Raw genomic sequence first — 115,343 nt, 5'->3', positions numbered from 1 at the left:
CTTTGTCAGCTTGCCGTTCGCTACTTCAACAATTTCCTGCCAGATAGCCTTTCCAGCTTGCTCAAGGCTGAGTTCCCCCGACAGCATTCCACTTACATCGACATCCATGTTGTCACTCATCTGTTCATACATCCGCTGATTGCCTGTAATCTTAATGACAGGAAGCACGGCTGCACCTGTCGGGGTGCCTCTTCCGGTCGTAAAGCAGACAATATGTGCGCCGCCGGCTGCCATTCCTGATACACATTCAATATCGTTACCGGGTGAATCCATAAAATATAAACCGCTTTCAGGAATCGCTTCTGCATATTCTATAATTCCATTGATAGGTGCAGTACCGCATTTACTGATACATCCAAGTGACTTCTCTTCAATGGTGGACAGGCCTCCCGCAATATTCCCTGGACTGGGATTGCCGCCGCGCATATCGGAGCCCATTCGTTCGACTTCCTTTTCAAAGCGATCAACGATTTCAAACATCCTGTGCTTCATCTCTGGCGTTGTACAGCGTTCAGCAAGCACATGCTCCGCTCCAATGATCTCTGTAGTTTCACCGATCACGATGCCTCCGCCCTGGCCAATAAGGATGTCACTGGCCGATCCAAGGGCAGGATTAGAAGCGAGGCCGGATGTCGCATCTGAGCCGCCGCATTTGACACCCACCTTTAGCTTGCTGATGGGAACAGACACCTTGGCCATGCCATCCAGCTGTGTCTTCATTTTTCGAGCAATTTCGATTCCGTGTGTTATCGCTTTGACAGATCCACCTACAGATTGGATATCAAACATTTCAACCGGCTTGCCTGTTTTCCTGATCTCTGCTGCTAGTGCAGCAGGATCTACAACCTCACATCCGAGACTGATAATAATGACGCCACCCACATTCGGATTCTTTCCCGTCCCCGCCAGCATGTTAAAGGTACGCTCCTTATCCGCTCCAATCTGGGAGCACCCATGCTGATGAGGGATTGCGACGGTATCCGGCACCATCTGCATAATACGATTACTGACTTGGTTAGAGCATATTACGGTGGGGATGATTAACAAATGATTGCGAATTCCAATATCTCCATTGGGCCGCTCATAAGCTTGAATTGTATTCATACTGTCCCTTCCCTTCCTGCTTGATCACCGCGTCCTCGTAATCCTTCGATATTGTGGATATGCACATGCTGACCTGCTTCAATCGCGATACTAGCCTGGCCTATAACCTCCCCGTACTTCTTCACCTTCGTGCCTTCGGGTATGTGACTCAGCGCCACCTTATGACCAAACGGGATGTCATTCAGAACGGTTAATTGAAAACGGTTACCATTAAAAACAAAAGTAATGCCCTCTCCGGCTTGCAAGTCCTTGAGCGCTGTTGCCACATGATCGTCTGCATGCATTTGAATTACATCAGCACCGGTTAGAATATCTTCTCTTATGATACTCACCGCCTTAACATACTGGAATCCATGCTATCATAAACCTTAAATTAACAAGGTTGGTTGGTACTGTCAATAGCAGAAATTGCTCTTCATATAGCCAGCGTACTTGATATTGAATGTACAAAAAATAAATGGCAGCAGCATATTCACAAAACGAATTACAACTGTTATAATAAAAATTATAGTTGAATCAATTTGTTATCTCATGATTCAGTTACAACCAAATATGTTGATCACGGGAGGAGCCTGCCACACAAGGCCCCTCTCTGTTTATTTTTAAGGCGTGTTTACGGAGAGATTGCGTAAATGCGCCTTTTTTCGTTGAGAGTGGATATTTCCCCCGATGATGTAACAACATAAATATGGAAACGAAAGGAGAAAGATATGGAATTTATTTTACACCTAGTACTCATCCTCATCTTCACTAAACTGGCAGGTCACTTGTCCCTTAAGCTGGGTCAGCCGTCCGTTCTTGGTGAATTGATCGCCGGTGTGATCCTTGGTCCGGCTGTACTTGGATGGGTCCATCAAACCTCATTTATTCATGAATTCTCAGAAATTGGTGTTCTGATCCTCATGTTCATCGCAGGACTGGAAACGGATTTGGAGGAGCTCCGCAAGAACTGGAAGGCTGCACTTGCTGTAGCGGTTGGCGGTATCATTCTGCCCTTCGTAGGCGGATACAGCTCTGCTCTGGCTTTTGGGATTGAGCAAAGCCATGCATTATTCCTTGGACTTCTGCTCTGTGCAACATCAGTGAGTATTTCCGTTCAAACACTGAAGGAAATGAACAAACTGAATTCACGCGAGGGTACAACCATATTGGGTGCTGCCGTAGTGGACGATATTCTAGTCGTTGTCCTGCTTGCCGTGATGATGAGTCTGCAGGGAACAGGAGAATCCGTAAGTATTGGTTCTCTTATTGGTAAGAAGGTATTGTTCTTCGTTGTCATTATCGCAGCAGCAATCTGGGTCGTTCCGCTCGTCATGAAGTGGCTCAGCAAGCTAAGAGTGTCGGAGACCGTTATATCCGGTGGTGTCATTATCGCACTTGCCTTTTCATATTTTGCCGAGTGGATGGGCGTTGCAGGGATCATCGGCGCTTTTGCAGCAGGGATTGCCATTTCTCAAACCCCTTACAAGCATACAGTTGAGCACAAGCTTGAGCCGATCGCATACAGCTTATTTGTTCCCGTATTCTTTGTAAGTATTGGTCTTAATGTGAATTTCGAAGGCGTTGGCTCTCAGATCGGATTCATCATCGTCCTAAGTGTGGCAGCCATTCTTACGAAGCTCCTGGGTGGAGCACTGGGTGCCAAGCTGACAGGATTCAATATGCATTCCTCCTTCGCTATCGGTACAGGAATGATATCCCGGGGCGAAGTCGCTTTGATTATCGCCGGAACTGGCCTTGCTTCAGGCCTATTGGATCCGCAGTATTACACGTCGGTCATTATCATGGTGATTGTAACAACTCTCGTTACTCCACCGCTTCTCAAAATCATGTTCGCGGATAAACATGCGAAGAAGCTGAGTCAAGCAAGTTCACAGAAATAAAATAGTGAATATCTTAAAAAAACAGGCATGACATTCTGAAAAATGTCGTGCCTGTTTTATAATCGACGAGACTCGAACCGCCTAACTTCAATCCAGCTCCATCTCATATCTAATAGATTTGGTGCTCATTCCATTGGATTCCAGGAAAGCTTCAGCACGCTCATTGTCCGCAAGTACATCGATCTCAACAGCATCCGCCTGTCTCTCTTTACCCAGCTTAATGATAAATTCCATTAGAGATTGACCCACGCCTGCTCCTCGAATCTCCTCGCGGACACAGAAATCACGAATGAACAATACCTTTCTCTGCTTGTATATCTTGTGTGCACTTACTTGCTCTTCATCCACGATGGCATATCCTGCGATTACATTGTTCGTGGATTCAGCAACAATCACCTCTGAGTGAGGAGCATCAAGGAACCCACGGACTTCTTCCTCCGTATAGTTGTCAGCAAGCTCATACAGATCAGGTCTTCTGTCGGCGATGACTTCATCGTAGTCTTTTCTTAATTGAATAATAGATGGGATATCCCCTTCAACTGCATTACGAATTCGTAGATCCAATCAAATCTCTCCTGTCATAATAGGCTCGAAGCTAGATATCTATATTATTACCCATTTGTGCTATAAACGATCTCCCTACTTGAATAAATCAATTACGCATTGAAAGATTTATCCTTTTGCTGCTTGAACGTCTATTCTAGAAACATAGCTATGCAGAACCATACCAATCACAACGATCAGCATCCCAACCCATGAAAGGGATGAAGGAATTGCAATGGACAATAACAACACTTCACCTGCAAGAGCAAACAGCACTTCCATGGACTGCGTCGCCTCCACTGCCGCTAATTTCTGCATATTCCCTCTTACCATATCCGTTGCTTTGAAGAATAGTACCGTTGCAATGACTCCGGAACATAGAGCCACAAGCAGCGACTGCATACTCTGATCAAGACTTGGCAGGCCCTCCGTTGCTAGACCATACACAGACAGCAGAATCCAGAATGGCAGGCTGGCAAGTGTCATGCCCAGCACTCTCTGGTAAGCGTCCAATCTTCCTTCGCACAGCTCCATCATTTTACGGTTACCCAGCGGATAGGCAAAAGAAGCGATAAATACAGGAATGGCACCTAGCAGCAGATTTTCTAGAGAGAAGCTCTTTGCATGCTCAACCTGCATCAGCACTATACCTAGCAAGATAAGGAGCGACATCAGAAGTCCCTTCATAGGAATTCGACCTTTGATCTGAAGGACGCCAGTGGAAGTATGTACGGTTTCAGTAAATAGCGGAGCAAGCAGCATGCCGGCAATGATCGTAAACTGCCACGTACCTTCAACCAGCCATCCCGGAGAATAGGCTGCTGCAAAGCATAATGGAGCATAAAACAAGCCAAAGCCAACACAGCTCCACAAGAGCCAGGTTCTCGGCTGTTTTTTCATCTCGGCTATCAGTGGTCTGAAATTTCTTCTAAACATGACGATTGCAACGAGAAAAGGAATCATAAAAATATAGCGAAGCGAGGCGCTCCAGATCCAGCTGCCGCCGGACAACTCCATCGATGCGTTTAATACAAAAGTAAATGCAAAAAAGAAGGCTGCGAATATTCCTAACAATATCGGTCTCAATGAATTCACCTCAAGCGGTCTATGAATTAGCTGCATGCAGATGACGATAATCAGTTGGTGACATGTGACAATGGTTCTTGAAAGCACGGGTGAACGAATACAGGCTCGTATATCCGACGCTATATGCAATTTCTGTAACGGTTGCGGTGGATTGACTGAGCAGCTCCTTCGCCTTATCCATTCTTACCCGGGCGATGTATTCCGTAGGTGATACTCCGACAGCGCTCCTGAATTCGGTTGAGAAATAAGTGCGATTCAGCCCGGCTAGACGTGCGATCTGCTGTACGGTAATTCCCTCCGAGGCGTGCAGGCGGATGTAGTCCAGACTCTTAGAGATCCAGGATAGTACACGGTGCTCCGGCTGTCGTTGACTAGAGCTCATCAACTGACCTAGTAAACAATAGCAGCGGCCTCTGAGCTCAAAGCTGGCAGCATCATTTGTTGCGTCCTTCTGTCTCAGCACGTTCATCAATCCGGATAGGTGTTCTTCGATCATAGGGCTGCATCGATTCTTGAGATAAGGCTCATGACGTGACAATCCTAGCAGCGTTAGAATATTCTCCATCCCAGGACCATCCATTGCCATCCAGGTAAGCCGAAGCGATTCTTTGTCTTGATTCTTATAGTACAAATAAGTGATGCCTGGATACATACAAAATAAATCTCCCGGTCCAAGCAGTCGCTGCTGTCCGTCATATTCAAACCGAATATGACCTTCCTGTACCATATGAATGCTGTAGCATTCGATTCTTCTTGGCCCCACCCGATAGCTGGGCTTAGCGATATTTCTGCCCATTCGGACAAGCCAAGCCTGGTCTCTCTTATCGAATTCCGAGGGGGTATTAAACAGAAACTCTGCATATTCATGCTCATACTCTTGAAAAAAAACAGGTAGCACTGGTATAACTTCACCCCGCATACAGACAAAATGTTAAATCTATCATACATTAAGTTATTTCCTCTGTGCTGATCGTTTTTTTATAATTTTCGACAGAAGGAGGATGTTCGATGAAGAAACCTAACATATTGTTAATTACAAGCGATCAGCAGCACTGGGATACGATTGGTGCATTCAATAAAGAGCTGCATACTCCTAACCTTGATCGGTTAGTAAGAGAAGGAACGACTTTTAACAGAGCGTATTGTCCTAACCCGACTTGCACGCCTAGCCGTGCCTCCATCATTACGGGGATGTATCCAAGTCAGCATGGAGCCTGGACACTTGGCACCAAATTGCTGGAGGATCGGCATACGGTGGGAGAGGATTTCAAGGCGGCTGGATATCAAACGGCGCTGGTCGGCAAAGCGCACTTCCAGCCATTAGTATCCACAGAGACTTACCCTTCCATGGAAGCACATCCTGTAGTGCATGATTTTGATTATTGGAAAGAATTCAACGGTCCATTCTATGGATTTGACCATGTAGAGCTGACACGTAACCATACGAATGAGGGGCATGTCGGTCAACACTATGCTCTATGGATGGAAGAGAAAGGTCTCGATAACTGGAGAGATTACTTCCTTCCTGAGATTGGAACGATGGATCGTACCCAAACCTACAAATGGCCGATTCCAGAAAAGTATCATTACAATACTTGGATTGCTGAACGGACCAATGCACTGCTGGAAGATTATAAAGCGAACGACGACAGCTTCTTCTTGTGGTCCAGCTTCTTTGATCCACATCCGGAGTATTTAGCACCTGAGCCTTGGGATTCCATGTATGATCCAGACGAATTGACCATTCCCAAGATAGTCGAAGGTGAGCATGACAAGAATCCGCCCCATTTTGGCAAAACACAGGAGGACAATCCCGACTTCTCTTATTTGTCGGAAACCGGTCAGGGAATTCATGGATATCGATCTCATCATTATTATGAATATGGCAAGCGTGCGCGGCTTACAGATTACGATAAGAAGAAGCTTGTAGGCGTTTACTACGGAATGATCAGCCTGATGGATAAATATATTGGCAGCATACTCGATAAGCTTGATGAGCTCGGACTTGCTGACAATACGATTGTCGTCTTTACAACGGATCATGGACATTTCTTCGGTCAGCATGGCTTACAGGCAAAAGGCGGGTTTCATTATGAGGATCTGATTAAGCTGCCTTTCATTGTACGTTACCCGGGTCATGTTCCAGCCGATCAGCAAAGCAATGCCATCCAATCATTGGTTGACCTTGCCCCTACCTTCCTGTCATTCTGCGATCTGCCCATTCCACATGCGATGACTGGTGTTGATCAGAAGAAGGTGTGGCTGGGTGAGAGCACTTGTGCTCGTGATCATGCGATATGTGAGTTCCGGCATGAGCCGACGACGATACATCAGAAAACTTACGTGGATGCAAGGTATAAAATAACGATATATTACAATCAAACCTATGGTGAAATCTTTGACCTTCAAGAGGATCCACAAGAGCCGAACAATTTATGGGATAACCCTGAACGGAAAGATCTCAAGACCGAGCTGCTCTTAAAATATGCATGGGCTGAATTGGGCAAAGAATCCATGCCGATGCCAAGAATTACGGGAGCATGAAGTGAGTAACTGATGGATAGAACAAAATATATTAGCAACGGAATAATGCCGCATGAACAGAATATGTGATATGCGGTTTTTTTTCTTACAAAAAAATGTAGGTTTGTCATCTGATCGACTATTGTGCCTCGCACATCAACGTACTGTTTAATGAAACGATGCTCGCTGCAGAGCTACATTAACAGCTTAATCCCTCCATTCTCCTGATTTCGACAACAATACTGTAACCCTGGCTGTAAACATTTCCCCTCATTTCCTCCCTATAATAAATCTTGTCTTACTGCCGTAATGCGAATAACGTGTGATTCGTATCAACATAAGAGTGATCTCTTATAAGAAAAAGGAATTTTTGGGTAATACATAATAAGAAGAGCGAACAGCTTAGACTAGGGAGGAACTAATAATGAATAAGAAAAGTATGAAATGGTCCGCAGCTATTTTGTCCGCAGGTCTATTGGTAGGTAATACGAGCTTTTTAAGTGGGCAGTCCGAAGCTGTCGTTGCTGCCGCAACCTCAGTCCAAGCTTCAGACGTCGTAATGAAGTATAATGGCAAGACGCTCTCTGCTCCAGGCAAGCTGGTTAAAGGAAGCACGATGATTCCGATCTCGGTGTTTAGAGATGATTTGGGCCTTAAATTAAGCTATGAGGCTGGCAAAGGGGTTAAAACCTACACGGTCGGAAGCGGAGTCACTCAAATGAAATTGGAAGTAACGGAATATGGGATTAACACCAGGATCAACGATCGTTATATCGGAGACAACAATACGAGTTATGAAGCCTATGAAGCCAAAAATATAAACGGCAAGCTATATGTTCCCTACAGAGTGTTGAAGGAATATTTAGGTTTCCAGGGCTCTTACAACTCATCATCCAAAACATTAACACTGAAAAAACAGCAGCAGAACAAGGTAACCATCACTTCGGAAACGATCTCAGACAGCAACAACAATGCAACCATGGACATTCGTTATCCGAAGCTTAGTGGGCTTGCGAATGCAGAAGCTCAGGAAGCAATAAACAAAACGTTCAAAGATAAAGCAGAAGCTTTTGCAGCAGAAGCGAAGAAAAAAGCAAAAGATCGGGATGCTGAGTTCGAACAGCCTTATGAATTCCATGGTACCTTCCTCGTCACTTTTAACCGGGATGGAGTGCTGAGCATAGCCACTGATTTGTACGAATATGTAGGTGGTGCTCATGGAATGACTTACCGTGAGGGCTTTACGTTCTCCCTCAAGGATGGTAAGCAGCTGACATTGGACGATCTGCTCCATTCATCAGATGCTGCCAAGAAGAAGCTGGATCAAATGCTGCAGAAGGAGACAAACGCAGACAACTTCAACTTTGGGTTTAACGGACTGAAGGAAGATCCGGATTTCTACGTTTCTGAAAATGGGCTCACCGTCTTTTTCCAAATTTATGAAATTACCTCCTATGCGATGGGATTCCCAACGTATACCTTCAGTTTTGCAGATCTGCTGCCTAAAGGAACAGACCCCTTTGCGGATGCACGATAATTTGCGAAATGGGCAGGCAGCAAGCTTGAGCCAACATATAGATACACCAAAAAACCTTTGGAGCTTTCCTTCCAAACGGTTTTTTGGTACTTCGGTTAAGATACTTTTACTGGAGTCTGTTCTCCCTGCCACAGCAGCTGCATCTCTTCACAGCTCTCTAACAGTTCACGAAGGCTGCCTTCTGCTTCAATTCGTCCATCCTTCATTACAATGATATGATCTGCCTTGGATAAAGCTGCTCTTCGGTGAGAGACGGCGATGCAGGTCACATCCTCTTCCTTAAACAATCCATCCCATACCTGCTGCTCGGTTTCAACATCCAGTGCGCTCGATAGATCATCGAAAATATACAGATCTGAGTCTGTCATCAGCATGCGCGCTGTTGCTGCCCGCTGAATTTGGCCGCCGGACAGCATCACGCCTCTTGGCCCAACCAGTGTATCAAGTCCTTTTTCTAAGTCCCCTACATCTTTATTCATTACAGCCAGATTCATCGCACGCTCGAGGGACTCTTCCACGCGGCTGCGCTTGCCCTGAACCATATTTTCCTTCAAAGTATCACTGAACAAACGCGGCACTTGTGGTGTATACGCTGCTCTTGGCGGTGTTAAGAATTGAGCCGGATCAATCTCTGTTCCGTTCCAGTGAATGGATCCTGACTGCTTAGGAAGCAGTCCCAGCAATGTCCGTACCAAGGTGGATTTACCCGAACCGATTCTTCCCGTAATAACCAGGAACTGCCCACGTTTCAGCTCCAGATTTACATCCTTAATCCCGTGATTTGAATTCGGATATTGATAGGTGAGATTACGGACCGCGACCTCTTCCAGTTTCTCCCTATTATCCCTGCTGATGACGGGCAGCTCGGGAGGATCTTCATACAAATATATTTCACGATGATCCATTATCCGATCCTCTTCACCTGGGCGGAACAGCATACGCATTCGGTCAAAGGACACCTTGAGGCGCTTGTGCTGGAACACCATGTAGCCGAACAACGAGATACTAAACCCGATGTTCGTCAAATAAGTGGTAAATAGTGCGAAATCTCCAACCGTAAAATTTCCATTTCTCATCTCAGCCGCGCACATCAGAAGGATAAGTCCCGTACAAATACTTAGAATGTGTTGATTCAACGATCTCATCCACTGCTTAAACAAGTTATCCTTGAGTGCAGCCTGACGGCGGTCTTCGTTCAGCTTCATAAATCGAGCATGTACGTGATCTTCAGCCTCCCCAAGCTTGAGAGCCTGAACGGCGCCGAAGGTCTCTGCGATAAAGCTAGTAATCCGTCCGGTTGCCTCCTGATTCTGCTGACCATATCTGCGTGCTCGATTGCCTGAGAGGTTGTTCAGCAATGTAACGATGACTAAGGGCAGTACAGCTACTAAAGTAATTTTCCAGTTGATGCTTGCCATGATCGAGACCGAAACGACGGAGAACACGAACATCCCCCAGAAATCGACCCAGGATTCCACATATTCGACGACCTCGTTCACATCATCGCGGAAACGACTCATCGCTTCCCCAGGGGAAGCGGGCAGATTCCGTCCTGGCCAGCGCATAATGCCTGCCAGCATATTCGTCCGCAGAATGGCTTGGATATGAAAAATATAGGTTACCCATTCATAGAAGGCGATGAGCATGGTTCCTACTCTCGTAATTCTTACAGCTACCATGACAAGCAGCGGCACGGCAAGCCACAGATAATCGTTGGTATTCCCGGCAGCTGCGCGATCGAAGAACCACTGCATCGCAAGCCCAATGACTAGCGGGAGCGAATGGAATATACACCATAAGAGACCATTGATAATAAATAAAAATGGCTTGAATCGAAAAAGCTTATTAATAAAGCCAGCTACGGTCATGCCAGCTCCTCCTCTCTGCCTGTAACGAGCAATCTTGCATAGTGGGAGGCTGGATTCCTCGCGAGCTCATCACGTTCTCCAAACTCCAATATTCTGCCATCACCCAGCACCATAATTTTGTCCACTTGATTCAGTGTAGCAAGCCGGTGAGCGATCATAATTCCGGTGCATTCCTTCATCATCTGATCAACTGCCGACTGAAGCATTGCTTCGGTCGCCGCATCCAGCCTCGAAGATGGTTCATCAAGGATGACCAGGCTCGGTTTCGTAAGGAACACTCGGGTTAGGGCAAACAACTGCGCTTCGCCGGCGGATAAAGATGTTCCTCCTGTATTAAGATGTGTATCAAGTCCGTTAGGCTGAGCTTCAATCCATCTGCTTAGACCCAATTGCCTCGTTTTGTGCAAAATCTCATCATCCGAGATTTCTTGATTGAACAGTGTCAAGTTCTCACGAAGTGTTCCATCAAACAGCTGTACATCCTGAGTAACCATCCCTATGCGTCTATACAGCGCTGGCAGAGACAGCTTGGTAACATCTACACCACCTACGCGTATAACGCCGCTGTTGATATTGTATAACCTAAGCAGAGTTCGGCTAAGGCTCGATTTGCCGCTGCCCGTCCGGCCTATAATACCTAACAGTTCCCCAGGCTTCAGCTCGAAATGAATATCAGTGAGAATCGGTTTATCCTCGTTATAACTGAAGTGGACATGCTCAAATTCGAGACTCAAAGGCCCTTCCGGAAGCTCGGTCTCCTTGCCTTCACTAATTTCACTTCGTAAGGATAACAGTTCTCTTGAACGAAGCATGCCAGATTTTGCTTTTTGAAATTCCTGTATTTGATCACCCAAAATTTCAATAGGCTCGTTCAGCATCTGAGTATATTGATAGATTAGGTACAGTGTGCCCAGTGTAATTGCTCCGGACATGTAATAATGTACGCCGATAAGCAGCACGGCCGTTACCGCTAGTGCAAACAGAATAACCGTTATATTCCACGGTATGACCCGGAGCATCCAGGCTCTTCTCCCCTTAAGAAATACGGAGCGCATCAGCCGATGAAATCGATTCATCACATAAGGTACATGGCCATTCGCCTGAACATCTTCGATTCCAGCAATTCGCTCTTCAATCAAACCGAACAGAGAAGCGCTGACCTCCCTTTCTTCCTTAGAGGATCGCACCCCAAGATTGCGAATCACAACCATGAATAAGATCGATAGCAGCGTAAATGCCGTCATGACGAGTGCAATAGGTACGCTGATCGTGAACATGAAACCCAAGATCCCAGCAAGCAATACGAAGCTGCCGATGACCTGAACGATAAACATCGCAAAAAAATTGGAAATGGCTGTTACATCTCCATCTACCCGCTCAATCATCTCGCCTGGTGTTTTCACATTGTGAAATTTCATATCCAGCCGAAGACAGTGCTTCAGCAGATCACCGCGCAGCTGATTGGTTGCACGCCAGGATACATCGTTCCCGAAATAGCTGACGGCTACGGTTATAAGCTGATTGACGACGGCTACAACCAGGTATATACCTGCCAGCTGAAATAAAGTTGCGAGTAATCCCCCTCCTGCAGCTGTGTCGATAAAACGCTGCACAATCTGCGGATTCAATAGCTGCAAGCCGGTTGATGTCAGCAGCATAACCAGCAGTAAGAGCAGCCGTCCTTTGACTGGCTTCAGATACTTTAGCAGCCATGTCATCGATAATTTTTCTTTCTTGGGCACAGTGCCCACCCCCATCTGCACACAAATATGTATCTCTTATTTTCATTTGACCTTAGGTCATTTGCTGATAAATCATAATAAGTCTACATGAAACGAACATCCATTCCTAGGTAAAAAATAATTATAATCCCATATCAGGCGGAATCGCAAAAAAAGCACAGCAGCACTACTGAATTCCCCCTTTAATTACGATGGGTCTATTATTTTTAGATCCACGTAATATAGTATGAGCACCATTGAATTCATCATATTTTTCCAACATCTATCAAAATGGAGCGAATGCATGGACGTTATACTATTTATTATGATCAACGTATTACTTATAAGTTCGCTTGTTGTCAGCTATGTTCACTTAAACAAAAGGCGGAGACAAATCAACCATCAATTGGGCATGAATATCTCGATGACGATCAGTATGATCTGTGCGCTGTCTTTTGGTGCGCTGTGGGGCTTTCAATTCCCTATGCATTCCAGCTGGGTTACCATTGCGGCAACAGTGCTGTCTATGCTCACAGGGTTTATTTACGGAAGGCTGGTCGATATGCAGTGCGTAATTACCGGTATCTCAAGTGGGATGATGACTGGACTAATGGGTCCAATGATTGTGATGCATACAAACCGACCGGCGCTCCTGCTGATCTTTATTATGTTTCTATTCTTCTTCTCTATGATTCTATTATGCGGTTCTGTACATATGAATCAGAAGGATGAACGTTAGCAGAATCACGTTTATCAAGCTGAACAATATGCTATAAATCCTATAAATCTCTCCTTCTTCTAACAAGGCTCTGTTATAATGAGTAAGATTCCTAATCTTTCCAAGGGATCAAAATTCAGATAAGGAGTGATTTCATGGTATCCAAGTTCACCTTGCACAAGCATGTAAAATCACTGTCCAGCGTATTTCTCGCTTCAGTGCTTGTACTAGGGTCTATTGCCCCAGCGGCCCTGGCCGAAGAGCAAACCGCTGCGACAATGCAAGCTCAGCAGGTTAAAGTGCTTAATCCAGAGACAGCTTCCGTATTCCTGGATAAGTTCTTTAATTCACCTGAGGCAATGGCACAATATGTGGGAGCCTCCGTGGCTATTGTGAAAGACGGTGAAGTCGTTGCACAAGAAGGCTATGGATATTCTGACCTTGCAGCACAGACACAGGTCGATCCGGAAGAAACGGCTTTTCGTGTAGCCTCCGTATCCAAGACATTTAACGCTGTGGCCGCGATGCAGCTTGTTGAACAAGGAAAAATCGAATTGAAAGCCGATTTCCAGCAATACATAACGGGTCTTGAATTCGATAATCCTTATGACAAACCGGTAACGATTGAGCATTTGCTGACACATACAACAGGGTTTGAGATACGGGATCCTCAGCAGGAAGATATTCACACGGATTTTGATAAAAACGTTTCCATTGAGGATTATGTTCGAGAGCATATGCCTCCCGTTGTTCGTGAACCGGGGAGCTCTTATATGTATGATAACTTTGCCTCTCTCTTATTAGGACTTGTCGTTCAAGAAGTGAGCGGTCAACCGTATGAGGAGTATATGCAGGATCATATTTTTGAACCGCTGGGAATGAAGAACAGCAGCTTCCTGCTGACGGACAAGTTCAAGGAACAGCTCGCAACGGGTTACGATGCAGCGAAGAATCCCATTGATCTATACGCGATATCTCCGAATCCCATGCCTCATGGTGGAATGCTGACGACCGCTGAAGATATCAGCCAATTTATGATCGCCTTCCTAAACGGTGGAACGGACGGTGAGAACCGAATACTGACCGAGTCTACCGTAAATAGTATGGAAATTTATCGTTCGGCAATCCATCCTCTTCTGCCGGACACAACCTATGGGTTTGAAGCCGCTTTTCAGCTCCCTGGAGCCGGAAGCAGCTCTAAGATTATTACGAAGGCAGGAGATCTAACGGGATTCAGTTCTTATCTCTTCCTTATTCCGGAGCAAAATACAGGTGTCTTCCTTACTTATAATCAGACGGGTGCTCTACGAAATTTGTTCTATCCTGCTTTTATTAATGAATTTTTCCCTCAGTATGCAGAGGCAGTCGAATTTGACGACTATGAGCCCCAATCCGCAGATGAGCCTCAGCGTTATTCCGGATTGTACGCAGACCTGCGTTTAAGCACCATCGTCAGCTCTGTTTCAGGAGCAGAGGAGCAGGCAGGCAAGTTGGCCATTCAGGATGCATTCCTTGGGCCTCGTGTCCTTACACAGGTAGAGGAGAATCTGTTTGTCGATGAGATCAGCGGCCAGTTTACCGCATTTAAAGAACACGAAGATGGCAGCGTATATTTGAAAGAGCCCTATCTGAATCCAATGGGTTACGAACGCAAAGGTGTAGCACCAGCAGGGTTTAGGGATGTAAGTCCAAGCAGTCCTTATGCTGAAGCATTATACGCTCTTCAGTCTTTAGGCTATTATCCAAATGACGCAAGTACGTCGGTCAACCCGAAGCATATCGTCACACGAGCTGAATTTGTCAAGGAGATCCTGAAGGTCAGCAACATTCCTGCCAGTAAGACAGCACCTGCAGAAGGAACCGATTGGGCTCAGCATCCTTCCGCTGGCTATATCCAATCCGCTCTGGAAATAGGGATGCTGAGTGAAGCGGAGCAATTTAAACCGAATCAAGCCATCACACGTCAGGAAGCAGCTGTCATGCTGTGGAGAATCTATAAACTACAGTATCCTGATGAACTGTTTACAGAGGTTAAGCTATCTGGAAACACAAGCGAATGGGCCGTTCCTGCGGTCAAAATGATGATCGGGCTTGGTATTTATGGACCCGAAGTAGACATTCATTCGGATGGTTCTGCCGACTTTCAGTCCAAAAAACCGCTGAATGTACAAGAAAATGCAGCTATTATTTATAAACTATTAACACAACCAACAGATCAAATTGCAGCAGCCCTGGCTTCGGAACAAGCTCAAGCAGCAACGTCCTCCGGGGACGAATAAGTCGAGTAATAAGTTGAGGATACAAGGAACTATATAAGAAAGAACACTTCGGTTGCAAAAATGCAGCCTGAAGTGTTCTTTTTGTTAGCATCCTAACTCTAGGAATTAATTAAGGGCAAGCTGATCTACCAGCTTAGGCAGCCAATCATTCAAATTATCAAATTCAAAGCCGGCTTCGGCCGCTGTATTCGTGTTCATATACCAGGAGGCTTCCACTCCAAAAGGTGATGCTGCATCCTCTTCAGTGTCCTTCGTCAGCATAGCCTTCTGACCTGTCTTCGACTCAATGAGCTCCATCAACTCACCTATTGAAATGGTATTCTGTGATGCCGCGTTCACAGGGCCGGTAATGCTGGATGCTCCTGCCCATGCCAGAAAGCGTGCGGCCTCCTCTGAATGAATAAATCCCATTCGGGCGTTCAGATTAGGCAGTCCGATCGGCCGGCCCTCTTTAATGCGATCCACATGGAAATGCAAACGTTTGGTGTAATCATCGGTTCCGAGTACGATCGGGAATCGTACGCATACGACAGGAAAAGAGGCTTGCTGCATAAATACAGCTTCAGCCTGACGTTTACCCTCCTGATATGTAAAGCGGTCGTGTCTGCCATGCTGAATCCCATACGTCGAAGGATCAAAATCCTCTTCCTCCATAGCATCCTTAACCCCTACATCGTAAACGGACAAACTGGATGTAAAAACGTACTTCTTCGTTCTGCCATCAAAGAGCTTCACCGCATCCATGGCTGCATCTGGAGAGTAACAAATATTATCATACACGATATCCCATTCTTCTTTTTCAGCGGCTGCTCGCAGCTGCTCCTCTACCTCGCGATCGACGATGAGATGTCTTACTTCTTCTCCAAAAGGAAGAGGTGTGTTTCCGCGTGTCGCTACCGTAATTTCAGATTTTCCTTCTTGCAGCAGGTACTGCACAAGTCTTTTTCCAAAAAAACGCGTTCCGCCAAGGATTAGAACCTTCTTCATTCTTTCTTCCCTCCATTTCCTCTCATTTAACAGTAAGGTATACAAGACAACAATTAACTACCGCGAAGTCCAAGCCTTCAATCTCGTCCCACATATGATATTCCAAGTCTATCACTGATTTCATAGAGGAGGAATGGTTATGTGGCTGGCTTTAGGATTATCAGTGGCCGCAGTGATTGTGCTCTCGATCATCACATTACGATATTGGGACAAACGGGCAGACAGTAAATTCCACCCTCATGCGCCAAACGAGCTGATTATCAAGTTTGTTGAGGGCACATCACAGGATGACATGAAGGCTCTGCACGAAAAAGCAAAATGTACCGTTATCGATTCATATGAGGATCTAGGATTCTATCGAATTACCTCTAAACGAAAAATGCGTAAAATGCTTAACATATATCGTAAGCACGAGCTGATTGAATCAGCCGAACCCAATCATGTGTACAAGGCCGTATACACTCCGAATGACCCCTTCTATCCTGGCTATCAATATGCTCCACAAAAAGTGCTGGCTCCTGCTGCATGGGACATCACCCAGAGCTCTGCTGCCATAAGAATAGCGGTCGTAGATACCGGTGTACAGCCGGACCATCCTGAGCTGGCTGGAAAATTACTTCCGGGTTATGACTACGTGGATTGGGATCCTAACACCAGCGATGGGAATGGACACGGCACGCATGTCGCCGGAATAGCTGCCGCTGCAACCAACAATGGAGTCGGCATTGCCGGCATGGCTCCCTTCGCCTCCATCATCCCCATTCGCTCTTTGGATAACAGCGGGAATGGCTTATTGTCCAGTGTCGCTAATGGCATTGTCTATGCCGCGAACAATGGAGCACATGTCGTGAACTTAAGTCTTGGATCACCCGCTAACGATTCGTTTCTTCAAGCGGCTGTGCAGTATGCCTGGGATCGTGGCGCTGTTGTTATTGCAGCGGCGGGTAACGATAACACAACAACACCCATGTATCCGGCCTATCTCCCCGGTGTCGTCGCAGTGGCATCAACGAATGCATCGGATGTGAAGTCGGCCTTTTCCAATTACGGTGCATGGGTCGATGTTGCAGCACCTGGTGACCAAATCTTGTCCACGTATCTTGGCAGCAGCTATGCTTATTTAAGCGGTACTTCAATGGCTGCGCCTCTCGTATCAGGTCTTGCAGCTCTGCTTGCAGCTCAGGGCAGATCGAACGTCAATGTAAGAGACTGTATTGTATTTACTTGCGACCCGATCGCAGGTACAGGCACTTACTGGGCGCATGTCCGCATAAATGCATTACGGGCAGTACAGCAGCCTGTCTCTTAAACCAATGGACCGATCTCAGTAAAGTCTATCTCATCGGTGTAAAATCTTTGACTTGTCCTAATATTTGATCAATTCTCGCTAGAGTAGTAGAATCCAGCTCAATATCTACGGATTTCGCATTCTCCACAATTTGTTCGGGTCTGCTGGCACCTATCAATGCAGAGCTGATTCCCGGCAGGCGAAGTGTCCATGCAAGTGCGAGCTGAGACAGCTTCACCCCAAGTTCATTCGCTAGTCCATCGAGCTGGTACACCACCTCAAGCACGTCGTCACGCAGGTAACTGCGGATCACTCCATTCACGGCTTCATTAGCTGCTCGTGTACCTGCCGGCGGTTTCGCTCCTGGCTTGTATTTACCTGTGAGGATACCCTGGGCAAGCGGTGAAAATACGATCTGACCCATTCCTGCTTGCTCGGACACACTCAGCACCTCTTCTTCTATGTAACGTTCGAACATATTATATATCGGTTGATTGGCAATGAGGGGACGGAGATTCAGTTGTTTCGAGATGACTGCAGCCTCTGTAATCTGAGCAGGACTCCACTCGCTAATTGCAGCGTATAGGATTTTGCCTTGTGCAGTTAGATCATCCAGTGCACGCAGAGTCTCTTCCGTAGGTGTTTCATCATCATACCGATGGCAAAAATAGATGTCGATATAGTCTGTTCCCAGACGCGTAAGACTCGCCTCACATTGCTCTATGATTGCTTTTCTGGACAAACCTTTATCATTAGGTCCCTCTCCCATCGGGAAGAACACCTTCGTGCTCAGCACATAGTCCGAGCGTTTATAGGATCTTAGAGCTGCTCCTAACGCCTTTTCTCCCTCACCCCGATTGTACGCATTAGCCGTATCAAAAAAATTGATTCCGCATTCAAAGGCCTTATCAATACAAGCATCTGCTGCCTGCTGTTCTGCCGCTGTACCATAGGTTAACCAGCTGCCCAGACCAATCTCACTAACCTTGATTCCGCTTGATCCTACTCTCCTGTATTTCATGGACTCTCGCTTCCTCTCTGCATATGATTTTATTTTCTAATAGAGTGAAACCAATGACCCCTTCAATATATAGGAAATTCGGAATAAAGGGCAATGGGGAAATTTGATGTTGACCATTATATTTACACAGCATGGAATAACAAAACCGCGCAAGCCACCTGGATTCGTGACAATGCGCGGTTTATTATTAATCTAGCTATTTTTACTTCAGACGCCACGTAATTAGTGCATTCACTACGATTAGAACACCCGCAGCCATGAATAGCATCCCAACATTCGTGAATTCAATAAATACACCAGCGATGCCGAGTCCAATGGGAGCCGCCAGCAAAGACATGCTGCCTATAAAGCTAAACACTCTGCCGAGCAGGTGCGGTTCAATCTCGCTTTGAATTAATGCAGAGAACGGAGCGGAAAAGATCGGACCAGAGAGCCCGATTAACAGACTCATGACGACAAATACATAGAATGCGGATGCCGGCAGAATACCTGATATAAATAAAGCAACGCCCATAATGAGCATGCCTCCTGCCATAAGCCGAACCTTGCTGAATCTGTCACCGAATATCCCTATCACGGATGCACCCACGATCAATCCGATGGCAAAGACGATTTCAACCATTCCTGCCTGAAGTACACCCTGATCAAAATGGTTTCTTACCATCAGTGGAAAGTACGTACCAACGGGAATATATAGAATGCTGACGACCATGATCAGGATCGCCAATCTCCATACCTTGGGATGGCTAACGATCTCATGGTAGCCTTCTTTCATCTCAGCTAACAGGCTCGTTCCACTGTGCTCCACTTGTTTAGACAGCTTGGGTATTTTAATGAACAATACAATGGTTGAAGCAATCAAGGCTCCAAAGACGTCAATGAGCAGAACCCATTCCAGGGAGCTGGCAGCAAGAATGCTCATCCCCAGCGCGGGTCCAGCAATATTCGTAATGGATCCTACCATTTGACCCCAGCCGGAAGCCTTGGTCAGATGCTCTTCAGGAACAAGCAGTGGAATCGTAGCCTGCATGGCAGGCATATGAAAGGCCGTGGCTAAGGACCGAATGACCAATACTACAATAATAAGTCCAATACCAGGCTCTTGATACAGCATGGTGATAAATAGCAAGAGACTCCCTAAAGCGACGGTCATATCAGCTGCAATCATCATAAGTTTGCGTGAATAACGGTCAATAAGGGTTCCTGCAAGCGGACCAATCAATGCCTGGGGAAGAAAACCCGCAATTCCAGCTATGGCTAATATGAGCGGAGAACCCGTCGTGTCGGTCAGCCACCAGATCATACTAAACTGCACCGCAGCACTGCTCAGTAATGAGAAGAATTGGCCTGTATATAAAGCAATAAATATAGGTTTCCATTTGTTCATCGTCATATGAATCGATACCTCCAAAATTAGCGTATCGATTACTCATCGATACGAGCTTTAAATTAGATCTGAACTAATCTAAGCTCGTATCAAAAGAACAACAACATCATCATATATATCCCTCCAAATAAAAAGTACACAGAATGTACTGCTCCGTGTACAACCTATACTTTACCTGCGGCCCGGAATAATGTCTAGCCTAATCAACCAATTCAAATAAATTCCATCCGTCAATACAGGGTTAGATGACAACATCGTCAATGAAAAGCCTTGCTTACACCGCTGAACAGCTTCATCTTACACTGCGCTGTAGTCAATCTCCATGAACTGAACGACTTCCTTCTCCCAACGCTCAGTTACAAACTCCACATGCTTCGGATGTACATTGTATGCCTCATAATCTTCCCGACTGTTGAACACCATAGAAAATCCATAATCATATGTATTCTTTGGGCTGATCTCGCGAAACACTTGAAAATGGTTAACGGTAGGAATACTGCTGAGTGCAGATTTGCCTTCTTGAAGAAATGCGGATTCTTCCGATGAGCCATGAGCGTGTTTCAGTGAAAATACTACAGAATGTATAATTTGCTGTTGTTCCATCCTATTCACTCCTTGAATTTGTAATTGTATACTTCTAATATTATACGGAAATTATAACCGCTTCCTATGAATATTTGATATGTTCTGAAACTTATTTGGTCCTCATAACGTCTTTTGATTGTAATTTATTTACAGTCAGGAGGACAAACACATGAATAAGCGCCATGGAGCACGTGGTGTAACAGCTATAATTACGACGATCATGCTTCTTACTAATGCAGGAGGGTCTACTCTATGGGCTTCCGATTCTTTAACTAAATCACCATCCTCTAGCTCATCGAATTCATTACTGCATGCTAGCAGCACCGCCTTTACACAAGTTGAAGCAGAACAATGGAATTCGATTGGACTTCGAGCTGATGGTACCGTATGGACTTGGGGAAGAAATTACGGGCTGATGGAATCACCCGCATTATTTAGAATCGTGAGCCCTGCGAGACTGGATATTCCTGCTGAATTTGTCATGATCAAAGAGATGGGACAGAAACTGCTCGGTCTCAAAAAGGATGGCACGGTATGGTTATGGGAGTCAGTGTCACAGACTTCTAACTCTTCTACAGCACTTCATCAAGTACCATCTCTTACAGATGTAGAGTCTATATCTACACTTGGCAATATCGTGCTCGCTTTGAAACAAGATGGAACCGTATGGGGATGGCATTATGACATCCATTCCGGCCATTCAAGTATACCTCTGCAAATAAAAGGATTAGTCCATATCAACAGCATCGGCACAAGCTCATATCAGATGGCACATGCTCTCAATTCAGCTGGAACCGTATGGGTATTCACAGTGACGATAGATAACAAGGAACAGGTGGTATTTTCTAAACCGAAAAAACTTGAGAATCTACCTGAACTTCACACGGTCAGCGCCTATTCTCCAGATCAAATGTATGGTATCACTTCCTCAGGAACTACACTCAAATGGGGCATTGATATGTCCACTTCAAAAATTCGGTTATCGATGAAGCCGCGGAAAATATACCCGGCGTTGAAAATGCAGAGTGTAGATGTTCATCGTGATTATGCGGCTCTATTAACTACCGATGGCGAGCTCTGGATCGACGGGAAACGACCGACTGGTAAAGGCGGCCATATCGTTTCTCTTAAACGCTTCAAGCAGGTGTCCGCAGGAGAATATCATGTGCTGGCTATTGATACGCAAGGAAAGGTATGGGGATTTGGAGCAAACAAATGGAACGAAATCGGAATTCCTAGTACAAGAGACAGCATGGTATATACTCCGCAGCTCGTACGTGATGGCATAACGATCAAGGTGAATGGAGAGGTGCTCTATTCTCCGTATACCGCTGTTATGAATAATCAATTGATCAGCGTTCCGCTAAGGCAAGTGGTTGAGGCATTAGACGCGAAGCTGGTTGTAACTTCATCATCCCATGTCGGTCCAGAGTCACGTCTCTATACAATCACAAATGGTCTAACCTCTGCGTCTTTTGAGATGAACCAACCTGAAGTGAGCATCAATGGGAGAGTAATAACACTGAGCAGTACGCCATACTTAGAAACGAATGCAGTGATGATTCCGGCAGCTTTACTTAAGAAAATGGGTTATCAAGTGAACTGGAATGCTCAGTTGGCTGAGCTCCAAATTAACAGTAACGAATAGCAAGAATGAAGAAAGACCTGTCCCATACAATATAGGAGCAGGTCTTCTTATGTTACTGAATATTATTCAAAAGGATATCGTAGTCCCCACTGGCCACGAATTTGATCAAGCAGCTTCATAATGGATACAGACTCGTCCAGCGGAATCACAGAGCTCTCTGTGCGTCCTTCAATCAAGCATCTGCCAAGCTCTTCGGCTTCAAATGCGTAACCAATGCTTTCGCGATCATCCTCAAACGTTGTTACATTGCCGTTAACATGGAGTTCTGCTGTATATGCATTGAGGAAAGACGGAATGCGGATATGTCCATCAGTGCCGTAAATAAAAGCTTCATTGGTGAGGCCGAGACGCACGGCTCCGTTCAGCTGAGCAGTTTTACCGCTGCCGTAGGAGAATAGTAGTGAGAACTCTTCATCTACACCCGTCTCCCCAATATGTGCTGTACTCCACACCTGCTCGGGTTCAGCACCGAAGATCATGGATGCAAAGGATACCGGATAGATCCCCGCATCTAATAATGCGCCGCCTCCAAGCTTAGGATTTAAGAGCCTGCCTTCTGGATCGTAATTTGCACGGAAGCCGAAATCCGCCTTAACCAGCTTAATTTCTCCAATCTTCCCTTCATTCAGCCACTCTCTTACCTTACATATAGCCGGGAGAAATCTCGTCCACATTCCTTCCATAAGGAAGACCTTATTCTCTCTTGCGAAGGATACGAGCTCTTCTACTTCACCGGCATTCACTGTAAAAGGCTTTTCGCATAATACCGCTTTTCCTGCTCTTAGACACAGGAGAACATTTTCCTTATGAAAAGGATGCGGTGTAGCTACATAGATCGCATCCACCTCAGGATCATTCACCAAGTCTTCGTAACTGGCATGTGCTTTCTTAATTCCATACTCGGCGGCAAATTTCTCCGCACTCTCCGCAGTTCTTGAACCGACGGCATAGGCCTCTCCATTGCTTGCATAGGCAAGGTCCTTCGTGAACTGAGATGCGATCCATCCTGTTCCTAATATTCCCCACTTAATCGTTTTCGACATGTTATGTACCCCTCTCCTCAAATCACAAATTGTCACCGTTTTCAAATCACACTGGATATGTTTGCTGTGGCATCACTTCTGTGAACCATTATAAAGGACTTCCATGAAGATTGCGATAAAGGATGACAAAAAAAGGAACACATCAGCGATGTGTCCCTCTCTTCCGTATGAACTACACTTCGATAATGATGGGTAGTATCATCGGTCTTCTTTTGGTTTCGCTATATATAAATCGTCCTACGTCATCCTTCAAGATTTGCTTGATCAGGTTCCATTGACTCGCTTCTGATTCGGACAGACTGTCCATCGAGTCCAAGATCACTTGATGAATTTGCTCCATCAGCGCTTCGTTCTCTTTGACGAATACGAATCCGCGTGAGATAACTTCTGGAGAAGCCATCATTTTTCGCTCTGTTTTGCTTAGCGTGGTAACAATGATCAGCATACCATCAGAGGCCAGATGTCTCCGATCTCTGAGTACAATGTTCCCGACATCACCGACGCCTAAACCATCGACGAGATTGTTCCCTGCATGTACCTTAGGTCCCATTGAAGCTGATCCATTTTTGATTTGGATGGTTTCGCCGTTCCTGACGATAAATACATTCTCGCTGGGTACACCTACCGATTCAGCAAGCAGGCGATGCTTGTACAGCATTCGAAATTCACCGTGGACGGGAAATAAATATTCCGGCTTCATCAGCGTCAGCATCAGCTTTAACTCCTCCTGACTACCATGACCAGAGACGTGCATACCCGAAGCACTGCCTGAGCCGTAAATAACTTTAGCGCCGATGCCATACAGATTGTCAACGACGTTGGATAGATTACGTTCGTTGCCAGGAATCGCTCCGGCAGCAATAATTACCGTATCTCCGGGCAATATTTCAATGTGCGGATGCTGTGAGCTTGCGAGCCGGGACAATGCAGCCATAGGCTCTCCTTGACTCCCCGTACATAGAACGGCGATCTGCTCTGGAGGATATTTCTCGGAATCTCTTGCATCAATCAGCAGACCTTCAGGAATTCGCAGATAACCTAGATCATTGGCTACTTCGACCACATTCACCATGCTGCGTCCAAGCAATGCCAGCTTACGATTCGTTTCAATGGCCGCATCAATAATCTGCTGGACTCGATTCACATTCGAAGCGAAGGTGGAGATGAACACCTGCTGTTTGGCACTGGAGAAGGCATCAAGGATATGGCTGCCGACAATTCGTTCAGAGGGAGTAAAGCCGGCACGCTCAGCATTGGTACTCTCTGATATCAATACCTTAACGCCCTTCTTCCCGATCTCTGCCATCCGATGAAGGTCCGGATACGGTCCATTTACAGGCGACATGTCAAATTTAAAATCACCTGTATGGACTACCGTGCCCTCAGGCGTGTCGAATACTATGCCGAGACAATCCGGAATACTGTGGATCGTCGGAAAAAAGGAAGCTCGAATGGAGCCTGCGTCAACGACCGAATTCTCATCGATGACATGCAGCTGGGATTCGTCTAACAATCCGTGTTCCTTCAGCTTTATTTTGATTAAACCAATGGTTAATGCGGTTCCATACACCGGTATATTGAGCTGCTTGAGCAAATAGGGGATGCCGCCAATGTGATCCTCATGCCCGTGGGTGACCACAAGTGCCTTGATATCCTCTTGATGATCTAACAGGTAGGAGAAGTCAGGCACAATTAGATCAATTCCCGGCAGGCTTTCATCTGGGAATTTCGATCCGCAATCAATAAGTACAAGATCACGGTCATACTGAATAAAGTACATATTTTTACCGATTTCGTTGACACCGCCTAGAGCTGCGATTAACAACCGACTAGCTTCCGTCCTCAATACGAAATACCTCCCTTTCATGTTCGAGAAAAGATGATTAGGACTCTTTGGTTCCGTAAGTCTGCTTCTTCCTCAGTTCACGATTATCATGATCTACCCATATGTGGAAGACATATTCGAACGCAGCCATAACCAGAGAGATAATCAGAATGTCTGTGAGTGTGGTGTTCCAGAACATAAGCTCCTTAAATATCCATAGAACGGCAAATACAAAAACAAAATCTGCTACCGTTGCTATGATGTTGTTCGTTTTTCGAAATACTACAATATCTCCGAATAAAAAACCGATAGAAGCAATCAGCAGAGCAGCAAACCATGAAGTGATGAAGGAAGCATCGGAGAGCCACATCAGCAGTCCTGTCACCAGCACACTGTATGCTAGAAATTTTGTCATTTCTTTTTTGATATGAATCGCTCCTTCTGAAATGAAATAGATTCTAGATGTTATATTATCCGCAAATTGCAATTTACATCCAAAATGATTCAGAAGTTTAACAGCGTACTATTCGACTCTAATTGTAAACATATAGCTGGCACTTCCCTTGTCCCAGGAAGCATAAACACTATAAATGTAAATACCTGCTATTCCTGGTGCAGTCATCGTGTTATAATCCAATGGGACATTTTCGGATTGCAGATCATCCGTCCAATTCACTACTCCTATTGAGCCCTCCCATCAGGCTATAAGTTGAGCAAACAATGTACAGTTAAACAACTAAATCTTCAGGGCTTAAACCAATATAATAGTAAAGGATGCTTGCACACATGGTAAGTAACAATGGAGTTGCTAACGCCTGGAAAAAGAACACCGCCCTATTCTTAACCAGCCAGACCATTTCGCTATTCGGCTCCTCGCTGGTTCAGTATGCCATCATGTGGTATATCACTTTGGAGACCCAATCCGGCATTATGATGACCATCTCCATTATTTGCGGATTTGTTCCTGCCTTCTTCCTATCCCCCTTTGCAGGAGTATGGGCAGACCGGTATAACCGGAAGCTCTTGATTATGCTCGCAGACTCCATGATTGCCCTATCGACACTGGTACTTGCTGTGTTGTTCCTGCTTGGTTACGAGGCCATTTGGCTGCTCTTCGTGATGTCTGCAATTCGGGCGGTCGGCACAGGGATACAGACTCCGGCAGTAGGGGCCATTCTTCCACAGTTTGTACCAGAGGATCAATTAACCAGAGTTAACGGAATTAACGGAAGTATCCAAGCCTTCATCATGATCATATCTCCTATGGCAAGCGCAGCATTGCTTACGAAGGCCAGCATTGAAGTCATTTTCTTTATCGACGTCGTTACGGCACTAATTGCGATTCTTACTCTCTTGTTCTTCCTTCGTGTTTCTGCGCATACCAAGGCGATGCAGGATCAAACTACCAGCTATTTGGAAGATTTGAAAAAAGGTATTAAATATATTGGCGATCACACCTTCCTGAAGAAATTTTTCGTTTATGTCGCATTATTTAACGTTCTTGCTGCACCTGCTGCTTTTCTCACACCTTTGCAGGTTACAAGAACCTTTGGAAGTGATGTATGGAGATTAACCGCTATTGAAATTACATTTGCGATTGGCATGATGATCGGAGGAATATTGCTCGCAACCTGGGGCGGGTTCAAAAACAAAATCCATACCATGGCGATGGCAGGCTTGATGATGGGAGCATGTACGATCGCACTTGGCGTAGTCCCGATCTTCGCCATTTACTTAACCTTTATGAGCTTGTTTGGACTCGCAATGCCTTTCTTTAATACGCCATTCACTGTCCTCCTGCAAGAAAAAGTAGAGCCCGACTATCTGGGAAGAGTGTTTGGTGTCCTCACGATGATATCCACTTCGATGATGCCGCTTGGCATGCTTGTATTTGGCCCCGTTGCGGATGTCGTCGCTATAGAATGGCTGCTGATGGGAACCGGCATATTGCTGCTGGTATTGGTATTCACTCTTATTGGAAACAAAGTGCTGGTTGAAGTCGGTAAACCTGCTGTTAATGAAGATACGCATTAAAAATACAAAAAGGCTGCCCAGAAGGCAGCCTTTTTCCTGTTTCTATATCTTATTGAACTTTTTGAAAGGTGTTTTGATGCTCCTTGTTCCATAATTCCTGAAAATAGTTGCTGCGACACATGAGCTCCTCGAAACTCCCTGCATCTTCAATCGCTCCGTCTTTCACTAATAGTATTTTATCAACATCCTTGATGAAGCTAAGCCGATGTGCAACCACAAGCATCGTCTTCTCCTTGAACATATGCAGCATCTCACGCATAATCTGCTTCTCTAGAATATTGTCCAGCGCAGACACTGGTTCGTCCAGAATTACAAGCGGACGCTGCTGACCCATAATCCGGGCAAAAGCAAGCCTTTGCTTCTCCCCGCCAGACAATTTGGTCCCTCTTTCCCTCACCCAAGTGTCCAGCTGCTGAGGAAGTCCTCTCACTTTATTTTTCAAGCCAACCTTATCCAGCAATTCATATAAGTCTTCATCGCAGTGATTCGGCAGCAGCAGATTATGACGAATCGTCGTATCAAAAATCGGGGGCTCCTGCGAAATGTAGGACAACTGATCATACAGATGATGAAGATGAAGCTCGTCAATATTAATCCCATCGATTAATATTCTGCCGGATTTTTTCTTGAGCAGGCCCGTCATCAGCTTGACGATGGTTGATTTACCACTCCCACTCATGCCGGCAATGGCAACCGAGCTGCCCTGCTCAATTGTAAAGCTAACCTCGTTTAAGATTCGATGATTCTCATAATCGTAAGTGACCTTATCAAACTCAATTCTTCCTCTCAGGGCACTAATTGAAATGCCGATATCTAGATTCTGATCCTCTGGTTTGTTCAGGAAAGCTTCAAACCGCGAATAAGTAACCCGGTCCAGCTTGTAATCCACATACAGCACATTGAAGATTGCAATTGGCATATATACTTGATCAATGAACATGATCATCGCAACAATGACACCAATAGACAAGTCACCTGCAATGATTTGGTTCGCACCGTAGAAGATAACTCCGATCTTGATCACATTAACAAACAGAGCAAAAATCGCAAAAAATGCTTCATGCACAAGTCTAATCTGAGTACTTCTCTTGATGATTTGACCCGATGTACGAGTCATTCGATCGATTTCTCTCTGATAACGCCTATTCAAGCGAAACACAACCAGCTCCATAAATCCGCGAACGGTGTATCTCGACATTTGCTCCTGATCTGCGATCAGCGATGCTTTCACACGATAGAGGGTCTTAAGCAGCAAGTGCGTCATTACGAATACAAGCACGTAGCCGGCTAAAATAATGAACATAATATGGATATTATATAATCCGATAAATAACAGGCTGAACGCAATCTTTGGAAGCAACTCATGAAATATGGTGAGGTAGAACGAATGCAGCATTTTGCCTCCTGCCTGAGCTCCGTTCTCAATCACCTTGATCATCTCGCCGGTTCCAATACTTTGATACGATGCATAATCAATTTTGGACACTTTGGTTAATGCGAAGATCTTTAGTTTCTCAACAATGCTGTTTGATAAATAGGTATTTGGATATTCATCGACATAATTCAGAATAGTCAATCCGATGAGCACCGCACCATAGAGGATGATGAACCATATCATTTCTTCGATATGCTCCACAGTAATAATGGTATCCAGTAATTGCTGGAACATTTGGATCCCCAGTGCTTCTAAGTATTGAATGGCAAATCCAATCAGAATATATATGACAATCATCCATCTAAAATGCTTTACACAGCTCTTCAACAAGACACGTCTAACCTCCATCAGTGAAATGTAAAAAAAGCCAAGGAAGCACCATAGCAGTGACAAATGAACCCTGGCTCTCCGGCCATAGGCGTATTTGTCCTCTTGCAGTGTCCCTTGACTCTTTTTATAAAAATGGTCAATTCCGGGCACCGTTCTAGTCATTAATCAACACTCGGCCAAAGGGCAGACTGCCCCCTTGGCGGCTGGTACGCGTTTTACCCAGCCCGATGATTAATTACTTCGAACGATACGGAATGCCATCCTCTTCACCTCGTATGTATAGACTGTTCTTATTGTAAATGATGGAAAAATGGTTGTACAGTCATTCCTTGTACTCAGAAGCCAATATGCCGTAATACTCCAAGTCCTCATATTGTCCCCACTTCATCACATGCTGCGGGAATGTCCCCTCTAGCTTCATGCCAATCTTTCTCATGACTGTGGAAGAAGCAGGATTACGAACTAACGCTGCTGCCCAAACCCGATTTAATTGCAGATCGTAAAAAGCAAATTGGAGTACACATTGAGCCGCTTCCGTACCATATCCCTGTCCCCAAAACGGTTTGCCAATCCAATAAGCAAGCTCAGCATGATTGTGATTACGGTTAACCTGCAACCCCACGACGCCCATGAACTCGGTTGTCAGTGCATCAAGAACGGCAAAGGAATACCCATCTCCCTTAGACTGAATGGCTTGCCTCCGTACTATAAAAGCTTCGGCAGTTCCTGCAGGATAGGGATAAGGAATGTTTAATGTCGTACTTGCAATATCCTTTTCAGTCAGCAAGGCTTCCATTGCAGCAGCGTCCTGTCGGTCCAAGGACCGTAATACCAGCCTGTCCGTCGTTCTTTGTTCCATCATACCTCACCCTCTCAGCAAACGCTCTTTTTTATACTGCTTGTCTCTCAAGTAATCATCCCATGAATCGAGCAGTCGTTCCGGCTCTGCTTCTATTAAATCCATTGCTGCATCCTCATGCCGGCTGCGAAGATCATTCATAATGTCAATTAAATCCTCGCGGTCCAGCAGCCTTACACCATTATATCCTGCCAGCTTCAAGCAAGCATCCGTATAAATGCCAGATGTAATAACGATAGACTTCTGGGCCCTGTAAAATGGCATCGCACTATATATCTCCTGTACAGCAGACAGCCCTACCGGATTACTAACTGCATATCGCTTGGCCTGAATAATTGCCCGATTCCCATTCCGATCGGTAAACACCAGATCCGCTCCAAAATCCCGGCTGCTCACGGTCTTGTAAGCATCTTCGTATCCCAAGGCGAGAAATAAGCGAAACAAATATTCTTCGAAATCCTTGCCATCTTCCATACGATCGATGTCTTTAATAGTGATCTTGTAAGGATTAAGCTCCCTTCGCCTGCGCCTTCTCGATATACGGATAATAATTCTAGCGGCGATGACAATCATGATGGCTGCCACTATGGCATAAATTACGGCCAACATTTAATTCCTCCCTATTCTTTGAGTCCCGATATGTATGCTTGCTTGCGTATGAAGGAATCCTGTGTTCCGAAATCAAGAAAATAATAAGAACATGCATTCTCCTGCTAAACAAATTATAAATGGACTGCTTCGAAAGGTAAAGTATAACAACTACAGAAGCAACAACGCTTCACGTTATGTTGGAAACTGGCTGATTTTGACAAAATCACATGTTAACGGATATCGTATAAGATGAAAAACCTAATCCAGGAATACAGGAGGTATGCAAAATGGAATACACTTATCTCGGAAGAAGTGGTTTGCAAGTATCCAGACTCTGTCTCGGTACAATGACATATGGTGCCTGGGATATGGATGAGAGCAGCTCTCTGTCTATCATTGACAAGGTGCTGGGTTCGGGGATTAATTTCATTGATACGGCAGATACATATGGTAAAGGAACGACAGAGGAGATTATTGGCAAGGCGCTTCATGGAAGACGGGATCAATTCATCGTTGCGACCAAGTTTAAAGTACGGACCGCCGAAGGCGTCAATGGTGAAGGAGCCAGTCGATATCGCATTATGCGGCAGGTAGAGGCAAGCTTGAAGCGACTGAATACGGATTACATCGATTTGTATCAGATCCACCGCCCGGATCCATACACTCCGCTTGACGAAACTCTTCGTGCGATGGATGATCTCGTTACTCAAGGCAAAGTACGATACATTGGATGTTCGAATTTTGAAGCTTGGCGTATTGTTGAATCCCTGTGGGTCAGTGAGAAGATGAATTTGGAGCGCTTTGTCACCAATCAGCCATCCTACAACATGTTCAATCGTTATATTGAACAGGAGATCTTACCTGTCTCCGAGCGGCATGGATTGTCAACATTAGCTTACTCTCCATTAGATGGGGGCTGGTTATCCGGCAAATATCGCAGCGGACAACCCCTTCCATCAAATTCTCGCGGTGAACGGATGGATACAGAAGCTCCAGTGAATCGTGATAAGCTGGCTAAAGTGGACAAACTCGCTGAAATTGCTGAGGCCAAAGGAATTACACTCGGTCAATTTGCTCTTGCCTGGCTGCTTCATCGGCCAAGTGTGATTCCCGTAATTGGAGTTAGAAATGAACAACAGCTACATAGCAATCTTAAGGCACTCGATATCAAACTTACGGAAGAGGAAATAAGACGAGTTGAGGAGATATCCCCTAGTCCTTATATCGACTTTTCTCAAGACGGCAGCTTCTGGTTTGACGAGCCCAGGGCTTATCGATTCAAGTAAGTTCCGACTAGCAATCCGTCCAGCTCTAAACTACTAAATATATTACAGCCCGAGCATATTCTTAATGACGATAAAAATGACGGGGATGAACAACGCTGGGATCATATTCATCGTTTTGAAATGCTTGATACCCTTAATGCTGAGCCCGGAACTAAGAATAAGCACGCCGCCTACGATCGAAATTTCGGTGAGCAGCTCGGGCGTAATATAACCAGCTACCGCACCTGCGAGCACATAAATTAATCCCTGCCAGCAGAACAGCACAGCAGCTGACCAGGCAATTCCAAAGCCAAAGGTGGATGCCAGCACCATGGACGTGATCCCATCTAACATTGCATTGGACAGCAGGTAAGTATGATTACCGTTCAGTGCACTTTCAATAGGTCCCACAATGGATAATGTACCGATACAGAACAGCATGATCGCTGTCGTTAAACCTTCTGCCAGATTCCCTTTCGAGATGCGGGATACTGCGCTTTTGAAGCTGCTCTCAAGATTCAGCCTCTCTCCAATCAGACCACCTACCGCTAGACTGACGATGAACAGTACAGGATAATGACTGTCAGGCAAATATTTAACGATGGAGCTAATGCCAAGTGCGGTAACAGCCAGCCCCATCGCCTGCATCAAAATGTCCTGGTAGCGCTCCCCGACTCCCTTCTTAAATATACTTCCCAGTGCACTTCCCACCAGGATCGTTGCTACATTTACAATCGTTCCTATCACTTGATTTCCTCTCCTATTTGGGTTTTTGTTAAACACAGAATAAACCCTCCAGTTACTGGAGGGTCAATGTTATTTTACAGGGATCTGTATTTCGGTTACAAACTTGGACGTATCCTGCGTAAGACCATAATCGATATACGTAATCTCTAGCCCATCATCCATGATACGATAGCCATTGTCTGCAATGTAATCCATCAGCTGTTCATAATATGGGGCTGCATCCTCATGTGTACCTGCAAACCGAATCGTAATATTCATACTTTGAGGAAGAAGCTTCTGTTCTATATGAAATGGCTTACCCTCTTCCTCAACAACGACAAAGATCGAATCATACTCCTCAAAGCGTCTTGCAATAAGGCTCTCCAATGCAATGGATAGTCCTACTTTTCCCAGAAAAATCGTTGATTTCATCTTGGTTTGATTCTCCAGCATACGAATCGGCAATTCTAAATTATCACTCTTATGTATCTTATGCTTCAGGACTACAATCGCTCTTTCGGGCAGCTCTATCTCACGAATTTTATACAGCTCATTCACATTGGCTGCATCCTGGATTTGATGAATTCGACTTTCTATCTTTTGCTTAATTTGTGTGAACTCATTGATTTTATCTACCGTTCTTTGATGCTGTTCCTGAAGGAGCTGCAGGATATGATCAATATCGCGATGATCGAGAAACTGCTTGATTTGTTTGAGCGGAACGCCGAGTGCCTTCAGATAGAGGATGGTATTCAGCTGTTCAAATTGATCTATTGAGTAATAGCGATATCCCGTAGTGGTGTCCACGGACGCCGGTCTAAATAAATCTATTTCGTCATAGTACCGAAGTGTACGAATGTCGATCTGAAAGAGCTTTGAAATCTCCCCGATCAGGAACAGGTTGTCCATTTCTGACTCGATCCTCCTATTTTCTCTGTAAATCAATATATCATAGTTTGAAAATCGAGGGAAAACAATAGGCATGGGCTTAAGCGGAAATTCCAATGTAAATAAAGTATCTCAAGGGGGATCTAGATTAATTTTGTCATCTTCTAAATGAACTTTTCGTATTGACGAAAGGCTGAACCATAGCCCACATATTGCTAATCCAACTAGCGGAATCCATACAGCTGTGGTGAAACCTAGATGTTCAGCAAGTCCTCCTCCTAGTGGAGCTCCAATAACAACAGCACTACGGTTAATAGATCGAAGTGTGGCATTCATACGACCTTGAAGGTGAGGTGGTGTGACATATTGTCTGTATCCCATTTCAAGAGGTCCCTCAATCCCCATCGCAAATCCATAAACGAACTGTCCTACAATCACATACAGGAGGACAGTGAACTGGGACTCAGAATGGTTAACTGTTGAAGCTAGAGCCGTCAACATAACTGCTGGTGCATAAAGAATTCGAGAAAAAGTGATGCCACGTCCAACACCAAATCGTGTACCAACGATATGAGATAGTGAGGTCCCAACAACTGCACCAACACCGGAAGCACTGAGGATATATCCAAGAAGTGTAGCATTAAGGCTAAGATCAATTAGATAAAAAGAGGTTAGTATTGTCATTGTCATACTATGAAAGAGGAACCATAGATGGGTATTCAGAGCAAGTGTGCGCAGATATGGATGTTGATAAACCCATCTCAATCCTTCCTTAATTTGCTGACCAAGAGGCTCCGTATTCATTCTTTTTGAGAATGGATGTTTAATTGATATCAATTATACTCCTGAAAACAAATACGATAAGGCATCAAAAAGAAGGGCAAACGGTGCACTCACGAATGAAACAAGTCCACCTCCAATTGCTGGACCACTTGCCTCCGCGACGGCTGAACTTTGTTCTAACCTTGCATTTGCACGTGTTAATAAAGGACGAGGGACCAATTGTGGCACAAAGGACTGGTAGGCAGTATCATTAAATAGTGATAATACACCAAACAAAACTAAGAGGGTAATTAGCCAACCAATACTGATCATTCCTGAAATAGACATTAAACAAATAAAGATTAGAACAATGCCACGTCCTATATCTGTTATGACCAATATAGTCTTCCGGTGAAAACGATCAACGAGAACACCAGCAATTAATCCTAAGAGTATGTAGGGAAGCCACCTTGATGCTGAAACCCAGCCTAAATCTACCGCACCCCCTCCCAAATGTTCAACCACTAATACCTGAAGAGCAAGCGTAGTTATATATGTACCAAAACTTGAAGCTGTAGAAGAAACCCAAAAACGAACAAAATCTCTGTTCTCCCTTAATTTCATCGGAATTGCACCTCATTTGTCATTTATTAGCTATCCAATATTTTTCCTTAACCTCTTAAATTCCCTTCTTGAATTATTATACATTTATTCTTTGATTAAAGATCGTAAATAACTATACACAAACCTAATAGCAAAAATAGCAAAAAAAAAGCAAGCGCCTTTAAGCGCTTGCTTCTTCCTTCCTATTTTCTTGGTTTATCAGATGCTTTATTCGCAGCTTCTTCCAATCGACGATATCGTCTCAGATCTGCTTTCCTGATCGGGAGTGGTTCCTTCCTAAGCAGCTTCACAACAGCGATGATTAGGAGCAGCAATATTACAGTGAATGGTAAGGCGGCTATCAATGATGCGGTTTGAAGCGCCTCGAGACCGCCGCTGTATAAGAGAACCCCCGCGATGGCAGCCATCAATGTTCCCCACACCACCTTCGCCGTCATTGGCGGGTTCAAGCTCCCTTTCGTTGTCATGCTGGACAAGATGTAAGTTGCCGAATCTGCAGAAGTGACAAGGAAAGTAAGGATGAGCAGAATAGACAAAATGGACATGACCGTTGAGAATGGCAGCTGTCCAAAGAGCTGGAACAATGCCGAAGTAACATCCTCGTTAACCGCTGCCGCGATGCCTGTGGATTCATGAAGATCGAACCAAATCGCCGTTCCACCAAAGGTTGCAATCCAGAGACAGGCAATGAGCGGCGGTACGACCATAACTCCTACGATAAACTCTCTGATCGTTCTGCCTCTGGATACTCTTGCTACAAAAGCGCCTACGTACGGGGACCAGGCAATCGCCCAAGCCCAGTAGAATATCGTCCAATCTCTTACCCAAGTCCCCTCAGTATAGGGCTGCAAGCGTAGACTGTACGATATGAAATTCGTTATGTAGTCACCCAGTGCCAGCGTAAACGTCTCCAGAATAAACACCGTCGGACCAAGCGTAAATACAAATAGAAGGAACAGCAGTGCTACACCCAGATTTAAATTACTTAGATACTTGATACCTTTGTCCAGACCTGTCGTCGATGAGATCATGTACGCAATAAATATAGCAACAAGTATTCCTAATTGAATAAGCGTACCGTTGCTGGTTCCTGTCAAAGTGCTTATTCCACCGCTCATTTGCATAACACCTAGTCCGATGGAGGTCGCAATCCCCATAACCGTAGCAATGACAGCCAGAATATCAATCGTTTTCTTTACTGCGGGTTTATTACCCGTAACGGGCTCCAGCGCTGTAGATACAAGTCCATCCTTCTCCTTACGAAATTGAAGGAATGCAATGACGAGACCAACGAGCGCAAATACAGACCATTGACTGATTCCCCAGTGAAAGAAGGAATAGCCCATGGCAACGCGTGCAGCTTCTTCCGACTGTGATGCCACGCCTCCAAATGGCGTATCAAAGAAATGGCTCATTGGTTCAGCTACGCCCCAGAATACGAGACCCACACCGAAACCGGCTGAGAACAGCATTCCGATCCATGTAAAAAAGGGATACTGCGGCTTTTCTTTCTCCCCGCCTAAGCGGATCGTTCCATACTTACTGGCAGCCACCCAGATGAGGAACACGATAATAACGAAAATAGACAGCAGATAAAACCAACCAAAATTATTGGTTGTTAAATTGTACAGCATGCTTGCTGTGTTACCGAATGCATCGGGCATTAAGGCACCCAGTACAGCAAGGAGAGTGATGATGATAGCTGAAATGCTAAATACCTTATCTCTCATTAATTTTCGAATCAAAAATCCCACCTCATACCTATTTATTTATCAATACCTCTACAGTATTGCTATTTAAACCGAATTCCATGTAAATAAACGGTGTACGAGACTTTTTATCTTCAACTACAATGAGCAACATCTTACAAGAATCACAAGCTTGGTTATAATATAATGACATCAGCGAGACAGATTATAGAGAGTTGGTGCAGCGAGTGGCTCAAGAAAATAGGACGGTTTGTTATGATACAGATTTGGAAGTGGAAGCTTATCGATTTGAAGGAATTATGCAAAAATTCCCTAACCATTTTCATGATTATTATGTATTGGGGTTTATTGAACAAGGAAAGCGTTACTTGGCTTGTAAGAATGAAGAGTACATCATCAACACGGGTGATGTTATTATCTTCAATCCTTATGATCCCCATGCATGTGAGCAAGTTGATGGCAGGACGCTTGATTACCGCTGTATAAATATACAGCCTAGCATCATGCAAAAATATGTATTTGACATTACGGGGAAGCATGAAACACCCTATTTTAAGCAACCTGTTCTGAGAAATAGTGAAATCGCAGATACCTTACGCGATCTGCACACAATGATTTCCGAGGACCAATCTGATTTTAAAAAAGAGGAATTACTCCTATTACTTATAGAAAATCTCTTAAGAGATCATACCGAGGAGTTCATCCCTTCATATGAATCCTGTCTTCGCACAGAAATCAAAACGGTATGCAAATACATCGATCAAAATTTCGATCAAACGATTACCCTTCAAGATTTATGTAAGCTCACAGGTCTGAGTAAATATTATTTACTCCGTTCGTTTACCAAACAAAAAGGAATTTCTCCTTACAGCTATCTAGAGACACAACGCATTATTCATGCCAAAAAGCTTCTAGAGCAAGGAGTTCTCCCTATTGAGGTGGCTATTCGTACCGGGTTCAGTGACCAGAGCCATTTCACAAATTATTTTAAAAAGCTCATTGGACTTACGCCAAAACAATATATGAGTATCTTTACCGATCAAACATCACAAACCGTATTTACGGAGGCTAAGGCATAATGATACAGCAGCAAGCCAGATCAACAGGACATATACTTGCCATGTTCACGATCTTTATATGGGGCACTACTTTTGTTTCTACCAAGCTTCTGCTGTCTGACTTCAATCCGATTGAGGTGTTATTTTTACGGTTCCTTATTGGTTATTTTATTTTGTTGCTGCTCTACCCTCGAACGGTTAAAACGAGCTCAATAAAGGAAGAACTATTGTTTGCAGGTGCTGGATTAAGTGGAGTAACCCTTTATTTTCTCTTGGAAAATATCGCTTTGACCCTAACTCTTGCAGCAAGTGTAGGCATCATCGTTTCCATTGCACCCTTTTTCACAGCTTTATTTGCACATTTTTTTCTGGAAGGCGAAAAACTTAGCGTATCATTTATAGTAGGATTTATCATTGCTCTTATCGGTATCCTATTGATAGGATTCAATGGCAGTTTTGTGCTCAAACTAAATCCTCTCGGTGATTTCCTAGCCATCCTCGCGCCTATTTTTTGGGCAATCTATTCCGTGCTTATGAAAAAAATCAGCGAAAGGAACTATCATACTATCGGATCTACACGAAAAGTGTTCTTCTATGGTTTAATCTTTATGCTGCCGACACTGCTTCTATTTGATATAGACCTAAGCTTTTCAAAGTTAACCGAACCAATGAGCCTGCTGCATTTACTTTATCTTGGTATTGGCGCATCCGCACTGTGCTTCGTGACTTGGAATCGCGCAGTGGGCATTCTAGGCGCAGTCAAGACAAGTATCTATATTTATTTCGTCCCCGTCATTACGGTCATTGCTTCGCATTTGGTATTGAGTGAGCCCCTTTCCTGGGCCATAGTGATTGGAGCAGTCCTCACTTTGGTCGGTTCATTTATTTCTGAACGCAGAACAAAGCCTCAATACAGTAATCATTAAAAAAGGATGGATCGCTTGAGGCCAGTGGGCTTCGAAAGATCCATCCTTCTTCTATACAGTTCATATTAGTTTGTATTACTCAGCCAGTTCTTTAATTTCTTCATCTGTAAGTGCCTTATTGTATACGTTCACTTCATCGAGGCTGCCGTTTAAATACGGATCTGCCGCATAACGGCTCTTGCCAAGATACGCATCGGTCGTGGCGAGCTCTTTCGGATTAAAAGTCATCTGATCGCTCGTCGTTACGACCTCGCCGTTCACATACAGCTTGCCTGTGTTTCCTTCAAGAGTAACTGCTACGTGCGTCCATTCATTCACCGGAAGCTTCGCAGGTGCGAGAAGACTTTGATCCACTCCATTATGGATGGTAAACTGCATCACTCCCAGATGCTGAGAAGGTGTCAGGAACATATGCTTGCCCAGCCCATTGCCAAAATCAAAGACTCGCTGCCAATCTCCCCCGCCGTTCCAGTATACCCACGCTGCAAAAGTGAAGTCTTCAGCATCTGTGACTAACTCAGGTACTTCCACATAACCGTCGGTACCATTGAATTTGATGGCTTGACCTTGTTTGCCAGATCCTTGTGGTTCAGCCCCACCAATCAGTGTACCATCAAATCCGTTGCTGCTGAGATCAGGAACCGATTGTCCCAATATTCCTTCAAAATCATACTCGACCAGCTTCGGGCCTTCGATTTCTGCAAGTACCGTGACGTTAAACGTTTTGGTGTCCTGTACTTTACCTTTTCGAATCGTTGCTGTAAGCTTCACTACTGCATTATCCTCGCCAGCGGCGGGTCTTGTGACGATTCCAGCCTTGGAGAGGACATCTTCATTCGAAGAAGTCCATGAAATCACACTATCTCTGGTTCCACTTACAGGAAGTGCAAGGTTCTGATATACAGCAGAAGTATTACCTAAACTGAGGTCTTTCTTAACTGCTGCAACAACCTCCTTATCCTTCATTTCCTCCATTTGGCTGCCCCATATGGCGACTCCGGAATCAGATAATACGCTGAAGGTTACTACATTTTTCTGGGCCAATTCGTCCCATTCATTCGTGAAAACCCCTGTATAGGTAACGCCATCTGCCTTAAGTGTTGCAGTCCCGTCTTTATCCAGGCTCCAAGACCCCTTCACATCGCCGCTGATCTTGCCGTTCTTCTCCAGCGTTACAATAACGGATGTTTTGAGCTCTGCTGAAATGTCTTTGCCGTGATTCACAATTTTATAGCTGCCTGCTACTTCGTTCTTCTTCACTTCCTCCTGCTGGATATCCGTATAGCGGTATGGCGCTACGACTGGCCATCCTTTGTCATTCATATACATTTCATGGACGCGAATCTCGTGCTCTTCCCCACGACCTGGAAAACGGGTATGGAAGAATAGCAGATGCTTGCCTGTCTCTTCATCATAGTATGCTGAATTGTGACCTGGAGAAATATAGCCAAGGCCTGTGCCTGCTCCCGGATCTCCAAGCGCTCTCGTGAATTGATAGTTTCCCATCAGCTTCACACCAAACGGTTCAATTGTCCGATCATCAAACAGAGGAAGTTCAGGATTTGCTTTGACCTGAATCATATCATTTCCTTCTGCATCCACATACGGACCGTCCGGATTCTTGGATCTCGCAACCCTGATGTTATATCCGCCTACCGCATCCAGCCCGCCAAAGGATACAAACATATAGTAGTAATCGGTTTCAGGACTATATAAAATGTACGGACCTTCGATCCGGCTGTGGTTACCGCCCATCAGCTTCTTGCCGTAGCCTTGTCCTGGCAGCTGTTTACCGGTTTCGGGGTCCAATTTCATGATGAAAATACCACCTGAATAAGATCCGTATACCATCCATAGCTTCCCGTTCTCATCGAAAAACACATCCGGGTCTACCGCATTCGGATGAATGGTGGCATCGTAAATGGTTCCATCCTCACTCGGCTCGCCCCACATGCCGGATTTCAGCATAATTCCTTGATCAACATAAGGCCCTTCAATATGATCCGCTACCGCTACACCAAGTGCAGATCTTGGAGAATCCCCTTTACAAGCATTGTAGTACATATAATAACGTCCATCTTCGAGCTGAATAACATCGGCTGCCCACAAGGTATTCGTCTGTGCCCATTCAAGCGTTTCCTTGAGTTCTTCTGTCACATTTGGTATCAGCTTATTGCCATCGGCAACACCCGCTGCGACCATATCCCAGTTCGTCAGATCATCTGTCTTCGCAGCAGCAAGATGAGAACCGAACACATAATAGGTATCATCCACCTTGATTACAGATGGGTCATGCACCGAGCCCTCCTGAAACACGGGAGCTTTACTGGCAGGCTTCTCCCCTTCTTAGCCGTATCCACTTCTGGACTCGCATACCCTGAAGCTCCAATAACGCTGCATAATACCGTGAGTGTAGTCGTTAACACGGCGGCTTTTTTGCTAGCTTTGAGTAAATTACGCAAAACATCCCTCTCCTTTGCATCAAAAAAAGTATGAAACTAGAGTCAACGTAAAACGCTTACACAAAGAACCGATCGACGTATGAAAAGACTGAATATGAGGTATGTACATCGACAAATAGTTTACAAATATATAAATATATTTAACTATTTGTTAAATAATAGCACCATCTGTATGCGTATTCAATGGCTAAATTAAACATTGTTCATAAAAGTCTGGTGGTACGCATTTCTGAATTGGGTCGGTGTCATATTTACCGTTCGCTTAAACAATCTCATAAAATACTTCTCATCTGGATAGCCCGATTCCTCGGCTACTTCCTTTATGGACAGGCTTGTCCGAGTCAGCAGCCCCTTCGCCTTCTCCATCCGTATTTGATGAATATAGGCGAGCGGACCCATGCCGGTATATTGCTTAAACATTCGAGATACCGAGTCCTGATGATAATTGAATTTAAGAGCAATCATATTTACAGTCAGCGGCTCAGCCGCGTGCAGCTTCGTCCACTCCATCATTTTGACAAAATGTGATTTGCCTTCGGTCACCCGTGTGATCTGCTCTGCAAGCCGCTGCAGGGTAAGCTCGGATATTTCGATAAGGAGCGAGGTCATCAAGTAATGTACACTTTGCTTCGTATAGTAGCTTGAATTGGCTACGTGCAGAATTTGGTTGACAATAATATGGATCCGGTCACCGTAAGGAGCTGAAGCATACTGCGGAAGATATAGATCAGACACGGTCCAAGCCAGCACGGGCTCTGAATGGATCGACAGGCTCTCTTCTTCCATTTCAGATGAACTTAGAATCTGTGGCGGCTTCGGACAATCAAAATGGAACCAATAGAACTTCACACCAGGCTTAGATGCTCGGTATCCCCTGTGCCGGTGTCCGGGCTGCAGCAGTAAGATGTCTCCCCGGCTGATCTCATACTGTGTATCGTCTTCCTCAATATATACCTTCTCCTCCGCCCCGATAATGAGCTCGTAAACACCCATAATCCGGTCCAAATGAATCCACTCCGTTTCAGAAATAAATTCCCCTGCCGCCAAGAAATGCACAGGCTGATCCCCATTAATCTTCAAATAATTCATATGCGTACCCCCAAGTAGGTCTGTCGGAAATGTCCACCTTATGTAACCGTAATCTACCGACAAATCAAGTGATGAATGGTAATTTAATGATAAAAATATACACTTGCTTCTCATTGCTGGCAAGACATAAGGAGAGAATGACATTGAAAGCTGCTGCATTTGACCTGCACCACGTCAGAGTGGATGCCGGTCCTCTTAAACATGCGATGGAACTAAATACAGCCTACCTGCTGAAGTTGGATGCGGATCGTTTACTATCTCGTTTTCGTGAGTATGCAGGACTAACACCAAAGGCTGCTCACTATGAAGGATGGGAATCCCGAGGTATCAGCGGTCATACCTTGGGACATTATTTGTCCGGATGTGCACTGATGTATGCGTCAACAGGAAATGAAGAGCTTAAACAGCGTGCTGATTACGTCACTCAGGAGCTAAAAGTATGCCAGGACAGTCACGGCAACGGCTATGTATCCGGTATCCCGCGAGGGAGAGAGTTGTTCGAGGAAATTAAAGCCGGGGATATCCGATCCCAAGGGTTTGATCTGAACGGCGGCTGGGTTCCGCTCTATACGATGCATAAACTGTTTGCCGGACTGCGTGATGCATATACCCTTACGGGTAATCAGCTAGCACTGGAAGTTGAGATTCGGCTTGGGGAATGGCTTGATGATGTCTGTGCCGGACTTACCGAAGAGCAGATGCAGCAAGTGCTGCACTGTGAATTTGGCGGAATGAACGAAGTGCTTACCGATCTCGCTGAACATTCCGGTGATAACAAGTTCTTTAAGCTGGCTGAACGCTTTTATCATGGAGAAGTACTAAACGATATTTCTGAGGAAAAAGACACGCTCGCCGGGCGTCATGCCAACACCCAGATCCCCAAAATTATTGGAGCAGCGAGACAATTCGAAGCTTCTGGAGAACCGAAATATGCGGATATTACCCGCTTTTTCTGGGATCGCGTTGTTCATCACCATTCCTACGTTATCGGGGGGAACAGCTACAATGAACACTTTGGCGAACCGGATCAGCTGAATGACCGGCTTGGGGAAGGCACATGTGAAACCTGCAACACTTACAACATGCTGAAATTGACCAGACATATGTTCAAGTGGGATGCCCTTGCGCATTATGCAGATTATTACGAGCGAGCCATGTTTAATCATATTCTTGCTTCTCAGAACCCGACGGATGGCAGCGTCTGCTATTTTGTATCCCTGGAAATGGGTGGACAAAAATCGTTCAACTCTCAATTCGAGGATTTTACGTGCTGTGTAGGATCAAGTATGGAAAGCCACTCTTTATACGGGAGCGCCATTTATTTTCATCAAGATCGAAATTTGTTCGTGAATCAATATGTCCCGTCTACGGTTCAATGGAAAGAGCTAGGCGTGACCCTACAGCAGGAGACCCGCTTCCCTCAAGAAGCGACAGGCCGCTTAACGGTCCATACGGATAACGAGGTTCAGTTTACACTCCAAATCCGCTGTCCTTACTGGGCTGAGAAAGGCATGAGCATTAAAGTAAATGGTGAAGCCTTACCAGTTAACGCTCCGTCTTCTACTTACATTTCACTCACTAGGAAATGGCAGGATGGGGATGTTGTAGAATATGACATTCCAATGAGTGTCAGAGTGGAAGTCATGCCGGACAATCCTAAACGTGTTGCCTTCATGTACGGTCCGCAAGTGCTGGCTGCAGATTATGAATATGCGATGAATGTCAAGGAACGTGAGCTGCCAGCGGTACTGATCGGTACGCCTGAAGATATCGCAGCCCGCATCACGCCGGCCGGGGAACAACTCTATCATCTGACTGACCGTGGCTCTGATGTTTATTTCAGACCGTTCTACTCACTCTACGATCATCGTTATACCGTCTATTTTGACGTGTTCACACCGGAAGAATGGACGCAGACCGAGGCAGAATATCGGGAAAGCGCAGCCTATCAAGAGAGGCTGGAGGAGATCACGATCGACTTTATGCAGCCTGCTGAAATGCAGCCGGAACGGGATCATGAGTTTGAAGGCGAGCATGTAAATCTGGGCAGAATCTACAATCGAAAATACAGAGATACATGGCCGTCTGGCTGGTTCTCATTTGAGATGAAGGTCCATCCGGATGCTCCGGTTAGCCTTGCAGTTACTTATCTAAAAACATCTGATCCAAAGATTCGCTTCCACATGGAAGCGGACGGAATAACGCTTGGCCAGGGCTTGCTTGAATCTGAGGAGCTCAACCAGCTGGAGACATTCATATATGATCTGCCTGAGACGATAACAGCAGGTAAGGATAAGATTCGCATCCGATTTGTGGCAGCGGGCGGATACAAGGTAGCACCGGTAGCCGGCGTCCGTACCGTGAAGAGATAAACGCTCCTGCCAATATAGAATTGGTGAGCATAACCCTTGAACACACAGAATAAGTGAGAAGCCATTATGTAACATATTCCGGGGATTAATTAAACGAACATAAACATAAATGGCTCGCGTCCTACTCCATATTGGAGTCAGATGCGAGCCTCTATATCTCTTTCAATGTTGAATTGTAAATTGATCCAGCAGTTGACCGTCCACGTCATAGGCTTGATACGTCAACGTTTTCCCCGAGATCGAAATTCCGGCATAGATTTGCTTTTTATTTTGAAAATGCAGCTTATGATAGAATTGATCCTCTTTCAGCTTGTTGAATTTGGGTCCGCTGGCATTGACTACGACATAGATGGCACCTTCGTGATCTCGCACCGTATCGCTTCCATCCCCGGTGACCCTTCCATTCTTCACAGGATGTGAACGTGAGTACACATGATTGTGACCCTGGAGCACCAGATCCACCTTATATTTGTCGATAATGCGAGACCAATCCACCAGCTTTTTCGTAATCGTGCCGCCATAGATGGGTCGATGCATCACCATGATCTTCCATTCACAATGAGTTCCTGCCAGGTCCGCTTCGAGCCATTTCGTTTGCTGCTTAATACACTTCTCCGTATTTAGTACCGCAATATGTAAGCAGCCGTAGTCAAAGGAATAATTCGTCTGTGTTCCCTTCAGCGCTTCAGCTCCATTCTCTGGAAGATGGAAATAGGAAGCATAACGGGCTGCTCCGATGTCTTTGATATCATTATTACCAACGACCGGAACAATGGGCGTCTTTCCAATCCAGAACATGCTGGCATTAAAAAAATGGCTCCATGCGCTCTTCTTCGCTGCTGTTTCAACCAAATCTCCGGCGTGCACAACGAAGTCAGGATTTGCAAATCGGGCAAACGCCTGCTTCATCGTATTCTCCCATAGACGAAATTCATTCACTTTATCCGCCTGGGAATCCGTCACATAAATGAATGAGACCTCTGATATCTCTTCCGCTGCCGTTGTAAAAGTATGCGGTTCGCTCCAATCTCCCTCGCTGCTGTCTCTTACTCGATAGCTATACATTGTGCTCGGCTTGAGATCAGCTGTTACGACTCGATGGACAGCGATATCCTGACCCTCTAATCTGAGGGCAGAATGGTTGGCCTCATAGCTCGTAACAGAGCTGTGCTCGAAGTCTCCCACATTCCCCTTTGTAATTTGCAGCTGAGCATCACGGCTATTCGGATTCCGACTGTGCCAGGTAAAAGCCCTGCTTGTAGACGGATTATCATGAACTGTCGTTACAATCTGCACCGAAGTCTTACGCGCTCTCGATTGTAAAATCGACGAAAGGATGTTGTAGCCACAGATTGCAGCCATAGCTATTAGAATGATCCACATTATCGTATTCAAGCTAAGCACCTACTTTTCGGCATCCACCTGCTCCCTCCAAGGAGCAGACCAGCACCAGTCTGTTAAACATTTACCCGGTTCGTCTTAGCTCTCAAACGCATTGAAAATATCATTAACAAGTCTTCTTCTATCATTTTCTTCTCATAGTGCGAATCAGCTCTTTCTGCTCCGCACTAACTTGATAAGATTCCGTTATTTTTTGCAGAGCCTTGTTATAAGTGAACTTATCTAGTGAGCTCTCTAACAGATATTTCGTGCTTTGCTCCGGCATTTTGATATAACAGATTGATATTGCCCAAGCAACAGCCATCTGAACATAATATTCCTCGCTGTGTATGGTGTCGAGCTTCTGCAGCACCTCCTCAATGTATTCTTCATCAACAAAGTAAGTGAGAAGCATCACGACACCAAAACGTACATGATAGGTATCCTCAGATGACAAATAAGGGGTAACGAACTCCCATACACGCGCTTTGTTCTTCTTCGTTATCTTCAGTCCGCTGCAAAAGCTGTCACAGATAGACCAATTCGTAATCTTGGGTATAAAAGCAGCTACATATTCCAGCAACTCGTCAATATCAGTCTTGATGTAGCCAAGAACCATTGCCTGAAGCATCACCTCTTCAAAATACTCGTCATCAGCCTGTTTTAGATATGTACGCCAATCGCCTTTGGCAATCGTCTTGGCCAGCTTATGCAGCTCAGGGTGTCTGACACCGAGAAGGTTCGTAATATTCGGTATAAGCCGTGCTGTAAACTGCTGATATTTCTGATCGGATAAGGCAAGCAGTTGTTCCTTTAATTGATTATTCATGGATATTCTAAACTCCTCTTCATTTCATCTATTTCTACTCAAGTCACTCACTCCGCAATTATAGCACATACGTTCGTGTTTTATCGATTAAGATTAATTCAATAGGCTACTTCATAGTTCATATGAACCAGGTATAAAGTTTTAAATATTTTGGAATAACCACCTATTTATTATAGGTATATGGTATTATATTCATTAAAAATCCAAAGAGAAAACGTGGGGGTGGATCTATGTTTGATTGGATAGGATTCAAAAAAGGGTTGCCGTTATGGCGTTCATACCAATTAAACAAAAATCTTAAGAAAGATGTAGAGGAAATCTTTGAAGGAATCGCAGAAACAAGAATGAACATTCTGATATCTTGGACGGAGGATTATTGGCGCCATCTGGAGCAGCTGCTTACGCAATTGAAATCTGTGGCAGGCGAGTCTTCACTCTTTGACAACGATCAGATGAGCAATCGGAGCCAATTGTTTGCTCAGACCTGCGGCCGGGCAACGGACATAACTGAGCTTTTTCTACTAGATAGTAATCATCAGGTGATTTACTCCACTTACGAATCGCATATTGCTGCGAAATATTCGGAAGCCCATGCTTTATGGGAAGGGATCTCATACGTATCCTCTTCTGATCATCAAGACAGGAAATGTCTATTCGGACCTTATCGAGATCCGCTCACTCTACAAATCGGACCTCGCTCTTCCACTTTCCATGATCAGATGACTCTATTGTTCATTGAACCGATATGGCAGGATGATCATTACATGGGCTCTCTCTGCGCAAGAATCCCCAATGACGTGATCGGTGATTTGATTCAAAGAGAATCAGGACATATCTATCCGGATTCCGGTGATAATTATATTTTTATGGCGAGACCTGAGCTTAATACGAGTATCCTTCCTGGAACAGCTCTTTCTCGAAGCAGGTTTGAAGATCATACCTTCACCCATGGTGAAAATCTGAAAGACGGCATAAGCACCGACTGGGGAACGGTTTCAGTAAAGGAACATACGGAACTTGAATTAATGTTCACTGATCCGTCTACGAACGAGCTTCACCCCGGTGTCGCAAATACCATTCGTTATGGCAGTAACTTATTTGTGGAATTTCCAGGTTACTCAGACTATCGCCATATCCCTGTCATAGGCAAAGGTGTTACCTTTCGACTTCCTCATTGCCCCGATACTTGGGGGATGATGTGCGAAGGCGATCTAGAGGAAGTCTACCGGATACGAAGTATAGGATACAATCAATTGAAACAACAAGCATTGTTAGCAGTCATGGGTTCGATTATAACCGGTGCCATTACGTATTTTATAGCAACCTATTCTTCGATTTGGATGGGAGCTCTTCTTGCCGGAGTCATTCAGCTGCTCTCCATCCTCACGATCTTCACAATCGTACATAAAAAAGAAACTACGAAAATTGTCGCAGGACTAAGAGATATTACCCGATTCATACGAATAAATGCAGAAGGTAAAGGGGATTTAACTCAGCGTCTGAAACCAAATGAGTTTGGAAACGATGAAACCCGTGAACTAGCCAAATGGATTAACAATATGATTGATTCCCTTGAAGGCATCATGCTAAGAGTAAAAACTGCGGCGGCAGATGTATTATCCAGCCAGCATACGTTAAATGAATCAACGAAAATAACAGCGGGCTCGACCCAGCGAGTGAATCAAAATGTTCAAAACATGATTCAGCACACGCTTGATCAGCTTCGCGATATTGACGTGGCTAAGGAAGTGACAGGTCAAATGCGTACCCAGCTTCAGAAGATCGAACTGGACGCATCCAAGGAAATCGCCATCGCGCAGTCTGAGGTCGAAAGAATCGGGGATAAAATGCAGCAGATTCATGAAAAAGTGGAAGATACAAACCAATCAATCCGAACATTTATGCATACTACCGAGCAAATTCGCAGTGTAGTAAGAGCGATTGAGGAGATTTCGGAGCAGACGCAGCTGCTTGCCTTAAATGCTTCCATTGAGGCAGCCAGAGTCGGAGAGCATGGTCGAGGTTTTGCTGTAGTGGCTTCTGAGATCCGTAAACTCTCCGAGATGACCAACGAATCAACTGCAGAAGTGCATCAGATTATTAAAAACATACGTGACGATGCCGTTCAAGCCTACAAATTCATGGATGAAGGAAGCCGAGTTGTTCATGAAGGGAATGAGTTAGTATCCGCCGCTATAGAGCTATTATCAGCAGCTTCTGTTGAAAATGCCCGCAAGACTCAAGTCGTAGATGAAGTTGTGATGCTGATGGAGAAAATCGCAGGCACCAGTATTGAAAATCGAGCGATATCAACAGAGGTTGAATCCAAAGTTATGGAACTAATTCACGAAATTAAGAATGTACGACACACCTCCCAAAATGTAGAAAGCACCACTCTTCTGCTCGATCAAATGGTCAGCCAATTCAAACTATCTGAATCACGCACTCGTTAAATGTGGTCATCAAGACGCAAGAGATGAGATCACAGCAATCATTACAACTTATCTCAACAGCATGCTGAGAACGTAATGTATAGACAAATACACACATTTGGGCCTCCTTTAATACAGTAATAGCAACATAAGGAGGCCGAGATCAATGCTGATGTTTGATAAAGAAAATTTAGAGCATGCATCACCAGGTGGCTGGATGGAAGAAGCTTATCGTTTTTTCTCTGCGAAAATGTCGGATACCGACCACAAATTCCCCTGCATACCTGCAACCATTGGATATAAATTGAATCATTTCCGCTATGTATTTCTTAGTGATCCCCGAACACCACAAGCTTCGGAGCAATTGGCAAAGAGCCTTGCTGCTTATGGAGAGCAGTCAAAAGAAATCGGCAACTATACTTCTCTCATTGCTATTTTCGAAACCCCGGCAGATCTAGTTGAGCATTACCATGTAGAAGATTATCAGGGTCTGTTCTGGGATGTGCTTAGTAAAACGAGCGCGCGTGATGAACAGCCGTGGCCTGAGCAGATTCCGCAAGACCCGGATCATAACGTGTGGGAATACTGCTATGGTGATGAGCAATATTTTATGTATTGTGCAACTCCCGCTCATCAGCGAAGGCAAAGCCGGCATTTCCCTTACTTTATCTTTGCCATTACCCCTCGCTGGGTGCTTACCGAATTCAATAAGAACATGTCGGCCGCTGCTCAAATTAAGAAAAAGATTAGAGAAAGAATTACCGAGTATGATGAAATCGGTGTTCACCCAGATTTGAACTTCTATGGCAGTGAGGACAATTTTGAATGGAAGCAATATTTTCTGAGCGACGATGAACAGCCAGCTACGGGTAAATGTCCGTTTGCCCATCTGCATATGAAGAAAATTTAAGATTTTAGTAAACAGTAGCGCTCCAACAAAGTTCAATAAAATCACTCTCTTCCCAGCGCTGCTGTCACTACAGATTCGTCTGATAAATTCTCAGATATACTCTTATTAATTCTTACAATAAACAAATAAGCAGAGCCCTGTTATAACACAGCACCCTGCTTATCCTATAGGTTCTTTTCATCGTTACAGCTATTCGTTACAGTGCTATTTTATAGGAATCCATATCTCTGAATAGCAATCGGGACTGTAAGGATCTTGATCTGTATAGTACTCGAACTCAATGAAGCCTGATTGCACGTATCCGCTAGAAGGAAACCACTCAGTATAAATTTGCTTCCACACCTTCTGCATCGCATCAGGCATAGGACCAACCACTTCAAATACAGCCCATTTCGCAGCTTGAATTGTAAGCTTTGACAAATGCTCCGGAGTCTGCCCCCGATAATCCGCTGCAATCCAGTAGGTCATCATTTGTTCTTTCTGCTGCTCCTCATTGGACACGCAGACACCGAGCACTCCCTTGATCTCTCCGTTATTCAAGCCGAATAACTGGTCATTAATCCCGTTCTCATGCACTTCTTTCCACATCTGTGGAATCATCACCATATTGTCTCCATTAGATAGTGAAAAATCTCGATGAATACCTACAACATCAAAAGCGTCTTTTTCTACAATTCTGTACTTCATCGGTTATGCTCCTCTCAAACTCACCTGGATCACCAAACGGTTAAATGAAATAAGTTGACTACTCGGCTTTCTCGCTTCACTCGGAGTAATACCATGCTGCCTGCGAAAAGCTTTGGTAAATGCTTCGGGAGTGTCGTAGCCGTATTTCAGAGCAATATTAATCACCTTGCTGTCCGTTCTGCTAAGTTCTTGTGCTGCCAAGGTTAGACGTCTCCGCCGGATGTACTCGCCCACAGAAATATCCGTCAGGTAGATAAACATAGGTTGAAACTGATAAAGTGATGTATCTGCTTGTTTTGCAACCTCCGTGATATTGATCTCCTCCAGTATATGATCTTTCTACCGATAACACATAAAAAGCCCTCTATTGAAACGCTGATTAAGCGCTTGTAAGAGGGCTTCCGATTAAATCATTATTCTACGGTCGCCGGGTCCATCCACATAATCTCCCACAGATGTCCGTCTAAATCTTCGAAGCTTCTTCCGTACATAAAGCCATGATCCTGAGGTTCACTGTATGATCTTCCTCCTGCTGCTATAGCCTTGTCCGCTATCTCGTCTACCTGCTCTCTGCTATCTGCAGATAAACAGAGGATAACCTGTGCAGCGGCTTTTGCGTCTGCTACCGGTTTGCTGATAAAGGATTTAAAACGATCCTCTGTCAGCAGCATCGCATAGATTTGGTCACTGATAATCATGCTGGTAGCGTTCTCATCAGTGAACTGTTCATTGAATGCAAAGCCGATAGAAGAGAAAAATTCAATTGAAGCGTTTAAATTCTTAACAGGCAGGTTCACAAATATTTGTTTGGATTGAAGAGCCATAATTCACCTCATCGATTAGGATGATCAGATCATACCATTTTTTTACTATATTGGACATCCTTTTTTGAATAATTCGCCTGCTTTTGGTTCAGTAAGATCCCTATATACAACCTGAACGCCTTCCGGGAGAACGGCTCTGTCCGGATGACGTAAAACTGCCCTAACATTTTTATCCATTTGTACAAGTTCATGAACAAGATGTCTTCCTACGTCCCAGTCGCACCGGTTACTAGAATCGTCATTTATATCTCCTCCATTTATTGTTGATGGATATAACGGGATTGAATTTCAGATATGACCTTTAATAAATCTTCTATCAGCTCGTTTGGAGATAGGATCTCGTCCTTCGATCCGTAATTTAAAATTATCGAAAGCGCGTTAGGCCGCATCCCGACAGGAGAAGTTTCATTCCTTAATACTTGATCAAGGGCATGCAGACTCCAATCGCCGTATCCTTTCTTGTCTCTTGCAGCTTCTCGCTCCGCAACCATTTCCGGATCAGGACATAACACGATGAAGTAGAAGGGACGGCTTTGCATATACGATAAGAATTCATTCAAGACTTTCCCAATTACGACATCTTGGACTATTCTTTATTTTGTATAAAGAGTGATGGGATCTTACCCAAGGGAGTAAAAGATTATAATAAATTTTCTATCCTTTGATTCCCGAAAGTGTTACTCCTTCAATGATGTATCTTTGCCCGATTACATAGACGATCAGAACCGGAATTAGGGCAATAGATGCACCTGCCATCATTAGCGTCCAGTCCGTTGAATACATCCCTCGATATAAATTCAACATCATCGGCACGGTAAACTTCTCTGGACTGTTTAGAAAGATAAGAGGATTAAAGAAGTTGTTCCACATGCCGAGAAAAGTAAAAATACCTAAGGCAGACAATGCCGGTTTAATCAGCGGCAGCATAATTTTAGCATAGATGGTCAGCCTCCCTGCGCCATCCACTATCGATGCCTCCTCCATGTCCTTTGGTATTCCGCGAAAGAACTGTCTCAGTAGAAAAACGCCAAACGCGTTCAACAGCGCAGATGGGATGATGATGGCGAGATGGGAATCCAGCCAGCCGATATTTTTAAACATCAAATACAGTGGAATAATGGTCACCTGTCCAGGAACCATCATAGTTGCGAGAAACATGACGAACAGAGGCTCCCGCAGCGGAAATTTGATTTTTGCAAAGGCATATGCTGCCATAGAACAAGTAATAAGCTGGCATAGGACAACAATGACGTTAATGTAAAGACTATTGAGATAAGCTCTGCCAAAGGGCAGCGCAGTGAGAGAATCCCTGAAGTTGGTCCATACAAACGGATCAGGAATCCATTTCGGCGGAACGACAAACACTTGGGACAAGTCCTTCAAGGAGCTGAGCAGCATCCAGACAAAAGGCAAAGCCATGATACAGGCGCCGATGATTAACACAAAATGAAGCAGCAGCGTACTGATCCTGAAGCCTTTAAGCGGCATTCGTGGTTCCTCCTCTCATAAGATGGGCCTTCTAATCCTCATAATGCACCCAACGCTTCGACATTTTCATTTGGAACAATGTAAGGGTAAGGATGACGATGAATAGAATGACGGCCGCTGCCGTGCTTTTTCCAAAAGTAAAATCAACAAATGCCATTTCATAAATATGATAAACCATCGTATAACTGGCTTTTGCTGGTCCGCCCGATGTCATGACAAAGGACTGGTCAAAGACCTGAAATGAGCCGATAACGGACATAATGGTTACGAAAAAGGTGGTTGGCGACAACAGTGGTATCGTAATGTACTTGAGCTGCTGCCATTTACTTGCCCCGTCGATCTGCGCGGCTTCATAGTATGTGGGCGAAATTCCTTGAAGACCCGCCAGAAAGAGGACCATATTTCCTCCAAGCCCCATCCAGATACTTAGCAGAGCGATAGAAGGCATAACAAATCTGCTATCAGTCAGCCACTGCGGTCCCTGTATGCCGAACCACTCCTGTAAGTACAGATTGATCAGGCCAAAATCCGCATTGAACAGCCACATAAAAACAACAGCAACCGCAACGGACATCGTAATATTAGGCATAAAGTAAATCAGTCTATAAAAGACCTTGCCCTTCACCTTGTTCAGTCCAACCGCAACAAGCATCGCGAGAACAATCCCTGTCGGTACTGATAGAATCGTATAGTAGATCGTGTTGACGACAGCGATCCGAAATTCTTCATCCTTCAGCTGGGAAGCAAAATTGGCAAATCCGACAAACTCTTTCGTTCCCATGCCGTCCCAGTTCATCATACTGATGGCAAAGGCAGAAACTAACGGAATCAGGGCAAAACAGATTAAACCCAATAATTGCGGGAAGATAAAGAAATATCCCCACAAGCCGTCTTTCCTTCTGTTGGTCCATGTTGTTCCCGAGGACATTTCACCCTTCGGAGATGAAGAGGGTAACGAAGGTCTCGGCAGCTGCAAGTTCACTATACAGACACCTCCTTAGCTGGGTACATGATCAATATCACTTGCTCTTATATTCGTCGATCTTCTGGTTCGCCATCGTCTGAATATCCATGAGAGAAGATTCCAGCGGCTGATCTTTCAGCCATAGCGCCTCGAACTTGGAGGCGATGTCCTGAGTTAATCCTGGAATACCCGCCTCAGCAGGAGTAAGTGCATAACCCACCTCACGTGCATCTAAGAACAGCTGTGCATGCTCAGGAAGGTTGCCCTCAAGTACAACTTCATCAACCCCTCCAACGGATGGAACGGCATTACTACCGCCTTGCAGGCGGAATTTTTGACCATCGCTGTTGAGATATTCGGAGAAGAACTGAAAGGCTGCCTCTTTGTTCTTTGAGGCTTTATTAAGCACGAGATAGGCAGTGGCTATCCCTGCCGGCTCGATTTTGTTGCCGGTGTTTGTCGGCCATGTCACGACATCATATTCCAGGCTGGCATTTTTCTTAAACAACGGCAGGTACCAGCGCCCAGCACCGACAAAGCCAACTTGGTTGGACATGAACATTGCATCTCCGCCTTGTCCTTTGGGAAGGGTGCCTGAGAACGTAATATTCTTTACTCTTACGTTATCGTATAGAAACTGAAATGCTTCCTTGGAGCGCTCATCCGTTGCTCCGATAAATTGACCATTCCCATCATAAATCTGGCCTCCGTTCGAAGTAACCCAGCTATGATAAGTGTTCCAGCTGTTATCCAATACGTATCCGTATTTATTGCTCTCACGAATTTTGGTCGTCATCTCCTCAAATTTGTCCCATGTCCATTCTCCGCGCCCCTGCAACTCTGCAGGCAGTTCCGTTATTCCCGCCTCCTCAAGCACCTTTTTGTTATACCAGAGCACCATCGGATTGCAGTCTACGGGAACACCATAGGTTTGTCCGTCCCGCTGAGCTGCACCCCATAACCCTGGAAAGTAGTCCTCCTCTTTAATCAGGCTGCCTTCCGCCTCCATAAGCGGTGTAAGATTCTCAATACTGTTGTTCTCAATCAATTTAACGATAAGTCCATCTCCGGCATAAAAGATATCCGGGGCTGTTCCTCCTGTAAGCTGTGTCAGAATTTTTTGGTCGTACTCACCGGGGATCGGAATAAATTCTGCCTCAATGTCAGCATGCGTGCTGTTAAATTCTTTCGTCAGCTCCTGATACCGGCTGAGTTCTCCCGGGTTGCCCCAGCTTGCCCATTTGATCTTTACCTTTTCCCCCGACTCTCCGTCCGATCCTTCGCTTCCTGCTCCGCTGCATGCTTGAAGAATTGTGGAGAACAACAGCGCGAGTACAAGCATCGCCCCTCTAGCCTGTTTTCTTGTCATCATTTTTCCCTCCCATGAATTTTAGGTGCTGAATGTAGATGACTTCACTACGAAGTATTTTTTGTAAGCGCTTTTATTATAAATCGGGTTGAACTATCCATTGAACGGGATATGTTCCGAAAGAGTGTGTTGGATTCCGATGATTCATTTGCGATACAACCCTTGATATTCAGCAGGAGATATGCCGACCCATTTCTTAAATTGTTTGCTGAAGTGCTTTACATCATTGAAACCGGACATTTCTGCTACCTCATACACTTTGAGCGAGGAGCTTCCCAGCAGGTGTTTAGCATGCCCAAGCCTTAAATGAATCAAATAATCTATGAAGGTATGCCCGGTTACGCGTTTAAACATCTCACTAAAGTAATTACGGCTTACGGATACGTGACTTGCTACTTCTTGAAGTGAAATACTTTTTCTGAAATGGGTCTCTATATAACTGACTGCTTGGGCCACAATTCGTTCATGGATGGATTCTTCCGGAGACAGAGCAGTAGATAACGCTGCGACAAGATCACGATAATCCTGTTTGACAATAACGATCACTTCATGAACCTGCTTTAACCGATCCAGCTGCCTGATGTGAGCAGCAATTTCGTGCTTTGCTCCCTGCTGAACAAACAGGCTTAACACTCCTTCCGCCTCTGTGATTACCCGCTGCTTGCTGTTTGAGCTCATCCAGCACCTGCATATATTCTCGAGGATTTCCTCTCCTTTGCTATACAGGCCAGAGCGGATCATGTCGGTAAATTGCAATATCGATTCCTGGTTATTTGCTGAATCTGCAGGGTAATCCTTTTCCATTGTTTCAGCAGTCAGCACCTTTCCTGGTCCAGTGAAAAACGTCGCGGCAAGCGCTGTTCTCGCCTCTTCCCATGCAGAACGAATCCGGTGTAAAGGTGGATGCTTCCTGCTTATTCCAATAGTCAAATTGAGTTCTGAGCTTGAGAAATCCCGGAGGCTGCGCTGCGTGTCTATCCACTCGGCCAGTAAAGGGATCTTCGCCGTATCCTCAGGCAAATAGATTACACATTGATGAGAATAAGCAGTACAGAAGATGCTATTCGGAAACACCTCATACCATCGCTTCTTGAGCTGTTCTAACGAAATATTGGAGCCGTCAGTGTCTAATACAGCCATCCGAAATGGTCCTGCAGTCATCTCCGTATGAAAGGCTGTTGAGGCAACTATATCTTCTGACAGTGCCTTGTACAGCAGGTGCTCTTTCTTTTTATACGGCAGCAGGATAGCCTCCTTCCTATATTCGTTTAGTATCCGAAGGTTTTGTTTTTCCTGGTGCATTTTTTTTCGCAGCTGATCAAGGACAGGGACTAACGTGCTTTCAGTTAATGTTGGTTTCAAGATATAATCCGAGGCACCTAGCCGGATTCCTTCCCTTACGTATTTAAAGTCACTATGGCAGCTCAACAGCAGGACTTGAACCCAAGGACACAACTCCCTGGCTGCACGGGTTAACTCAAGCCCATCCATAACCGGCATTGCAATGTCCGTAATGAGGATATCGATGTCTCTGCTCTCGACCCATTTCATCGCCTTAGCACCGTTAGCTGCTTCACCTACGACTTCATAGCCATGCCCTTTCCAATCAAAGACCGTCCTTAGTCCTGTTCTTGCTATTTTCTCGTCATCAACCAACAGCACCCTGCACATCCAAATCTCCCCCTTGGCTGGATAAGGTAATCTTCACTTCGGTTCCGGCCCCAATTCCGCTTCTCATTTGCACGCCATAGTTATCGCCGTAATACAATTGAATGGTTTGATGCACATGCCTGACTCCGATATTCATCATCCCTTGGTTAAATCGTTCTCTGTCCCGGTTCAACAGCTCCTCCAATCGATCACTGCTCATCCCAACACCGTCATCACGAATGAGAATTGTTAAATCCTTTTCGTTCAAAGCAACCTTAATCTCGATACGGCCTCCACTGTCCTTTGGAGCAATACCATGAAAAATAGCATTTTCTACAATAGGCTGAAGCAGCATACGCGGCAGCGGTATTTCCCTAAGCTCATCCGGACAGCTGATGTCCAGCTGAATCTCATAATCATATCTGTAATTTTGAATGATCATATATTTAGTAAGCAGATCCAGCTCCTCTCCCAGCCTTATAAAAACACCGTCGCGGGCTAAGCTCCCTTCGAGAAGCTGTACAAGTGTTGTTATCGTGTGATCGACCTCTGTCGTTCGGTTCAGCCTGGCCAGCCATCGGATGGAATTCAGTGTGTTATAGAGAAAGTGAGGGTTAATTTGGTAGCGGAGAGCCCTGATTTCCGCCAGTTTCTTCTCTCGCTCCTCTCTTGCGATTTGTTGAATGAGGATATCGATCTGTTCAATCATTTTGTTAAAGCTCTTGCCAAGCTGTCCAATTTCATTGCTTCCTACATCCGGACTTCGCACACTAAGATTGCCCTCTTCTCCTTTTCGCATCAAACGGCTCAGCTTCACCAGCGGATTTCCTATTTTTAAGGTGACAAAATAACCCATTCCTATTGCAAACAGAAGAGCACAGAGTATAATCCATACTGTGAATTTTCGAATACTTGCGGAATCAGCTGTCAGTTCTTCCAGCGGTACAATGCCGTGAACATACCAGCCGTTGTTCATTTTTTCAGGAATCATGAGAGTGCTCTTATTTCCACTGTGAAACTGCCTCATTTGAGCGGGGAGCTCCAGATCACTGATTTGCCCGTAGAGTGTCTTGTCCGGATGATAAAAATACTGATGCTCATCATTCGTGATGACCACATAACCGCTGTCACCAAACTGGACCTTGTCGAGCTCCGAAATCAGCACATTGCCCATCATTTCAAAAAATAAAATTCCGGTTATTTCACCTGTTTCCCAGCTGCGAATAGCCCGGCCAAATCCGAATATAGGAAAGCCCATACCCGCCTGTTTGAGGTACGATTCCTCCGATAAACCAAACCAGACAGAGGCTCCATTAGCCTGAAAAATCTGCTTAAACCACTCGGATTGCTCATGGTTGGGAATCGACATAAAGGAGTCGGCGCTGAGCACAGAATTCCGCTTTTTGATATCAAAAATATAAATATCCAGAATCTCAGGCGAGTTGATCATAATGGAGGTCAGCAAATCTTTTCCCTCTTTCACCTTAGCGGTGCTCTCGTATAATCCGGATTCCTGATCCTCCAATATGCCGTGGATAATTTTGCTGTTGAGAAGCATCATGGAGGAATCGTCGATTTTCTTGAAGAACATATTCAATTTGTCACTCAGCTGCGTTATCGTAAGAGACGCTACCTTGCTTACCTGCTCCTCTACAATGGAGGCTGATTTTTCATATGACAGGTATCCCATGATGATTACCGGTATGGCCATACCGATAAAAAAGAGCAAAAACAATTGAACAACGATGGAATGCAGTGATTGAAGGACTCTCTCGGCAAGCTTCCTCATATAAATACTCATCTCCTCTCTTCTTTTTGATAGCGCTTCCAAATGAAGTGAGTTAATATTACAGCATTCTTGTTTAAAAGTCGTCATTTTCTTTGGGGGAAAAACAAAACGCCCGAAGTCTAAAGTAATAGACCTCGGGCGCATCAATTATTTGTTATAAATTGCTTAAAGCTGGTCCCTCTATGGCATTTTGAAGCTGTAATTCCGTATACGCAATTTCCTGACCGTTCAAGAGCAGTACAATACGGTGAAGGCCGGGGTAATGGCGGCGTGTGCTCAAATCTGCCCAGCGATGGGTCCTTGAGCCGCTAAGCCGGGAACCTCCTTCTACTGTTTTGTCCGATAACAGAAATTTTTTGCGGGAAACCTTGCTTCCAGCCTTAACAAAATCAATACCGTATTCGATTCGAATACGAACAGGGGGACCTGTGCGAACAAGCAGCTCGTACCTGAGTGTTGTATTCTCTCCAATATTTATCGTGACAGGAACTACCGACACGGCTGCCTCCATAGCTAGCGGCGTTGTCTCTGAGGCTGAAGTGTATCCGAACAGGGCCATCACTTCCGGTTCGGCTGAGCGAATTAAGCTTCTGCAGGCATGTCTGACAATCCAATCCGTATGCGGATTCTGTCCCATCCATTCCTTGGCAATCTGTAGAACCAGCTCTGGGTGATCCTTCGCAATGTCATTCAGATTGTTGGCCACACTTTTACGAACATATAAGGATGGATCCGTCTTCAATTGAGTCAGTATAGGCAGGATTGGAGCGGGATCACGCTTAAATTCTGTCAATGCTTGTCCCCACGGCAGTCTTGGTCTGCAACCTTCACTTGCGAGCCGCCGTACATGCTCATTCTCACTTGTAGACCAGGATCGCATTTGCTTCATCATCCGTTTAGGATGCTGAATAATAAACGGTCTTACCGCAAACTCAGCAGAAGAATGCTGCGTAAATGCCTCAAGTGCTCGCATGGACAGCTCAAAATGCTCATCGGCTTGACCGAATACCTCGACATAATCTGGTAGAATCAGATAAGGGAAACCAGAGCAATGCCGGTTCACTTCAAGTAAAATATCTATTGCATGTTCATATCGTTCAGGCAATAAAGTTCCAAGCACGTTAGTAATATGACGAATCCGAGCTTTCAGAGCAAGCTCCTCCCAATGCTCATTCATGACTTTATCTACGAAAGCTTCAGCCGGAAAGGAAGGATCAGCAGCTTGTATCGTTTGTCCGAACTCCATTAGAAAGGTTGGATTATATATTTTTTTCAACGGTTCTGCCATGTAATTATTCTCCTTGTCTTAAATGTACTATAGACACCACATCGAGAAGATTCTGTAACGCTGCTATTCCACGTACTTGTTCTTCTAATGCGTAATCATTGTAGGCCAGTGACTTTAGTGTTATTTCTTTCGCCTGGGCAATGTTATACTTCTCAAGATCCGCTAATACCTCACGAACAATGTTCAATGAATAGGCGGCTTTTTGCACAGTTCGAATGATCAGTACTCTTCGGATATCAGACGCATTGTAAATACGAAATCCACTATCCTTGTGTCGATCTGGAGTGATCAACCCTTCCTTCTCCCAGTGTCGGATGGCAGACGTAGATACATTTGCTTCTCTTGCTACATCCCCAATTGTAAAATAATTTCGATCAAAGAAACGCGGAATTTCCATCAGCTCATTTAATTCAAGTATTTCTGCCGTTTTTTGTACAGTTTCCTTCTCTGTATGTAGCTTTACCTGTGCTTGATTAACCAGCCATAATGCCTCCATCTTGTTCCCTCTTATAATAAGTGGCATAAGCTCCTTAATCAATTCCATACCAAATCCAGGCAAGAGCGCACGGATACATTGAAAATAGGCCTCATGCTCCACGGTATAAATTCGGTATCCATTCTTCTCCCTTTCCACCTTAGGAACCAACCCCCAGGATTCATAATGCCTTAAGGCACTGGTGCTAATGTTCAATTTCTTGGCTATGTCAATCCCTCTCATAAACTACTCCTATGAACATCTTGTTATTTGAAATTAAACCTCATGACGGCTTTTAAGTATAGAATACCCTTACTTCAGTAAAAAACATAACAAACCTTAGCATTTGCATCAATATTATATGATCTAAATGTAAGGTGAAATTTATCAAAATCCTAAGGAGTGAAGTTCAAAATGAAACATACGATCGTACCCTATTTCATGGTGCTGAGTGCATCCCAATTTATTGATTTTACCAAGTCTGTTTTTCAGTCCGAGGTCGTGAAGGTTAATAAGCATGAAGAAACAGGAGGAATTATTCATGCAGAAATGAAAATCGGTGAGAGCCTCATTTACTTTGCCGATACTTCACATGATGGCAGCTGCGGTCCAGGCGTATGCGGTGAGTTAAAAAATGACGGATTAATTCCAATTCAAATGTATATATATGTGGATAACGTAGCAGATACTTACGAGAAAGCAATCGCAGCTGGTGCAGCATCAGTGATGGAAGTGATGGAAGATGAAGTTGGCGGCTGCATGGCAGGGTTTGTCGATCCATTTCAAAACTTATGGTGGCTTCAATCGAAAAAGTAAAGCAGTACAAGAGCCATAACAAAAAGAGAAGTACCTGTCAAAGCAGGTACTTCTCTAGCCTTAATTCCAATGAAGCAAATATTACGCGTGAAATCTCATACCGTCATATACAGCTTCCACGTATCCAGCACGGATGACAAAATCACCAAAATGCTCTCCATCCTCACGCTCTTTAGCATATCTTGCGATGATCTCATCAAGCGACTCCAATATTTCTTTTTCCCCAATATTCTCTTTGTAGAGCTTATTGAGGCGTGAACCGTTAAATGCGCCGCCCAAATACATATTGTATTTACCGGGTGCTTTGCCGATGAAGGATAGCTCAGCCAGCATCGGGCGGGCACATCCGTTAGGGCAGCCTGTCATGCGGATTACAATCTCCTTCTCACGAAGTCCGTTACTTTCCAGAATACACTCGATTTTTTCCATAAGTGTAGGAAGGTAACGTTCGGATTCGGCCATCGCAAGTCCACAAGTAGGAAGCGCAACACATGCCATGGAGTTTCTACGAAGCGCTGAATAATGAAGCCCATCCGTCAAGCCGTATTCAGCGATCAGCTTCTCAATCTTCTTCTTGCTCTTCGGTCCGACGTTCCCAATAATCAAGTTCTGATTCGCCGTGAGGCGGAAATCGCCTTTGTGAACCTTGGCAATTTCACGAAGACCTGTCATCAGCGGATAACCATCTAGATCGACAATTCGTCCGTTCTGGATAAACAGGGTGAAGTGCCATTTGCCATTACTGCCTTCCACCCAGCCATAACGGTCACCATTATGATCGAAATGAAAAGGACGCGCAGGCTCCAAGGCATAACCAAGACGAGTGGTCAATTCATTCTTCAGCCAATCCAGACCCCGATCATCTACCGTATATTTGAAGCGTGCGTGCTTACGAACGGCACGATCACCGTAATCACGCTGAATCGTCACAATCTTCTCAGCTACATCTACCATCTGCTCTGGAGTACAGAAGCCGATTAACTTGCCGACCTGAGGATATGTTTTGGTATCTCCATATGACATCCCCATACCGCCGCCTGCGGTCACATTGAACCCTTTCAGCTTGCCATCCTCCACGATCGCGATATATCCGAGATCCTGGGAGAATACATCGACATCATTCGATGGAGGTACTGCAATACCGATCTTGAATTTACGCGGCAGATATACCGCACCATAGATAGGCTCCTGCTCTGCATCATTATCACGGCTGTCAATGATCTTCTCTTCATCAAGCCAGATCTCATGATACGCTCTTGTGCGGGGATCGAGATGATCACTAACCTTACTAGCCCAAGCATACACTTCTTCATGCACTTCGGATTGGTAAGGATTTGGGTTGCACATCACGTTCCGGTTAACATCTCCGCATGCAGCAAGTGTGCTTAGCAGTGCATCGTTTACTTCGCGGATCGTGCTCTTCAGATTCCATTTCAGTACACCGTGAAGCTGGAAGGACTGACGTGTTGTCAGCCGGATTGTACCGTTTCCGTATTTATGAGAGATCCGATCCATCATCAGCCATTGATCCGGTGTCACCACACCGCCAGCAGCGCGTACGCGCAGCATGAACTGGTAGGCTGGCTCCAGCTTCTGCTTGGCACGCTCGTTGCGAAGATCACGATCATCCTGCATGTAGCTGCCGTGATGCTTCATCAGACGATTATCATCTTCTGGAATAGAACCTGTAATTGGATCTTTTAATGTTTCAACAAGACTGCCTCTTAAATAATTGCTTCGACGTTTTATATCCTCTACATCGCTGTGGGGTGCATTTTGTGGCGGGTACAATTCATTTAGTGCCATGCTAGTATCTCCTTCCGGTATGAAAAGCCTTCCTTAGTAAACATCGCGTTGATATCGTTTGTCCTGCTGTAATCGAATCAGATAATCCGTTGCCGCCTCCATCGTCAAGCCGCCTTCCTGTACGAGAATGGCTGCAAGTGTGGAATGAACATCGTGCGCCATCTTCTTCTCATCTCCACAGACGTAGATGTAAGCACCCTCCTGAAGCCACTCGTACAGCTCACGGCTTCTCTCGAGCATCCGGTGCTGAACATATACCTTCTCGTCTGTATCTCTGGAGAAAGCGACATCCATCCGGGTCAGCACACCATCTGCCAGCCAGCGCTGCCATTCCACCTGATATAAAAAGTCGGTTGCAAAATGCTGATCACCATAGAACAGCCAGCTCTTACCCCCGGCTCCCTGCTCTTCTCTCTCTCCAATGAATGCACGGAAAGGAGCAACACCCGTACCTGGTCCAATCATAATAATTGGTGCATCAGGGTTCGCTGGAAGCTTGAAGTTATCGTTATTCTGTATAAATACAGGGAGTTGATCTCCTGGTTCAATTCGTTCTGCCAGCTGCACGGAGCAGACACCGTAGCGATCCCGTCCGTTCGCTTGGTAACGTACTGTACGCACGGTCAAATGCACTTCATCAGGATATGCACTTGGACTGCTGGCAATGGAATAGAGGCGTGCCGGGATTTTACGAAGCAGCGTAACGAATTCAGATGCGGTTACACCTCGTAGATCAAAGTCCTGGATCAAATCGAGCAGATCATGGTCATTGATATAATTGCGAAGCTCTTGTTCATTACCTGGCTCAAGTAGCTTTCTAAGCTGAGCATTCGAGGTCAGATTCACAATTTGCTCCAGCAGCGGCTTTGTCAGTACCGTAATTTCAAAATACTTCGTCAGTGCATCCTGTAAAGAGAGCGTGTCGCCTTTTTTGGATACCTGAATGATTTCTTCACCGTTCCACCCTGCTGCAGCAATGATCTCTTCTACGAGCAAAGGATGATTCTGAGGGATGATTCCCAAGCTGTCTCCTGGCTCATAAGTAAGTCCAGATCCTTCTAAGGACAGCTCGATATGTCTCGTTTCACGATCAGACCCGCGTCCGTTCAAATTTAGATTCTCAAGCACCTCGGCTTGAAACGGGTTCGATCTGGTGAACTCTGATTCCGTACTGGTAGAGGCTGCCGCACCTACACTACTGACACTTACCGGTGTTAATGTACTTGCCGCATTCAGCTCAGACAGGACATTATTCATCCATTCGGCTGCTGACTCTTCAAAGTCAACATCGCAGTCCATTCTTGGCGTCAAACGAGTTCCGCCGAGCTCGGCCAGACGATTGTCAAAATCCTTGCCTGTTTGGCAGAAGAATTCGTAGGAAGTATCTCCAAGTGCCAGAACAGAGAATTTCAAGTCATCCAGCTTAGGTGCACGTTTACTGTGCAAAAATTCATGGAAAGCGATCGCACTATCCGGCGGCTCTCCTTCTCCATGGGTGCTGACGACAATGAGCAGATTTTGAACCTTCTTCAGATTGTTTGGTTTGAAATCACTCATAGAGCTGGTTGTTACTTCAAACCCTTGCTCCTGAAGCTTCTTGCTGAATTTCTTCGCAATTCCGCTGCTGTTTCCCGTCTGGGAACCGAACAGTACGGTAATCTCTTTGCTGATCGCAGGTGCAGCTACTGCAGGCTGACCAGCAACGTTCACAGCCGGTGCTTCTAACGCAGATGTCGCAGCCACACCGCTTGCTTGAATCGCCGTTAAATAGCCGCTAAGCCATATACGCTGTGTCTCGGATAATGTAGGTAATAATCGATTTAATAGTTCCGTCTGTTCCTGAGTAAATGGGCTGTTAATCACTTGGAGTTCCAATAATATCCACCTCGGATGCTTTGATAATAATTCTCAGTAAGTTTATCAGAATTAATTTGTCTCTACTGAAACTATCACAGGACCAGAGAGTGGTCAATTAGATTGATCTTATGACATCTATCAGGTTTGCTGATAAAGGGTGTTTTTTCGTGAATAAGAGATAATTATCTAGAAATATGGTGATGAATAGAAAACTCTCCCTATCAAATAAGGAGAGTTTCTTAGGAATGCTTTACTTTTTAGATTTTTCTTTCATCTTAATTACAACAGCCGTCAGCGGCTCAAGTGTAATTGAAGTTTTACTAAGTTCAAACCCGGATTTGTCAGAAACCGCCTTAACTCCAGCTTCATCCTGATCCACGACAACAGTTCCTTTCGTAAGATCTGTGTCGAGACTAAGCGTTCTTGGGGTTTGATCCGCATTAACAAAAACATAGTATGTCCCCGTGTTATCCGTAGACTTATTTTTGTAGGCGATGATTAGATCCTTGCTGTTCATCTCCGGTGCCTTAATTAGAGATACATTCTTATCTACGAGAGATTCATCCCCTAGACGGAAGGCGTTGGTTGATTTCCTCAGTTGAATGAGTCCCTCCGTATACTCCCTTGTTACACTGTTAACCGGATATTTCTTACTGTCCAGTGCCTTATCCCAATCGAATTTGTTAATCGCATCTGAAGAGTCATAGGAATCGTGAATGAAATAGCCAAATACTTTACCGGTTTCATCTGACAAAGCGTGATATTTCTGCTCAGGCAACCCTTCACCATGCCACTGCTTCGTACGTCCGTATTCCTGCCCCGCGTGCAGAAATACCGTTCCCTGAGAAGTCAGCACCATCAGATTCCCAAGTCTGATTCGCTGATGAATTTCAAGATCATTTGCCGGTATGGACGGATCTTTCTTGATCGATTGTGCAATAACATCATACAGCGGGAGATTATCGTGAGCTTCAATATATTGCACCATATCTCCAGGATCGTCCGCTGGCGTGTTTGTCGGCTGGCCTTTGATATTGCTCATGATCAGGTTGATATCTCTTGCACCGCCAGTAAGGAATCTAGGCTCTCCTTCAGAACCGAATCCGGATTTTAATTCATTACGAATTTCATCGGAGAATACACCCACATCATTTGTCTCGTCCATCCAATCCTGGTCCGCACCTTGTCCGGCAAGTTCAGTATCTGCATTGGCTCCACTGAAGGTTCTCCAGCCCTCACCAATGAATAGCGCATTCGGATTCAGCTTGGCAGCTGCATCATAAGCTTTTTGAATAGAACCGGAAGTCGCATCCCCCATCATATCGAATCGCATTCCATCAATTTTATACTCATCAAACCAGTATTTCACCGAATCCACCATCAATTTCTCTGCCATTACATGATTCGTAGCCAGATTATTGCCGAAGCCGCCGACGTATGCACCATTACTGTCCTTCCAAGCATAGTAATTCGGAACGATATCATTCAGAAGATCAGCATTCGCCATGTGCGTATATACGACATCGAGAATGACACCCATACCTGCATCATGAATAGCATCAATCATGTTCTTAAGCTCTTTGACTCGAAGCTCCGGATTTGTGGCATCTTCGGAATACGCCCCATCAGGAGAGAAGTAATTGTGAGGGTCATATCCCCAGTTGTATTCGTTGCCTCCGGCAGAGTATTGAAGCTCCCTGTTACCCATCTTCGTCTCATCCCCATAGTACCAGGCCATAACCGGGAGAAGCTGTACGTGAGTGACGCCAAGTGATTTCATATAATCCAATTTGTCTTCTAATGCATTATAGGTGCCCCATCTGGAGGTTAGGTCATCTTGAATTGAAGGATCGGAAGTATAATCCCGAACGTGCAGCTCCCATATAATCGCATCCTCTCTATTTTTATAACCGTCAATCTTGGCATAGTTATAACCCTTCGGATTTGTTTTACTGAGATCAATGATGGCTGCTTTACCAACGACATCCCCGTCTTGACCCGCAGCGCCTGAGGTATCGACCTGGAAGGCTGCCATCGATTTCGCATAAGGATCCAGCACTTTTCGACTCTCGCCATTGTTTACAACCTCATATTGGTAGAAATAATTTTTAAGATCCTTCACGCCATGCTCTTCTGGTCGAACTACGGTCTTCCATACCCCTTGCTCTTGAAGGGTCAGCTCCTTGGATCCAATATGAACAGATGCATCCTTCTTATCGTATACATTTAGCTTTACCGAGCTTGCAGTCGGTGCCCACAGCTTGAAGGTGACTTTTTTCTTACTGTATGTAGCACCGAGGTCGTTACCCTTATAAGCATATAATTCATCAATAACACTCCAATGAAGCTCTGCCTTAACCGATATGCCTGCATACGTAATTGTAAGTGGAAGCTTGTTCAGATCAAAATCAGCTGTGATTTCTACTGTATTATTCTCGCTTACTTTGACTTCACTAGCTTCAACAACCGAGCCAGCCTGATCCTTAATGATCAATTCCCTGCTTACCGCATCCGGAGTAAGTCCTTCAGTTCGAGTAAATTTGAGCTCAATCAGGTCCTTGGATGTGACTGTAGCAGCTGTAACTCCTGTAGCCATCTCACCATAGGGTGAGACGTACACTTGATCATCACCTTCCCGGACCCATAAATGATCATAATGCTGAAGGAGGTTGAAGCTCTTATCTCCACCATCCTTTTCCTCGCCATTATTACGATTCACTATAAGAAACCCGAGCTTCGTGGCATCCTCTTTTAGCTCAACATCAATATAAGCACCATATTTATCGGTCTGTTCGTTAGTAAATGGGAGCGCGCCCTTCGGCCAATCTGTTGAAGGCGCTTTCACATCTTCCCATAACCATAATCCATATCCATTATAGTCTTGATCTGCACGAGAATAATGGATTCGCACGACATCATCAGCCAAGGGTACAGGTTCATACAGGAGAATCTCGTCTGATCCTTGTCCCAGCCACACCTCATTTATATTTGTTGAGCTCAGCTCTAGTATCTTATCTCCACCGTGCTTCTCCCCGGTCGTCCGATCTACGATGAGAAAGCCAACTTTTTTAGCATCTGCTCTGAGCGGAATATCTACATAGGCTCCATAAGCATCCTGCTGTTCTGCTGTAAACGGAATTGCACCGCTTGGCCATTCGGCTGATGGAAGCTCTACATCCTCCCATACCCAAACACCCAGATTCTCTCCAGTCCCGTCATAATGAATTCTTAAATTCTGCTCAGGTATCGACTGAATTGAATGATTCTCCTGAGCATCAACAGGCACGATCCATATGCTTGTCAAGACCATAACTGCAGCGATGAACACTGTTAATGCTGTACGCAAAGAACGATAATTGCGCATGAACATTCCTCCGATTCATATTGAAATGGAATACACCAAATTTGGTACCGTTTGCATAGATTGTCGAACCGTATGGATCGTTGTCATTCTAACTTCTTCCTGTTCAAGAATAGCGTAAACATACACCTCCGTTCTGATTAACGCAAACATTCTTCTAATTGTCTGCTTGTGGTTTTGTTCAGACAAGGAATTCCTTGCTTTATTTCCAATGAAACCGTTTGCATGATTATATTACCTTTGAGTCTTGATCATCGTCAACCACTTGTTACCCTTCTTCGCGATAAACAGTTCTTAAGAAGGATATTTTTTTGATATAATCATCTGAAATGATTCTAGTAACGAATGTATAAACTTAAGGAGACAGGAAGCAATGCAGCCCTTTACCGCAGAAGTGATTCGAGTCATTCAATCCATTCCAGAGGGAAAGGTAATGACCTACGGACAAGTTGCGGCTTTAGCCGGAAGTCCTCGTGCGGCAAGACAGGTTGTCCGGGTACTTCACTCGATGAGTGAGAAGCATGCCCTCCCCTGGCACCGAGTCGTAAATAAGTTCGGAGAGATAGCCATCCCTGAAGACGAGCAGCGATTGATCCAAGAGATGAAGCTCGAAGATGAAGGTGTAGAACTGGGACTTGACCGACGGATTGACCTATCCAAATATCAGGCCTGAAAAATCGAGAAAGAGGAGAATCCGGACCATTATCCGGAACTCCTCTTTTTATTAGGACAAGCGTTCGTTCAGAAACTTAGCGAATTCGAATGACGAATGTTTTCGTATTCGCTGCACCTTGATCATCTGTGACGATGAGCTCCACCGTATAATTTCCGCCTTTGGTATAGGCATGTGTAGCGGTGACTCCACTACCCGTTGCTCCATCTCCAAAATTCCATACATAAGAAACAATGCTGCCATCCTCGTCGTATGAATTTGAAGCATCGAAAGTAACATCCCGGTTACGCTGCGCTGCGCTCGGAGATTGAATGATGGCGACAGGGGCTGCATTTGGCGGAGCCGGCTCTTCCCCACTCTCTGTGACATATAATTTACCAAGTGCTGCAACTTCTGTTTCGTTACCTGCTGTATCCCATACTCTTACTACAATAACTCCGCCTTCGAGCCTCAACGATTCTGAGGTTGTATAGGTTCCTTCATAGTGTCCAGGAGAAGTCTCTGTGAGCGGAGCTTCATTGAAGCTCGATGGGGCATTGCCTGGCAGTTCGACACGGAATGATGCTGACAGACCTGGGCGGCTGTCGAAGGATACATACACCGCCTCTCCTGCTGAAATATGCAGATCCGAACTTGGTGCGAGATTCGTTATGACAGGTGCTGCCCAGTTTACTACTACTGTACGTGTAATGGTCGTTTCGTTGCCAGCCAAGTCTGTTGCTATTACAGTAACGACATTATCACCTGAGTTGATCAGAAGACGATGCTCGAAGCTTCCATCCTCCGTAACTTCAGCTGCTTCACCGTTCACTGTAACCGTATCAAGGTATTCATCATTCACTGTACCTCTCACGGTATAAGCTTCAGCGTTCGTCGTCTCTCCATCCTCTGGAGATGTAACAACAAGCTCTGGTGCAGCTTGATCAAGAGTTACCGTTACTGGAGTAGAAGGGTCTGTTACTTCATCACCCACCAAGACTTCAGCGACAAGAACGTTCTCGCCTGCATTCAGGTCGATCACCGCTTCAAATTGTCCCTCTTCCACCGTCGCAGTTGCTGCTTCTTCTTCCCCATTATAAATCGTCACTGTTGATCCGTTGGCATTGGAAGTACCTGTAATTGTAATGGACTCCTCATTCGTGTACGTATCTTCTGACGGAGAGGTGATGATTGGCGCGCCAATCGCATACTGTACATGCGCACGGATCATGTAATTTCCTTCCTCTAGAGGGGAGGCAGTCCATGCGCCACTGATCCGCTGCCATGCCCGTTCAGCGACTGTACTGCTCTCATCGGTTGCTAGTCCCGGTGAATAAGGATTCGCTTCGGTCTGCTCGTATACAATGTAAAAGTCTCCTGTAACCGAGACCGGTTCCGGGAACTCTACCGTTGTCCATTCATCATTTCTTAGTGCAGTACCGTCAAATGGACCTGCAAGCTCACGTCCGGGTGCTCCATCTGGTCCAGATGCATCATATACAGAATAACTGAAGGCTGTACCGCCTGGGCTCGGCCACTCTGTATTCCAGAAGAGGAAGGATGCTCCGGTTACTTGTGCCGCTTCTGATTCAGGACTCATTTTAACAGCCCACGCATTCCCTGCCGCATTCCATGCACGAGCATTCTCCGCTGTTCCGTCATCATATTTGATCTCACCTGCATAGCCGATGAAGGGCTTCAGATCAAAGTCATGCGTGACAGTATCGTTCGCAGGAACGGTTACTGCTGCTGTTTCACTATAGTAATCTAATGCGGAAATGGACAAAGTATATGTTCCTTCATATACCTGCAGAGTAAAGACCCCCGCTTCGTCAGTCCGTACAGGTGATACCTGTGCGTCTTCCATGACCATGACTACCGCATCTGCAATCGGCTCTCCCGTACGTTCATTTGTAACGGTGCCCGTAATCGTACCTTGTGGAATTTCTTCGAGCTGGAAGTTAACGTTACGTGTCTTGCCATCTTCAATGCTTACAGGAACCGTCTGTGGGTAATAGCCGTAAGACTCGACCTTCAAATTATAGTCACCGGCGACATGATTAAAGCTGTAACGGCCTGTAAATGCATCCGTACGAACCGATCTTCCGGTTTCGAGAACCGTTACCGTAGCAGAGACAGGAAGACTAAACAGTCCTATTTCTCCATCCTTCGATACGGAATCACCTTGAGTCGTAATCGGCTGCTTGCTCACAAAGTCCGTCAATACAGGGGCATTCTGTATTGCTTTAGCTTTTTTAGATTCAGTCTTTGTATCACTAGCTGTTGATTCTGGTGCAGATACAGCCAGCACCCGGACATCATCCAAATACCATCCCGCTTTTTGTACACTGCCATCCGTAGTTAATCTAAAGCGTACTTGAATTTCATTTCCTGCATAGCTTGTCAGATCAATAAATACAGGTGACCACTGTTTACCTTCTGTTACATTGGAGTAGTAACCAATCTCTGTCCAGGTCGTACCGCCATCCGTGGTTACTTCCACGTAGGCATCATCATAGTTTCTTTCGATTTCGTACCAGTGATTGAAGGTCAGTGCAGCCGTATTCTGAGAAGTTAAGTCAATCACAGGCGATACAAGAGAAAAATTTGAGCTTGCCAGATAAGTTCCGTTCAGATCAGTTCCCCAAACATTCGGAGGAGTGACCGCAGAAGCTGGACCCGGTGCAGCAGGAGTGCCCCGCTCCCATACATCATTCGTTCCCAAGTGTGTCCAGCCATTATCGTCTTCACCGTCAAATGAATCGCTGAATACAGTTTCTGGTACAGCTACATCAACCGCTATCTCATTGGAAGCGTCACTCTCGTTGCCGCTGTAATCTTTTGCTTTGACTACATAATAAAAAGTTGTTTCTCCTTCAATCGTAATACTGTCAACATAGGATGCTTCAGATGTCGTGCCAATCAGCTCATATCCCGTGTCAGATGCCACAGAACGATAAACATTATATTCCTTCAGATCTTCATCAGCAGGAGCACTCCACTCTAGCGATACGTCACCAAGTATTGAAGGTGTTCCTGTCAGCTCAGATGGAGCTGCTGGAGCCACTTCATCCGGAAGCTGCAACGAGAAGTCATCAATGTACCAGCCTTCTCCTTGAATTGAAGCGTCCGAGCTGAGAACAAATGCCACATATACTTTTTGTCCCGCATACGCGGTTAAATCTACATATTGGTTCGCCCAATCTTCACTGCTGCCCGTAACCGTCAGCAACTGTTCAAATTCATAGTCGTTCTCTTCTGTCGCTAGATACACAGTACCAAAATCACTGCCGTCTTCTAGCTCATACCATTGCTTGAAGGACAACAGGGCACCTTCAGGCGCATCTTCCAAATTAATTGGCGGTGCAATTAGAGCGGTGTTAGAATTCGGTGCATACGTACCCGTTAAATTTGTCGCCATTACATGCTCCCCAGAATAGGCACTTCCAGGTCCGCTTTCAGGAGTTCCCCATACCCAAGGATTGTCAAGATCAGGCAAGAATCCAACATAGTCCTGTTCAAAATTTTGGGAATAACCTGGTTCAATTCCTTCCAATACGTCTACGGAATGTACTTCCGTCTCATAACCGTTATTGCCATAGTCATTCACACGGATGTAATATTCAAGGCCTGGCTCCTCGATAAGTGCTGCAGGAATAACAGCTCGGTACGTACCATCAAGCGCATCTCCGGAAGTGAGTTCCGCTGGTATGTATACATAGCGGCTCATACCTTCTGTTCTTGCAAAAACACTGACTTCAGTAACGGATACATTATCACTGGCTTCAATGGAGAATCCGGCATCAAGTCCGGCATAAACCGATTCCAGAACAGTGTAATCCAGCTCAGGTGCAGTCAGGTCATCACCGTCGATGGTCACTCGACCCGTTACAGAACCGACACCTTGAAGGACTGAGCCAACCGCATCAAGTGCATTGACAATGCCGTGTCCATATCCGTTGTTAGGTGATTCCGGATAAGTGCTATCTGTTCTTTCTGTCGCTGTTTCTGTCAGAATATCCTCCAGATCATCGACAGTGAGAGAGCTGTTCGCTTGCAATAGCATGGCCGCAATGGCAGTTGTATGGGGGCCTGCCATCGATGTTCCATTCCAGCCTCCTTCATAACTGCCGCCTGGAACCGATGAGCGAATGTTCACACCCGGAGCAGAAACTTCAGGTTTAATCTCATCATACGGGGAGGGACCCAAGAGTGAGAAGTCAGCCAAATCTCCATTGATGTCCGTTGCACCTGTAGCAAAGGATTCCGGATAGTTCGCCGGATTAGCAACCGATCCAGGGCCACCAGGATTCGTCAATGTTGTGTTACCTGCAGAGAATTCGGGGAATATCTGGGCATCACGCCATGCTTGGACGATGGGTCTGAACCATTCATCAATACCTGCTCCTCCACCCCATGAGTTGTTCACCACATCTGGAGCAAGCTCTGGATGTAGATTCCCCTCTTCATCTACCGGTGCCAGCAGCCACTGAGCACCATCCAGAATGATGGCATCCGTGGTGCTCGGATTAAAGATACGGACCGCCATCCATTTTGCGCCGGGTGCTACACCAATCATATTCGTGCCGTCTTCTTCAGCACCTACCATCGTCCCCATTGTATGTGTACCATGACCGTCCGTATCGGCTGGAAGTGAGGCACCGCTATGAGGATCGTACCAGCTCAGCTCTGGATCAACGACATTTCCGCTGGCATCCAAACCACGCCATTTGCTGGCTAGGGCAGGATGTGTATAATCAACGCCGGAGTCCAAATTTGCGACGACAATTCCAGAGCCGTCAATTCCTTGCTCCCACACTTCGGGTGCATTGACTTGAGCGATGTTCCATTCAATTTCTGCCGGGTCATAATCAGAAGGTTCTGTATTCTTGTTCTGATCCGCTGCTGAGGCAGCAGAATCGCTGTCCAAATCATTCGCCTTCGGAGTCGAAGCATTCTTATCAACCGTAACTTCCTGTAGGAATCGTTCTTCATTTGGAAGGATCTTGTCAATGCCAGGCTGAAGGGCCAGCTCCTCCATCACCTCTTTGGTACTTGTAACCGCCAGTGAATTGACAATGAAATAGCTCTTGTATTCTTTAACTCCGCCAACTTCCTTCTGTTCATCCAAATATTTTTGGATCGGTATTTGTGTACGGGATGCCGTTTCACGCAGTGTACTAACCACTGAGGTACGAGCTGAGAGCTTCGCAGCTGCAGGGGTTGCTTTTTGAGTGGAAGCCAGATCCATTGCTTTCTGAGAAGCAAGCGCAGTATCCGCTTGTTCTGACATTTTGATCAGGTAGGTGACATATTTGTCTTCGTCAAACAGCTTATTTAGCTTAGAGTCTACTTTTGCAGTGATCAGTTCGGGAGCCGCAGTACGCAAATCGATCTTATCAGAAACTGAGGTCGTCGGTGCGGCCATAGCCGGACTTACGATGGACACTGCCAGGAGGAAAGCCATGCTTAATGAGAAGGTTTTTTTCGTCTTTTTCGCTGTGACCAAGTCTAATACACTCCTTTTAGATTAGAAATAGAAACGTATGAATTCCCTCCAAACAAATACACGACCAATTAAACGACGAGAAGATACGAATCAGAATTTGATTGGAGCACCACCTCCTTTAAGGGGTTAATAGAAGTGAATTCATAGACTTAAGCGTCTTAGATGGGAAAAAGAAGATTTATTTGAGTAGATTCAGGGGGTTAATCTATTTTGTATTACTGAGAGAGTTTAAAATTCTTGGAGATTGATGAGATTCTGAGAGTTTGATGAGATGAGAGTTAACATTTTAGAGGATTTATTAAATGAAAAGCTATTGCTTGTGAAGAGAGTATAAATCATAAAAAAAGACGGTTACAAGCATTTATTTAACATAATTTTACATTTGGTTCTTAATACTTATTTTACATAGGTCAATTAAGTATTAAGACGGATACGTCATATGACATGCATGTCACATTTTTCGATAAAATTCTCATAAAAGGATAAAGAACCGCGTGTATAGCGGTTCTTGAAGGAAAATGCGAATTGGGGCGTTGATATTACTACTTGGATAGAATAATAATGTCAATTTTGTGAAAGATGCAGGACGGATTATCCAGCATTTATTTTTCAGTTGTGATTTAGGTTGTTTGGTCTATGAAAAATACATTTTGACGCACAGATCAGCATGAATCAAAAACAAAATAGTACCATCTATGCTCGTGCAGCATTTCTTTCGTCCTGTTCGCCTGAATTCTTCCTATTTTATTTGTTGTTTATTAACAACTTAATAGGAATAAAATACTAATTGTTTCATTTTGGCGAATTAGTGCGAGTGCCTGTTTGCTGTTCGAACTTTCGGAACATGATTTCTGTACAAGTAATGAAAAGCTGCGAGCAGGAGGATATGCATGACAGCGAACACAAAATACATATTGCTGAATACCGATGCTTCCAGGTTTCCATTTAGTCCATTCCATGCACTCCTCGCTCCTTGATCAAGGAGTATACTGTAGAAGGAAGCGGCGATTGCGCCGGACATAAAATTAAGAGTCGAAACAAGCCCCATCCCTATTCCTATATATTCTGGAGCAAGTGAACGGGACACGCTGTTAATGAGCGAAATTTGAAGACTCATTTGGCTTACAGTACCTACAATGAGGATAGCTGCTATCCAATAATGATGAGCCCCTGCCCAAATGGACATCGCCATAAATGTAATGAACAAGAGACATGCCGATATCGAATAGACAAAGTGATTCCCACGGGTATCGACGACTTTTCCAATCCTTTTTCCAAGCAAGGCAGAACCGATCGCTGCGGGAACCAACATAAATCCGACGATTCCCGAGGAAAGATCATTGACCTGTTGCAGCAGCAGCGGGGTCAGAAATGGGAACGAGAACCCAATCCCCTGTACAAGAACCAGAATAACCAGCCCGATAGCATAGCCTTTCGATCGAAACAATTGAAGGGGTATAAATGGGACTAACGTCAGCCTTGAACGAACAATAAATAATATAAACAGGACTGACGCTGCTGAAAAATACAGTATGTTCGCTTGAGTTATCGACATCATAAGCAATACAACAAATAAGGCGAGCAGGCTTCCCCCGAAGTAGTCGATCTTATCTTTCTTTAACTCGCCCTTCTCTAAATACTTTAGGTAAAACGGTAAAGTAACCAGTGTAAGGATCGGCACTGCAAACAGCCATCTCCATTCGGCAAAGCTGACAATTGCTGCTGAGATGACAGGTCCTATTGCATTTCCAACCGCAAGTCCTGTAAAGGTAATCCCCAGTGCATACCCTCTTCTCTCCGGACTGAAATATCTGACAGGTATGATGGTACTCATGGCCGGCACTACAGCAGCCCCTGCCGCCTGTACGATTCTGCCCAGTACAACCATAGAGTAAGACTGCGCTGTAAATCCAACCAGCGACCCCAGAGCAAACATGAACAATCCAATCACAACTAAATGCCGCAGATGAACCAGGCTTACCAGCTTCCCGTATGTGAGCGTACCCAGCGCGTAGACGACGAGATACGCGGTGGAGACCCAGCTTACCTGAGCTACGGTTAATGAAAATTCAATGCTGATGTCCGTCAGCGCGATGTTAAACATCGTTACACTCATGACCGACAGCACCATGGTAAATGCTAAAATTCGAATTAGTCTATTTGCACGATCGGCTGCATCTTGTTGAGTCGGACTAACCACCTTGTCGTCCATTTCAGTTTTCCTCCCTTACTTCTCTTTTCTCCAGTTTATTCTTGAAGAAGATGGAAGAAAAATATATATTTAGCCATATTCTTATATACTGAAGTATATTAAGCTGTATATAATCGAGAAAAAGGAGCGAAAACGATGGAACTTTTGCAGCTTCACTATTTCCGTACTGTGGCGCAGCTTGAGCATATGACGAAGGCTGCTGAGCAGTTAAGAATTGCTCAGCCTGCGCTCAGCAAAACCATCGCTCGCCTTGAAGAGGATCTGGGTGTTCCTTTATTTCGAAGGAACGGCAGGCAGATAAGGCTTAATGAATACGGGAGATCATTTCTTCAGCGAGTAGAACTCGTGCTGTCAACACTTGAAGAAGGCAGAAGAGAACTTGAGGACATGGCTGGACTGAACCAAGGAAGGATTGAGATTGCCATTCAAGACCCGGATCGTATAGGAGAGCCTTTGAAATTGTTCAGTAAGAAGTATCCAAACGCCAAATTCGGATCATTCAAGCCACACATCATGAGATGGAGTCTTTACTAAATGAAGATCGGATTGATTATTGCCTGTCTTCCCTTCCGATCGCTGCATCGGATATCCAATCTGAATATCTCACGAAAGAAATTATTAATTTGGCACTCCCCCCAAACCATCCCTTCTCTGATCGTGACAGGCTGCAGCTGTCTGAAGTGAAACAAGAGCACTTTGTTGGTTACAAGGAAACTCATGCTCTCTACCATATCCAGAATGAATTTTGTCGTAAATCCGGAATTTCACCAAATTTTGTATGCCGGGTGGATGAACCCTCCATGCTGCTCAAAATGGTTGAAGCAGGGATGGGAGTCGCCTTCGTATCCTCCTGTATTCGTGACTGGTCTCCCCAGGTGCAGCTAGTCAGCATCGTTGATGAGCATTCCAAAGCCTTGTTTCGTTTAACCTGGCATAAGAACCGCTATTTATCGAAAGCGGCTCTAGCTTTCAAGCAATTTTTAATAGACTACTATATGCAGGGTTTGAATTTAAACGAGAAGCTGGAAGATCGATGGCAGAACGAGGAAAAAATCTCTTCGTCAAGATAAATAAAAGAGCTGGACCGTATTAATGACGAATACGAGCCAGCTCTATAAGAACGAATACACTCTTTTAATTAATAAATCCTTCCAGTGCAATAGTCGGTTTGCCATCTGCGTTCCAGGCACCCTTGTTGTATCCACCATTATACCCGGGGGTCGCTTGAGGTTCCCAATAGAATACACCGAGCCCTTTGCCTCCAGAAATATTACGCACATCATTTTTGATCTTTGTAATGAAGCTCTTGGCTGCCGAAGCCTGATTGTAATCCATACCGATCTCGGATATGACAATCTCTTTTCCATACTTCGATATCAACTGATTCGCATTCGTTATGGTCTGATTCACCTTGGTCGTCCAATCAGAGGCCGATGGATATAGAGACAGTCCGATGACATCAAAATTGGCTCCATTTTGAACAAGACCTCCGATATTCCAGTCGAGAACGGCCTGATCATGTCCGTTTGCCAGGTGCACGATGGTTTTCGTATTCGGACTGATCGACTTCACGGCATTATGCCCGGTGTTCACGAGCCAAGCATAATTTTTCATGTTTACGGAAGCTTTACCGTCATTCCATAACATCCCGTCATTTGTTTCGTTACCAATTTGAACCCAATCCGGTGTAACCCCTTTGTTCTTCATAGTATTCATCACATAAATGGTGTGGGACCATACGGCGTCCATAAGCTGCTGAAAAGTGTAATTTCGCCAGGCATAAGGCTTGTTCTGCTGTCCCGGGTCAGCCCACGAGTCACTGTAGTGCAAGGTCAGCATTACACTCATTCCCAGATTCTTCGCTCTAAGCGCGAGATCAGCTGCTTTCTCTGCATTCATATATCCGTTTACATAATCACTCATGTTGGGATTCACCCATACACGCAAGCGAACCGAGTTCATCTGATAGTCATTTTTTAAAATTTGCAGGATATCACGCTGCACCCCGTTCTTGTCCTTCCACTTGTATCCTGCTGCTTCCATCCCTGCTACCCAGCTGATATCCGCTCCTTTGGCAAAAGCAGGGGCTGCCTCCGCCTTACGATCTTCACCAGACGGGCCGAGCAGCATGAGTAACATCGAGAGACTCAAGAATATCAATCCAAATCTGTTTCGGTGCTTTTTCATACAAGACCTCCTATATCCAGTTCACTCTCCTCGGAAAGTGTTATCTGTATTGTAAACGCTGTCATATATGCATCCTAGGATATTTTTCCAACATTTTGGCACTTATTCTAACCTGACTAAAGGAGTAGGAATCGATAAGGTAAAGGAGGTAAAAGAAAAAGCCCTCCATGAAGGACGACTTTTTACGTTTAAGCAGGTTATTGTAAAGGCTTGAGTGCTTCCACATATTGCGGATACCAGTGATCCCACTCTTCTTTACTCTCTGTTAATGCTCTTCCATTTAACAAAGTTTCAATAGCATCAAGGCAGACATGCCAGCCTGCCAGATCCTTAGGGGTATGGTCTGTAAGAAAAGTGATTTTTTCTGAGAGTAGAAGCGTCGAAGTTTCGCCCGTTTCGTCTGCATGGATTTCAAATCGCACCTTGTCTTCTCCCCACACAAATTCGAGTACCTTGCCCTCTACATAGTCCAATATCGGCATTTCCTCATAAGTCCCATCCTGCATATCAAACAGGATCATTCCCCCGTTTCCGAGTTCTTTCACCTCAAGCTCTGGAAACCACTCTTTCAATCGTTTGTTATCAATGAGCATTGCCCATACCTTATATGCAGGATGATTTAATTCGCGTTTGAATTCTGCGATGTAACCCGATTCATTCCTCTGAATTTGAGCGATCATTTGAATGTCCCTCCTTCTTATATACACATCATTATACCGATAATATGAGGTTAATACGAATGCTCCAAACCTGCGATTCCATTGGACCTGGAGAACTAAGCTACCTTCTTCGTCCGATGTAGAGTAAATGTGAGGATATACCAAGCAGCGCAGTGTCTTCTGCAGTTGAGATCATCAGCTCCACATATTTTCGGTAAGCCTCGTCCCCTTGATTTCTCCAATAATCCACCTGTTCAGGTTGCAGCAATGCTCCGATACTGGTAGAGCCAATAAGATTAATCTTCTCAAATCCATGCTCCTGCATAAAAGGTTCGATGCTGGCTGTGTCGAAGTAGTACGCTCCCGTAAAACGCCCTTTATCCTCGTGATTAAATCTGCCTGTAGCCCAAAATTGCTCGAGATTGCCCATCGTATGATTCGGCTTCCAGTGCGCTGGATTCAGTAATGAGTTCAGCAGCATGCGGGTGCGTGTCTGAAAGGCAACAAATACGATTCCACCTGATCTGGTAACTCGATACAGCTCCTTCGCCGCCTTGGATCGATCCGTTTCCTCCTGCAAATGATACAGAGGACCGAGCATCAGGGATGCATCAAAGGCTTCGTCCGAAAATAAATGGAGGTCGGCTGCATTCAGCACATGAAATCCGTCAAATTGTGAGGTCAGCTGTAAATGAGCTGCCTGTTCCTCAGCTACGCTTACAAGTCTCGGAGTCAGATCAGACAAGGTGACCCGATAGCCTTGCTTCGCCAGCTCCATTGCATATTTACCTGGACCTGCCCCATTGTCCAGTACATGACCCGTCGGTGGAAGATTTCGCGTTATATAATGCCAGTTCACTGTAAATTCCAGCGGTTCCCGATCCAGTCTTCCCCATTCATCAAAGGCTTCATAATAATCAATGATCTCCTTCATCATTACCTTCCCCCTGCAATGGATTTCACCTGCTTAGCACAAAAAATCCCGTCGCCTCTAAAGAGGCGACAGGCCATCATTCCTTCGCGGTACCACTCTTCTTTATTCGAATGCAGGTCATGATCACAAACGCATCCGAATCTTGAACAACCGTATATCGACGGTTAGCCGGTACAGCCTAAATGAAGTCTCCAATATCAGCAAGAGTTCAATTCAGCTATACTACTCCAGGGTGAGGTGTGCCTCTGCTTGAATCCCTGCCTTGCACCAACCGGCAGCTCTCTAAGTCATCATGCGGAAGCAGATCCCTTTCATCGCTTTTCGTGTTTTGAATTTCCACTATTATACATATAGAAAAGGTTATTGCCAAGCAAAGAATTTGCAAAAGCTCACGTAAGATCTCTGATCATTTGCCCCATCTGTCTGGACCATGCTGTGTCTTATTTCAAAATATAATGAGAAAGAACGCTCTGCACCTCGTAAATATTCGTGTTTTTATTAAACGTCTTTTGAAGCGGAACGGTAGAACTGGAAATGTAAATCTTAAGTTCAGCTTCCATGTCAAAGTGTCCTGCCGTTTCAATGGAATAATGCGATATGCTCTTATAAGGGATCGAATGGTATTCCACCTTCTTGCCCGTAATCCCTTGTTTATCAACAAGGATTAATCTTTTGTCAGTAAAAATAAACAAGTCTCTTACAAGCTTATACGCTCGCTCAATTTGCTCATTAGGTGCCAGCAGAGCAGCAAATTCTTTTTGAACTTCAGCCAAGTTCACTTGTGAAGCATTTCCTAATAATCCATCTAAAAATCCCATATAATGGTTCTCCTCCGTTCCTATAATAACTCCATTATATTAGAAAAAGTCCGAAATTAGCAGTCAGAATCTAGGAAACGATCAAAAAGGCAAAATTCATGCGAGCGCAGTAGAACTCACGTGAACCTTGCCTTTCATCTACATATCAAATTGTCATTCTCTAACCTTTTACCGCCCCGAGTGCAACGCTGCCGATAATCTGTTTAGAGAACACGGCGAACACGATAATAATAGGGACAATCGAGATGGCGACACCCAAGTACAGGAGTCCATAATCCATACCGTAATATCCCTGAACCAGTGCAACGAGCACCGGCAGTGGATATTTATCCAGTGAGAAGAACAATACAAGCGGTGTAAGGAAATTGTTCCATGAGCCAATGAACGTAAATATGCCAAGCGCTGCTACCGCAGGACCAAGAATCGGCAGCACAATCTGGTTAAAGGTTCTGAACTCTCCGCTCCCATCAACCCGTGATGACTCGATAATCTCATCCGGAATGCTGCTCTCGATGAATTGCTTGATGAAAAATACGTTGAAGGCATTGGCTGCCGCCGGCAATATGATGGCTGCATAGCTGTCCAGCATGCCGAGTGTACTGAACAGTCGATACATCCCGATCAGCGCCAGCTGTCCGGGTACCATCATCGTCGCCAGCAGGAACAGGAACAGCCATGTGCGGCCTTTAAATTTATATTTTGCAAATCCAAAAGCCGTTAAGGCACCGATATACAGGGAGAGAATCGTGGAAGCTCCTGCGATAAAGATGCTGTTCCCGAAGCCCCGCCAAATGTTGATCTTGGAAGCCATATTGGCATAATTGTCGGGCAGGAACGAACCCGGAAGAAAGGTGAAGGTTGACGCGATCGTAGCATTGTTATGGGTAGAATAGATCAGCATGAGATAGAACGGGATAATACAAATAATGGCTAGCGCAATTAGAAAAAGATAGACCAATACTTTGCCGGGTGTCAGCCGATTCACCTTTGCTTTTCTCTCATAAGCCATGCTTTGCTCTAATGATTTGGCCGTATGCATCCTCATTCCCCCCTCTTATGAGCTGCTCTTGCGTTTGGTCATCACGAACGAGGCAACCGACAACAAAATAATGATCACGAACAAGCAGAAGGCAATGGCTGCTCCATAACCAAAACGCGTGCTTTGGAAAGCAACATTGTACAGATACATAATGCTTGTCATGGCTGCCCGGTCAGGTCCCCCCGTTCCGTTCGTCAGTGTAAAGGGCTGATCAAAGATTTGAATGCCGCCGATGATGGACGTAATAATCTGGAACAAAATAATCGGGCGCAGCATAGGAACGATGATGTGAAGGAAGATATGCTTCTTCTCCGCGCCGTCAATTTGGGCCGCTTCCTGCAAGGAAGGGTCGATGCCCTGCAGCCCTGCAAGATAGATCACCATGGAGTAGCCAAAATATTGAAAGAACAAGATCGCCGATACGATCAGCCGCATGAACCAAGGATCGTTCTTCCAATTGATCGGATTCTCAATGAGACCCACCTGGACAAGAAAGTGATTGAGTCCCCCAGACTGCCAATCGAAGATCAAGCTCACCAGCAAACCTAAGGAAGCAGCAGTGACGATGTTCGGAAAGAAGTATACGGCCCTAAAAAAATCTCTTCCTTTGAGAAGCTTGTCATTTAGAATAAAAGCCAATACCAGCGAAACGGTCAGCTGAGGAACTACCGATATTCCCCATATGAATAAGGTATTAAACAGTGTCTTCCAAAAGAGCGGATCCTGCACGACGGCCACGTAATTGCCAAGACCTACGAACTCCGGCGTCGTAATTCCGTCCCAGTTGGTAAAACTGATGTATAAGCTGTACAGAATCGGATAAAGTCCAAAGATGAGAAAAATGATGAAAAACGGAGCAATAAAATAATAACCATAGTGGTCTTTGCGTATGGACTTAGCAAACATTCATTGGTACCCCCCGTGATCGGATTCCTATTCACGTTCTTTCGTATTCAGCATTTCACTCCAATCCTTCGAGCTCTGGAAATCTCAATTTGACGTCGCGTTTAATTCTCTCTACGGCTTCCTCCTTCGTTTGAATGTCGTTGTTCAGATACAGCTGAAGGACGTTTTTGAATATATCACTGTTGATCACCGTGTCATATTTCGTTCTTTTATAGACAGGAACGTCTTTCGCTGCCTCTGAGAAGAACTCAAAATGCTTCTGCCCGCCAAGATAATCCGACGTTACTGTCTCTGCCAGCTGATCATTCACGATCATGTTGCTCGTAAAGTAGTCTTGTTCCTGTGCCAGCTGAGACAGAAATTCGTGGTCAAAGTTATAAAACTCAATAAACTTCCAGGCCAGATCCTTCTTGTCACTATTGCTGTACATGGCAATATAGGTTCCACCCGAGCTGAATCCTGTTGGTCCTTTAGCGAGCCCCCACAGGCCAGAAGTGTCCGGAGCATTGGCCTTAAAGGTGTATTGAAGCCCCCAGGTGGCTGCTGGGTAAAACATAACTGTCCCCTTCTGCATGGAGGCAGCGGAGCCTGCACTTCCTTCTTCATATTCCGCAAGCACTTTACGTTCTCTCGCTTCTCTAACGAGATCCAGAATCTCTAAATACGTATCATCCATGACAAACTTGCCGTCTTGCACCCAAGGTATTCCATCATAAGAGTTCGAAATCGCGTTCCAGTTCGCCAGAGCATGGACTTGGTTGCCACTCTCCTGCTGTACTCGTTCACCAATCTCAAAGATTTTGTCCCAGGTGTCAATTTGCTTGCTGACCTCTTCGGGATCATCTGTCCCCAAGTATTCCTTCGCCAGATCCCGCCGGTAATAGATAGCGCCCGGAGTTGCCTGATAGCCAATCGCTCTAACATTCCCTTCACTGTCTTTCTCATTGGCCTGGACAAAAGGATACTGCTCAGGAAGCAGTGTGTCCGCATCGTAAGGTGCCTCTGACAGATTTTGCAGGTAAGGCACATCAATCAGCTCTCGTATGTTAGCGTTTTCAATCATAAAGACATCTGGTGCCTTGGAGCTGGTCTGCAGTGCCGACTTCAGCTTGGTGATATAGAAATTGCCCGGAATGTTGACAAAATTGACCTTAATGTCCGGGTACTTCTCCTCGAACTTCTCAATCGCATAGCCGGCTTCATCCGTGAAGCTCCACACCGTGATCTCGTTATCATTAGATTCGGCCAAGGCCTGGAGCTGACAGCCTGACAGCAATACGGCTGAGCATAGCAGTACAAGCAGCGCTAGATGATGGCGTTTAACCTGCGGCTTCCGGTGACGAGAAAATAGATTCATGAGCTCCCTCCTTCAATTAAGGAAACGCTTACATTTTATTCGATTATATTGATTTTGAAGTAGGCTTTCTTCACCGATATTGTTCATCATCCTTCATATTTTGCGTTGTTTGTTTTATGCTTCTTTCGAAAATCGGACGGGGTGCAGTTATTATATTTTTTGAACAGGCGGTTAAATGAGTTAATATTGTTAAATCCGTGGCTTACCGCAATATCAAGAATGGAATCCTCACTGAACAGCAGCGCCCATTCCGACTTAATAATTCGAAAATGATTCAAATACTCCATCAGCGTGATGCCCTTAATATCCTTGAACAGCTTACAGACGTAAAATTTACTAAATTTAATATGGTCAGCGACTTGATCCAGCTTGATATTCTCAGCGTAATGCTCCTCCAGATATTCACATACCCCCTCAATAAACTCAAACTTCTTCGAGGTAGTAATTTGCCAGTTAAGCGCCTCGGAATCCTCACTAGGATCGATTGTGCGCAGGAGCTGTACAATAAAGTCATACAGCCTTGCAATCATGGCCCATTTATAACCTGCCTGTCTGTTGCTCTCTTCCGCTGAAAGCGCACTGAGGTACTCTCCTAATGCTCTTTCTTTACATGTGGATGCAGGAATAACGGATGTTTTATTAAATAACTGCTTCATGCCAAGCCAATCTGTGTCTTCTATAAAGCTACTCGTAAACAGCTCCATTCGAAACAATATAATGGTCAAATTCTGCGTTCCCGGCAAAAAACAATGCACATCTCCAGGCTTGATCACCAGCACATCGCCTTTTTGAAGCTCATAAATACTGCTGTTCACGCCAATACGCCCGTAGTCCCCTTCGACAAATACCATCTCCACCTCTTCATGCCAATGTGCTGCATAGTTAAATTGATCACCCGTATGAATAACCCTGATAGGAAAACCTTCTGTCATATGACCTGTTTCAAGAAATGTCGGTACGCCCATTCTCTCCACCCTTTCCTATTCGTTTTTATCACACTACCTTATTATAGTTATGCTCCCCCGGTTCGTACCAGCAAAAATATAAATAAGCCGCTGTTTTCAATATAAATGAAAGCAGCGGCTTATGCAGGAATCCACCTTGATTTCGAGAACATAAATGAGGTTTTATTGTAATTTACTTCAGTTAATTAGGTCTTCAAAGTAGTTCTTCAGTTCCTGAATGCTCTGCGTACGGAGTACAATTTCTGTATCATCGGTAATTAACATCGTCGGGATTTCTTCAACATCCACCCGTTCCGCTCTAATCTGGTTATCTTCCGTGTTCATGTCATACAATTGTACACCTTGAATGACCTCCAGCAAATCCTCACTAGAGTTCATATATTCAAGCAGCTTGTTATCGAGCTCCCTGCTTGAATCGCGAAACAGATGAATTTTGTACATCCCTTCTGTATCGGATAGAAAATAAGAAAGCTCAGACTCCTTGCTGGTCCCGCTGCAGCCTGCAGCACATAGCAACAGAAGCACAACGACTAGCTTGGTTTTTCTCAATATGAACCTCCTTTAATCAAGCACAATAGTCTTGTTCATTTCAGCCCAGGTAGCAGGACCTATAATCCCAAGACGCCATAGAGCAACGCCTTTCAGATCATAACGCTTCGCTAGACCAATCTTCGTATTGATGCTTGCTGCAGTTTCGCTGCCGCGGGATATACCTAGAATAAGCTTATCCTTGTTGACCTGCTTCAGTGCCAGCTGTATGGCTTCATCCACCTTTGCCACGGGCTCGGGGCTATTCTCATCTCCATAGGCATACGCCATAAGAACAAGATCATCCGCAAGATTTGCAAGTGTCTTATAGTCATACCCTTGGTACACGCTGTTCAGTGCATGCACGATGACGGTCAGCTTCATGTCTTGCTGCTTGGCCCTTGAAGACAGCTCTTTGACAAATGCATTATAATCGCTCTTTACCTTGGATTTATCACCGGTCATCCCAAGTCCTTCCAGGTCCAGTGCAATGCCTTTGAAGCCTTTTTCTGTTGCTGCTTCCATTATGCTGTCTATCGTTTGACTCCGCAGTTCCGTGTCTTCGAGGTTCTTCGTCAGCTCCAGCATACCATCTACGGAATATACCATGAGATAGGGGGTTGTTCCTTCAGATGCGGCATCTTTAATAATGGATTCACCTGTAATCTCTCCTGATGGAGCGGGCCATCTGTACTCATCCCCGGTTAACGTAAAATGACCTTCTCGATCAATTCGGCTCCAGCCAAACGCGGCAGCGTCAAACTGATGGAGATACGAAATCTCATCAAAGGAACGCAGAGCATAATAGCCAAGTGTGTACATCTCTTCCCGAGGCGATGTAATCGATACAGTCTTGGACGCTTGGTTCCAGCCTACGCCTGCACCAAACTGCTGACTGAAGAAGCTAAGCGGAATCATCGTTGTATTGCTGATCGTCCTTGGGGCTAATGTTAATGAGACGTTTTGACCATTTACCTTAGCTGTCTTGCTGCCGAGGGTGAGCTCAACTGTCTTTTTGATGCCATCTGACAGCTTGGAAGCCGTTATTTTCTTGGCCTTCTGGTTCCATACTACATTGATCCCAAGCGCTTCGGATATCGCTCTAAAAGGAACCATCGTTGTTCCGCTAATGACGACCGGTTCTACTGGAAAAGGCAAAGGATAATTATCCAGCATAATCTTCACTTGATTGGTGCTCGCCGCTTGTGCAAACGGAGCTGCTGCTCCACCGGCTGCTGAACCTAATACAATGGCGCAGCTGAGCAGTATTTTTCCCCATTTCTTCATTCTTGCTCGTCTCCCATTCTCATCATTATAGTAAAAGGTGTATCTATCAACGCTGCATATTTTACTATAATAATAGAAGAAATAGGTTAATTTTCTTTAATCTGATAATATTTATCTTTCAATTTTATTGCATTTACAACAATTATGAGGTAAGTTTATATATATATTTTGTTGTATATGCAACAATAAGATTAAGGAGTTGAGTTATGACGGAGATTCTTCGTGAAATTGGAATGATAGCAAGAGCATTAGATTCTATAAGTAACATCGAGTTCAAAGAATACGATCTGACTAAAGGCCAATATCTGTATCTAGTGCGAATTTGTGAAAAACCCGGAATTATTCAAGAAAAGTTGGCTGAAATGATTAAAGTAGATCGAACTACAGCAGCTCGTGCTGTAAAAAAACTCGAAATGAGTGGCTTTATTAAAAAAAAGAGGACAAGCATAATAAAAAAATAAAGAAACTCTTTCCTACAGAAAAAGGAATGACTACTTATCCTTTTATTAAGGAAGAGAACGATTATTCTGAACGTGTTGCTTTAGAAGGGTTCTCTGACATAGAAACAGAAAACATGCTTCACTCTCTCAGAAGAATAAGATCAAATATCGAAAAAGATTGGGAATATGTAAAAAGAGGAAAAAAAAGAGTTTATTAAAAATATATTGGGATGTGACATATTCTTATGGCTATTAACATAAAAGAATGCACTAATGAAGATGTGCTGCTGCTCCAAGAAATAAGTATTGAAACATTCAATGACACATTCAGTAATCAAAACTCACCAGAAAATATGAATTCCTATCTGGCAAAAGCATTTCACTCCAAACAGTTGGAAAAAGAATTGTCCAATATCTCATCTGATTTCTATTTCGTTTATTTCAATAATGAAGCCGCTGGGTATTTAAAGATTAATATCAATGATGCTCAATCTGAACTAATGGGTGATGAATCACTTGAAATAGAAAGAATATATATCAGGAGTGAATTTCAAAAACATGGCCTTGGCAAGCGACTTTTAAATAAAGCTATTGAAGTAGCATTAGAACGTAACAAAAACAAAATTTGGTTAGGTGTTTGGGAGAAGAATGAGCCTGCCATCGCATTTTATAAGAAAATGGGATTTGTTCAAACCGGATCTCACTCATTTTTGATAGGTGATGAAGCGCAAATTGACCTTATAATGTCTAGACCCCTTTTATAAGCAGCCCAAGCAAAATTCGAAAATAAGAAAAAGCCAACCTTGTTTAAGGCTGGCTTAAATTCACCACTTACAGGTACAAGGCGTCTACATAAGCTTGATCTTCTTGACCTTTGGGAGAATATCCTTCTTTTATTAATGTACGAATCGTTGTTTCCTTGAGCACCCAGACTAAATATTTATTCAATATCGCCCATAGAAGAATGCCCAGCAGGAAAAATGGAATGAGTGACACAGACATAATTATGGAGAAAAAGAGCAGCATGATCTGTGCGAAGATAAAGTACAAAATAATGAGGCTTGGAGCCAGCATTTTACTTGCTCTCACCTGACGATATACTTTAAACAGCTTGAAGGACGCTGTCCAATTCAGCTTGCCTTTTGCTTTGACAGGCACTTCAGCCGGTGTATCTCCCTTTAACATGTAGAGTAGTGATTTTTGGTCTTTCTTCTTGTTCAACGAATGGTTCCACCTTTTTGTTATGAGATCTGATATTGTATGCTAGTGTTTCGCTACCTCCTCTACAATACCACATCCGAATTCAATATTGAAATATGCGCAGGATCTAGAGATCACTCACTGCCTCTTGCAATATCCGAAAAGATTCCTTACGCTTATCCAGATCGTAGATAAAGGACAAGGCCATCAGCTCATCGAACAGATATTGTTCCTTCAGCTCCGTTATTCTTCGCAGTATGGTTTCCTTAGAGCCTATAATATGAGCCTGTTTAATAGAGTCCACTAGTTCCTTGTCACGCAGCGACAGCTCAGCTTCATTCCAAGCTTCCGGACTGTCCATTCGCAGTACTCTCCCTTTTTTTAAATAAAAGGTAAACTGTATGGAAGTCTTCGCGAGCTCCTCCGCTTCTTCATCTGTATCTGCCGCTATAACCCGAATCGCTGCCAGCCCGTAAGGATCATGAAGACCATCATGAGGTACGAAACTCCGTCTATATTCACGGAAAGCGGAATAGAGCTGCTCCTCCTGCCCTGGTGAGAAATAAGCAAAGGCGTACCGAAGACCCATGGATGCGGCAAGCTGCGCACTGGAGGGACTCGTTCCGAGAAGCCACAGATCAGGAGTGAACTGAGTGCGAGGCGTGGTCATTAATCCTCTTAACGGATGGGACGTAGGGAGCACTCTTCCAAGATATTCTTGCAGCTGACGCAGCTGCTCTGTATAGGTATCCGGATCTCGAAGCTGTAAATCCTGTAACGCTTTGGTCGAGTTCGGCAAACCACCGGGGGATCTCCCTACCCCTAAATCCACTCGATTCGGCGCCAGCGCAGATAGTACTTTGAAATTCTCAGCAACCTTGTACGGACTGTAATTTTGCAGCATAACACCGCCTGAACCAATCCGCATATTTGACGTAATTGCAGCGATATAACCGAGAAGCACTTCTGGCGAAGAACCGCCCATTGCATCGGTGCTATGATGCTCAGCTACCCAATACCGTGTATATCCAAGTTGATCAGCAAACTTTGCCAGCTGGGCCGTTTCGTTAAAAGCCAATTCAGGAGTGCCCTTCACCTTCAGCGGTGTTTGATCCAGTATACTGACGCGCATTGTACACTCCTCCTTCTGTCTTACATGACGATTTTAAGATGCTGAGCTATATTAATTGCATCTTCTATGTATTATAAAAGATTTTGTCGACCAGTCCTAATCACGATGATGATTAGTTAACATAATATTAAATATGTAAAACATTTGGCTTTTTCCACAAAAAAAGATCCGCCATATTGGCGAATCCCTCTTAAGTTTCATTTTATCCTTCAATTAAACCTTTCTCGATCAGAAAATCACGAGCCACATCTTCCTCAAGCATAGCATCTACATCCACTTGGGCATTGAGGTTCTGCATTTCCTCCTCCGTCAGGAAGCCTTCCAGCTCATTCAGTATCCCCTCCAGCTCTGGGTACTGTTCAAGCGTATCTTGTCTAATCAATGTGGAAGCGTCATATGGAGGGAAGAATTCTTTGTCATCCTCCAAAATAACAAGGTTATGCACCTTAATCTGCGCGTCCGTTGCATAGGCATTCGTTACATCCGTCTCGCCTGCTTCAATGGAGCGATACATAATCCCGTGGTCCATCCCTTTTGATTCTTTAAAGTTCATACCATACAGCTCCTGAATTCCAGGATACCCGTCATCACGATCGAGGAATTCGAACTCTACTCCAAGCACCATATCTTCGGACACTTTTGCCAAATCACTGAATGTCTTCAGATTATGTTCTTTGGCAGTCTCCTGGGTAACCGCAAGTGTATACGTATTATTTATGCCATAAGGCTCCAAAAATTTAAGTCCATCCGCTTCAACCAGCTCGCGGGTTTTATTCAGCGTTTCTTCAGCAGTCCCCGTCTCTTCCTGATAATAGCTGGCTACAATGGTTCCTGTATATTCGGGATACAGCTGGATTTCGTTATTCTCAAGCGCAGTCCAGACCACATTTGACCCGCCTAGATTTAATTGACGTTTAACGGTAATATCCGTACGATCTTCAATGAGTAGTGCAATCATATGTGCAAGAACGACATTTTCCGTGAAATTTTTCGAGCCGATCGTGATCTCTCCTGCGGAATCACCTGACGCTCCAGACTCCCCTGATCCATTGCTGCATGCACCCAAGATTAAAGAGGCAGCAAGCAGTAGTGCCATTCCTGTTCCAAATCTGAATTTCTTCATTTTGTTTCTCTCTCCTGTTCTATATGCGATGTGTATTATTCTTGTTAAACCTTCAGACCCTTTGGCGTTGTTCCCTTCTCAACCAGCCCCAATACATAATCAATGATGAGTGCAAGCAATGCCGCCGGTATAGCGCCAAGCAGTGTCAATGCGTCGATGTTGCGCTGAATACCAAGGAAGATGAACTCCCCAAGTCCCCCTGCTCCGATAAAAGCCGCAAGAGTGGCTGTACCTACGTTAATTACAGTGGCTGTTCTTATCCCAGCCATCATGACACTAAGTGCGAGCGGGAGCTGGACTCTGAACAGAATTTGCATATCCGTCATGCCCATGCCTCTGGCAGCCTCAATAACAGCAGGATCTACATCCGTAATACCTGTGTAGGTGTTGCGAATAATCGGCAGCAAAGAATATAGAAATAGAGCAACAATAGCTGTATTCATGCCGATTCCAAAAAACGGGATCATAAAACCGAGCATAGCGAGGCTCGGAATGGTCTGCAGGATTCCTGCTGTACCAAGCGTTACGCCTTTAAGAAACTTAACTCGTGTAATAATAATACCGAGGGTAATCCCGACCACCGCAGCAATCAGCATTGAAATCACCACAAGCTGTATATGTACGAGCAGCCCACTCAGCACATCCTCACTTCTTGCCTCGAGCTGATACATCAGCTGTGAAAATAACGACTGATCTCTCATGCGAGCACCTCCTTCTCTCCAACCCATTGAGAAGCAAAGGCAGTCAGCAAGCTGCTTCGGGTGACGATTCCAACAATGACCCTATTCGCGTCAACAATAGGGATAATTCCATATGGAGCTTCATTAATGATGGCCAGCGCATCTCTTGCGGTCCCTGAATCTTCAAGTACGACCGCAGCCGGATGCATGACCTCACCGATCGAAGCTGCGTCCATATGATTGGACAGGTCATAGGCAGACACAATGCCAAGCAGCTTCCCATCTTTGTCACCCACTAGCAATGTATCTGTCTTGCGTTGTCTCATCATCGTAATTGCTTTGGCAGGCGTCCGATCCGGCAGAGCGGTTGACGGATTATCCCGCATCACATTCGTTACCGGAATGTATTCCGGATTCTGATAGATCCGATTCTTCCCGATAAAGCCTTCAACAAATTCATTTGCCGGCTGGCTCAGGATCTGATCCGGTGTATCGATCTGCACGAGTTCACCATCCTTTAGAATGGCGATCTTATCGCCCAGCTTGAGTGCTTCCTCCATATCGTGCGTTACAAACACAATCGTTTTCTTCAGATTCTGCTGCAGCTTCAGCAGCTCATCCTGAAGCTGCTCCCGAGTGATGGGGTCAAGTGCGCCAAAAGGCTCATCCATCAGAATAATTTCTGGATCTGCCGCAAGGGCTCTTGCGACACCGACCCGCTGCTGCTGTCCACCGGATAGCTGTTTGGGATATCGCTTGGCGAATACTGCAGGGTCCAGACCAACCAGCTCCAGCATTTCAGTAACCCTCTGTTTTTTCTTCTCCGGGTTCCACTTCTTCAATTGAGGAATCAGGCCAACATTATCTTCAATCGTATAATGGGGAAATAAACCGGCTTGCTGAATGACGTAGCCCATATTTTTGCGTAGAGTTACGGGGTCTTCTGTTGTAATATCCTTTCCATTGACATAGATGCGACCGGACGTATGCGGAATCAGCCGATTGATCATTTTCATAGTCGTCGTTTTCCCGCAGCCACTTGGTCCAATCAATGCCAGAATTTCTCCTGCGCCGATCTCAAAGCTGATGTTCTTGACTGCTTCTAGACCATTCGGATACTTCTTGCTAACCTGTTCAAATTTAAGCATAAATACCTTCTCTAACCTCCTGCTAAGTCATATACCGAAAAGCGTGCTTTTCTGCCTCTGCTCCGCTTAGTGAGTAGATATAGAAAAGAAAGCTTTTGGACTAGACATTACTATAACAGATATATATTTTACTAACAACCTTTATATACTAGATAAGTTGTATGTATTTTTATGGTAATTAAGCTGTATTTCTATTAAATTCCTGAATAAAACCACTCATTGGACCAAAAAAACACTTGAATAAACCCTTAGGTTTATCAAGTGTTTTGGCATGTACTCATCGTAAGTTTATTATTTTGTTGAACAAAACATTCTCTGTTATAGTTAACATAATATTTATTATGAAAAAAAGATAATCACTAAGGATTGTTAAGCAGGCTGACAGATGCTATTCATAAAGACATAAAAAAAGCCTACAGTTTGTCATTCCGTGTAGATCGCAAGATTTTCCAGTGTGGACCTTAAACCTATGTCGTGATCCTCCTTCTGTATACCTTCAGGTACGTTTTCACAAATGATAGTAACCTTCGTGCCTTCTGAAATCGTTTCAAACAGCCATTTCTGTATCATCTCACCTGAGAATGCCGTGTCCTCGGAACTGAAGTTTACCGATTGCACAATTCTTTTTTCTGGAACCAATTCTAAAAACTTGCCTTGGGATACGTCTGTGTTATCCGAAGTCTTACCAGGGAGGTCGTGATCCATTTCATACGTGAGGGTGATTCTATATGTTCCGCCTACGCGGGGATCAAACACGTCAATACGGCCTGACATTCCTTTCGGTGGTAGCCAAGTAACCAGTGCTTCCGGGTTCACGAACGCCTGATATAGAGTCTTTGGTGATGCCTTAATCACTCTTGAAGCAGTATCTGTTCTCCTGTTCATTGACTTATTATCCATAATAAATCCTCCTAATACATTCTATTTATATTTAAATTATCACATAAGAATGGAGGGTCAAACTATCTTGTATTAATTGTAGAGTTGAGCTACCCAAATAAAATGAGAAAGGCACCTTCTCTCATCATGAGTGAATGTGCCTGATCTAATTGACAGCTTATCTACTTTTCTCCAAATCCTTAAGGATATTTATTGTTCCGGTTGCATTTTTTGATTGATAAAATGGGCCGTCCGATCGTACATTTTCTCGTCACCCACTGCCACGATAACATCATCTTCTCTTAAAACAACATGAGGTCCAGGCGAGATGGAGACCTCGGTTCCCCTGCGAAGCGCAATGATAGTTGCACCAGTATTTTGCCAAAAAAACAAGTTACCAATCGTGTTGCCGATCACATGAGAATTGGCCTTAATCGTAATTTCCACAGGCCGGTAAGGCTTCAAATTCTGCATTCGATCCGATGCCTTAATAATTTCGTTTAACAGCTCCTCAAACCGCTCATCAATCGCCTTCTTCTCTTCAAGCAGTGACTCCAGGTCTTGCTTTAGCGAATAGGCTGATTTCAAATAATTATGTTTCGTAATATATTCATGAGCCAGCTGCTCTGACAAAACGATGATCTCCTTGCCCTGAGATACAGAAACGATATTTTCTTCCTTGAGTAAGCCAATCGCTTTGCGGATGGTCTCTGGAGATACATGGTATTGCCCAGCCAGTAGAGAACGCCCGGAAATCTTGCTATGACGGGGGAATTCTCCGCTTACGATCCTTTGGGCAATATCTAGAGCAATGGATTTATATCCGGCCTTTTCCTGCATTGTTACTGTCGTCCCCTTATCCTACACGGTCAATTATGGTTGAATGCTTCACTTGTAAATGGATTTCTATATTTTATCTGATTCATTAAGGGATATCAATCATAGCAATGCGTTATGAATTACTTAAAATGTTATCGTCTATATTTAATTAGAAGTTTGTTTACATAATATTTATTACGAATACTAGATCTTTAATCTTCTCCAACATGAATATAATCAGGGACGACAATATCCAGCATCGCCATCGCCTGCTCCTTCTCCCGATTCGTTACGTGAGTGTAAACGGTTGTCGTCTGAATCGACGAATGACCAAGCAATTCCTGCACTGTACGCAAGTCTGCGCCTTTACGAAGCATCATTGTAGCAAAGGAGTGCCTGAGCTTATGACTTGAGTATGATACGTGCTGCGCAGGAGGTACATCTTGCTGAAAACGCTCAAACGCTTCGGAAGCAATTAACTGTATCGTACGAATGGACAGCCTTCTCCCCTGCTGGGATACGAACAAGGCATCCTCCTTCGACTTTCGAGGCTCAATCCGTTTATTCATTACCTCCTTCAATACTTCACCCACAGCATCAGGTACAGGGAGCAGCCTCCACTTACGACCTTTGCCGAATACACTCAGCGTTTTTCTATCGGCGTTGTAATCACCTAAGTTGAGCAAATGCACCTCACCTACTCGCAGTCCCATATAGCCCATTAGCAAAAAGATCGCCATATTCCGTTCCCGGTATTTCCCTTCTACCGACGCCATGAAACGTGATAGATGCTGTTCATCCATAAATACAGGGACTCTATTCTTCTCTGTCTTGGATTTCTTAATTCCGGCCGCCGGATTAACGGTAAGGAGCTCAAGCTCAATTAGAGCTTTGAAAAAACAATTCACGGCTGCATGCTTCCGATTCCTCGTCGCATCGCTGATGCCCCGGTCACGTGCCTTGGATAAGAAGGACAGCACCTGAAGCCGTTTTACCCGATCGATCGGTTTCCCATCCAGCGTGTCTAAAAATTCAGATACATCACTCTTGTAAGATTTCACGGTATAACCTGTATAGCCCGCATCCTTCAACCAGATGTCGAAAGCCTCGAGCTCCTCAGCATAAGTTTCCTGTATGTAATCTGTCATCATGCGCGTCTTCACCACTTTCTTAGCTGCTATTAAACTGACCAAGTGATCGAGTGTAGATATAAAAATAGATTAAATCAAAAACTGCGTATAATTTATATTATACGCAGTTTTTTTACGGAAAGAAAGCGGAATATAATGTCGTAATATAGTTGTTAGTTGCAATGAATATTAAACTGCTATCTCCCTGCTCACCTACCCTTCGACAATTAATTAATGTAATTCTGATTCCTACAAAAAACAGCTGTCAACTTGACCAGCTGCTTCTAAAGTTATTTAGGATGACCTATAGATTATTTCAGCTCACATATTAAATCTCCCTATGGCTTTGTTCTTTCGTATCATTCAGACGTATTGCTCAACCCACCCTTTTATTTGTGAAGCCACTTCGGTTACATTCGTTTCCGTAGTATCAATTGTAGGCATGGGTGGATTATAAGCCTCGCCAGCAATCTCAAGCAATCGTTCTGCAAAGTTAAGATGATTCTGAATCTCTTCCTCAGACCAATTTCTTTCACGTAGACGTTTCTCGCGAGTTTCTTCATTACAATGTAGGTTGAGATAATATACATGCTTGAAAAAAGAATAGTCTGCACATTTCTCAATATCCCATGGCATCATGGTTCCGCATATAATCGTCATACGTCCACTCTCCGCGATGTTTCGGGCAACTCTCAGCCAAATATTTCGGATCTTCTCCCAATCGTGCCCAACAAAATCAACAAGATGATCAGGGTCAAAAATATCAAAGTCAGGCATTAATCTCCGCAGATCCTGAATTACATAGGATTTCCCAGAACCGCTTGCTCCCGTTACGATAAATAAAGGTAATTTACTCTCCATTGGTTCAACCTCGATTCATCCTATTTAAGCTGTTAGATCTTCTTTGCAAAATAGATCCACAATACAAAGAACACAATCAAAACAAAAAATAAAGCAGCCATTAAGGTATAAAATATCATCGTGTTGAAGAAACCGGCGATAACAGAGGCCATCCCAAGACCTACAAGAATGATGACCATGCTGAGTGAGCTGGCACTCTGAAGAATCACTGCATTCCGCTCGTCGTTCTCTTCGATATACAGCTTCTTCAGCTCTGCTTCATTTTTGCTGGCTTTTCTATACTTGACGAGGAAAAAAACAATGCATAATTCAACACCGATAAAAGCTCCTGTATGAAACCCTTTAATAAAACTGGGTAATTCGGGCAGACCCCCTCGATAAAACACAAGTCCTGCATAGATCAATAACATGGCAGCAGCAATTAATAATAGAGCGTTCTTGCGGGTTGTTACTTGAATCTTATACTTCTCCATTACATTTCCTCCACTTCGCTGAAATCAAACACTTCTTCAATGGTAAGTCCAAAATATTGGGCAATTTTGTAGGCAAGAACAAGGGAAGCCGTATATTTTCCCGTCTCAAGTGAGGTAATGGTTTGTCGGGTAACGCCTACAATGAGCCCTAGTTCCTCTTGCGACAGCTTATGTTGCTTACGCAGTTCAGCAATTCTTGTCTTCAATTGACCACTTCCTTGCAATGTTTACTTTGCATATTTAGAATAGTTTACTTTGCATATTTAGAATAGTTTACTTTGCATTTTATGTCAAGCATACTTTGCATTTAATCTGCTAATCATATTTAATCCATGGATTTTCATTACTAAATCTGATCACTTCTGGACATTTCTCTCGGGAACAAGTAGTTTAGTATTGATACTGTTTAAGGAGGAGAAGGATGATTTATTTACATACTTTTTCATTTCCGAATGATGACATGGAATTTGACTTTTTCATGAATATAAAGAGAACGTGCTATGACTCGTTTTATCCCTTCAAAATCCTGTCCAAAAATGGCTTACAGGTCATTGATTTTGAGCCGGTGACAATATTATATGGCGGGAATGGTTCAGGGAAATCCACTGCACTCAACGTGATTGCAGAGAAAACGGGAATCCAACGTGATTCCATCTATAATAAATCTAATTTTTATCCTGATTATGTGCGTATGTGCGAGATGCATACGAGAGCAGACATTCCAGAACATAGCAGGATTATTACTAGTGATGATGTATTTGACTTCATGTTGAATATCCGAAATCTTAACGAGGGGATTGATCATAAGCGGGAAGAATTGTTCGATGAATATTTGGATGCGAAATATTCGCAATTTCAGATGAGATCTATGGAAGATTACGAGCAGTTGAAGAAAGTGAATGCAGCCAGAAGTAAAACACAGTCCCGATATGTACGAAGCACTTTGATGGATAATGTGAGGGAATATTCTAATGGGGAAAGTGCCTTCCGCTATTTCACTGAAAAAATCGGAGAAAATGGACTTTATATTCTGGATGAGCCAGAGAATAGTCTCTCTCCACAACGTCAGCTGGATCTTATGAAATTCATTGAAGATTCTGCTCGTTTCTTTGGCTGTCAGTTTATTATCTCCACACATTCTCCATTCCTGCTATCCCTAAAGGAGGCGAAGATCTATAACCTGGATGAAAATCCTGTGAAGGTGAGACACTGGACCGAATTAGATCATGTTCGCACATACTATAAATTCTTCAAAAAGAATGAGAATGCCTTCAATTAATCAGATAAATGGAACAATCCTCCACTCCCCTGCGTCAGTTCTTATATGACAACCCTTTGGAGGTCGAAAATGCGATTATCTATAACTGGTCTCACTTTATTATTCATCCTCATGCTGCTGTCTGCTTGCTCTTCCAACGTCGATTACACACCGGATGAGATCATTAAGACGGAGGAATCGGTTACCGCAATCAAAAGAATTGATGATTATCAGATAAGACTGAAAACAAATTCAGTGAATGAACAAACGGCTCAATTGCTGCGATTTCAAGCTGGTCTCCGATATGTGGGCAGCGAATCTAAGATAGAGATCATGCATGGCTTTGATATACACCGAATTGATCTGCAAATAGACGGCGAATCTATTCTTCCACCGAGTTCCTCTGAGAGTATTGCTATACCTACCGTGTTGACTAAAAATGAATGGCTTGAGGAGAACATGGAATTGTCAATGAGTGAAGATCAGTTTGAGCGGATGATCAAATCAGACGGGGATATCGTTCTGTATTCCTATTATTTTGAGGATGGCAGAACCAAGGTGGAGAACATGACCCGAGCGCTTAGCATTAAAATGTCCGACAATTTTCAATAATGAACTAATGCGATAGCTTGGCACACACCTCACCAAGAGAACCCGGCCGGATCTATGGAATTCATACAGCAGAAAAAACAGCAGCGACAATTAGTCACTGCTGTTATGAACTGGCGTTTACCCTCACCCGGGATAAAAGCAACTATTATTCTTACGTCAAAGCATTCCAATACGTTACGCGATCCAGCGGAAGACGAGATTTAGGCAATCCAGGCTTCGCTGCTTTACCGATTGAAATAAGCATGACCGGAATCAGGTTGGATGGAATGTTAAACTCTTCGATGAGTCTTTCATGTGAGAAGCCACCCATCGGTACACTATCGTAACCTCTTGCCTTCGCAGCCAGCATCAGCTGCATGGACACCAGACCTCCGTCAATCTCAGCTGTACTCCGAGCTATTTCTTCTGACATCGTACGGTAATATTCTAGCATTCTTGGTACGTAAGCATCCCGAGCTTCCTGAGGCATGCCCAGCTCTACAGAACGATCATAGATCTCATCTGCCCGTTTATAAGCTTCTTTGTCGCCTAACACAATAATTGTCGCTGCGGAATCCACGACTTGTTGCTGGTTATTTGCGATCGGCTTGAGTGTCTCTTTGACAGCAGGATCATTAACGACAATGAAGCGCCATGGCTGCAGGTTGGAAGAAGAAGGTGCAAGCACGGCATCTTCAAGAATGGCTGTTAGTTCTTCCTCCGAGATCGTAACACTCGGATCATAGCTGCGAATGGACTGGCGTTCGCGAATTAACGTGAAGAAATCAGTTTGTATATCTTGGGTCATTTTGTATGCCTCCCTAATATCTGTAATTATTATAATTACGAATTGAAACGAAAATAATATAATGCAAAATTAAATTTTTGTCAACTTATTTGAACCCATATCGTCTCTATATATTATTTATAATGCTAGAACTCCGTGAATCAAGCTCTGCCCGTTCGCTTTGCCTTATACATCGCTTCATCTGCAATCTTCAGCAATTGAGTTACATTGGATGCATCACTCGGATATATACTGACACCCGAGGAATACGTAATTGGAATTTCCGTATTCTCGTTACGAAATGAATGCATAGATAGCAAGGACAGACGCTGATTAATGAATTCATCCACTTCCGCTTCAGACACCTCAGCACAGCTGATTATTAGTACAAACTCATCTCCACCCATTCGAGCTGCCAGATCATTTGGACCAGACATGTCCTTAAAGATGCGAGCAATATGCTTGAGATACAGATCACCTATGAGATGACCGTACGTGTCATTAACCGGCTTAAAATTATCCAGATCAATTAATACGAGAGCGAACATATCGTGTTGTGCTATTTTTCGCTCAAGGTATTCCTCCATTGCTGCTCTGTTATATAGATCCGTTAATGAATCGTGAAGTGCAAGATGCTTATATTCTTGTTCTGATTCCAGCAGTTTACGCTCTGTATTCTTGAGAGAGGTAACGTCCGTCAAATGCATTACGAAGAGCTCTTCATTCAACCCCTCCACCAAATCCAGATTCATGATGAGATCAACATGATCCATTCGATCACTATCCACTCTCATCTCCCAGTGGGTTGTTCCTTCACGCTGCTGATCTAAGGAAGCCAGTACTTCTGGAAGCCTGATCCCATTATTGAACTCTATATGCTGGGGAATCTCCTCGGCTTTAATTCCTTCAAACCAACGTTTTGCCTTAGGATTAAGCTCTCTTACGATCCCCTGACGATCCAGCAGCATAATGGCTGTAGGAGCTGACTTGAAGAGAATATGAAACAATTTGCGATAATCCGGCATGATATGGTACTTGCCTATCTGATGTCTTAATACAACCGCCCACATGAGATAACCTACAAAATACAAAATCATGGAGTATCTTGTGTTTATTAACATGGATTGCAGCATTAATGTCACCAGTACGAACCAAGCGAACAGCGAGAACAAACCGAGAAGTAAGGAGCGGGATGCTTTTTTTACTTTCTGTTCCTTCGTTCTATACCAGGTTACAGACAATATCACCGCAGACAGCAGAATATATCCGGCTACAAATAAGAGAGTCATCAGCAAAAATAACGGATCCAACGGACTTCTTCCATCAGTTATATCGACGTTATATAATTGCTTATGATCCATCGTCATGAGAAAAATAAGCCACAAGGTAAAGGGAGCGGCATAGATGATTGGTAACCGCCGCTTCAAATGCTGTGTCGCAGATCCGCCCATCAGAATACACAAATGTACTAAGAAGCAGATGACAAACAGAAGCATGGGCGCACTTCCATATAGAACAATCTGCATCTGATACTCTGGAAGCAAGGACGTCTTGACGTATTCCCCCAGAAAATAAAACAGAAAAGCAAGCATCAGACAGGCAGCTATTCGGTTCAACATACTCCTCTTGTTACGATGAATTAAGGTAATCGCCATATATAAGAAAAAATAAGTAGGAAGCAATATTGTTAGAAAATCCATAAATCGTTCGTTCATTGTTAGATAATCCTATCACGTATGTTAAATTATTAGATGTCCAATACCGCCTTCAAGGTCGATTGTATCGTTGGATATTTAAATTCAAAGCCTTCTTCGAGTATCCGTTCTGGTACAACCCACCTGCTCTTCAGTACCAACTCTGTCTCCGTTCGAATAACAATAGCACCCATCTCCAGCATCCACTTGGGCGTTGGAATCCCTACAGGGACACCTAGTGTCTTCCTCATCTCGTGCATTAGTTCACGATTGGTCACAGGGTACGGAGCCGACGCATTAAATACGCCTATAAGATCTTCACGGCTCTGTATATACTGCACTATGCGGAACAGATCCTCGACATGGATGAAGCTGAATTTCTGATTACCTGGCCCCTGCTTGCCCCCTAGCCCAAATCGCGTCAAATAAATATAAGGTGTCAATACACCTCCGCCCGGTCCGAGCACAATAGCAATACGAAGAGCAGCCTGCCTAGTATGAGGCAGTTCATAGCTAAAGAACGCTTCCTCCCATGCCTTAGCCACCTCGACAGAGAATCCCGTGCCGAGCTCACCTGATTGTTCCGTCATCGGTTTGTCTTCAGCATGACGGTAGATCGTTGCCGTACTTGCGTTAATCCACAGGGCCGGGGGCTTGCTGCATTGGAGTACAGCCTCTCCAAGAATCCGAGTTGTACGCGTACGTGACTCTGTAATCTCTTTCTTATTTGAGTCATTGTATCTGCAGTTTACCGATTTACCAGCCAGATTTATTAACAGTTCGGCACCATCCAGGGCATGGCCGATTCCGGTACGATCTTCCCAAGAAATATGACCTTGCTGTCTAGAGATGATGAACACATAATATCCCAGCTGCTCAAAGCTTTGTTGAAAATACTGACCGATAAACCCGGTCCCTCCTGCAAGTACGACCTTCTTCATACGCTCACCTATTTTCTCTATGATAAATTATGAAATAGATTCACTCATAAGTTCAAAAGTTCAAGCCAATCCCGATGATTCAAAGAGGCAGTAGACTCAGTTTGTCCGACACCACAAACATTGCTAGAAACAGGAGAAACAGCACGGGCTGGACTGCAATAAATAACACCGTAGGATTAAGCAGCTTGTTAAACCGGTATACATATTTCGCAACAATGATAAATACCGCTGTCAGGATTACAGCGATCCCAATACCGATCAGGATCATTCCTGCTCCAGGACCTGGCACCGCTTGCCCTATCCTAGGCAGGTATTTCATGACGAGCTCGAACCCTGCCGCTCCTCCTGCATATAATAGAATAAGGCCGATGATATACCGAAGCCTTGATACATATTGCTCTGATAACTTAATCAGTTTGGATACGACGATTGCGTTCCCCATTACAAAGACTATAAAAAAGATGGAGAATGCGATGGTATCCACATTCACTTCCGACGTATAAAGGTCCACTATTTTCATCTGCTGTCATTCCTCTTGTTGTCATATGTTTATGTTCCCTTGCTGCGTACACTGTAATATCTCATTGCTCTGGGTACACCTTGTATCTCTAATTTGCCGCCATAGATCAGCTCTCTTAGTCGGTATTCAATGAACGCATCGCCTGTATACTGTCCGGAATGTCCGATCACTTCGCCAATGACTCTAGCAGCCTTCAAGAACTCCCCATTGGGCTTATCCTTTTCAAGTATACGAACCTTCTCCAATATAAAATCATCAAAATAGGTCACCTCTGCAGAGAGCAGCTCACCAAATGCCCATATGCGGAGCAGATTTGAGCTCTCCGACAAAGAAAGCCATTCTTGTTCATAACATCGCCTTTGTTCGTCTGTTACCAAGACATGCTTGGTTGGATCACGATACACTCGCGATAATTCCTTTGATGAGATCTCTCCCGTATGGGAATAGAAATGTAATACACCCGGCTGATCTTCCTTCTGTTCATTCGCGGCTGGAGCATCCAGTATATATAGATTGTTAGAGCGATCCTTTAATAACCAGCTCACATATCGCATTCCAGTCTGCTCATGTGCATTATTGCTGCACCAAATATATATCGCGGCATCTTCAGGTAGGGATTCAATAGAACGATAACCCCCGTCCCTGACATCCTCAAATTTTGGATCCAGATGCTGACGAAACCAGGCTCTTCTCTCCTCTCTTCCTTGTTCTTCATGAAGCCGCCATATCGGCCCTATAGAGAACACATCATGAAAAAGGATTATTCGATCGGTTCCGTGGGAACCATTCTCTTGAATCATCTGCCTCACACTACCAGCAGCAGATACTCCTAATACGATATGTATATTTTTCGTGTTCTCATCCGGCATCCAGCTCTGTTTATGAGCTAGCTGCTGGTTTTGAGTATTCAAAACCGCCTCATAAATGTTCAGCATTCGATCATACAATTGTTCCTTCAAGATGTCTTGCTCTTGTGCCATCTGCATATAAATCATGAAGTGAAGCATCAGGGTCCTGAGTTCGGATTCGTTCATCTGCTCAACGGTCCGTTTTAATTGATCGAGATCAGGCATCTGGCGTTTCCCCCTTTTTTTACACATTTGCCTATCTATTATAAACGCGCTTTAGTAGAAAAAGTATCGTTATCGTTAGAAATAAGCCCCCCCACTTGTTGTAGAAAAGCATCTGAAACAAAATAGAAGAGATTGCCACAGCAATCCCTTCTCGCTCGTTAATTCTCTTATTTTGCATCATAAGATGCTTGGAACTCCTCAATAACCTGTGATCCGCCTGCTTTTAGCCATTTATCGACTTCTGCCTGCCAGCCGGCTTCGTCAATCTGTCCCATAATGTATTTCGTTTGGGCATCACTGATTAAGAGTTCAAGCTCATTGCCTCTTTCCATATAGGTTGCGGATGTCAGATTCAGACTGATGTTCGGAACCACATATTTGGCGTTCTCCTTCGCCATCGCAGTCCCTTTTTCTCCTTGAGGCGTATCCTTCAGCGGCTTCACATGATAGCCCTCGATATTGAGCAGATTGTCGCGATATGGCTTCACCTGCTGCTGGAACAGGGCAAAATCAATAAACTCCGTCCGGCCATCGTCCGTTTCCTTATAATGCACATCCTTGACGCCTCTCATCAGCAGTGTCGAAGACGGCTCATCCAGCAGTGCATTCATAAATTCAAGCACTCGCTTCAGCTCTTCCTCTGACTTCACCGCCTGCTTCGGAATGGCCAAGAATCCATTATGCCCTGGCTCACCAGCAAGTCTTATGCCTTCGGATCCTGTCCATGCCGCATTATCTACGACATAGCTTGGGTCGGTTGCAGTAAGCCGCTCATACTGACTCTTCAGAGCTTGGGCGACTGCATTTCCAAGACCGGCACGGCCTGAATCGAACAGCTTTCCTGTTTCCGTACCGTCCATCACGGCAAAATCCTGATTAATCAAGCCTTCGGCATACATCTGTCTAAACATATTAAGCACATCCACATACTGCGTAGTCATGAACTCAGGTGTAATTTTACCATCGACAAGCCCCCATTTATTTACCCCACCGATACTAACCGCAAGACGTGTCGTTACCGCAGAATGTCCCGTATTGTAGCCTTTGTCGAGCACAAATCCATAGGTGTCCTCCTTACCGTTGCCATCCGGGTCCTTCTGTACCATCGCCTTCTGCAGCTCATACCACTCATCCAGATTGTCCGGCAGTTCCATACCCAAGGTCTCGAGCCAATCGCTGCGGTAGTTATAAGAAGCACGTCCCATGTCACGGAATAGCGGAATGCCGTATATTTTTCCTTCTACAGAAATGTTGTTATAATGATTCGGGTCTTGTGCCTTCAGATTTGGATAATCGTCAATATAAGGTCCCAGCTCCCAAAAAAGACCGGATTGCAGTGCACTTATTACAATGGGTACGTAATTCAGCTTCATAATCATGGGCATTTCATTGGAAGCAATCATGACACTGACCTTCTCATCATAAGCAGAGGACGGAACCCACTGAATACTAAGGTCCGTATTCGTATATTCCTCAATCGCCTTCTCTACATCACCGCTCTCTGGAATTTCCCCCACCTGGACAATCGCCATACTGATGGGAAACGGACCGTCTCCATCAACAGCTGCACTGCCATCATCAGAAGTACCGCATCCTGCAAGTAATAAGGTGGTGGACAGCGACACTACACAAGCTCCTCCAAGTAAGCGCTTAACTTTTTTCAAAAGTTATCTCCCCTTATCTATTCATTTTAAGATACATATTCATTGAGGCGACTCAGCACATATCAGCCTTTAACCGAACCAAGCATAACTCCTTTTACAAAATGCTTCTGTAAAAACGGATAAACGAGCAAAATCGGCATGGTAGCGAACACAACGACCGCCATGCGAATCGTGAGCGGCTGAATATCCAGATCCTCGAACGCGGTAGAATCCCCGATACTGCTCTGAGCTAGGATGACGATCTCACGCAGGTACACCTGGATGGGCCATTTGGTATTATCGTTGATATACAGGACCGCACTGAAGAAAGTGTTCCAATGATCCACAGCATAGAATAGTGCAAATGTAGCAATGGCGGGACCCGAGAGCGGCAGCACAATCCGGAAGAAAACGCCGATATCCGTACATCCATCGATCTTGGAGCAGTCCTCCAGCTCGCTCGGAATCTGCTGAAAGAAATTTTTAAGTACAATCAGGTTAAATGCGCTGATAGCACTCGGAATGATGAGCGACCATAGTGAGTTGGTTAAATGCAGGTTCTGTACAACAAAATAAGTCGGAATCATCCCCCCGCTGAACAGCATCGTGAACAGCACGCCGAGCATAATATATCTACGTCCTTGAAGCCGAGGTCTGGAGAGCGGATAAGCCACCAGACAAGTGAACACGAGATTAAATAGCGTACCGACAATGGTGACATAGATCGTGACACTTAAACTGCGGATCAGCGTATTGGTTGAGAAAATATACTGGTACGCAGACAGTGACCACTCCTTCGGAAAAAGAATCAGTCCCCCCTTAGCCACTTCCTGCGGCGCTGTAAACGAGACAGCAATGACATAGATAAAGGGCAGCACGGCTGCCAGAGCGGCTATTGTAAGCAAGATATAATTAATCACATCAAACATACGACTCGCTGCAGTTTTATCCTGAACCATGTGAGAACACCCCCTTCTCTTATATTCCCTCCTTTAATAAACGCCTTCTTCTCCGAACCTTTTGGCCATCCAATTGGCTGAGACGACCAGCACGAGAGCCACCACGGACTTGAACATGCCTACCGCTGCGCTATAGCTGTACTGCCCCTGGAGAAGCCCTTTGGTATAGACGAATGTATCGAACACTTCGCCGACATCCCGGTTCGTAGGGGCCAGCATAAGGAAGATCTGTTCGAATCCGGTATCCAAAAAACTGCCAAGCCGAAGAATTAACAGAATAATGATGGTGCTCCGAATCGCAGGCAGAGTTATGTGCCATATCTGACGCCATCTGCCTGCTCCATCCATCCGTGCGGCCTCATATAGCTGCATATCGACACCCGTTAGTGCCGCAAGGAAGATAATCGTTCCCCAGCCCACTTCCTTCCATATTTGCTGAGAGACAATAACCGTTCTGAACCATTCTGCATCCAGCAGGAAGGCAATTTTTTGACCCGTCAGCTGATAGATGAGCTCATTAAGAATTCCGTTCTCCGTCGTCAGCAAAATATAGCATATCCCTACCACAACGACCCACGATACAAAGTGCGGAATATAGATGAGCGTTTGTATAAATCGTTTAAAGCCTTCCCGCCGGATCTCATTCAGCATCAAAGCAAGAATGATCGGCGCCGGGAAGAAGAATACCAAATTGTAAAAAGCGAGCAGAAACGTGTTGCGGAACAAGATAAGAAACTGCGGATCACTGAACAATCGTTCGAAATGCTTCACGCCTACCCATGGACTGCCGAAAAACCCAAGATGCGGTTTGAAATCCTGAAACGCCATAATCAAACCATACATCGGTACGTATTTGAAAATAAGAAAATATAGGATACCAGGTATAAGCATGACATACAGCCATTTATCTCGTAGTAGACCTGCTATGGACAATGATCCCTCTTTTCGCATTCTCATCATGACCGCATCCGGCTTGGCATCCGCTAATTCTGACCGGTACTTGATGATCTTCCTCCCCCTTCTGCATTAGATTAGGGATAATTATACAGATCAACACGATGACAGGAAATGATCATTTCATAACCTTTCATTCCGTTGTTGTAGAATTCAACTCGCTAGTGTCCAATAACTTCCACATAACCTTCGGTATGCAGGATATAAGGTATAGTCAATGCGGACCCGAAGCTCATCGCTAACGTTCAGGTTCTAACTTGGGCTCTCGCTCCCGCTTCAGTTCCAGTTCCCGCTTCAGTTCTGGCTCCGGCTTCGGCCGCTCTGTGCTTCGTTCATACTGCTCCCGATATTGCCCTGGCGTCATTCCTGCCCATTTGCGAAAGGTTCGTATGAAGGCACTCGTATTGCCATACTTCAGCCTGCGTCCGATGTCGGACACGAGCAGACTCGTGCTCTCCAGCAGCAGCTTTGCCTGGCTCATCCGATAGGAAGTTAAATATTCACTGAATGGCATGCCGACATCTTTCTTAAATACTCTGCTCAAATAAAAAGGATGGTAATTCAATTCAGCAGCACACGATTCCAGCGTGATGTCCTGATCAAATCTGGTATGAATCATTTCCAGCATACGGCTCGCAATCCTTACCTGCTGTTCCTCCGCCTGCCGTTCCATTGCACGAATAATAGGCAGGAACAGCTGCTGCTCGAACCAATAACGGATATCCTCCTTTGTATTCAGCTTGGTCAGCTTGGACAGCAGCTTCTCTCCGCTTAAGGTGCCGCCAAGCTGTAATTTCAGCTCTTGTGTCTGTGCTGTTTCAATAATTCGCATGGCCAATTTAATGAGAAGGATATTGAGCTCCGGTTGAAAGGCCCGATTTTCGGTAATTTCGTTCAGATAGAGGTCCATTGCCAGCGAGAGCTGATCCTGCTCTCTTTTTCTCAGTGAATACAGAATATGTTCTTCAATCTCCCGCAGCTTGGCATATGGGGTTCTGCTGTCTGAATGGTCTGTTCGATGTGGAGTGTAACGTATAATTCGGCCCGCATCCGGTACCATCCGCTGCCTTAGGGCAGAGGCGGATTCCAGATAAGCTTCAGGAGCAGCAGACAGATCGAGGAAGGAGCGGCTCAGACCAATACTGATTTGCAGCTGCAAGTAACTCTCGATCTGTTCCTTCAATTTCACCGCCATTTGATAGAATAGTTCCTCCCCTTGCGCTTCCTCAGCTCCAGAGGGCGGCTCTATAAGCAGCGTTACTTGAGCATGTTCCAGAATAACCGGAGCAAATCTATAAGCCGGACTGATTAGCTCTTCTACCATATTATTTATGGCATACAGCAGCAGCTCCAGATTATGCTCCTCATACTTGCTTAAATGGAAGGTATCAATCTGTATCTTCATCACCGATAAGGCTTGCCAAGACTTCGGGAAATCACATCTGGAAGATCGCTTCACAAATTCATCCGCCTGTATTCGATTAGATAGCAGCATCAGCATCAGTGATTCACTCATATGCTCTGTATGCGTAGACAGCTGTGCTTGAAGCTCTGTTCTTGAGGAAGAGAGTCTGCGAATGCTTTGTTCTATATAGTGGAGTTCATTCGAACCAGCACGCTGGGCATTCTGATCGGGCTCGATATCCGTCTGGCGCGAGTATTCGAGCAAGCGATGAATCGGCTTGTACATGCGCCGGCTCCAAATGTAAGCGGTAACAATAATAACAACTAAAACGATGCCACTCACCATGGCTGTAATCCACGCGATATGCTGTGTTTGCTTGGTTATGGCCTCAATAGAGGAGACAGACACATGAGTCCATCCGTAAGAAGCCGAATGAAGATAGGTTACGTTATATTGACCGCCGTCCACTTTGGTCCGAAATGAATGGGCTGCAGTTTGCTTTTTCATTTCAGAGTTTTTTAGACTGCTGAGCACCTCCGTGTTGACCGCTGAATCCAGCTCATTTTGCCAGGAGTCCGGGATGGAGCCAAGGATTAGCCTTCCTTCGGCATCGATAATATATGGTGATCCCAGCTCTGATGCCCTCGATAAACGTTCTGCCATGTGCTTTTTAGGCATCTTCACGACGATAAGACCTTTTGGACCCGTACGCATAGGGAACAGGGGGATTTTTTGGACCCACGTTGTATAGATTCCGCTGCTCGATGTATCCATGAACAGGCTGCTGTCATGGGAAGCATATTTCATGATTAAGTCTCTATCCTTGAATTGATCCAGGCTCTGAAAGCGATCCAATCCTGTGACCGTACCATTCCCGAGATGGATAAAATAAGCCTCCGAGGTCATGACTGGGGTTTGCAAATTAGACAAAGCCGAAGACATCTCTCGAATTTCCTGAAAATGAGTGGGTGTCCAATTCTCTTGTAACGCTTGCTTCATCAGGGGGGAGTTCGCTAGCTGCAGTGTAGAGCGCTCTAGTCCTTTCAGCATGTCATCAATCTGCTGTTCGTTTTGCCGAAGCAGCTGCGTGTTGCTGGCTAATACCTTCTGTTCGACATCACCAGCGGCAATGTAATAAGATAAGAAGCCCATTGTCAGGACCGGAATCAGTCCTAGAAGCAAGCTGAAACGCAGCAGATGCATCATATAAGTAGGCATAAACTTGGCTCCTCCCTTTAAGCTCATAATATATTCACCCTAAATGTGACTGTTCCTGGAATTTACAGCCAGCAGATGAGCAATATATTCCATAAATTGGTGGAAAAACCTCTTATGACGCAACAAATGAACTGATTTTTGAACTAAAAAAGCACCACTGCATAAGCAGTAGTGCTAATTCATACAACGAACTGTCAATTCCGTTACTGCATAGTTGCGGGCACCTTTACTCCCATCAGCCTGCCTTCTGCCTGTATAATAATCATTCCGTTTGTCTTGAGGGTCGCCTCATGCAGATCAGCCCCTGTTTTGACTCGGAAGACGGGTTTAGTTGTCATCATATGAATACCGAGCAGGGTTCCGTTACGCTGTGCCATATAGATTTCATTCCCGTACACATCAATATGAGCCACAGGCGCGTCCCCATACCATCCAATCCTCTGACCGTTCGCCAGCTTAACGCCGGCTAAATTCCCTGAAGCATCCTTGAATAGGAGTCTTTCCTGCACAACTCCGAGCATGTCCAAGCTGTCTCCATCAGGACGCTGTAATCTGCGGAGCGGGTCCTCTCCAGCCTTGTAGCTGTTAAAATTGTATACTGCGACCTTATCGCCTTGCTCAATGTACAGCTTGTCCCCTGCAAGGTATGCATCTCCCGAATAGTAACTATACGGTGGTTCACCAGCCAGCTTCCACATGTACTCCCGGCTTCCCTTCTTCACACCGGTCTTCAGGTTAAACGCATTTACGATCACCTTGCGATCGGGCAGAGACTGATAATCCGTCAGCATCGGTGAGTAATAGTCTATCGAATACACGAGTCCGTCTTGGATCTTGAGTGCTTCACCTTGGCCAAAATCTTCCCACAGCTCTTTTCCCGTCTTCTTGTCGTATGCATTTAGTTGAATGGATGTGAGTGCTCCTTGAACTAAGAAGGTTCTAAGCACCACGCCATCGGCTTCTTCGAAATAAGCAGTACCGTTTCCTTCGGCCTTCTCTTCATCCACCTTCCACTTGAGTTTGCCTGATAATTTATCAAATGCAAAGGTGGTACTGCCATTGATCGCATATAATGTATCGGAAGTGGGGATTAACGCTTCCGTCCGTTCCCATGCATCAACATAAGTGGATGACTGTGCCTGCCATTTTAATTTACCCGTCTTTGCATGGAGAGCATAAGGCTTCTTATCCGTTGTCATCCCATATAGGATCCCTTGATCATACGTGATGAGTCGATTCAAATGTCTTCCGTTACCGTAACTCCATAGCCGTTTACCCGTTTGTGCGTCAAGTGCGATCAGCTTATTGCCGGAAAATGCAAACACTTTACCCTCTTCAGCGATGGCCTGAACTCCTGTACCCTGGCTCTGCTCCAGACCACCATCAACTTGGAGTGTCCAGGCTGGTTTCAATTCAGGGACTTTAATTGTAGAACCGGAATACCAGGTGCGTACAGAAACATCTGCCTTTTCTGCACTAATGATAGAAGTTGGCAGGATATTTGCACCATGAATAGTCAGTACGCCAGCGGTTATAAATGCAATTACTCTCCTGATCCGCTTCTTTTTATATTTTATGGTCCTATCATTTTTGTTAGAGCTAACCATCATTTATCCTCCCCAAACCTCTAATATCGTGACTAGATTACATTTGCCCTCATCATGGAGCAGATAAAGCCGTTGTGCCAAGATTGAAAATGCCGCTGTCGTTTGGATCATCTACTATCTTGCTAGCAATCTGTTCTCCGGATTCGTCGTAGCCCTTAATCTCATAAGGCATGTCTGCTGATGAAGGAAGAAACACGAACCATATGCGCTCATCAGGTCCCGCTTCAATTTGCTTCGCCTCATACCTTCCGTCTTTTATCGTCTCAACCGTTATTCTTACAACAGAGGGATCAAAAAGGTATCCGAATAACATTGGAAACGGAGTCGAAACGCCCTTAAGTTCAGGCAAAATCATATAATGGACAGCAGAAGGTTTATCAGAAGCTTCGCTGTTTGAGAAACCACCTCCCCATACCCATTTCCAGCCGAGCCGGGTTTTTCGGACATATTCGACCTGTAAATTCTCGCTATCTTGTCTCGTGCTTGTCTTGAATAGCAGCATCCCTTCGTCCACAGGCTCTTGATGTATGACATACGGAGATGAACTGCCACCTCTAAATTGTTCAACTGCCTCTTCCGGTGTCTTGCCGATTGGAATTTTCAAAAAATCATCATTCATGCCAACTGCCTCTGATAATAGGCGATCAGCGATACCGCCCGGCCTTTCAATCACAAAGATGGCTGCATAAAAGATGGCTGCAGAGAGTAGAATGACGGCTAGAATTGTGAATATCATCATACGGCTGCGTTTCGTTTGCTGTGTCATTCTGATCTCCACCTTAGACTTATATTTTCAGATGTTACTGTAACGACGGAGGATTCCACGTATTCATAATTCAATATATCAAACCCAAATCCTTCCATACGTATCTATTAAAAGGAGCAGATGATTGAAGTTGATTGAAGTTGATTGAAAATCTATAAAAATTAGATGGGTTTCGCAAGTTAGTCCATTGCCCGAATCAAACCATGGATGCTATAATGAAATCGATTTACTAAAACGGTTTCGTTAACGCTTTCTAAATCCACTATATTTATACATACTTGAGGTGACTTATGAAATATAACAACCCGGTTATCAAAGGCTTCTACCCTGACCCGAGTGTCTGTAAAGTAGATGATACCTACTATCTTGTTACCAGTTCATTTCAGTTTTTTCCCGGTGTTCCGCTCTTTGAGAGTAAGGACCTGATCAATTGGAAGCAGATCGGACATGTACTCACTAGAAAAAGCCAAGTCATGCTGGATAAGGTGAACAGCTCAGGCGGCGTTTTTGCCCCTACCATACGACATAACAATGGCCGCTTCTATATGACTACCACAAACGATACGACCCATCAGAATTTTTATGTCTGGACAGATGATATTTATGGGGAGTGGTCTGATCCGATCTATATTGATCAAGGTGGTATCGACCCGGATCTGTACTTTGAAGACGGCAAAGCCTACTTCATGAGCAATGGAAGCGACGACGACGGTACAGGTGTTATTCTTCAATGTGAGATTGATATCGAAACAGGCCGCAAATTATCTCCTAGCCTCCCTATTTGGAAAGGTACAGGGGGGCGTTTTCTTGAAAGCCCGCATATGTACAAAATTAATGACTGGTACTATTTATTAGCCGCTGAAGGTGGAACGGAATTTGGTCATATGGAGACCTATGCCCGCTCTTCTTCACTTCACGGTCCTTTTGAACCCTACGCGCATAATCCGGTTCTGACGAATCGTAATTTGGGTGGTTATGAAGTTCAGGCCGTTGGTCATGGTGATTTGATTCAGAATCAGGAGGGAAACTGGTGGCTCTTCCACCTGGGCTTCCGCCAGATTGGCAAATGGATCCCTTACCACCACTTGGGACGAGAAGTCTTCCTGACGCCGGTTACTTTCGGTGAGGATGGATGGTTTACAGCAGGACATAACGGGACGACATTAACTAGCTTTGAGACTAACCGGATCCCGGAGCATGTTGTGCAGAATGAGAAGAAAGAGTATACCTTCGAGAATACGGAATGGAGCCTGGACTGGTCCTATCTTCGTCACCCACACTTCGAGAATTATGAACTCGGAACGGATAAAATGACGCTCAAAGGGACTGAAGTTACACTAGATCAAGCTGAATCACCTACCTTTATAGGCATAAGACAAAGAGATTTTAATGCAACCATTTCTTGTGAGGTTGCCGTTACAAACGGTGAAGCTGGCATCACACTCTATATGGATGAGAACCACCGTTACGATCTGGCAATCCGTCAGTGTGAACAAGGCTATGAGGTGATTGAGCGTCTTAACATTGGGGATATCAAAGCGATTCAAACGACGATACCTCTGCCAGACAGCAATCACGCCACACTTATCGTTGAAGCTGTCCATGAACGCTATAGTTTCTTCCTTCAGCAAGGAGATCAACAAATCCCGCTAGGAACAGCCCAAACGAAATACCTATCCTCAGAGGTCGCTGGAGGATTTACGGGTGTAGTCATTGGTTTATATGCTTGTGGTAAAGATGCATCTGCTGAGTTCACGAAATTCCGTTGTAAATACGAGTAAGCTTACGTTAAAAAAGGGGCGGCTGCATAAGTGCAACTGTCCTTTTTTGCGTGTTATTCCGAATGTTCCTTCATTTTCTTACTATCTATGTATATTCGTAAGCTTTCAAAGACGAGCAGAAGTAATTCACACAATAGCTTCCAAATGATCATACACACGAAGAAAAACAAGATTCCCCCTATCATACCAAGTACGTAATTTGGGGCTTCTACACTCGAATAAATGTGAAATCCAGTTGACTCCGTGATCGTAGTTGGAAATAAGACGGATACGGCCTTTCCGAAAATATAAGAGTAATATAGCGCGATAGCTAGTCCGGCATAAAATACTAATGAAATCAGATATTTATAATCGGTATCTCCTAGAGCAAACCAATTGATCATTTTATTTTACTCATAATGACAAGCTCCTTTTTATGTAACATTCTACCATAAATGTAGTCATTATGAATCATACATGGTGAACAGCGGAAAAAGAGCCCTCATCTTCTGAAGGCTCCTTGTTGAAATCGAAATCGTCATCATGATAATGGTTACGTTTTATGCGTTTTTTTCCCCCTCATTTACATCTCCGATAATTTGCTGTGCAGTTCTGAGAAGGTCTAGTAAATGTGTACAATTCTATAAAAAGTAGATGATAGTTTAATCATATCGATAGAACGGTGCATAAATTGAAAATATGATGCAGGATGGGAGGTGCAAGTGATGACTAATTCTGTTCAAGGAACTTCCTATGATAATGGTTCTTCCAAAACCCTCGGTGTCATTCTAGTATTGTTTATATTGCTTGTAATTATTGTTAAAGCTTTTAAATGGTCTTAATTTGAAAATAAAAATGTGACTCCTTCTGTCAAAGTGGGAGGTGAAAAATATGAACGAAATGGTTAAAGAGTTTCTTAAAAGAAAAAAATAAAAGTTGTCGTTTTGAAACCAGGTGAAAAAGCACTTGTCGTATGTAAACATCGTTGTCACCACAAAGATCATAACAAGCATAAAAGATCTTAATCTTGATTAGGTTGACTATTCTTTAATCGAGGCTGGATAGCTCCAGATTTATGAAATAACACAATAAAGCACTAACCTCACGATTTAACGAGGTTAGTGCTTT

The 115,343-nt window shown here is 44.6% G+C and carries 95 protein-coding genes and 2 pseudogenes (1 of these 97 running past the window's edge); 23 read left to right on the top strand and 74 right to left on the bottom strand.

All coding sequences use genetic code 11. The features are described from left to right. Both TCA2_RS11430 and TCA2_RS11425 read right to left on the bottom strand, forming a co-directional pair. Nucleotides 1-1,104, bottom strand: partial view of a UxaA family hydrolase gene (locus tag TCA2_RS11430; protein WP_047911748.1) — the 5' portion only. It extends 57 nt beyond the left edge of the window; 1,104 of the gene's 1,161 nt are visible here — the first part of the coding sequence; its start codon is at nucleotides 1,102-1,104; its stop codon lies off the left edge, out of view. Continuing rightward, nucleotides 1,101-1,436, bottom strand: coding sequence for a UxaA family hydrolase (locus TCA2_RS11425; RefSeq protein WP_370510334.1), 336 nt, complete (start codon nucleotides 1,434-1,436; stop codon nucleotides 1,101-1,103). Before TCA2_RS11425 ends, TCA2_RS11430 begins: the two co-directional genes overlap by 4 nt. Nucleotides 1,437-1,814: 378 nt before the next feature. Here TCA2_RS11425 and TCA2_RS11420 point away from each other — a divergent pair, with 378 nt between their 5' ends. After that, the gene (locus TCA2_RS11420) at nucleotides 1,815-2,987 is read left to right on the top strand and encodes a cation:proton antiporter (protein ID WP_047911746.1); all 1,173 of its coding nucleotides are present in this window, start codon (nucleotides 1,815-1,817) and stop codon (nucleotides 2,985-2,987) included. Nucleotides 2,988-3,074: 87 nt separating this feature from the next. On the opposite strand, the gene TCA2_RS11415 is transcribed toward TCA2_RS11420, so the two are convergent. The 3 genes from TCA2_RS11415 to TCA2_RS11405 form a co-directional block, all read right to left on the bottom strand. Then, nucleotides 3,075-3,551 carry a GNAT family N-acetyltransferase gene (locus TCA2_RS11415; protein ID WP_047911745.1) on the bottom strand — a complete coding sequence of 159 codons (477 nt, stop codon included), beginning with the start codon at nucleotides 3,549-3,551 and terminating at the stop codon, nucleotides 3,075-3,077. 108 nt (nucleotides 3,552-3,659) lie between these two features. Beyond that, complete coding sequence (locus tag TCA2_RS11410) at nucleotides 3,660-4,616, bottom strand: multidrug resistance efflux transporter family protein (protein WP_047911744.1); 957 nt, start codon at nucleotides 4,614-4,616, stop codon at nucleotides 3,660-3,662. 19 nt (nucleotides 4,617-4,635) lie between these two features. Next, a complete protein-coding gene (locus TCA2_RS11405) occupies nucleotides 4,636-5,514 on the bottom strand; it encodes an AraC family transcriptional regulator (protein ID WP_052511917.1) in 879 nt (292 codons plus the stop codon). Between the two features lie 110 nt (nucleotides 5,515-5,624). Here TCA2_RS11405 and TCA2_RS11400 point away from each other — a divergent pair, with 110 nt between their 5' ends. After that, the gene (locus TCA2_RS11400; protein WP_047911742.1) at nucleotides 5,625-7,160 is read left to right on the top strand and encodes a sulfatase; all 1,536 of its coding nucleotides are present in this window, start codon (nucleotides 5,625-5,627) and stop codon (nucleotides 7,158-7,160) included. A gap of 403 nt (nucleotides 7,161-7,563) precedes the next feature. Further along, nucleotides 7,564-8,676, top strand: a complete 1,113-nt coding sequence (locus tag TCA2_RS11395) for a PdaC/SigV domain-containing protein (RefSeq protein ID WP_047911741.1) — start codon at nucleotides 7,564-7,566, stop codon at nucleotides 8,674-8,676. A 95-nt stretch (nucleotides 8,677-8,771) separates the two neighbouring features. Here TCA2_RS11395 and TCA2_RS11390 read toward each other — a convergent pair whose 3' ends face one another. Both TCA2_RS11390 and TCA2_RS11385 read right to left on the bottom strand, forming a co-directional pair. Continuing rightward, the gene (locus TCA2_RS11390) at nucleotides 8,772-10,544 is read right to left on the bottom strand and encodes an ABC transporter ATP-binding protein (RefSeq protein ID WP_047911740.1); all 1,773 of its coding nucleotides are present in this window, start codon (nucleotides 10,542-10,544) and stop codon (nucleotides 8,772-8,774) included. Beyond that, nucleotides 10,541-12,286, bottom strand: coding sequence for an ABC transporter ATP-binding protein (locus TCA2_RS11385; RefSeq protein WP_047911739.1), 1,746 nt, complete (start codon nucleotides 12,284-12,286; stop codon nucleotides 10,541-10,543). Before TCA2_RS11385 ends, TCA2_RS11390 begins: the two co-directional genes overlap by 4 nt. Before the next feature lie 283 nt (nucleotides 12,287-12,569). On the opposite strand from TCA2_RS11385, the gene TCA2_RS11380 reads away from it, so the two are divergent. Further along, nucleotides 12,570-13,004, top strand: coding sequence for a hypothetical protein (locus TCA2_RS11380; protein ID WP_047911738.1), 435 nt, complete (start codon nucleotides 12,570-12,572; stop codon nucleotides 13,002-13,004). A 134-nt stretch (nucleotides 13,005-13,138) separates the two neighbouring features. Continuing rightward, nucleotides 13,139-15,262: a serine hydrolase gene (locus tag TCA2_RS11375; protein WP_047911737.1), complete on the top strand. Its 2,124-nt coding sequence runs from the start codon at nucleotides 13,139-13,141 to the stop codon at nucleotides 15,260-15,262. Between the two features lie 105 nt (nucleotides 15,263-15,367). Here TCA2_RS11375 and TCA2_RS11370 read toward each other — a convergent pair whose 3' ends face one another. After that, nucleotides 15,368-16,249 carry an NAD-dependent epimerase/dehydratase family protein gene (locus TCA2_RS11370; protein ID WP_047911736.1) on the bottom strand — a complete coding sequence of 294 codons (882 nt, stop codon included), beginning with the start codon at nucleotides 16,247-16,249 and terminating at the stop codon, nucleotides 15,368-15,370. 139 nt (nucleotides 16,250-16,388) lie between these two features. Here TCA2_RS11370 and TCA2_RS11365 point away from each other — a divergent pair, with 139 nt between their 5' ends. Further along, a complete protein-coding gene (locus tag TCA2_RS11365; protein ID WP_052511915.1) occupies nucleotides 16,389-17,558 on the top strand; it encodes a S8 family peptidase in 1,170 nt (389 codons plus the stop codon). A 25-nt stretch (nucleotides 17,559-17,583) separates the two neighbouring features. Here TCA2_RS11365 and TCA2_RS11360 read toward each other — a convergent pair whose 3' ends face one another. The 3 genes from TCA2_RS11360 to TCA2_RS11350 all read right to left on the bottom strand — a co-directional run bounded on the left by TCA2_RS11360 (nucleotide 17,584) and on the right by TCA2_RS11350 (nucleotide 20,548). Next, nucleotides 17,584-18,558 (bottom strand): aldo/keto reductase family protein, encoded by a 975-nt coding sequence (locus TCA2_RS11360; protein ID WP_047911735.1) that lies wholly within the window; start codon nucleotides 18,556-18,558, stop codon nucleotides 17,584-17,586. Between the two features lie 202 nt (nucleotides 18,559-18,760). Further along, entirely contained in the window at nucleotides 18,761-19,951 is a 1,191-nt protein-coding gene (locus TCA2_RS11355) for an MFS transporter (protein ID WP_052511913.1), read from the bottom strand. 291 nt (nucleotides 19,952-20,242) lie between these two features. Further along, on the bottom strand, nucleotides 20,243-20,548 hold the full coding sequence (locus tag TCA2_RS11350) for a Dabb family protein (protein WP_047911734.1): 306 nt from the start codon (nucleotides 20,546-20,548) through the stop codon (nucleotides 20,243-20,245). Nucleotides 20,549-20,699: 151 nt separating this feature from the next. Here TCA2_RS11350 and TCA2_RS11345 point away from each other — a divergent pair, with 151 nt between their 5' ends. Beyond that, nucleotides 20,700-22,178 (top strand): stalk domain-containing protein, encoded by a 1,479-nt coding sequence (locus TCA2_RS11345; protein WP_047911733.1) that lies wholly within the window; start codon nucleotides 20,700-20,702, stop codon nucleotides 22,176-22,178. Between the two features lie 62 nt (nucleotides 22,179-22,240). Here the strand turns inward: TCA2_RS11345 and TCA2_RS11340 are convergent, their stop codons facing one another. The 4 genes from TCA2_RS11340 to TCA2_RS27175 all read right to left on the bottom strand — a co-directional run bounded on the left by TCA2_RS11340 (nucleotide 22,241) and on the right by TCA2_RS27175 (nucleotide 25,722). After that, entirely contained in the window at nucleotides 22,241-23,221 is a 981-nt protein-coding gene (locus TCA2_RS11340; RefSeq protein ID WP_047911732.1) for a Gfo/Idh/MocA family protein, read from the bottom strand. 172 nt (nucleotides 23,222-23,393) lie between these two features. Beyond that, nucleotides 23,394-25,088 (bottom strand): ribonuclease J, encoded by a 1,695-nt coding sequence (locus tag TCA2_RS11335; RefSeq protein WP_047911731.1) that lies wholly within the window; start codon nucleotides 25,086-25,088, stop codon nucleotides 23,394-23,396. Between the two features lie 16 nt (nucleotides 25,089-25,104). Beyond that, nucleotides 25,105-25,533 carry a DUF2512 family protein gene (locus TCA2_RS11330; RefSeq protein WP_047911730.1) on the bottom strand — a complete coding sequence of 143 codons (429 nt, stop codon included), beginning with the start codon at nucleotides 25,531-25,533 and terminating at the stop codon, nucleotides 25,105-25,107. Nucleotides 25,534-25,569: 36 nt separating this feature from the next. After that, nucleotides 25,570-25,722, bottom strand: coding sequence for a hypothetical protein (locus TCA2_RS27175; RefSeq protein ID WP_193746028.1), 153 nt, complete (start codon nucleotides 25,720-25,722; stop codon nucleotides 25,570-25,572). Nucleotides 25,723-25,832: 110 nt separating this feature from the next. Between TCA2_RS27175 and TCA2_RS11325 the strand changes: the two genes are divergently transcribed. Next, complete coding sequence (locus tag TCA2_RS11325) at nucleotides 25,833-27,080, top strand: MFS transporter (RefSeq protein WP_047911729.1); 1,248 nt, start codon at nucleotides 25,833-25,835, stop codon at nucleotides 27,078-27,080. 49 nt (nucleotides 27,081-27,129) lie between these two features. On the opposite strand, the gene TCA2_RS11320 is transcribed toward TCA2_RS11325, so the two are convergent. The 3 genes from TCA2_RS11320 to TCA2_RS11310 all read right to left on the bottom strand — a co-directional run bounded on the left by TCA2_RS11320 (nucleotide 27,130) and on the right by TCA2_RS11310 (nucleotide 30,313). Continuing rightward, nucleotides 27,130-29,007, bottom strand: coding sequence for an ABC transporter ATP-binding protein (locus TCA2_RS11320; protein ID WP_238546355.1), 1,878 nt, complete (start codon nucleotides 29,005-29,007; stop codon nucleotides 27,130-27,132). A gap of 160 nt (nucleotides 29,008-29,167) precedes the next feature. Next, a complete protein-coding gene (locus TCA2_RS11315) occupies nucleotides 29,168-29,707 on the bottom strand; it encodes a GNAT family N-acetyltransferase (RefSeq protein ID WP_052511909.1) in 540 nt (179 codons plus the stop codon). Nucleotides 29,708-29,710: 3 nt separating this feature from the next. Next, nucleotides 29,711-30,313 carry a restriction endonuclease gene (locus TCA2_RS11310; protein ID WP_047911728.1) on the bottom strand — a complete coding sequence of 201 codons (603 nt, stop codon included), beginning with the start codon at nucleotides 30,311-30,313 and terminating at the stop codon, nucleotides 29,711-29,713. A 269-nt stretch (nucleotides 30,314-30,582) separates the two neighbouring features. On the opposite strand from TCA2_RS11310, the gene TCA2_RS11305 reads away from it, so the two are divergent. After that, nucleotides 30,583-31,581 carry an aldo/keto reductase gene (locus TCA2_RS11305; protein WP_047911727.1) on the top strand — a complete coding sequence of 333 codons (999 nt, stop codon included), beginning with the start codon at nucleotides 30,583-30,585 and terminating at the stop codon, nucleotides 31,579-31,581. Between the two features lie 42 nt (nucleotides 31,582-31,623). Here the strand turns inward: TCA2_RS11305 and TCA2_RS11300 are convergent, their stop codons facing one another. From TCA2_RS11300 to TCA2_RS11285, 4 genes and pseudogenes are all read right to left on the bottom strand, one after another. Further along, nucleotides 31,624-32,307, bottom strand: coding sequence for a DUF554 domain-containing protein (locus TCA2_RS11300; RefSeq protein WP_047911726.1), 684 nt, complete (start codon nucleotides 32,305-32,307; stop codon nucleotides 31,624-31,626). 69 nt (nucleotides 32,308-32,376) lie between these two features. Beyond that, entirely contained in the window at nucleotides 32,377-33,195 is an 819-nt protein-coding gene (locus TCA2_RS11295; protein ID WP_047911725.1) for a MerR family transcriptional regulator, read from the bottom strand. Nucleotides 33,196-33,306: 111 nt separating this feature from the next. Further along, nucleotides 33,307-34,560: pseudogene (locus TCA2_RS11290) on the bottom strand (MFS transporter). A 182-nt stretch (nucleotides 34,561-34,742) separates the two neighbouring features. Further along, a complete protein-coding gene (locus TCA2_RS11285; protein ID WP_047911972.1) occupies nucleotides 34,743-36,290 on the bottom strand; it encodes a BCCT family transporter in 1,548 nt (515 codons plus the stop codon). A 206-nt stretch (nucleotides 36,291-36,496) separates the two neighbouring features. On the opposite strand from TCA2_RS11285, the gene TCA2_RS11280 reads away from it, so the two are divergent. After that, entirely contained in the window at nucleotides 36,497-37,348 is an 852-nt protein-coding gene (locus TCA2_RS11280; RefSeq protein ID WP_047911724.1) for an AraC family transcriptional regulator, read from the top strand. A 2-nt stretch (nucleotides 37,349-37,350) separates the two neighbouring features. After that, complete coding sequence (locus tag TCA2_RS11275) at nucleotides 37,351-38,253, top strand: DMT family transporter (RefSeq protein WP_370510352.1); 903 nt, start codon at nucleotides 37,351-37,353, stop codon at nucleotides 38,251-38,253. 75 nt (nucleotides 38,254-38,328) lie between these two features. Here the strand turns inward: TCA2_RS11275 and TCA2_RS11270 are convergent, their stop codons facing one another. Together TCA2_RS11270 and TCA2_RS11265 are read right to left on the bottom strand one after the other, a co-directional pair. Beyond that, nucleotides 38,329-40,551 (bottom strand): LamG-like jellyroll fold domain-containing protein, encoded by a 2,223-nt coding sequence (locus TCA2_RS11270; protein ID WP_052511907.1) that lies wholly within the window; start codon nucleotides 40,549-40,551, stop codon nucleotides 38,329-38,331. 356 nt (nucleotides 40,552-40,907) lie between these two features. Beyond that, the gene (locus TCA2_RS11265; RefSeq protein WP_047911722.1) at nucleotides 40,908-41,804 is read right to left on the bottom strand and encodes an AraC family transcriptional regulator; all 897 of its coding nucleotides are present in this window, start codon (nucleotides 41,802-41,804) and stop codon (nucleotides 40,908-40,910) included. 143 nt (nucleotides 41,805-41,947) lie between these two features. Here TCA2_RS11265 and TCA2_RS11260 point away from each other — a divergent pair, with 143 nt between their 5' ends. After that, on the top strand, nucleotides 41,948-44,176 hold the full coding sequence (locus TCA2_RS11260; RefSeq protein WP_152557709.1) for a glycoside hydrolase family 127 protein: 2,229 nt from the start codon (nucleotides 41,948-41,950) through the stop codon (nucleotides 44,174-44,176). Between the two features lie 162 nt (nucleotides 44,177-44,338). Here the strand turns inward: TCA2_RS11260 and TCA2_RS11255 are convergent, their stop codons facing one another. After that, nucleotides 44,339-45,571, bottom strand: coding sequence for a metallophosphoesterase family protein (locus tag TCA2_RS11255; RefSeq protein WP_152557708.1), 1,233 nt, complete (start codon nucleotides 45,569-45,571; stop codon nucleotides 44,339-44,341). 130 nt (nucleotides 45,572-45,701) lie between these two features. Then, entirely contained in the window at nucleotides 45,702-46,385 is a 684-nt protein-coding gene (locus tag TCA2_RS11250) for a DNA alkylation repair protein (RefSeq protein WP_047911720.1), read from the bottom strand. A 230-nt stretch (nucleotides 46,386-46,615) separates the two neighbouring features. Here TCA2_RS11250 and TCA2_RS11245 point away from each other — a divergent pair, with 230 nt between their 5' ends. Together TCA2_RS11245 and TCA2_RS11240 are read left to right on the top strand one after the other, a co-directional pair. After that, entirely contained in the window at nucleotides 46,616-48,838 is a 2,223-nt protein-coding gene (locus TCA2_RS11245; RefSeq protein ID WP_047911719.1) for a methyl-accepting chemotaxis protein, read from the top strand. 145 nt (nucleotides 48,839-48,983) lie between these two features. After that, complete coding sequence (locus TCA2_RS11240; RefSeq protein WP_047911718.1) at nucleotides 48,984-49,727, top strand: YqcI/YcgG family protein; 744 nt, start codon at nucleotides 48,984-48,986, stop codon at nucleotides 49,725-49,727. A 204-nt stretch (nucleotides 49,728-49,931) separates the two neighbouring features. Here the strand turns inward: TCA2_RS11240 and TCA2_RS27990 are convergent, their stop codons facing one another. The 11 genes from TCA2_RS27990 to TCA2_RS11185 form a co-directional block, all read right to left on the bottom strand. Next, nucleotides 49,932-50,414, bottom strand: coding sequence for a GyrI-like domain-containing protein (locus TCA2_RS27990; protein ID WP_047911717.1), 483 nt, complete (start codon nucleotides 50,412-50,414; stop codon nucleotides 49,932-49,934). Between the two features lie 3 nt (nucleotides 50,415-50,417). Continuing rightward, a complete protein-coding gene (locus TCA2_RS27985; protein ID WP_338000054.1) occupies nucleotides 50,418-50,726 on the bottom strand; it encodes a helix-turn-helix transcriptional regulator in 309 nt (102 codons plus the stop codon). Between the two features lie 101 nt (nucleotides 50,727-50,827). Next, entirely contained in the window at nucleotides 50,828-51,238 is a 411-nt protein-coding gene (locus TCA2_RS11225; RefSeq protein ID WP_047911716.1) for a VOC family protein, read from the bottom strand. A 257-nt stretch (nucleotides 51,239-51,495) separates the two neighbouring features. Next, nucleotides 51,496-51,798 (bottom strand): hypothetical protein, encoded by a 303-nt coding sequence (locus TCA2_RS11220; RefSeq protein ID WP_238546354.1) that lies wholly within the window; start codon nucleotides 51,796-51,798, stop codon nucleotides 51,496-51,498. A gap of 94 nt (nucleotides 51,799-51,892) precedes the next feature. Then, on the bottom strand, nucleotides 51,893-52,726 hold the full coding sequence (locus tag TCA2_RS11215) for a carbohydrate ABC transporter permease (RefSeq protein ID WP_047911715.1): 834 nt from the start codon (nucleotides 52,724-52,726) through the stop codon (nucleotides 51,893-51,895). 31 nt (nucleotides 52,727-52,757) lie between these two features. Next, complete coding sequence (locus TCA2_RS11210) at nucleotides 52,758-53,654, bottom strand: carbohydrate ABC transporter permease (protein WP_047911968.1); 897 nt, start codon at nucleotides 53,652-53,654, stop codon at nucleotides 52,758-52,760. Between the two features lie 91 nt (nucleotides 53,655-53,745). Then, nucleotides 53,746-55,059, bottom strand: a complete 1,314-nt coding sequence (locus TCA2_RS11205) for a sugar ABC transporter substrate-binding protein (protein WP_047911714.1) — start codon at nucleotides 55,057-55,059, stop codon at nucleotides 53,746-53,748. A gap of 144 nt (nucleotides 55,060-55,203) precedes the next feature. Further along, nucleotides 55,204-56,730 (bottom strand): response regulator, encoded by a 1,527-nt coding sequence (locus TCA2_RS11200; RefSeq protein ID WP_047911713.1) that lies wholly within the window; start codon nucleotides 56,728-56,730, stop codon nucleotides 55,204-55,206. Continuing rightward, on the bottom strand, nucleotides 56,708-58,498 hold the full coding sequence (locus tag TCA2_RS11195; protein ID WP_047911712.1) for a sensor histidine kinase: 1,791 nt from the start codon (nucleotides 58,496-58,498) through the stop codon (nucleotides 56,708-56,710). Before TCA2_RS11195 ends, TCA2_RS11200 begins: the two co-directional genes overlap by 23 nt. 154 nt (nucleotides 58,499-58,652) lie before the next feature. Beyond that, nucleotides 58,653-59,786, bottom strand: a complete 1,134-nt coding sequence (locus TCA2_RS11190; RefSeq protein WP_047911711.1) for a DNA alkylation repair protein — start codon at nucleotides 59,784-59,786, stop codon at nucleotides 58,653-58,655. 4 nt (nucleotides 59,787-59,790) lie between these two features. Next, complete coding sequence (locus tag TCA2_RS11185; protein WP_047911710.1) at nucleotides 59,791-60,504, bottom strand: MerR family transcriptional regulator; 714 nt, start codon at nucleotides 60,502-60,504, stop codon at nucleotides 59,791-59,793. 171 nt (nucleotides 60,505-60,675) lie between these two features. Here TCA2_RS11185 and TCA2_RS11180 point away from each other — a divergent pair, with 171 nt between their 5' ends. Further along, on the top strand, nucleotides 60,676-61,077 hold the full coding sequence (locus TCA2_RS11180) for a VOC family protein (protein WP_047911709.1): 402 nt from the start codon (nucleotides 60,676-60,678) through the stop codon (nucleotides 61,075-61,077). 81 nt (nucleotides 61,078-61,158) lie between these two features. Here TCA2_RS11180 and cysI read toward each other — a convergent pair whose 3' ends face one another. The 3 genes from cysI to TCA2_RS11165 form a co-directional block, all read right to left on the bottom strand. Beyond that, the gene (cysI, locus tag TCA2_RS11175) at nucleotides 61,159-62,883 is read right to left on the bottom strand and encodes an assimilatory sulfite reductase (NADPH) hemoprotein subunit (RefSeq protein ID WP_047911708.1); all 1,725 of its coding nucleotides are present in this window, start codon (nucleotides 62,881-62,883) and stop codon (nucleotides 61,159-61,161) included. Nucleotides 62,884-62,916: 33 nt separating this feature from the next. Then, nucleotides 62,917-64,758, bottom strand: a complete 1,842-nt coding sequence (locus tag TCA2_RS11170; protein WP_047911707.1) for an assimilatory sulfite reductase (NADPH) flavoprotein subunit — start codon at nucleotides 64,756-64,758, stop codon at nucleotides 62,917-62,919. Nucleotides 64,759-64,990: 232 nt separating this feature from the next. Continuing rightward, nucleotides 64,991-68,104: a pullulanase gene (locus TCA2_RS11165; RefSeq protein WP_052511899.1), complete on the bottom strand. Its 3,114-nt coding sequence runs from the start codon at nucleotides 68,102-68,104 to the stop codon at nucleotides 64,991-64,993. Between the two features lie 370 nt (nucleotides 68,105-68,474). Between TCA2_RS11165 and TCA2_RS11160 the strand changes: the two genes are divergently transcribed. Next, entirely contained in the window at nucleotides 68,475-68,774 is a 300-nt protein-coding gene (locus tag TCA2_RS11160; protein ID WP_047911706.1) for an MGMT family protein, read from the top strand. Between the two features lie 76 nt (nucleotides 68,775-68,850). Here the strand turns inward: TCA2_RS11160 and TCA2_RS11155 are convergent, their stop codons facing one another. Together TCA2_RS11155 and TCA2_RS11150 are read right to left on the bottom strand one after the other, a co-directional pair. Next, nucleotides 68,851-74,262: a S8 family serine peptidase gene (locus tag TCA2_RS11155; protein ID WP_047911705.1), complete on the bottom strand. Its 5,412-nt coding sequence runs from the start codon at nucleotides 74,260-74,262 to the stop codon at nucleotides 68,851-68,853. 805 nt (nucleotides 74,263-75,067) lie between these two features. Continuing rightward, nucleotides 75,068-76,474, bottom strand: a complete 1,407-nt coding sequence (locus TCA2_RS11150) for an MFS transporter (protein WP_047911704.1) — start codon at nucleotides 76,472-76,474, stop codon at nucleotides 75,068-75,070. Nucleotides 76,475-76,609: 135 nt separating this feature from the next. Between TCA2_RS11150 and TCA2_RS26625 the strand changes: the two genes are divergently transcribed. Together TCA2_RS26625 and TCA2_RS26620 are read left to right on the top strand one after the other, a co-directional pair. Beyond that, on the top strand, nucleotides 76,610-77,008 hold the full coding sequence (locus TCA2_RS26625; protein WP_081872425.1) for a LysR family transcriptional regulator: 399 nt from the start codon (nucleotides 76,610-76,612) through the stop codon (nucleotides 77,006-77,008). Next, nucleotides 76,993-77,544 (top strand): LysR family transcriptional regulator substrate-binding protein, encoded by a 552-nt coding sequence (locus TCA2_RS26620; RefSeq protein WP_081872423.1) that lies wholly within the window; start codon nucleotides 76,993-76,995, stop codon nucleotides 77,542-77,544. Before TCA2_RS26625 ends, TCA2_RS26620 begins: the two co-directional genes overlap by 16 nt. A gap of 64 nt (nucleotides 77,545-77,608) precedes the next feature. Here TCA2_RS26620 and TCA2_RS11140 read toward each other — a convergent pair whose 3' ends face one another. The 10 genes from TCA2_RS11140 to TCA2_RS11095 all read right to left on the bottom strand — a co-directional run bounded on the left by TCA2_RS11140 (nucleotide 77,609) and on the right by TCA2_RS11095 (nucleotide 87,154). After that, nucleotides 77,609-78,613: a glycosyl hydrolase 53 family protein gene (locus tag TCA2_RS11140; protein WP_238546377.1), complete on the bottom strand. Its 1,005-nt coding sequence runs from the start codon at nucleotides 78,611-78,613 to the stop codon at nucleotides 77,609-77,611. Nucleotides 78,614-78,858: 245 nt separating this feature from the next. Continuing rightward, a complete protein-coding gene (locus TCA2_RS11135) occupies nucleotides 78,859-79,341 on the bottom strand; it encodes an SRPBCC domain-containing protein (protein ID WP_047911702.1) in 483 nt (160 codons plus the stop codon). A 100-nt stretch (nucleotides 79,342-79,441) separates the two neighbouring features. Further along, a complete protein-coding gene (locus TCA2_RS11130; RefSeq protein WP_047911966.1) occupies nucleotides 79,442-80,254 on the bottom strand; it encodes a bifunctional 2-polyprenyl-6-hydroxyphenol methylase/3-demethylubiquinol 3-O-methyltransferase UbiG in 813 nt (270 codons plus the stop codon). A 440-nt stretch (nucleotides 80,255-80,694) separates the two neighbouring features. Continuing rightward, on the bottom strand, nucleotides 80,695-81,072 hold the full coding sequence (locus TCA2_RS11125) for a PH domain-containing protein (RefSeq protein ID WP_047911701.1): 378 nt from the start codon (nucleotides 81,070-81,072) through the stop codon (nucleotides 80,695-80,697). Between the two features lie 160 nt (nucleotides 81,073-81,232). Then, a complete protein-coding gene (locus TCA2_RS11120) occupies nucleotides 81,233-82,111 on the bottom strand; it encodes a carbohydrate ABC transporter permease (protein ID WP_081872421.1) in 879 nt (292 codons plus the stop codon). A gap of 15 nt (nucleotides 82,112-82,126) precedes the next feature. Further along, nucleotides 82,127-83,017: a carbohydrate ABC transporter permease gene (locus TCA2_RS11115; protein ID WP_047911700.1), complete on the bottom strand. Its 891-nt coding sequence runs from the start codon at nucleotides 83,015-83,017 to the stop codon at nucleotides 82,127-82,129. Between the two features lie 55 nt (nucleotides 83,018-83,072). After that, a complete protein-coding gene (locus TCA2_RS11110; protein ID WP_047911699.1) occupies nucleotides 83,073-84,374 on the bottom strand; it encodes an ABC transporter substrate-binding protein in 1,302 nt (433 codons plus the stop codon). Between the two features lie 86 nt (nucleotides 84,375-84,460). Next, nucleotides 84,461-85,339, bottom strand: coding sequence for an AraC family transcriptional regulator (locus TCA2_RS11105; RefSeq protein ID WP_047911698.1), 879 nt, complete (start codon nucleotides 85,337-85,339; stop codon nucleotides 84,461-84,463). A 177-nt stretch (nucleotides 85,340-85,516) separates the two neighbouring features. Next, nucleotides 85,517-85,888 (bottom strand): hypothetical protein, encoded by a 372-nt coding sequence (locus TCA2_RS11100; protein WP_047911697.1) that lies wholly within the window; start codon nucleotides 85,886-85,888, stop codon nucleotides 85,517-85,519. A 12-nt stretch (nucleotides 85,889-85,900) separates the two neighbouring features. After that, nucleotides 85,901-87,154, bottom strand: coding sequence for a stalk domain-containing protein (locus TCA2_RS11095; protein WP_047911696.1), 1,254 nt, complete (start codon nucleotides 87,152-87,154; stop codon nucleotides 85,901-85,903). Nucleotides 87,155-87,360: 206 nt separating this feature from the next. Between TCA2_RS11095 and TCA2_RS11090 the strand changes: the two are divergent. Then, a pseudogene (locus TCA2_RS11090) lies at nucleotides 87,361-87,812 on the top strand (MarR family winged helix-turn-helix transcriptional regulator). A 27-nt stretch (nucleotides 87,813-87,839) separates the two neighbouring features. Then, entirely contained in the window at nucleotides 87,840-88,358 is a 519-nt protein-coding gene (locus TCA2_RS11085) for a GNAT family N-acetyltransferase (protein ID WP_047911695.1), read from the top strand. Between the two features lie 67 nt (nucleotides 88,359-88,425). Here TCA2_RS11085 and TCA2_RS11080 read toward each other — a convergent pair whose 3' ends face one another. From TCA2_RS11080 to TCA2_RS11030, 11 genes are all read right to left on the bottom strand, one after another. Next, nucleotides 88,426-88,815, bottom strand: coding sequence for a hypothetical protein (locus TCA2_RS11080; protein ID WP_047911694.1), 390 nt, complete (start codon nucleotides 88,813-88,815; stop codon nucleotides 88,426-88,428). 106 nt (nucleotides 88,816-88,921) lie between these two features. After that, nucleotides 88,922-89,926 (bottom strand): LLM class flavin-dependent oxidoreductase, encoded by a 1,005-nt coding sequence (locus tag TCA2_RS11075; RefSeq protein WP_047911693.1) that lies wholly within the window; start codon nucleotides 89,924-89,926, stop codon nucleotides 88,922-88,924. A gap of 202 nt (nucleotides 89,927-90,128) precedes the next feature. Then, nucleotides 90,129-91,049 carry a glycine betaine ABC transporter substrate-binding protein gene (locus tag TCA2_RS11070; protein ID WP_047911692.1) on the bottom strand — a complete coding sequence of 307 codons (921 nt, stop codon included), beginning with the start codon at nucleotides 91,047-91,049 and terminating at the stop codon, nucleotides 90,129-90,131. Nucleotides 91,050-91,093: 44 nt separating this feature from the next. After that, nucleotides 91,094-91,750: an ABC transporter permease gene (locus TCA2_RS11065; RefSeq protein ID WP_047911691.1), complete on the bottom strand. Its 657-nt coding sequence runs from the start codon at nucleotides 91,748-91,750 to the stop codon at nucleotides 91,094-91,096. Next, nucleotides 91,747-92,877, bottom strand: coding sequence for an ABC transporter ATP-binding protein (locus TCA2_RS11060; protein ID WP_047911690.1), 1,131 nt, complete (start codon nucleotides 92,875-92,877; stop codon nucleotides 91,747-91,749). Before TCA2_RS11060 ends, TCA2_RS11065 begins: the two co-directional genes overlap by 4 nt. A 423-nt stretch (nucleotides 92,878-93,300) precedes the next feature. Further along, the gene (locus TCA2_RS11055) at nucleotides 93,301-93,777 is read right to left on the bottom strand and encodes an SRPBCC family protein (RefSeq protein ID WP_047911689.1); all 477 of its coding nucleotides are present in this window, start codon (nucleotides 93,775-93,777) and stop codon (nucleotides 93,301-93,303) included. Nucleotides 93,778-93,966: 189 nt separating this feature from the next. Beyond that, the gene (locus TCA2_RS11050; RefSeq protein WP_047911688.1) at nucleotides 93,967-94,596 is read right to left on the bottom strand and encodes a TrkA C-terminal domain-containing protein; all 630 of its coding nucleotides are present in this window, start codon (nucleotides 94,594-94,596) and stop codon (nucleotides 93,967-93,969) included. Between the two features lie 191 nt (nucleotides 94,597-94,787). Beyond that, complete coding sequence (locus TCA2_RS11045; protein WP_047911687.1) at nucleotides 94,788-95,726, bottom strand: tyrosine-type recombinase/integrase; 939 nt, start codon at nucleotides 95,724-95,726, stop codon at nucleotides 94,788-94,790. A 342-nt stretch (nucleotides 95,727-96,068) separates the two neighbouring features. Next, a complete protein-coding gene (locus tag TCA2_RS11040) occupies nucleotides 96,069-96,566 on the bottom strand; it encodes an AAA family ATPase (RefSeq protein WP_047911686.1) in 498 nt (165 codons plus the stop codon). Nucleotides 96,567-96,598: 32 nt separating this feature from the next. Then, entirely contained in the window at nucleotides 96,599-97,039 is a 441-nt protein-coding gene (locus TCA2_RS11035) for a hypothetical protein (RefSeq protein ID WP_047911685.1), read from the bottom strand. Next, nucleotides 97,039-97,245 carry a helix-turn-helix transcriptional regulator gene (locus TCA2_RS11030; RefSeq protein ID WP_047911684.1) on the bottom strand — a complete coding sequence of 69 codons (207 nt, stop codon included), beginning with the start codon at nucleotides 97,243-97,245 and terminating at the stop codon, nucleotides 97,039-97,041. The genes TCA2_RS11035 and TCA2_RS11030 overlap by 1 nt, the downstream gene beginning before the upstream one ends. 215 nt (nucleotides 97,246-97,460) lie before the next feature. On the opposite strand from TCA2_RS11030, the gene TCA2_RS11025 reads away from it, so the two are divergent. Together TCA2_RS11025 and TCA2_RS11020 are read left to right on the top strand one after the other, a co-directional pair. Further along, the gene (locus TCA2_RS11025; protein WP_047911683.1) at nucleotides 97,461-98,318 is read left to right on the top strand and encodes an AAA family ATPase; all 858 of its coding nucleotides are present in this window, start codon (nucleotides 97,461-97,463) and stop codon (nucleotides 98,316-98,318) included. A gap of 69 nt (nucleotides 98,319-98,387) precedes the next feature. Next, nucleotides 98,388-98,909 carry a hypothetical protein gene (locus TCA2_RS11020; RefSeq protein ID WP_047911682.1) on the top strand — a complete coding sequence of 174 codons (522 nt, stop codon included), beginning with the start codon at nucleotides 98,388-98,390 and terminating at the stop codon, nucleotides 98,907-98,909. A gap of 151 nt (nucleotides 98,910-99,060) precedes the next feature. Here the strand turns inward: TCA2_RS11020 and TCA2_RS11015 are convergent, their stop codons facing one another. The 11 genes from TCA2_RS11015 to TCA2_RS10965 form a co-directional block, all read right to left on the bottom strand. After that, on the bottom strand, nucleotides 99,061-99,696 hold the full coding sequence (locus tag TCA2_RS11015) for a nitroreductase family protein (protein WP_047911681.1): 636 nt from the start codon (nucleotides 99,694-99,696) through the stop codon (nucleotides 99,061-99,063). A gap of 140 nt (nucleotides 99,697-99,836) precedes the next feature. Continuing rightward, nucleotides 99,837-101,294 carry a diguanylate cyclase domain-containing protein gene (locus tag TCA2_RS11010; RefSeq protein WP_238546353.1) on the bottom strand — a complete coding sequence of 486 codons (1,458 nt, stop codon included), beginning with the start codon at nucleotides 101,292-101,294 and terminating at the stop codon, nucleotides 99,837-99,839. Nucleotides 101,295-101,422: 128 nt separating this feature from the next. Continuing rightward, complete coding sequence (locus tag TCA2_RS11005) at nucleotides 101,423-102,310, bottom strand: TIGR01777 family oxidoreductase (RefSeq protein WP_047911679.1); 888 nt, start codon at nucleotides 102,308-102,310, stop codon at nucleotides 101,423-101,425. Between the two features lie 79 nt (nucleotides 102,311-102,389). Then, on the bottom strand, nucleotides 102,390-102,830 hold the full coding sequence (locus tag TCA2_RS11000; protein ID WP_047911678.1) for a hypothetical protein: 441 nt from the start codon (nucleotides 102,828-102,830) through the stop codon (nucleotides 102,390-102,392). Nucleotides 102,831-102,859: 29 nt separating this feature from the next. Then, nucleotides 102,860-103,903 (bottom strand): DUF1835 domain-containing protein, encoded by a 1,044-nt coding sequence (locus TCA2_RS10995; RefSeq protein ID WP_047911677.1) that lies wholly within the window; start codon nucleotides 103,901-103,903, stop codon nucleotides 102,860-102,862. A 167-nt stretch (nucleotides 103,904-104,070) separates the two neighbouring features. Next, nucleotides 104,071-105,567, bottom strand: coding sequence for an extracellular solute-binding protein (locus tag TCA2_RS10990; RefSeq protein ID WP_047911676.1), 1,497 nt, complete (start codon nucleotides 105,565-105,567; stop codon nucleotides 104,071-104,073). A gap of 62 nt (nucleotides 105,568-105,629) precedes the next feature. Next, nucleotides 105,630-106,505: a carbohydrate ABC transporter permease gene (locus tag TCA2_RS10985; RefSeq protein ID WP_047911675.1), complete on the bottom strand. Its 876-nt coding sequence runs from the start codon at nucleotides 106,503-106,505 to the stop codon at nucleotides 105,630-105,632. 33 nt (nucleotides 106,506-106,538) lie between these two features. Beyond that, entirely contained in the window at nucleotides 106,539-107,465 is a 927-nt protein-coding gene (locus TCA2_RS10980; RefSeq protein WP_047911674.1) for a sugar ABC transporter permease, read from the bottom strand. Between the two features lie 232 nt (nucleotides 107,466-107,697). Further along, nucleotides 107,698-110,082, bottom strand: a complete 2,385-nt coding sequence (locus TCA2_RS10975) for an AraC family transcriptional regulator (protein ID WP_047911673.1) — start codon at nucleotides 110,080-110,082, stop codon at nucleotides 107,698-107,700. 203 nt (nucleotides 110,083-110,285) lie between these two features. Next, a complete protein-coding gene (locus TCA2_RS10970; protein ID WP_238546352.1) occupies nucleotides 110,286-111,692 on the bottom strand; it encodes a PQQ-binding-like beta-propeller repeat protein in 1,407 nt (468 codons plus the stop codon). A gap of 49 nt (nucleotides 111,693-111,741) precedes the next feature. Further along, nucleotides 111,742-112,455, bottom strand: a complete 714-nt coding sequence (locus TCA2_RS10965) for a hypothetical protein (RefSeq protein ID WP_047911671.1) — start codon at nucleotides 112,453-112,455, stop codon at nucleotides 111,742-111,744. Between the two features lie 290 nt (nucleotides 112,456-112,745). Here TCA2_RS10965 and TCA2_RS10960 point away from each other — a divergent pair, with 290 nt between their 5' ends. Next, on the top strand, nucleotides 112,746-114,236 hold the full coding sequence (locus TCA2_RS10960; protein WP_047911670.1) for a glycoside hydrolase family 43 protein: 1,491 nt from the start codon (nucleotides 112,746-112,748) through the stop codon (nucleotides 114,234-114,236). The last annotated feature ends 1,107 nt before the right edge of the window (nucleotides 114,237-115,343 follow it).

The sequence above is a fragment of the Paenibacillus sp. TCA20 genome, from assembly GCF_000732325.1.
Lineage (GTDB): Bacteria > Bacillota > Bacilli > Paenibacillales > Paenibacillaceae > Paenibacillus > Paenibacillus urinalis.
This window is presented reverse-complemented; position numbering and strand designations above follow the sequence as displayed.

Bases quoted from the DNA above. Each gene is read 5' to 3' on its own strand.
- TCA2_RS11375 (WP_047911737.1), top strand. From the start codon at position 13,139: ATGGTATCCAAGTTCACCTTGCACAAGCATGTAAAATCACTGTCCAGC.
- TCA2_RS11360 (WP_047911735.1), bottom strand. From the start codon at position 18,558: ATGAAATACAGGAGAGTAGGATCAAGCGGAATCAAGGTTAGTGAGATT.
- TCA2_RS11105 (WP_047911698.1), bottom strand. From the start codon at position 85,339: ATGGGCGTACCGACATTTCTTGAAACAGGTCATATGACAGAAGGTTTT.
- TCA2_RS11075 (WP_047911693.1), bottom strand. From the start codon at position 89,926: ATGCGCGTCAGTATACTGGATCAAACACCGCTGAAGGTGAAGGGCACT.
- TCA2_RS11200 (WP_047911713.1), bottom strand. From the start codon at position 56,730: ATGTGCAGGGTGCTGTTGGTTGATGACGAGAAAATAGCAAGAACAGGA.
- TCA2_RS11420 (WP_047911746.1), top strand. From the start codon at position 1,815: ATGGAATTTATTTTACACCTAGTACTCATCCTCATCTTCACTAAACTG.
- TCA2_RS10980 (WP_047911674.1), bottom strand. From the start codon at position 107,465: ATGATGAGAATGCGAAAAGAGGGATCATTGTCCATAGCAGGTCTACTA.
- TCA2_RS11185 (WP_047911710.1), bottom strand. From the start codon at position 60,504: ATGAGAGGGATTGACATAGCCAAGAAATTGAACATTAGCACCAGTGCC.
- TCA2_RS11085 (WP_047911695.1), top strand. From the start codon at position 87,840: ATGGCTATTAACATAAAAGAATGCACTAATGAAGATGTGCTGCTGCTC.
- TCA2_RS11215 (WP_047911715.1), bottom strand. From the start codon at position 52,726: ATGCCGCTTAAAGGCTTCAGGATCAGTACGCTGCTGCTTCATTTTGTG.
- TCA2_RS11025 (WP_047911683.1), top strand. From the start codon at position 97,461: ATGATTTATTTACATACTTTTTCATTTCCGAATGATGACATGGAATTT.
- TCA2_RS11190 (WP_047911711.1), bottom strand. From the start codon at position 59,786: ATGGCAGAACCGTTGAAAAAAATATATAATCCAACCTTTCTAATGGAG.
- TCA2_RS10970 (WP_238546352.1), bottom strand. From the start codon at position 111,692: ATGATGGTTAGCTCTAACAAAAATGATAGGACCATAAAATATAAAAAG.
- TCA2_RS11340 (WP_047911732.1), bottom strand. From the start codon at position 23,221: ATGTCGAAAACGATTAAGTGGGGAATATTAGGAACAGGATGGATCGCA.
- TCA2_RS11140 (WP_238546377.1), bottom strand. From the start codon at position 78,613: ATGTTACTCATGCTGCTCGGCCCGTCTGGTGAAGATCGTAAGGCGGAG.
- TCA2_RS11035 (WP_047911685.1), bottom strand. From the start codon at position 97,039: ATGGAGAAGTATAAGATTCAAGTAACAACCCGCAAGAACGCTCTATTA.
- TCA2_RS11005 (WP_047911679.1), bottom strand. From the start codon at position 102,310: ATGAAGAAGGTCGTACTTGCAGGAGGGACCGGGTTTATCGGTCAGTAT.
- TCA2_RS11370 (WP_047911736.1), bottom strand. From the start codon at position 16,249: ATGAAGAAGGTTCTAATCCTTGGCGGAACGCGTTTTTTTGGAAAAAGA.
- TCA2_RS11115 (WP_047911700.1), bottom strand. From the start codon at position 83,017: ATGTTTGCTAAGTCCATACGCAAAGACCACTATGGTTATTATTTTATT.
- TCA2_RS11070 (WP_047911692.1), bottom strand. From the start codon at position 91,049: ATGAAGAAATTCAGATTTGGAACAGGAATGGCACTACTGCTTGCTGCC.
- TCA2_RS11325 (WP_047911729.1), top strand. From the start codon at position 25,833: ATGGTAAGTAACAATGGAGTTGCTAACGCCTGGAAAAAGAACACCGCC.
- TCA2_RS11095 (WP_047911696.1), bottom strand. From the start codon at position 87,154: ATGAAGAAATGGGGAAAAATACTGCTCAGCTGCGCCATTGTATTAGGT.
- TCA2_RS11110 (WP_047911699.1), bottom strand. From the start codon at position 84,374: ATGAATCTATTTTCTCGTCACCGGAAGCCGCAGGTTAAACGCCATCAT.
- TCA2_RS10960 (WP_047911670.1), top strand. From the start codon at position 112,746: ATGAAATATAACAACCCGGTTATCAAAGGCTTCTACCCTGACCCGAGT.
- TCA2_RS11150 (WP_047911704.1), bottom strand. From the start codon at position 76,474: ATGGACGACAAGGTGGTTAGTCCGACTCAACAAGATGCAGCCGATCGT.
- TCA2_RS11020 (WP_047911682.1), top strand. From the start codon at position 98,388: ATGCGATTATCTATAACTGGTCTCACTTTATTATTCATCCTCATGCTG.
- TCA2_RS26620 (WP_081872423.1), top strand. From the start codon at position 76,993: ATGGAGTCTTTACTAAATGAAGATCGGATTGATTATTGCCTGTCTTCC.
- TCA2_RS26625 (WP_081872425.1), top strand. From the start codon at position 76,610: ATGGAACTTTTGCAGCTTCACTATTTCCGTACTGTGGCGCAGCTTGAG.
- TCA2_RS11380 (WP_047911738.1), top strand. From the start codon at position 12,570: ATGGACGTTATACTATTTATTATGATCAACGTATTACTTATAAGTTCG.
- TCA2_RS11285 (WP_047911972.1), bottom strand. From the start codon at position 36,290: ATGAGAGATAAGGTATTTAGCATTTCAGCTATCATCATCACTCTCCTT.
- TCA2_RS11335 (WP_047911731.1), bottom strand. From the start codon at position 25,088: ATGAAAGGGAGGTATTTCGTATTGAGGACGGAAGCTAGTCGGTTGTTA.
- TCA2_RS10975 (WP_047911673.1), bottom strand. From the start codon at position 110,082: ATGCCTACTTATATGATGCATCTGCTGCGTTTCAGCTTGCTTCTAGGA.
- TCA2_RS11400 (WP_047911742.1), top strand. From the start codon at position 5,625: ATGAAGAAACCTAACATATTGTTAATTACAAGCGATCAGCAGCACTGG.
- TCA2_RS11365 (WP_052511915.1), top strand. From the start codon at position 16,389: ATGTGGCTGGCTTTAGGATTATCAGTGGCCGCAGTGATTGTGCTCTCG.
- TCA2_RS11355 (WP_052511913.1), bottom strand. From the start codon at position 19,951: ATGACGATGAACAAATGGAAACCTATATTTATTGCTTTATATACAGGC.
- TCA2_RS11250 (WP_047911720.1), bottom strand. From the start codon at position 46,385: ATGAATAATCAATTAAAGGAACAACTGCTTGCCTTATCCGATCAGAAA.
- TCA2_RS11195 (WP_047911712.1), bottom strand. From the start codon at position 58,498: ATGAGGAAGCTTGCCGAGAGAGTCCTTCAATCACTGCATTCCATCGTT.
- TCA2_RS11305 (WP_047911727.1), top strand. From the start codon at position 30,583: ATGGAATACACTTATCTCGGAAGAAGTGGTTTGCAAGTATCCAGACTC.
- TCA2_RS11130 (WP_047911966.1), bottom strand. From the start codon at position 80,254: ATGAAGGAGATCATTGATTATTATGAAGCCTTTGATGAATGGGGAAGA.
- TCA2_RS11000 (WP_047911678.1), bottom strand. From the start codon at position 102,830: ATGAAAATAGTGGACCTTTATACGTCGGAAGTGAATGTGGATACCATC.
- TCA2_RS11125 (WP_047911701.1), bottom strand. From the start codon at position 81,072: ATGGGATTTTTAGATGGATTATTAGGAAATGCTTCACAAGTGAACTTG.
- TCA2_RS11310 (WP_047911728.1), bottom strand. From the start codon at position 30,313: ATGTTGGCCGTAATTTATGCCATAGTGGCAGCCATCATGATTGTCATC.
- TCA2_RS11240 (WP_047911718.1), top strand. From the start codon at position 48,984: ATGCTGATGTTTGATAAAGAAAATTTAGAGCATGCATCACCAGGTGGC.
- TCA2_RS11205 (WP_047911714.1), bottom strand. From the start codon at position 55,059: ATGACAAGAAAACAGGCTAGAGGGGCGATGCTTGTACTCGCGCTGTTG.
- TCA2_RS11045 (WP_047911687.1), bottom strand. From the start codon at position 95,726: ATGATGACAGATTACATACAGGAAACTTATGCTGAGGAGCTCGAGGCT.
- TCA2_RS11065 (WP_047911691.1), bottom strand. From the start codon at position 91,750: ATGAGAGATCAGTCGTTATTTTCACAGCTGATGTATCAGCTCGAGGCA.
- TCA2_RS27990 (WP_047911717.1), bottom strand. From the start codon at position 50,414: ATGAAGTACAGAATTGTAGAAAAAGACGCTTTTGATGTTGTAGGTATT.
- cysI (WP_047911708.1), bottom strand. From the start codon at position 62,883: ATGGCACTAAATGAATTGTACCCGCCACAAAATGCACCCCACAGCGAT.
- TCA2_RS11315 (WP_052511909.1), bottom strand. From the start codon at position 29,707: ATGATGGAACAAAGAACGACGGACAGGCTGGTATTACGGTCCTTGGAC.
- TCA2_RS10995 (WP_047911677.1), bottom strand. From the start codon at position 103,903: ATGCCTGATCTCGATCAATTAAAACGGACCGTTGAGCAGATGAACGAA.
- TCA2_RS11010 (WP_238546353.1), bottom strand. From the start codon at position 101,294: ATGTTGAACCGAATAGCTGCCTGTCTGATGCTTGCTTTTCTGTTTTAT.
- TCA2_RS11225 (WP_047911716.1), bottom strand. From the start codon at position 51,238: ATGGCTCTTCAATCCAAACAAATATTTGTGAACCTGCCTGTTAAGAAT.
- TCA2_RS11210 (WP_047911968.1), bottom strand. From the start codon at position 53,654: ATGTCCTCGGGAACAACATGGACCAACAGAAGGAAAGACGGCTTGTGG.
- TCA2_RS10985 (WP_047911675.1), bottom strand. From the start codon at position 106,505: ATGGTTCAGGATAAAACTGCAGCGAGTCGTATGTTTGATGTGATTAAT.
- TCA2_RS11165 (WP_052511899.1), bottom strand. From the start codon at position 68,104: ATGCGCAATTATCGTTCTTTGCGTACAGCATTAACAGTGTTCATCGCT.
- TCA2_RS11060 (WP_047911690.1), bottom strand. From the start codon at position 92,877: ATGCTTAAATTTGAACAGGTTAGCAAGAAGTATCCGAATGGTCTAGAA.
- TCA2_RS11120 (WP_081872421.1), bottom strand. From the start codon at position 82,111: ATGCATACGGCCAAATCATTAGAGCAAAGCATGGCTTATGAGAGAAAA.
- TCA2_RS11295 (WP_047911725.1), bottom strand. From the start codon at position 33,195: ATGGACAACCTGTTCCTGATCGGGGAGATTTCAAAGCTCTTTCAGATC.
- TCA2_RS11160 (WP_047911706.1), top strand. From the start codon at position 68,475: ATGCAGCCCTTTACCGCAGAAGTGATTCGAGTCATTCAATCCATTCCA.
- TCA2_RS11040 (WP_047911686.1), bottom strand. From the start codon at position 96,566: ATGGAGAGTAAATTACCTTTATTTATCGTAACGGGAGCAAGCGGTTCT.
- TCA2_RS11265 (WP_047911722.1), bottom strand. From the start codon at position 41,804: ATGAATTATTTGAAGATTAATGGGGATCAGCCTGTGCATTTCTTGGCG.
- TCA2_RS11180 (WP_047911709.1), top strand. From the start codon at position 60,676: ATGAAACATACGATCGTACCCTATTTCATGGTGCTGAGTGCATCCCAA.
- TCA2_RS11050 (WP_047911688.1), bottom strand. From the start codon at position 94,596: ATGCAGGAAAAGGCCGGATATAAATCCATTGCTCTAGATATTGCCCAA.
- TCA2_RS11245 (WP_047911719.1), top strand. From the start codon at position 46,616: ATGTTTGATTGGATAGGATTCAAAAAAGGGTTGCCGTTATGGCGTTCA.
- TCA2_RS11350 (WP_047911734.1), bottom strand. From the start codon at position 20,548: ATGGAACAACAGCAAATTATACATTCTGTAGTATTTTCACTGAAACAC.
- TCA2_RS11395 (WP_047911741.1), top strand. From the start codon at position 7,564: ATGAATAAGAAAAGTATGAAATGGTCCGCAGCTATTTTGTCCGCAGGT.
- TCA2_RS11345 (WP_047911733.1), top strand. From the start codon at position 20,700: ATGAATAAGCGCCATGGAGCACGTGGTGTAACAGCTATAATTACGACG.
- TCA2_RS11390 (WP_047911740.1), bottom strand. From the start codon at position 10,544: ATGACCGTAGCTGGCTTTATTAATAAGCTTTTTCGATTCAAGCCATTT.
- TCA2_RS10965 (WP_047911671.1), bottom strand. From the start codon at position 112,455: ATGACACAGCAAACGAAACGCAGCCGTATGATGATATTCACAATTCTA.
- TCA2_RS11135 (WP_047911702.1), bottom strand. From the start codon at position 79,341: ATGATCGCTCAAATTCAGAGGAATGAATCGGGTTACATCGCAGAATTC.
- TCA2_RS11015 (WP_047911681.1), bottom strand. From the start codon at position 99,696: ATGACCCAAGATATACAAACTGATTTCTTCACGTTAATTCGCGAACGC.
- TCA2_RS11320 (WP_238546355.1), bottom strand. From the start codon at position 29,007: ATGACTAGAACGGTGCCCGGAATTGACCATTTTTATAAAAAGAGTCAA.
- TCA2_RS11055 (WP_047911689.1), bottom strand. From the start codon at position 93,777: ATGGATAATAAGTCAATGAACAGGAGAACAGATACTGCTTCAAGAGTG.